The sequence below is a fragment of the Paenibacillus caseinilyticus genome (genome assembly GCF_027533645.1).
In the GTDB taxonomy this organism is placed as follows: domain Bacteria; phylum Bacillota; class Bacilli; order Paenibacillales; family NBRC-103111; genus Paenibacillus_G; species Paenibacillus_G caseinilyticus.
Map to the genome: position 1 here is coordinate 1 of NZ_JAQAGY010000021.1, position 115,343 is coordinate 115,343.

The 115,343-nt window shown below is 58.7% G+C and carries 88 protein-coding genes, 4 pseudogenes and 1 other annotated feature (1 of these 93 running past the window's edge); of the genes and pseudogenes, 19 read left to right on the forward strand and 73 right to left on the reverse strand.

Annotation, left to right across the window (positions count from 1 at the left end; genetic code table 11):
• Positions 1–314 precede the first annotated feature (314 nt).
• From O9H32_RS24745 to O9H32_RS24795, 12 genes are all read right to left on the reverse strand, one after another.
• Positions 315–803 carry a (2Fe-2S)-binding protein gene (locus O9H32_RS24745; RefSeq protein WP_269868802.1) on the reverse strand — a complete coding sequence of 163 codons (489 nt, stop codon included), beginning with the start codon at positions 801–803 and terminating at the stop codon, positions 315–317.
• The gene (locus O9H32_RS32795) at positions 794–1,417 is read right to left on the reverse strand and encodes a molybdopterin cofactor-binding domain-containing protein (RefSeq protein ID WP_319946952.1); all 624 of its coding nucleotides are present in this window, start codon (positions 1,415–1,417) and stop codon (positions 794–796) included. Before O9H32_RS32795 ends, O9H32_RS24745 begins: the two co-directional genes overlap by 10 nt.
• Positions 1,411–3,222, reverse strand: coding sequence for a molybdopterin cofactor-binding domain-containing protein (locus O9H32_RS24750; protein ID WP_319946953.1), 1,812 nt, complete (start codon positions 3,220–3,222; stop codon positions 1,411–1,413). Before O9H32_RS24750 ends, O9H32_RS32795 begins: the two co-directional genes overlap by 7 nt.
• Positions 3,209–4,168, reverse strand: a complete 960-nt coding sequence (locus O9H32_RS24755) for an FAD binding domain-containing protein (protein WP_269868803.1) — start codon at positions 4,166–4,168, stop codon at positions 3,209–3,211. Before O9H32_RS24755 ends, O9H32_RS24750 begins: the two co-directional genes overlap by 14 nt.
• Positions 4,169–4,629: 461 nt before the next feature.
• A complete protein-coding gene (locus O9H32_RS24760) occupies positions 4,630–5,220 on the reverse strand; it encodes a nucleotidyltransferase family protein (protein WP_269868804.1) in 591 nt (196 codons plus the stop codon).
• Positions 5,156–6,244, reverse strand: a complete 1,089-nt coding sequence (locus tag O9H32_RS24765; protein ID WP_269868805.1) for an XdhC family protein — start codon at positions 6,242–6,244, stop codon at positions 5,156–5,158. The genes O9H32_RS24760 and O9H32_RS24765 overlap by 65 nt, the downstream gene beginning before the upstream one ends.
• Before the next feature lie 27 nt (positions 6,245–6,271).
• Complete coding sequence (locus O9H32_RS24770) at positions 6,272–7,897, reverse strand: PucR family transcriptional regulator (RefSeq protein ID WP_269868806.1); 1,626 nt, start codon at positions 7,895–7,897, stop codon at positions 6,272–6,274.
• A 391-nt stretch (positions 7,898–8,288) separates the two neighbouring features.
• The gene (locus tag O9H32_RS24775; protein WP_269868807.1) at positions 8,289–9,518 is read right to left on the reverse strand and encodes a DEAD/DEAH box helicase; all 1,230 of its coding nucleotides are present in this window, start codon (positions 9,516–9,518) and stop codon (positions 8,289–8,291) included.
• A 100-nt stretch (positions 9,519–9,618) separates the two neighbouring features.
• On the reverse strand, positions 9,619–9,975 hold the full coding sequence (locus O9H32_RS24780) for a nucleotide excision repair endonuclease (protein ID WP_269868808.1): 357 nt from the start codon (positions 9,973–9,975) through the stop codon (positions 9,619–9,621).
• Between the two features lie 307 nt (positions 9,976–10,282).
• Positions 10,283–12,193 (reverse strand): beta-N-acetylhexosaminidase, encoded by a 1,911-nt coding sequence (locus O9H32_RS24785; protein WP_269868809.1) that lies wholly within the window; start codon positions 12,191–12,193, stop codon positions 10,283–10,285.
• A gap of 294 nt (positions 12,194–12,487) precedes the next feature.
• Positions 12,488–15,025 (reverse strand): fibronectin type III domain-containing protein, encoded by a 2,538-nt coding sequence (locus tag O9H32_RS24790; RefSeq protein WP_269868810.1) that lies wholly within the window; start codon positions 15,023–15,025, stop codon positions 12,488–12,490.
• Positions 15,026–15,285: 260 nt separating this feature from the next.
• Entirely contained in the window at positions 15,286–16,851 is a 1,566-nt protein-coding gene (locus O9H32_RS24795) for an SAM-dependent methyltransferase (RefSeq protein WP_269868811.1), read from the reverse strand.
• A 273-nt stretch (positions 16,852–17,124) separates the two neighbouring features.
• On the opposite strand from O9H32_RS24795, the gene O9H32_RS24800 reads away from it, so the two are divergent.
• Together O9H32_RS24800 and O9H32_RS24805 are read left to right on the forward strand one after the other, a co-directional pair.
• Positions 17,125–17,976: an alpha/beta fold hydrolase gene (locus O9H32_RS24800; RefSeq protein ID WP_269868812.1), complete on the forward strand. Its 852-nt coding sequence runs from the start codon at positions 17,125–17,127 to the stop codon at positions 17,974–17,976.
• Positions 17,960–18,463: a PAS domain-containing protein gene (locus tag O9H32_RS24805; RefSeq protein ID WP_269868813.1), complete on the forward strand. Its 504-nt coding sequence runs from the start codon at positions 17,960–17,962 to the stop codon at positions 18,461–18,463. The genes O9H32_RS24800 and O9H32_RS24805 overlap by 17 nt, the downstream gene beginning before the upstream one ends.
• A gap of 210 nt (positions 18,464–18,673) precedes the next feature.
• Here O9H32_RS24805 and O9H32_RS24810 read toward each other — a convergent pair whose 3' ends face one another.
• Positions 18,674–19,450, reverse strand: coding sequence for a hypothetical protein (locus O9H32_RS24810; protein ID WP_269868814.1), 777 nt, complete (start codon positions 19,448–19,450; stop codon positions 18,674–18,676).
• A gap of 176 nt (positions 19,451–19,626) precedes the next feature.
• On the opposite strand from O9H32_RS24810, the gene O9H32_RS24815 reads away from it, so the two are divergent.
• Entirely contained in the window at positions 19,627–20,544 is a 918-nt protein-coding gene (locus O9H32_RS24815) for an AraC family transcriptional regulator (protein ID WP_269868815.1), read from the forward strand.
• Between the two features lie 108 nt (positions 20,545–20,652).
• A complete protein-coding gene (melA, locus tag O9H32_RS24820; RefSeq protein WP_269868816.1) occupies positions 20,653–22,161 on the forward strand; it encodes an alpha-glucosidase/alpha-galactosidase in 1,509 nt (502 codons plus the stop codon).
• Between the two features lie 719 nt (positions 22,162–22,880).
• On the opposite strand, the gene O9H32_RS24825 is transcribed toward melA, so the two are convergent.
• Positions 22,881–23,162, reverse strand: coding sequence for a hypothetical protein (locus O9H32_RS24825; protein WP_319946954.1), 282 nt, complete (start codon positions 23,160–23,162; stop codon positions 22,881–22,883).
• Positions 23,163–23,513: 351 nt separating this feature from the next.
• Between O9H32_RS24825 and sstT the strand changes: the two genes are divergently transcribed.
• The gene (gene sstT, locus O9H32_RS24830) at positions 23,514–24,722 is read left to right on the forward strand and encodes a serine/threonine transporter SstT (protein WP_269868817.1); all 1,209 of its coding nucleotides are present in this window, start codon (positions 23,514–23,516) and stop codon (positions 24,720–24,722) included.
• Between the two features lie 129 nt (positions 24,723–24,851).
• Here sstT and O9H32_RS24835 read toward each other — a convergent pair whose 3' ends face one another.
• On the reverse strand, positions 24,852–25,730 hold the full coding sequence (locus O9H32_RS24835; protein ID WP_269868818.1) for a polysaccharide deacetylase family protein: 879 nt from the start codon (positions 25,728–25,730) through the stop codon (positions 24,852–24,854).
• 229 nt (positions 25,731–25,959) lie between these two features.
• On the opposite strand from O9H32_RS24835, the gene O9H32_RS24840 reads away from it, so the two are divergent.
• Entirely contained in the window at positions 25,960–26,472 is a 513-nt protein-coding gene (locus O9H32_RS24840; RefSeq protein WP_269868819.1) for a DoxX family membrane protein, read from the forward strand.
• A 231-nt stretch (positions 26,473–26,703) separates the two neighbouring features.
• Here the strand turns inward: O9H32_RS24840 and sbnB are convergent, their stop codons facing one another.
• The 16 genes and pseudogenes from sbnB to O9H32_RS24910 form a co-directional block, all read right to left on the reverse strand.
• The gene (gene sbnB, locus O9H32_RS24845; protein WP_269868820.1) at positions 26,704–27,756 is read right to left on the reverse strand and encodes a 2,3-diaminopropionate biosynthesis protein SbnB; all 1,053 of its coding nucleotides are present in this window, start codon (positions 27,754–27,756) and stop codon (positions 26,704–26,706) included.
• Positions 27,749–28,744, reverse strand: coding sequence for a 2,3-diaminopropionate biosynthesis protein SbnA (sbnA, locus tag O9H32_RS24850; RefSeq protein WP_269868821.1), 996 nt, complete (start codon positions 28,742–28,744; stop codon positions 27,749–27,751). The genes sbnB and sbnA overlap by 8 nt, the downstream gene beginning before the upstream one ends.
• A 37-nt stretch (positions 28,745–28,781) precedes the next feature.
• On the reverse strand, positions 28,782–34,373 hold the full coding sequence (locus O9H32_RS24855) for a non-ribosomal peptide synthetase (protein ID WP_269868822.1): 5,592 nt from the start codon (positions 34,371–34,373) through the stop codon (positions 28,782–28,784).
• A gap of 43 nt (positions 34,374–34,416) precedes the next feature.
• Complete coding sequence (locus O9H32_RS24860) at positions 34,417–36,678, reverse strand: type I polyketide synthase (RefSeq protein ID WP_269868883.1); 2,262 nt, start codon at positions 36,676–36,678, stop codon at positions 34,417–34,419.
• Between the two features lie 206 nt (positions 36,679–36,884).
• Positions 36,885–37,634: a polyketide synthase gene (locus O9H32_RS24865; protein ID WP_269868823.1), complete on the reverse strand. Its 750-nt coding sequence runs from the start codon at positions 37,632–37,634 to the stop codon at positions 36,885–36,887.
• A 15-nt stretch (positions 37,635–37,649) separates the two neighbouring features.
• A complete protein-coding gene (locus O9H32_RS24870; RefSeq protein ID WP_269868824.1) occupies positions 37,650–38,417 on the reverse strand; it encodes an enoyl-CoA hydratase/isomerase in 768 nt (255 codons plus the stop codon).
• Complete coding sequence (locus tag O9H32_RS24875; RefSeq protein WP_269868825.1) at positions 38,414–39,679, reverse strand: hydroxymethylglutaryl-CoA synthase family protein; 1,266 nt, start codon at positions 39,677–39,679, stop codon at positions 38,414–38,416. Before O9H32_RS24875 ends, O9H32_RS24870 begins: the two co-directional genes overlap by 4 nt.
• Positions 39,680–39,699: 20 nt before the next feature.
• Entirely contained in the window at positions 39,700–40,926 is a 1,227-nt protein-coding gene (locus O9H32_RS24880; RefSeq protein WP_269868826.1) for a beta-ketoacyl synthase N-terminal-like domain-containing protein, read from the reverse strand.
• Complete coding sequence (locus O9H32_RS24885) at positions 40,904–41,152, reverse strand: acyl carrier protein (protein ID WP_269868827.1); 249 nt, start codon at positions 41,150–41,152, stop codon at positions 40,904–40,906. Before O9H32_RS24885 ends, O9H32_RS24880 begins: the two co-directional genes overlap by 23 nt.
• Positions 41,153–42,334, reverse strand: coding sequence for a phosphopantetheine-binding protein (locus O9H32_RS32955; RefSeq protein ID WP_406627376.1), 1,182 nt, complete (start codon positions 42,332–42,334; stop codon positions 41,153–41,155).
• A 33-nt stretch (positions 42,335–42,367) separates the two neighbouring features.
• Positions 42,368–44,131 (reverse strand): annotated as a pseudogene (locus O9H32_RS32960) (type I polyketide synthase); the annotation flags it as partial.
• A 210-nt stretch (positions 44,132–44,341) separates the two neighbouring features.
• Positions 44,342–51,754: pseudogene (locus tag O9H32_RS24890) on the reverse strand (SDR family NAD(P)-dependent oxidoreductase); the annotation flags it as partial.
• Between the two features lie 30 nt (positions 51,755–51,784).
• Positions 51,785–57,889, reverse strand: coding sequence for a beta-ketoacyl synthase N-terminal-like domain-containing protein (locus O9H32_RS24895; RefSeq protein ID WP_269868884.1), 6,105 nt, complete (start codon positions 57,887–57,889; stop codon positions 51,785–51,787).
• Positions 57,890–58,001: 112 nt separating this feature from the next.
• On the reverse strand, positions 58,002–59,066 hold the full coding sequence (gene hisC / locus O9H32_RS24900) for a histidinol-phosphate transaminase (RefSeq protein WP_269868829.1): 1,065 nt from the start codon (positions 59,064–59,066) through the stop codon (positions 58,002–58,004).
• An 87-nt stretch (positions 59,067–59,153) separates the two neighbouring features.
• On the reverse strand, positions 59,154–62,414 hold the full coding sequence (gene fabD, locus O9H32_RS24905; protein WP_269868830.1) for an ACP S-malonyltransferase: 3,261 nt from the start codon (positions 62,412–62,414) through the stop codon (positions 59,154–59,156).
• Positions 62,411–63,154, reverse strand: coding sequence for a 4'-phosphopantetheinyl transferase family protein (locus O9H32_RS24910; RefSeq protein ID WP_269868831.1), 744 nt, complete (start codon positions 63,152–63,154; stop codon positions 62,411–62,413). The genes fabD and O9H32_RS24910 overlap by 4 nt, the downstream gene beginning before the upstream one ends.
• Positions 63,155–63,572: 418 nt before the next feature.
• Between O9H32_RS24910 and loaP the strand changes: the two genes are divergently transcribed.
• Complete coding sequence (gene loaP / locus O9H32_RS24915; RefSeq protein ID WP_269868885.1) at positions 63,573–64,139, forward strand: antiterminator LoaP; 567 nt, start codon at positions 63,573–63,575, stop codon at positions 64,137–64,139.
• A gap of 169 nt (positions 64,140–64,308) precedes the next feature.
• On the opposite strand, the gene O9H32_RS24920 is transcribed toward loaP, so the two are convergent.
• Positions 64,309–65,595 (reverse strand): valine--pyruvate transaminase, encoded by a 1,287-nt coding sequence (locus O9H32_RS24920; protein ID WP_269868832.1) that lies wholly within the window; start codon positions 65,593–65,595, stop codon positions 64,309–64,311.
• Positions 65,596–65,815: 220 nt separating this feature from the next.
• Positions 65,816–66,029: a binding site (T-box leader), on the forward strand.
• A gap of 87 nt (positions 66,030–66,116) precedes the next feature.
• On the opposite strand from O9H32_RS24920, the gene O9H32_RS24925 reads away from it, so the two are divergent.
• Positions 66,117–67,292, forward strand: coding sequence for an aminotransferase class I/II-fold pyridoxal phosphate-dependent enzyme (locus O9H32_RS24925; RefSeq protein ID WP_269868833.1), 1,176 nt, complete (start codon positions 66,117–66,119; stop codon positions 67,290–67,292).
• A gap of 104 nt (positions 67,293–67,396) precedes the next feature.
• On the opposite strand, the gene O9H32_RS24930 is transcribed toward O9H32_RS24925, so the two are convergent.
• The 3 genes and pseudogenes from O9H32_RS24930 to O9H32_RS24940 all read right to left on the reverse strand — a co-directional run bounded on the left by O9H32_RS24930 (position 67,397) and on the right by O9H32_RS24940 (position 70,413).
• The gene (locus O9H32_RS24930; RefSeq protein ID WP_269868834.1) at positions 67,397–68,404 is read right to left on the reverse strand and encodes a tripartite tricarboxylate transporter substrate binding protein; all 1,008 of its coding nucleotides are present in this window, start codon (positions 68,402–68,404) and stop codon (positions 67,397–67,399) included.
• Between the two features lie 11 nt (positions 68,405–68,415).
• Positions 68,416–69,932 (reverse strand): annotated as a pseudogene (locus O9H32_RS24935) (tripartite tricarboxylate transporter permease).
• Positions 69,933–69,948: 16 nt separating this feature from the next.
• A complete protein-coding gene (locus O9H32_RS24940) occupies positions 69,949–70,413 on the reverse strand; it encodes a tripartite tricarboxylate transporter TctB family protein (protein ID WP_269868835.1) in 465 nt (154 codons plus the stop codon).
• Between the two features lie 287 nt (positions 70,414–70,700).
• Between O9H32_RS24940 and O9H32_RS24945 the strand changes: the two genes are divergently transcribed.
• The gene (locus O9H32_RS24945; protein WP_269868886.1) at positions 70,701–71,672 is read left to right on the forward strand and encodes an N-acetylglucosamine kinase; all 972 of its coding nucleotides are present in this window, start codon (positions 70,701–70,703) and stop codon (positions 71,670–71,672) included.
• A 211-nt stretch (positions 71,673–71,883) separates the two neighbouring features.
• Here O9H32_RS24945 and O9H32_RS24950 read toward each other — a convergent pair whose 3' ends face one another.
• The 10 genes from O9H32_RS24950 to O9H32_RS24995 all read right to left on the reverse strand — a co-directional run bounded on the left by O9H32_RS24950 (position 71,884) and on the right by O9H32_RS24995 (position 80,349).
• Positions 71,884–72,303, reverse strand: coding sequence for a GNAT family N-acetyltransferase (locus O9H32_RS24950; RefSeq protein ID WP_269868836.1), 420 nt, complete (start codon positions 72,301–72,303; stop codon positions 71,884–71,886).
• A gap of 69 nt (positions 72,304–72,372) precedes the next feature.
• Positions 72,373–72,801: an HIT family protein gene (locus tag O9H32_RS24955; RefSeq protein WP_269868837.1), complete on the reverse strand. Its 429-nt coding sequence runs from the start codon at positions 72,799–72,801 to the stop codon at positions 72,373–72,375.
• A 230-nt stretch (positions 72,802–73,031) separates the two neighbouring features.
• On the reverse strand, positions 73,032–73,352 hold the full coding sequence (locus O9H32_RS24960) for a hypothetical protein (RefSeq protein WP_269868838.1): 321 nt from the start codon (positions 73,350–73,352) through the stop codon (positions 73,032–73,034).
• Positions 73,353–73,376: 24 nt separating this feature from the next.
• Entirely contained in the window at positions 73,377–73,637 is a 261-nt protein-coding gene (locus tag O9H32_RS24965) for a TetR/AcrR family transcriptional regulator (protein ID WP_269868839.1), read from the reverse strand.
• 155 nt (positions 73,638–73,792) lie between these two features.
• Complete coding sequence (locus O9H32_RS24970; protein ID WP_269868840.1) at positions 73,793–74,104, reverse strand: hypothetical protein; 312 nt, start codon at positions 74,102–74,104, stop codon at positions 73,793–73,795.
• Positions 74,105–74,177: 73 nt separating this feature from the next.
• Positions 74,178–75,389: an MFS transporter gene (locus tag O9H32_RS24975; RefSeq protein WP_269868841.1), complete on the reverse strand. Its 1,212-nt coding sequence runs from the start codon at positions 75,387–75,389 to the stop codon at positions 74,178–74,180.
• 250 nt (positions 75,390–75,639) lie between these two features.
• On the reverse strand, positions 75,640–76,809 hold the full coding sequence (locus O9H32_RS24980; RefSeq protein WP_269868842.1) for an iron-containing alcohol dehydrogenase: 1,170 nt from the start codon (positions 76,807–76,809) through the stop codon (positions 75,640–75,642).
• Between the two features lie 44 nt (positions 76,810–76,853).
• Entirely contained in the window at positions 76,854–78,611 is a 1,758-nt protein-coding gene (locus O9H32_RS24985; protein ID WP_269868843.1) for a glycoside hydrolase family 13 protein, read from the reverse strand.
• Positions 78,612–78,872: 261 nt separating this feature from the next.
• Complete coding sequence (locus O9H32_RS24990) at positions 78,873–79,268, reverse strand: hypothetical protein (RefSeq protein WP_269868844.1); 396 nt, start codon at positions 79,266–79,268, stop codon at positions 78,873–78,875.
• Positions 79,269–79,533: 265 nt separating this feature from the next.
• Positions 79,534–80,349, reverse strand: coding sequence for an SDR family oxidoreductase (locus O9H32_RS24995; RefSeq protein ID WP_269868845.1), 816 nt, complete (start codon positions 80,347–80,349; stop codon positions 79,534–79,536).
• A gap of 212 nt (positions 80,350–80,561) precedes the next feature.
• Here O9H32_RS24995 and udk point away from each other — a divergent pair, with 212 nt between their 5' ends.
• Entirely contained in the window at positions 80,562–81,176 is a 615-nt protein-coding gene (gene udk, locus O9H32_RS25000) for a uridine kinase (protein WP_269868846.1), read from the forward strand.
• 147 nt (positions 81,177–81,323) lie between these two features.
• Here udk and O9H32_RS25005 read toward each other — a convergent pair whose 3' ends face one another.
• The 4 genes from O9H32_RS25005 to O9H32_RS25020 form a co-directional block, all read right to left on the reverse strand.
• Positions 81,324–82,730 (reverse strand): MATE family efflux transporter, encoded by a 1,407-nt coding sequence (locus tag O9H32_RS25005; RefSeq protein ID WP_269868847.1) that lies wholly within the window; start codon positions 82,728–82,730, stop codon positions 81,324–81,326.
• A 268-nt stretch (positions 82,731–82,998) separates the two neighbouring features.
• On the reverse strand, positions 82,999–84,564 hold the full coding sequence (locus O9H32_RS25010) for a flotillin family protein (protein ID WP_269868848.1): 1,566 nt from the start codon (positions 84,562–84,564) through the stop codon (positions 82,999–83,001).
• An 18-nt stretch (positions 84,565–84,582) separates the two neighbouring features.
• The gene (locus tag O9H32_RS25015) at positions 84,583–85,131 is read right to left on the reverse strand and encodes a protease (RefSeq protein ID WP_269868849.1); all 549 of its coding nucleotides are present in this window, start codon (positions 85,129–85,131) and stop codon (positions 84,583–84,585) included.
• Between the two features lie 314 nt (positions 85,132–85,445).
• Positions 85,446–86,255 (reverse strand): phosphodiester glycosidase family protein, encoded by an 810-nt coding sequence (locus tag O9H32_RS25020; RefSeq protein WP_269868850.1) that lies wholly within the window; start codon positions 86,253–86,255, stop codon positions 85,446–85,448.
• A gap of 243 nt (positions 86,256–86,498) precedes the next feature.
• Here O9H32_RS25020 and O9H32_RS25025 point away from each other — a divergent pair, with 243 nt between their 5' ends.
• Positions 86,499–87,485, forward strand: coding sequence for a YpdA family putative bacillithiol disulfide reductase (locus O9H32_RS25025; RefSeq protein ID WP_269868851.1), 987 nt, complete (start codon positions 86,499–86,501; stop codon positions 87,483–87,485).
• A gap of 133 nt (positions 87,486–87,618) precedes the next feature.
• On the opposite strand, the gene O9H32_RS25030 is transcribed toward O9H32_RS25025, so the two are convergent.
• Entirely contained in the window at positions 87,619–88,347 is a 729-nt protein-coding gene (locus O9H32_RS25030; RefSeq protein ID WP_269868852.1) for a phosphonate ABC transporter ATP-binding protein, read from the reverse strand.
• A 181-nt stretch (positions 88,348–88,528) separates the two neighbouring features.
• On the opposite strand from O9H32_RS25030, the gene O9H32_RS25035 reads away from it, so the two are divergent.
• A complete protein-coding gene (locus O9H32_RS25035) occupies positions 88,529–88,702 on the forward strand; it encodes a hypothetical protein (RefSeq protein ID WP_269868853.1) in 174 nt (57 codons plus the stop codon).
• A 206-nt stretch (positions 88,703–88,908) separates the two neighbouring features.
• On the opposite strand, the gene O9H32_RS25040 is transcribed toward O9H32_RS25035, so the two are convergent.
• Positions 88,909–89,055, reverse strand: a complete 147-nt coding sequence (locus tag O9H32_RS25040) for a hypothetical protein (protein ID WP_269868854.1) — start codon at positions 89,053–89,055, stop codon at positions 88,909–88,911.
• A gap of 157 nt (positions 89,056–89,212) precedes the next feature.
• Here O9H32_RS25040 and O9H32_RS25045 point away from each other — a divergent pair, with 157 nt between their 5' ends.
• The 3 genes from O9H32_RS25045 (at position 89,213) to O9H32_RS25055 (ending at position 91,150) form a co-directional block, all read left to right on the forward strand.
• Positions 89,213–89,404, forward strand: coding sequence for a Spo0E family sporulation regulatory protein-aspartic acid phosphatase (locus O9H32_RS25045; RefSeq protein WP_269868855.1), 192 nt, complete (start codon positions 89,213–89,215; stop codon positions 89,402–89,404).
• 188 nt (positions 89,405–89,592) lie between these two features.
• A complete protein-coding gene (locus O9H32_RS25050; RefSeq protein WP_269868856.1) occupies positions 89,593–89,775 on the forward strand; it encodes a hypothetical protein in 183 nt (60 codons plus the stop codon).
• A 193-nt stretch (positions 89,776–89,968) separates the two neighbouring features.
• Entirely contained in the window at positions 89,969–91,150 is a 1,182-nt protein-coding gene (locus O9H32_RS25055; RefSeq protein WP_269868857.1) for a M20 family metallopeptidase, read from the forward strand.
• 165 nt (positions 91,151–91,315) lie between these two features.
• On the opposite strand, the gene O9H32_RS25060 is transcribed toward O9H32_RS25055, so the two are convergent.
• The 3 genes from O9H32_RS25060 to O9H32_RS25070 all read right to left on the reverse strand — a co-directional run bounded on the left by O9H32_RS25060 (position 91,316) and on the right by O9H32_RS25070 (position 93,716).
• Positions 91,316–92,038, reverse strand: a complete 723-nt coding sequence (locus O9H32_RS25060; protein WP_269868858.1) for an amino acid ABC transporter ATP-binding protein — start codon at positions 92,036–92,038, stop codon at positions 91,316–91,318.
• Entirely contained in the window at positions 92,035–92,721 is a 687-nt protein-coding gene (locus O9H32_RS25065) for an amino acid ABC transporter permease (RefSeq protein WP_269868859.1), read from the reverse strand. The genes O9H32_RS25060 and O9H32_RS25065 overlap by 4 nt, the downstream gene beginning before the upstream one ends.
• 140 nt (positions 92,722–92,861) lie before the next feature.
• Complete coding sequence (locus O9H32_RS25070) at positions 92,862–93,716, reverse strand: transporter substrate-binding domain-containing protein (protein ID WP_269868860.1); 855 nt, start codon at positions 93,714–93,716, stop codon at positions 92,862–92,864.
• A gap of 259 nt (positions 93,717–93,975) precedes the next feature.
• Between O9H32_RS25070 and O9H32_RS25075 the strand changes: the two genes are divergently transcribed.
• A complete protein-coding gene (locus O9H32_RS25075) occupies positions 93,976–95,253 on the forward strand; it encodes an MFS transporter (RefSeq protein ID WP_269868861.1) in 1,278 nt (425 codons plus the stop codon).
• 109 nt (positions 95,254–95,362) lie between these two features.
• Here the strand turns inward: O9H32_RS25075 and O9H32_RS25080 are convergent, their stop codons facing one another.
• From O9H32_RS25080 to O9H32_RS25145, 14 genes are all read right to left on the reverse strand, one after another.
• Positions 95,363–95,713, reverse strand: coding sequence for an RNA-binding protein (locus tag O9H32_RS25080; protein ID WP_269868862.1), 351 nt, complete (start codon positions 95,711–95,713; stop codon positions 95,363–95,365).
• An 89-nt stretch (positions 95,714–95,802) separates the two neighbouring features.
• Entirely contained in the window at positions 95,803–96,576 is a 774-nt protein-coding gene (locus tag O9H32_RS25085) for an ATP-binding cassette domain-containing protein (RefSeq protein ID WP_269868863.1), read from the reverse strand.
• A 25-nt stretch (positions 96,577–96,601) separates the two neighbouring features.
• Positions 96,602–97,384: an aliphatic sulfonate ABC transporter permease SsuC gene (gene ssuC, locus O9H32_RS25090; RefSeq protein WP_269868864.1), complete on the reverse strand. Its 783-nt coding sequence runs from the start codon at positions 97,382–97,384 to the stop codon at positions 96,602–96,604.
• Entirely contained in the window at positions 97,381–98,559 is a 1,179-nt protein-coding gene (gene ssuD, locus O9H32_RS25095) for an FMNH2-dependent alkanesulfonate monooxygenase (protein ID WP_269868887.1), read from the reverse strand. The genes ssuC and ssuD overlap by 4 nt, the downstream gene beginning before the upstream one ends.
• Before the next feature lie 90 nt (positions 98,560–98,649).
• A complete protein-coding gene (locus tag O9H32_RS25100; RefSeq protein ID WP_269868865.1) occupies positions 98,650–99,672 on the reverse strand; it encodes a sulfonate ABC transporter substrate-binding protein in 1,023 nt (340 codons plus the stop codon).
• Positions 99,669–100,244: an NADPH-dependent FMN reductase gene (gene ssuE, locus O9H32_RS25105; RefSeq protein ID WP_269868866.1), complete on the reverse strand. Its 576-nt coding sequence runs from the start codon at positions 100,242–100,244 to the stop codon at positions 99,669–99,671. The genes O9H32_RS25100 and ssuE overlap by 4 nt, the downstream gene beginning before the upstream one ends.
• A gap of 227 nt (positions 100,245–100,471) precedes the next feature.
• Complete coding sequence (locus tag O9H32_RS25110) at positions 100,472–100,672, reverse strand: YezD family protein (RefSeq protein WP_269868867.1); 201 nt, start codon at positions 100,670–100,672, stop codon at positions 100,472–100,474.
• 114 nt (positions 100,673–100,786) lie between these two features.
• The gene (locus O9H32_RS25115; protein WP_269868868.1) at positions 100,787–101,617 is read right to left on the reverse strand and encodes an alpha/beta hydrolase; all 831 of its coding nucleotides are present in this window, start codon (positions 101,615–101,617) and stop codon (positions 100,787–100,789) included.
• Positions 101,618–101,841: 224 nt separating this feature from the next.
• The gene (locus O9H32_RS25120) at positions 101,842–102,903 is read right to left on the reverse strand and encodes a sulfate/molybdate ABC transporter ATP-binding protein (protein ID WP_269868869.1); all 1,062 of its coding nucleotides are present in this window, start codon (positions 102,901–102,903) and stop codon (positions 101,842–101,844) included.
• Between the two features lie 4 nt (positions 102,904–102,907).
• A complete protein-coding gene (gene cysW, locus O9H32_RS25125) occupies positions 102,908–103,792 on the reverse strand; it encodes a sulfate ABC transporter permease subunit CysW (RefSeq protein WP_269868870.1) in 885 nt (294 codons plus the stop codon).
• An 18-nt stretch (positions 103,793–103,810) separates the two neighbouring features.
• Positions 103,811–104,647, reverse strand: a complete 837-nt coding sequence (gene cysT / locus O9H32_RS25130) for a sulfate ABC transporter permease subunit CysT (protein WP_269868871.1) — start codon at positions 104,645–104,647, stop codon at positions 103,811–103,813.
• Between the two features lie 56 nt (positions 104,648–104,703).
• Positions 104,704–105,795 (reverse strand): sulfate ABC transporter substrate-binding protein, encoded by a 1,092-nt coding sequence (locus O9H32_RS25135; RefSeq protein WP_269868872.1) that lies wholly within the window; start codon positions 105,793–105,795, stop codon positions 104,704–104,706.
• A 348-nt stretch (positions 105,796–106,143) separates the two neighbouring features.
• Positions 106,144–106,623, reverse strand: coding sequence for a Fur family transcriptional regulator (locus tag O9H32_RS25140; protein WP_269868873.1), 480 nt, complete (start codon positions 106,621–106,623; stop codon positions 106,144–106,146).
• A gap of 62 nt (positions 106,624–106,685) precedes the next feature.
• Positions 106,686–107,768 carry a CobW family GTP-binding protein gene (locus O9H32_RS25145; RefSeq protein WP_269868874.1) on the reverse strand — a complete coding sequence of 361 codons (1,083 nt, stop codon included), beginning with the start codon at positions 107,766–107,768 and terminating at the stop codon, positions 106,686–106,688.
• 297 nt (positions 107,769–108,065) lie between these two features.
• Between O9H32_RS25145 and O9H32_RS25150 the strand changes: the two genes are divergently transcribed.
• From O9H32_RS25150 to O9H32_RS25160, 3 genes are all read left to right on the forward strand, one after another.
• Positions 108,066–109,406, forward strand: a complete 1,341-nt coding sequence (locus tag O9H32_RS25150) for an N-acyl-D-glucosamine 2-epimerase (RefSeq protein WP_269868875.1) — start codon at positions 108,066–108,068, stop codon at positions 109,404–109,406.
• Between the two features lie 175 nt (positions 109,407–109,581).
• Positions 109,582–110,208: a PAQR family membrane homeostasis protein TrhA gene (gene trhA, locus O9H32_RS25155; protein WP_269868876.1), complete on the forward strand. Its 627-nt coding sequence runs from the start codon at positions 109,582–109,584 to the stop codon at positions 110,206–110,208.
• A 110-nt stretch (positions 110,209–110,318) separates the two neighbouring features.
• The gene (locus tag O9H32_RS25160; protein ID WP_269868877.1) at positions 110,319–111,104 is read left to right on the forward strand and encodes a GT-D fold domain-containing protein; all 786 of its coding nucleotides are present in this window, start codon (positions 110,319–110,321) and stop codon (positions 111,102–111,104) included.
• A gap of 181 nt (positions 111,105–111,285) precedes the next feature.
• Here O9H32_RS25160 and O9H32_RS25165 read toward each other — a convergent pair whose 3' ends face one another.
• The 5 genes and pseudogenes from O9H32_RS25165 to O9H32_RS25180 all read right to left on the reverse strand — a co-directional run.
• Positions 111,286–111,693 carry a DUF4395 domain-containing protein gene (locus tag O9H32_RS25165; RefSeq protein ID WP_269868878.1) on the reverse strand — a complete coding sequence of 136 codons (408 nt, stop codon included), beginning with the start codon at positions 111,691–111,693 and terminating at the stop codon, positions 111,286–111,288.
• Between the two features lie 51 nt (positions 111,694–111,744).
• Positions 111,745–114,573 (reverse strand): DNA topoisomerase 3, encoded by a 2,829-nt coding sequence (locus tag O9H32_RS25170; protein WP_269868879.1) that lies wholly within the window; start codon positions 114,571–114,573, stop codon positions 111,745–111,747.
• A 239-nt stretch (positions 114,574–114,812) separates the two neighbouring features.
• Positions 114,813–115,063: pseudogene (locus O9H32_RS33025) on the reverse strand (IS1380 family transposase); the annotation flags it as partial.
• Between the two features lie 103 nt (positions 115,064–115,166).
• Positions 115,167–115,271: a helix-turn-helix domain-containing protein gene (locus O9H32_RS25175; protein ID WP_406627374.1), complete on the reverse strand. Its 105-nt coding sequence runs from the start codon at positions 115,269–115,271 to the stop codon at positions 115,167–115,169.
• 15 nt (positions 115,272–115,286) lie between these two features.
• Positions 115,287–115,343: the 3' end of a helix-turn-helix transcriptional regulator gene (locus O9H32_RS25180; protein WP_269868880.1), read on the reverse strand. The gene runs 807 nt beyond the window's last position; only the last 57 of its 864 coding nucleotides appear in the window; its start codon lies beyond the right edge, outside the window; its stop codon occupies positions 115,287–115,289.

Consider the following 115,343-nt stretch of genomic DNA (forward strand, 5'->3'; position numbering starts at 1 on the left):
ATGCAAGGTGCAATGGCCATATTCGCTGTAAATCTTAAACGGATATTGAAACTGGTAGAATGAAAAAACGAGTCGGGCAAACCCATTTTGAGCCATTAAAAAAGACATCTGCTCCCTAAAAAAATGGAGGCAGATGTCTTTTTTGTAACTTCTATGAGACTCCCGATGAAAAAGCGTTAGTTCTTCAGTGGCCTCGAAGCAGCTCCCCGGCCTTTTTTTTGCGCTGCTCTCCTTCCACGACCCGCAAGCCCCCTCCATCGGCAGTGATCCGATTGACCTGGTTGCAAGATGAACCTTGGCAGACCTATTGGACCCTACTGCCCGGACTCCCGCCGGCAGCGGATCACGGATTCCACAGCCCGCACGATGGGACCGTAGCCCGTACAGCGGCACAGGTTGCCGGACAGGGCCTCCTCCATCTCCTCCCGCGAAGGCTCCGGATTCGAATCCAGAAGCCCTTTGACCGTCATGATCATCCCGGACGTGCAGTACCCGCACTGGAAAGCCCCCTCCTGCAGGAAGGCCGACTGGATCTCTTCGTCCGCGGGGCCGCTCAGCCCTTCGATGGTCGTGAGCTCCTTGCCGGCGCACTGGTAGGCCATGAGCAGACAGGCATTCACCGCCGCTCCGCCCAAGAGCACCATGCAGGCGCCGCAGCGCCCCATGTCGCAGGAGCGTTTGGTCCCCGTCAGACCCAAGTCCTCGCGGACAATATCGAGCACCCGCCGGGCCGGGGCGATGCCTTCGAGTTCCACAGAGGTGCCGTTAATGCGGCACTGCCAGCTTTGTACATTTACCGCCATGCGGCTTCGCCTCCTTCTGCGCTGTGCCCCTGCCCTTGACCCGGCAGGCTGCCGTCTTCCGGGCCGGCTGCGGGATCCCATGCGCGGATCAGCCGTTCCTTGGACACCGGCAGCCGTTCCACCCAGACGCCTGCTGCCTGGCGGATCGCCGACACGATCGCCGGCGCGAGCGCTACCGTGCCCACCTCGCCGATGCCCCTCGGACCGTACGGATCGTCTTCCGGCAGGTCTTCGATCGCGTCGAGCGAGAACCCGCGGGGCATATCCATCACCGTCGGCACGAGATAGCTGTCGAGGTTGCCCGTAACGTAGCGGCCTCCCTCCATGACGGCGTCCTCGGACAACGTGAAGCCAACTGCCATGGAGCTGCCGCCCTCAATCTGGCCGAAGAACCCCATCGGATTAACCACGGGACCGGCAGCCACCGCATGATGCTGGTTCAGCAGGCGCACGGTGCCCGTCAGCGTATTCACTTCGACTTCGACAGCCACCCCTGTATACGTATAGAGGAAGTGCCCCCCCATCACCGCATCCGGCGTCACCGGAAAATGAAACTGGCTCTCGGTCCGGATCGGCCGCGCGGCATGCCCGGCCAAGTCCTTATAGCTCAGCACGGTCCATGCGCGGAGAGGGGATCCTCTCCTTCCAAGGCGGCGGCCGCCTCTGCCGCCGTCCTGCTCTGGCCGCTGTCCGGCACGCTGTCCTGCCGGGCGGCGCTCAGCCAGATGCCGCCGGGACCGGTCGTCAGCAGGCTGGCTGCGACCCCCGTCACTTCCGAGGCCGCAGCCAGCAGCTTCGCCTGGAATGCGGGCTTCATCCGCCGCAGCGCCTGCCACATCATCGTCGTGGCCCGCGAGGCGGTGGACGAACCGCTGTGCGGCACGCGCGCCGTATCGCCGATCACCAGCGACAGATCGGCCGGCGAACAGCCGAAGTGACCCAGCAGCATCGTCTCCAGCGTGGCGTGCAGGCCTTGGCCGAACTCCTCATAGCCGAACGCAGCCTCGATCCGGCCCTCCTCCGTCAAGGTCAGCCGGCCGCCGCCGAAGTCCGGCAGCCCGAAGCCAAGTCCTGAGCCGTGCATCGCGATCGAAGCGCCGATGCCCCGGCGGATCCATGGCGGGTTGGCTTCAGCGCTCCCGCCCGCTCCCTCTCGGCGCTGCATAAGCGCACAGCCTGCGATGGCCGACCATACCTGCTCTGCCCCGCAGGTCGCCGCAATGCGCTGGCCGAGCGGGCCGAGATCGTCCGCTTCCCGGAGATTGAGCCGGCGCAGCACCCACGGGTTCATCCCGAGCTTCTCCGCCAGCCGGTCGATCTGGCCTTCGAGAGCGAAGGTCACCTGGTTGCCGCCGAAGCCGCGGAACTCCCCTGAGATGCCGTTGTTCGTGTACACGGAATAGCCCTCTACCTTCACATTCGGGATCCGGTACGGGCCCATCGTATGCTCGGTGGCAAAGTTCAACACCGCGGGGCCAAGCGTGGCATAAGCCCCCGTATCGGCCACAATCCGCACTTGGTGCGCGAGCAGCCGGCCCTCCCCGTCCGTGCCGGTGCGCATCGTAATCTTCATCGGATGCCGCTTCAGTCCGGCCCTTACGGAGTCCCAGCGGCTCTGGTGCAGCCGGACCGGCCGGCCGCTCTTCAGCGCAAGCAGCGCCCCGAACGGCTGGATGCTCAGCTCATCCTTGCCGCCGAACGAACCGCCGATCGGCGACGACACGACGCGGATCTCGTGCTCGGGGATCTCCAGGATGCGGGAGAGCTGCATCCGGTCCTTGAACCCGTGCTGGGTCGGGGCAAAGACCGTCAAGCCGCCGCCCGGCTCCGGCACGAACAGCCCGCCTTCAGTCTCCATATACGCATGCATCTGGCGCGGCGTATAGTAGGTCTCTTCCACCACATGGGCACAGGAAGAGAACAACGCTTCGGAAGCGTCCCCGCGGCTGTAGGCTGTGCTGTGAAGCAGATTGCCCGCCGGATGCAGCTGCGGCGAACCGGGCAGCAGCGCCGCTTCCGGGTCATCCACGACCGGCAGCGGCTCATATTCCACTTCGATCCGCTCCAGTGCCTCTCTCGCCAGCTCCGGCGTTGCCGCTGCCACCGCGGCGAGCGCGTCGCCGATGTATCGCACCCGGTCCTCGGCCAGCACCGGCTGATCCGGCATCGCAATCCCGAAGCGGTTCATCCCCGGTACGTCGCGGTGGGTAATCACGGCGCCGACGCCCGGGATAGCCTCCGCACGCTCCGTGCGGATCGAAACAATCCTCGCATGGGGATAGCTGCTGCGCAGGATCGCCCCGTGCAGCTCCCCCGGCAGGCGCAGATCGGTTAAGTAAGCCAGCTTGCCCGTTACCTTGTCAGGCCCGTCGGGACGGACCCGCCAGCGGTCGCCGGCCGATGGTTTATCCAGCCTCATGTTCCGTCCTCCTCTCTGGTCCTGGGTCCGTGCAACCTTCCCGCTCCGCCGCACCAAGTTCCCTCTGCAGGTCCCACAACCCGGCAGAGAGCAGATTGGCTGCCGCAAGCTTGCGGTAAGCTGCCGAAGCGAACGCATCGGTGAACGCAGGCCACTCTGCCTGCACCGCGGCATGAAACTTCCGCAGCGTCTCCCCATCCGCACGCCCGCCTTCGAGCAGCGCTTCGGCTCCTCGGAGCCGCATAGCGATCGAGGAGCCCCCGCCGGCCGCGACTCTCACGCGGCTCAGCGTACCATCCGCAGCCAGCAAGGCGGAGAAGGCGGCCGTCGCCAGCGACGGCACGAAGGCTTCCCGGCGGCCCACTTTGCGGTAGAACTCCACGGTACGCCCGCCGGTACCGGATTCGTCCGCCCTGCCGTTGCCCGGCATCAGCCCGACGGCGGTCAGAAGCCGGGGCTCCGTTCTGCCCAGAGCACGGGCCTCCAGCCAGGCCGCCAGCTCCCCGCATTCGCTGCCCCCGGCTCCGTAGGAATAGAGGAGCGCATCCTTCACGAGCAGCGCCGGCAGCGCATCGCCAATCCCTGAAGCGATATTCCCGCCGAGGGTCGCCAATTGCCGGATCGACGGCGCCGCGATCGTCCGGCACGCCTCGGCGAGCAGATTGCACGCCCCTTGGCGGCGGCAGTCCGAGAGCTTCGCCTGCGATCCGATCCGCAAGCTGCCCTCCCGCCTGGTCAGGCCCTGCATGGAGGAGATCCCCTCCAGCGAGATCAGGTGTGCCGGCATGGGGACCGTGCCCGATTCCCACTGGGTCCGGAGCAGCGTCGCACCGGCGGCGAACACAGCCCCGCTCCCCAGGTTCGTGAACATATCCCATGCTTCGGCTTCCGTCTCCGGCTGCCATAGATAGGGCGGTACCCCGCCGGCCGCATTCGTCACGTTCATCAGCGATTCCTCCTGTTCTTTGCGCCCGCAGCGGGTCAAGCCTCCGGGTAGCACGAATCCCTTCGCGGAGGAAGGGATTCGGCGTTCCGGTGTTCGGCTGATGCGTGCGTGCGGCTCCGGCCCTTATACCCTGAAGCTGGAGCGTCCGTTCGCCGGCTGCGCCGGTGTCCTGGAAGCCTCATCAGGGAGAAGCGGACCCGCTGTTTCTCCCGCCCTGCCTACCAGCCTCGGTTTCGCCTGCCAGGCTGCAGCGGGGTCCATGGATAACGCCCCTTAGAGTACAATGAACGGGTACATAGAACTATAGGGGATGCCTACGCATCGAGTCCATTCTTATGACTTGGGTTTAGGCATGGTTTACAAAGGACCCCTGTTTTTTGTGCACAGCGCACAACAGGTACAGGTACAGGTATAGATACACCACCCTCTCGCCGATCTCCCGGGAATGCTCCGCAAGCGCCTCATATTCCGTGGACATTACCTATAAAAAAACGGATGCGCTCCACATCTTCCGGCGTATCCGCATCGAAGAAACGGCGGCTCTCCGGCTCCTCTAGAATCATCCCGAACACATGGGGCTCCGAGAGCAGCGCCCTCGCCCCTTGGTCCCCGGCTAGCTTCTCGACCGAGCCGAACATGCTGCGCGAGAGGAGCACCGGCGGCTTCGGCACGCCTTCGTGGCCGGCCGCACAATAGTCCAGCTTCGGCTGCTCCCGGAACGAGGCGAGTAGCCGGTCGATCATCGCGGCGGTCACCAGCGGCTGATCGGCCAGCAGCACGACCACCGCGTCCGGCAGCGTCCCGGTACAGGCGGCCGCCAGGCCCGCGCGCAGCGAATGCGACATGCCGAGGTGCGCCTCCCTGCTCGTCACCTGCACGGCACGGCCTTCGCGTTCGGCCTTATAATAGGAAGCCGGCAGCCAATCGACCGGAGGGCCGGGCCGGGTTACGACACAGATCCTCTCCAGCGACGAGCGCAGCGCCGCTTCAAGGGCGCTGCCGCCGAGCCTTCCAGAACCTCCCAGAAGGATGGACAGCTTGGAACCGCCCATTCGGGTGCCGGCGCCGGCGCCCAGATAGATGCCCGTAACTTTCACTTCGGTTCCACTCCTCTCTTGCAGGTTCCGCCGCCGCTCTCCTGCGCACATCGATCAGCTGTGCGGCAATGCTGACGGCAATCTCCTCGGGACCGGCCGCCCCGATATCCATGCCTACCGGGTAGTGCAGCCAATCCGGGGCCGGACAGCCTGCAAGAAGCCGTTCGGTCCGGGTCACGGAGCCCATCACGCCCACATACCGGTACCGGCCCTGCAGCAGCAGCGCCAGCAGCTTCGCGTCATGCGGATAATGATGGCTCATGATCAGCACATAATCGCGCTCCGTCAGCTGCATCCGCTGGGCAATCCGCTCGGGCTGGCCGATCATGCGCGAAGCCCGCGGGAACCGCAGCGGGGTGCACAGCCCTTCGCGCCAATCGCCTACCGTCACGCGGAACCCGTTCTTCTGCGCGAGCTCGGCCACCGGCACAGCATCGTCGGATGCGCCGAAGATCAGCAGGCGGGGCCGCGGCACGTAGGCGCTCTCCAGCCGCAGGACGCCCGCGTCTGCGGACAGGACGGCCGTATCCCGGACGGCGGCTGGGTCGCCTTCATTCAGCTTGTATTCGGCCTCAGTGTAGGAATTTACGAACGAGCGCGTCAGGCCCGCTTCCCTGCCCCGGTCGAGCCTTCGCTTCACTTCCAGCAGCACGTGAAGCAGCAGCCCGTGCACCGGCTCCAGCAGCACGCGGATCATCCCTCCGCAGCCGATCGCCTCGCCCCAAGAGAAGTCGTCTTCAGGCCGCATGTCGTACTCGACCATCTCCGCAGAGCCGCTCTTCAGCAGCCCTTCCACGCGTTCCGAGAGGTCGGACTCCAGACAGCCGGGAGAGATGCTGCCGTACCTCGACCCATTCTCCAGCAGCAGCATGGAAGCTCCCGCTTTACGGTATGCGTGCCCTTCCACTTCCATGACCGTCGCCAGCACCGCGCGGTGCGGTGTCCGGAACAACACCTCGACCAATCCGTGCATTTCCATTGCCTACGCCTCCCATGGGTTCATCGATTAGGGCATCCGCAGCGTCTGCGGGCTCTCGGACTGCGTCCCGGTCTTCAGCATCTGCCTGAAGAGGAAGACGAGCTTGAGCCGGAGGAGATCGCTGATGTTCTTCAAATCCACACCGAGCAATTCGCCGATCTTCTCAAGCCGGTAAGCAGCTGTATTGCGGTGGATATACAGCAACTTGGCGGTTTCGCTGAGCTGCCCGTCGTTCTCGACGAACGTCTCGAGGGTCCGCAGCATCTCCTGCGAATACTCGGGATCCTTGGCGAGCAGCGGCCCCAAGACTTCCTGGCAGTAGTGCCCCATCTTCGCGCCCGGCACATGCAGGAACAGATATGCCAGCTCCACCGTCTCGTACTGCACGATGTCATCGACTACACCGAGCCGGCGGGCCAGCCTCAGCGTATCCTGGCATTGCCGGTAGGCGTCCGCCAGCGCTTCGGGCTTCCGTTTCTTGTTGCTCACCGCAATCTGGGGCCGGCACTCTACGGGCATGGAGCTCAAGACGCCGCGCAGCCCGCCGGCCAGCACGGCCTGCAGACGGCCGTTGCCGGGGAACGTATCGGCCGGGAAGAGCGAGAGAATACCCTCTCGGATATAGAAGTGCACCACGTTCCATTCCTTCATCTCGGGATGGTACTGCATCTCTTCCCGCACATCGCGCAGCGCTTTCTCGCGCAGGTTCGCCGGCGCTTCCTCGGGCACGGTCGTCAGCACGCACTGGTAGCTCTCCGGGAACAGCCGGATCCCGAGACGCTCCGCCCCGTCCGTCAGCGCGCCGATCGACCCGGCACCCTTCAAGTACCGGACGAGGAGCGACCCCAGATCCGTTTGGACCGAATGATCCATATACTCTTTATAGATGAAGCCCATATGGTGGGAGATGATCTCGGCCGCCTGCAGGAACAGCCCCTCTTCCACCTTCATCAATGGGGTATCGGGAGGACAGAAGATCGCGTAGCCGGCGCAGTCGTCCTTCTCGGTCAAGGGAATCCGGTAATACCTCCCCTCCTCCGTGTGCACCCACTGGCAGTGATCCTTCCACGGCCAGCCGCGCAGCAGCTGCATCTCCGAGAACGGCGTGGCGTTGAAGACCAGGTGCCCTCTCGACCCGACGACGGCCAGCGGATAGCCGACGATGCCGAGAATGGTATGAAACAAATTGCTGATATGATCCGGCCGCAAAGCAAACTGCATGAGTCTTTTCTGTTTGTCGAGCACATGATGGAGCACCTTCGTGCTCTTCTGCATCTCGGCATGGAACAAGCCGTTCATTTGGTCGGAGAAGGTAAACTGGAAGGGAAGCTCAATGAGTGGAAAAGCGAGGCGTTCGGCCTCCTCGAGGATCGGCTGGGGCACATCGGACCAGAACCTGCCGAGCTTGATGCCAAGCCCCGCAGCCCCCCGCTGGTCCAGTTTGCGGAGCAGCCCGATCGCGTCATCCGGGCTGTCTTTCATCAGATAAGCGGTTGTGAACAGCATCTCGCCGGCCTTGATCCAGTCGGTAATATCCGGCGCATCCATCACATTCACCGATTTCACGATGCGCGACATCCCGTTTCTTCCGGCTATAAGTTTCCCTTTGGACAGCGGGTAGACGGACAGCGCTTGTTCGACAGTAAGATGCACAGCATTCCCTCCTCAAGATAAACGGCTGCGCCGTCCTTCAAGGACGGGCCGCGTTTATTATAAAATATTAGATGACAGTAACAAGTTCCGGCGTGTTATACATTCTAATATTTCAAAGAAGATGTTGGCAGCTCTGCTCCCTAGTCATATTCACATTATGTAAGTATATATAACATTATATGAGCCGGATTCCGATTTTGCAATGACATTGTGTCACTATATATAACATGTGATTTATTTTCTTTTCTGCAATCCTCCTGATGGATTACAGGATCGAGCCCTCGCGAGAAATAAATTCTTATGGAATAAACAAAAAGAAGCATCCCTGACGGAATGCTTCTGCTCCTGAACTCACCGGGAAGGGTCGAAGCCCTCCCGCGGATTCATCGTCTTATCTTCTAGATCTGGCTCTCTGCGGGCGCTGCTGGGCGGACCGCTGCGGAGCGGAGGACTGTGCCTTGACAGGCGGCGGCGCCGTAACGCCCATCATCGGATAAGGATGTTCGGCCACAACCGGCACCTTCTTCTGGATGAGCTTCTCAATATCCTTCAGGTACGGAATCTCTTCGCTCTCGCAGAACGAGATCGCCGTCCCGCTGTGCCCCGCCCGGCCGGTACGGCCGATCCGGTGAACATACGTCTCAGGGATATTCGGAAGATTGAAGTTGATCACATGGGACAGCTCGTCAATATCGATGCCTCTGGCGGCGATATCCGTAGCCACGAGTACACGGGTCGCGCCGCTGCGGAAATTCCCGAGCGCGCTGACTCGCGCGTTCTGCGACTTGTTCCCGTGAATGGCCTGCGCCGATATGCCGAGCTTGGTCAGTCCGCGCACGACGCGGTCGGCCCCGTGCTTCGTGCGGGTGAACACCAGCGCCGACGCGATGGAACGGTCCTGCAGCAGATCCTTCAGGAGGCTGAGCTTGTTATCCTTGTCTACGAAATAGACCGACTGCTCGATCCGGTCCACAGTGGAAGACACCGGAGTGATCTCCACCTTCACCGGATTCACCAGGAGCGTCTTGATCAGTTTGGAGATTTCCGGCGGCATCGTCGCCGAGAAGAACAGCGTTTGTTTTTTGGGCGGCATGAGCGAGATAATCTTCTTCACGTCATGGATGAAGCCCATATCGAGCATCCGGTCCGCTTCATCGAGCACCAGGATCTGGACATGCTGCAGACTGATGACCTTCTGATTGACAAGATCGAGCAGACGGCCCGGCGTCGCGATCAGAATATCCGTCCCCTGCTCCAGCGCCCGCTCCTGCATGACCTGCGAGCTGCCGCCCACGATCGACACGCACCGCAAGTCGGTGAACTGCGCATAAATCTTGATGTTGTCCGCAATCTGGAGCGCCAGTTCCCGGGTCGGGGTGACGATCAATGAACGGATGCGGCGCTTCGTATTCGGATTTCTTTGCTGGCCGCTGAGCAGCTGGATGATCGGAAGAGAGAAGGCGGCTGTTTTGCCGGTACCGGTCTGGGCGCACCCGAGCAGATCCCTGCCTTCGAGCACAGGGGGAATCGCCTGCTCCTGAATCGGTGTAGGCGTCGTGTAATTCGCTTTGCTTAAAGCTTTCAGAATCGCGGGTGTCAGGTTTAATTCGGTGAATGTCATTAGGGTCTCCTAGCTTCTTGCATAGATTTTCTTAAAAAAAGCAATAAGACAGACCCGCCGGGGACTGCGCTTATTGCTGGAGGCTCATGGGGATTCCTGCTTACTTGTACAGCACCTTGTCCACATTATATTTAGCCTTGAACGCATTGACGATGTAGGTTTCGTAAATTTCTCTCTCCACCGGATCTTCAACGACGCAGACTTCGATTTTCGTCACTTCGCCGCGGTGGTCCTTAACAGGCGACACAGTATCCTCGAAGTGCTTTTTGATCCGGGGGCGCAGTTTCCTGGCTTTGCCGACAAAGAGCAGCTCGTCCTTATCGTTATAGAACATAAAGATGCCGCCCTTCTCCCGCGTAATCAGGTGAAAATCCGTGAACCCGTAAATGTTGCTGAGCTCAGGGGCATCTTGTTTGGTAATAGTCACATCCGGCGCAGGGATAGTTATGTTGATCAAAGTCGTTCACGTCCTCTTAGCGTATAGGACTATATCGTACCACAAATTGCACCGTAAAACCATATTTCGTCACGTTCCGCCAAAAAGAACGGTCTCCATCCGCGTGAATCTTACGTGAGCGTCCTTGCGTTACGCTCTCATCTGCCGTCCAAGGCGCGGCGGATGAACTACAACTGACCTTAGGCTGATTCAGAAAAAAGGCCTTCATGGAATGCATTCCCCCATGAAGGCCTACACTTCTGCGCCAGTGCCAGAGTGCCTTGGTGCCTGAGCGGCTGCCCGCTGCCCGGACCACGGCCGCAGCTCCTTAGAACGGGTTCAGCACGTGGAAGAACACGTTCGGCGACGCCATACGGTAGTAATAGCTGCACCATCCGGCGCCCTTTCCGTTGAACCGGTTGACCGCGCTGTAGACGAGGCGCTCCTGCTCCAGCTCCTCGATCCGGTCCACGCGGCCTTCGATGAATTCCTTGATCCGGAAGGCCGCCGTATCGAGCCGGCTCACCACGCCGCCGTAGCGGATGTCGATGACTTCCCAGCCGAACGGCTTGTACATTCGCAGCCACTGGGCCCGGTGAGCCGCCCGCAGCTCCTGCACCGCCTGCGAGATCTCCGGCAGCACCTCGCCTGCAATCCGCTGCAGCACCGCCGTATCCAACGCGTCATAGGCGCGCTTCAGCTGGATGCCGATCTCGCTCTTGCGCCGCAGCACCGCGCAGAGCTTCTCCGGCACATCGAAAATATAATCGAGCGCAGCATCGGTCTTGCGGCGCCGCCGGATGTCCTCTTCGAGCTTCCGGTAATGCTCCGCCATCTCGAGCCCTTCGATCTGCTTGTCGAACAGGCCGAGCAGCACATCCTGATAGAGCAGGAATTTCGACGGATTGCTCTGCTTCGCGTTGTCCGGTTCCGCGCCCGGCGTCTCGTCCAAATATTTGAGCTGCTCGAATGCCGCCGCGTCGATCCCCGTACAGAACTTCACGCGGGCGGCCAACCGCTGCGGATCGGTCGGCCCGTCCGAATAAGCATGCTCCGCATAGAACTGCAGCCCAAGCAGTGCGATGTAGGGGTTGCTCTCCATGCCGTCGTCGCCCCACATCGTCGCATATACTTCCCGGATGCCTTCCCGCTTGCATACCTGCAGGGCGCTGTCCGTAGCGTTCAGCGACAAGCCGTAGTTGACGCCGAACGTATTGAACACCCATACGGCGCCGGCGAAGGCGAGGCGGCAGCCGAGCGGGCGGTGCTTGGCGATCAGCTGCTCGTAATCCTCCTGGTGCTGGTGCGCGTAATCCCAGTACACCATATCGACATCCTTCGGAATGCGGCGCGCCATCTCTTCGGGAATCTGCGTCTGTTTGTCATAGTGCTCCGCGCCGTCGGCGGAAGCGAACTTCAGGAACATATCGCTCCACATCATCGGCTTCAGACCGCGGCGGCGCGTCATCCCGAGCACCTTGTCCAGGTGCCCGGTCATGATGTCGAAACGGCTGCGGTAGCCGTTATGATCGAGATATTTGCCCCGGCCGAGCTCTTCCGCCTCATCCATCCCGATATGGATCTTGCGGCTGCGAAATGGCGCGCTGACGCTGTCGATCATCCGCTCGATGAGCTTCTCGGTTGGGTCCGATCCCACCAGCAGCGCACCCTTCGTGTCCCGGTGTTCCTTGGCGGCGTCCCACTTAAGGTATTCCTCCAGATGGGCGAGCGTCTGGATGCTCGGGAACGCCTCGATGCCGAATGTATCCGCGTAATCGTCGATTTCCTTGAGCTCCGACGGCGAATAACGCCCGCGCATGTAGCCAAAATAGGCTTCGCCCGGAATCTCATAGGTATCTTCCATATAGAGCATCACCGTGTTCAGCCCCATCAGGGCCATCTTGCGGAGCAGGAACTTGAAGCTGTCCAAGCTCAGCACCCCGTTGCGGGACAGATCGAACATCGGGCCGACGAGATCGAACTGCTGCTTCTCCCGCACTTCGAACGGCCCGCCGCTGCTCCCCAGCTCCACCAGAAGTCCGAGCCCCCGGTAGAATTGGTGTTTGTGACCGTACCGGATATACGCTTCTCCCTGCTGGAGGCCTACTTCCAATTCACCGGGTGTTGCCTCGACCCGCACCGGGATGCCGCCTTCACCCTCCGAGAAGGGTATCTCCTTCGCGAGCTCCCGAATGCCGGGCATCAGTTCTGCCGTTTCCCCAATCCACTGCAGCTTCACATTTGCTTCCTCCCCGTCATAGACCACAGACCTCCGCAGCCCTCAGGCGCCGGCAGGTCATTGCCTTTTCTAGGGAAGCGTATCATAGATACAGGGCCATTTATAGATCACTTTGGCATGATTTTTGATAGATTCATACGCAAAACGGCTGCGGGCAGCGTGCCGTGATCCGCCGCGGCATGGAGGATCGGGTATGGGAAGGATAGCGGCGCACCGCTTTATCTCTCACTATTGCACAAGATAAAAAAAGACGGCTTCCCGAAAAAAACGGAAAGCCCTCTTCTGCCGAATGGTTCAGGCGGACACCACTTTACCCGCTACGAGCTGGACGTCCTTCGCATCGACCCGGCCGTCATTCGTAAGATCATACTTGGGTTCATAACCCGGTTGACCTTCGGACAGGCCGCTATGCCTTGAGATCAGGACCAGATCACTGAGCCCGGTCACACCATCCTGATCGAAGTCGGTGTCATCGAGCCGCACCGTCAGGCTTACCGGCGCCTGCAGCTTGGAGATCCGGCCCTCGCTGTCGGCCTGGGACGTTTCGGTCCCCAGGGTGAATACGGTGCTGCCCTTCTGCAGCACAGTGAATTTCAAGATGAGCAGCCCCGGATCCCCTGTACGGCCGGATTGCTCTCCGAGCAGCGAGCCGGCGGCAGTCACGGTGCCCGGCGTCTTCACGTTCTTGGAGAGCACGGCATCCGTGCCTTCCGTTCCGAACGAGGGGCTAAGGAGAACCTGCTGCAGCTTCACCTTCGCCGGATCGTAGGAGAGCTTCGCCAGGAAAGCATAGAGATCCGCCGCCTGTTCGGCACGAACCTGCAGCTCCAACACAGAGCCTGCGGACAGCGGTCCCGGTTTGGCCTGCAGGGACAGGAGCGCCGCACTCGGCTCGGGAATGTAAGGCTGGGTCGTCACCGTTACTATGTTGCTCTTCCCACTCCGTTTGCCGGTCCCGTCCACGGCTACCACATAGAACGAGTTCAACGACTCCGGATACAAATCGATCGCGGTGTACGTCCGCTCGGAAGCATCCAGGGTCTTGGCCAGCGTGCCGTTCACATACACTAAGTAGTGGGCCACTCCCGTATCATCGTCGGCAGGCTGCCAAGTGAGTTGCGCACTATTATACGTCACGGCCGTCACGCTGAGCGCGTCGCTTGCCGGCCACTGGGGAGCCGACGTATCGGAAGGAGCCCCGGCGGTAATGTTGAAGATCGTATCGCCCAGCAGATAGCGGAGCTCCCCATCCAGCGGCTTCGTTCTGCCGACAACTCCGCCGATGACGATGAGCTCCTTCTGCCCCGGCTGGTATTGATACAGGCTGGACTTATATTGGACAATCAGCGTGCCGTTCCCGCCCAGGTAATGGATATCGGCATCCTCATTGAAATAAGTCGCACGGGTTACGCTCCCTTCGGGGGATTTCAGGTAGATCGGCCGGACACCGTTCTCCTCCGCCCCTTCGTAAGCGATCCATCCTTGATTGAACTCATAGCCGCTGTGAGGCTGCAGACGCTGCTCCCCGTGGAGTCCGTAGACCTCGGTCGTTACGCTGCCCTCCTCGTAACGATGGAGAGCGCCGTCCGCTGTCGAGTAAAGTACAGTGCTTCCGTCCGAAACGGGACCCCGCGGCTGATCGGGATCTTCGATGAAGGCTTCAAGCTGACCGGTCGCGGCACGATAGCGCTGAATCGCTCCACCGGCTTCGCCGGCGTCGATGAGAACATCACCCGTGTTCTCCAGCTCATAATGGGCTCCGCCGATCACCGGAAGCCGGAGCGCTTCCAGCGTGGCGGTATTCACCAAGTGCACATCCGGTCCGTTCACGAAGAGCAGGTACGAGCCGCGGATCTGCCAATAGTAGGGCTCTCCGTAGTGGATATCAAAAGGAAGAATACTCTCACCGTTCCAGATGTTCAGACGGTAACCGTAGTCGGTATAGCGCGTCATGAACACGGCACCGCTTGGCGTAAGCTGAATTCCGCTCGGGTAGTCCAATGCATAGATCAGGGCCTCAGACCCGTCGGCCCGGTTCTTGATATACACCTTCTCCTGCTTATGAATAAGCAGCCGCTCTGCATCTGCGTCGATAATCTCCACGCCCGGAATGCGCTCCGCTTCCGCGATAGCCTGGCTGTTCTCGATATGGACGGTTCGGTTGATGTAAAGGCTGTTCGTCGGCTCCCCGTACTGGTCCGCCCCATCGTTGATCTGATGTGTGATCCTCAAGGTTTCGCTGTTGTTGGCGGAGACGTCGTATGTTTTGTCCAATAGAGGCGCACCCTGCGCACTATCATAGATAAAAGGCTCCCTGTCGCCTATCCGGCTGAGTCCTACAAAGTATTCCGGTATGGCGGTGAGATCGTCCTTCACTTCCGCTAAAACATGAAGGCTGCTGTCGCGGATGACGGCATGGTCTGAGGGTTCAAGGCGCGTAATGACGGGAGGGGAGTCATGCTTGAATTCGACGGAAGCGGAGCCGGTGTTATGGCGAATATCTTCAGCAGTGACGGTAAGCGTGCCGGCGCCTTTGGGGAGCGAAGAGATCTCGAGCTCTCCGGTCCAGCTGCAGGTCGGGCAGGACTGGGTGAGAGCGACTTCCACACCACCAGCCGATGCCTTAGCTTCTTGGAGCCGGTACACGGAGGATATTCTGGCTTCGATGATCAGCTTGGAGTCCGCCTTCGCTTTCACCCGGGGCTTCGTGATGTCAACACTGATATTCTCCGATGCATGGGTATAACCGGGTACGGCCAGCAGCAGAATCCCGAACAGCAGGGCCGCCAGCCATGAGTTCCGTTCGCTTACCATTTTTGTCCAACTATTCATTTCTTCTTCAACCACCCATCGTATATTTTGATACGGGGTGTCATATGGGCAGAGTGGTCTATCCGTATCCCTGATTCCATTCGATGATATCATTCGATTTCCTTCTACTTTAGGAATAATTTAGTATGGATCAACATTGCCAGCCGTGAATCGCGGCGCGGCAGGCCGAAGATTCGGCGGAACAGCCATCGGACCGCCCCGGGGTACTGGCGGCCCAGTTCCATGGGGGGGTCCTTCCAGCGCATTCCCGCCGATCGACCTCAGGATTCGGCCAGCAGCTGCAGAAGCGAGAGCGTCCCTTCGTGCTCCGGATCGGCGGCCGCCGCCCGGCGGGCCCACTCCTTCGCCTTCTCATCCTGTCCGGTCTCATAGTAAGAGACCGCCATATCATAGAGAATGCCGATGTCTGGAGCCTCCGATGCCCCTTCGGCCCCCAGCAGCGCTTCTTCGTAATAATCCAGCGCCTCTTCGAACCGGTCCATCCGGAACAGCAGCATGGCGCAGTCTGCCGCGAGCCGGGACCTTCCCCGCAGCAGGTAGCTCCCCTCCCACATCCGGGCGATGCCCAGCCGCAGATCCTCTGCGGCATCGTCGCCGCACCCCGTCAGCAGCCCGGCGAGATGCCCCGCACTGCCGACGAACCACTCCGTATCGTAGCCGCCGAGCTTCCAGAAGGAGAGAAACTCATCCAGCCCCATCGCCTCCCGGCGCGCATCCATCCCTTCCTTCAGCGTGAAATAATCATCGGGACCGTAGCGGTCCACGAACCGCCGGTAAGCCAGCCGGGTCTGCACGTGTGCGGCGGGGTCCGGGAGATGAAGGATGCAGCCTATATTGAGGTTGTTGTAGTGGCTGTCCGTGAACAGGACCTGTGCGCCTCTTCCCTCATACACCTGCCCGATGGCATGATAGTTCGCCGTAAGGGAGAAGCTGCCATGCACCACGGGCTGGGGAGCTTCGGCGAATTCCCAATTCGCAAGCCGGTGGTCGCCTTTGTCCGCGGTAAGCAGTACGAACCCTTCCTGCGACAACCGTCCGAGGCGCTCCAGACACCTCAGTCCCAAGGCCGGGAACAAGATATGGGTGTCTGCGAGACTCTCCTTATAGTGCTCGATCACATGACGGTATGGATAGGACTCCCGCTCATACTCTTCCGTCCCGTGATAGCTGTATTCAGGAGCGAGCTGCCGCAGCTGCTCCGAAGCGCTCCCGCCGGCCGCTTCCTCCGGGAGGCCCAAGCTGACCCGGCACTCATAGACCTTCCCGTCATCCACATAGAGCAGGTCCTGCGGGATGCTGTCAAAGAAATAATTGGCAATGAGCAGCAGCGGCTGCTTCAGGTTCCCAGGCCGGACCCGGTCCCCCGAGACGGCCAGATGCAGTACCTCATCGTGCACCGCGTCGAATACGGCGAAGTCAAGCAATCCCTGTTCCGTATACGTCCGCAGGGCTGGATGCTCCTTCCAATAGGCGAGATTCTTGGCCGCCAGGTCGCTGAGGACATAGCGGAACGGCGGCAGCGGCATGCCCGCATAGTCGATCAGGGCGCACAGTTCCCTCAGGATATGACACGCCAGCCGCCCCGGGCCGGCACCCAGTTCCAGGAAGGTGACAGGCTCGGCCGACCTGCCAGCCGCCGCGCGGTCCTGCAGGAACCCGAACAGCACTTCCGCATACGCGGTGGCGATCATGGGATTATTCGTAATGTAATAGGGCACTTCTTCCTTCTGCCATGCCTCTATGCCCTGCTCCTCGTAATAGGCCCGCTGCAGCTCCCACAGGGGAGACTCGCTGAACCGGTAAGCTTTTTTTTCGTTGTGTATCACTTCGCACAGCCCTACTTTTCGTCATATTGGGTACCGCTCTCAGGGTATTGTACCCCGGTCAAGGCAGAGCTGTCCAAAACCGGCGTGGAGCTCTCCGCGATCCGGAACGGACATTCCCTTTTTTCTGACAGTCCGGTATACTTTTGCTGTGAATTGGGTATCTGTTCAATTTCGAATATGGTATAGTAACAAAGGAGTTAGGCCATGAAGTACTTTTTTTCACAACGGATTCCATATTCTTACCTTCCACCGCTATAGAAGGGAGTTTCTCATATGAAGCAAAGCATATCGGCCCGCAATCACGTGAATGTGTCAGGCAAAGGCACACAGCCTATCCTCTTCGCCCATGGCTTTGGCTGCGACCAGAACATGTGGCGGCTTGTCGCGCCGGCCTTCGAAGAAGAGTACCGCGTCATCCTGTTCGACTATGTCGGATCGGGGCTGTCGGATTATACGGCCTACTGCTCGAACCGCTACAATACACTGGACGGTTATGCCCAGGATGTGCTGGAGATTTGCGAGGAGCTGGATTTGAAAGACGCCGTCTTCGTCGGGCATTCCGTAAGCAGCATGATCGGCATGCTGGCTTCGATCCGGCAGCCCGACTACTTCAGCCGCCTGGTCCTGATCGGCCCTTCCCCCTGCTACATCAACGATCCCCCCGATTATACGGGAGGCTTCGAACGGCAGGATCTCGAAGGATTGATGGACCTCATGGAGAACAACCACAGGGCGTGGGCGGGCTACCTTGCTCCGGCCATCATGCAGAATCCTGACCGTCCGGAGCTGGCCCGGGAACTCGAAACGAGCTTCTGCGCCACCGATCCGGCCGTCGCCCGGCAGTTCGCGAGAGCGACGTTCTTCTCCGACAACCGGGAGGATCTGGCGAAGGTGAGCGTCCCCTCGTTGATCCTGCAGTGCGCCGGCGACATTATCGCACCGCCGCAAGTCGGCGAGTACGTACACCGCTGCCTTCCGGCCAGTATGCTGCAGTACATGTCGGCAACCGGCCACTGCCCGCACATGAGCCATCCCGAAGAGACCGTGGAGCGGATCCGCGGGTATCTGGCTGCCGCTCCTGAACGATACAAGCCGCAGGAAGCGGTGTATGAACGTCATGGATGAGAGATTGAACCAGGCGCCATGCGGCTTTTTGTCGTTAACGGACGACAACATGATACTGGATATTAACGATACGCTCAGCCGGTGGCTTGGTTACGATCCCCGCAGCCTGCGGGGACGCCCCTTTCATTCGATTCTGGCCGTCTCCAGCCGGATCTTCTATCACATCTACTTCTTCCCGCTGATCCGGTTGAACGGGAATGTCGAGGAGATGTATCTTTCCCTGCTCACCAAATCCGATGTGGAGTTCCCCGTGCTGCTCAACGCGGTACGCCGGGAGCAGCACGGGATGTTCGTTAATGAGTGCGTCTTCGTCCCGATGCGCCGCCGGATGGAGTATGAACAAAAGATTTTCTCGGCCGAAGGCGCCGCCTTCAAAGCCCAGGCCGAGCTGAACCGGCTGCAGAAAGCGCTGGAAGCGAAGCAGCGGGAACTCCAGGAGCTGGACGCAAAGATCGCCAGGCTTACGGCAGGAGACGAGCTGGCCTAACCGCTGCCGGGCTTCGCAGCCCTGCACTCTGCACGTGAACGACCCCGCCCATACAAAAGAGCATGCTCTTTTGTATGGGCGGGGTCGTTTGTTTTTCATTCGGTATTATTGTATGGCGTGCAGCATCCGCGCCCTCTCAAGCCGGATTCCATGCGGCTTCCCACACGTGGCCATCCGGGCCCAGGAAGTGCCCGAGCAGCCGCCCCAGACTCAGTCTATTTTCTCCAGCTCCGCGTCTAATGTCTGAATCCAACGCTCCCCTTGCGGCAGCTGCACCCGGTACCACCGATCGATGTGGTTCGGGAAATTCGCTTCTTGCCATATCCCTTTCACTTGAGCCTCTCCGGCTCCAACAGGTTCCCCCTCTCCTTCGCCATTGTAAGGTACAAGATAGGCCCGCTCGCTTCCCATGAGCTTCACCTTGTAGTCTGCCGGCTCTTCGCGGACATCCTCCATCAGAGCGGGATTGAGTATCCATTTGGGTCCGAGCCAGGTGGTGTCGACCCGGTACCAGACTCCGCTCTTGCCGGCGGCGCTCATCGCGTTCACGACATACTTGGGTCCGTAGGTCGCAGATGCCGACGAATTCAGCTTCTGCGGAGAGAGGGCCTGCCCCGTATCCGTCCGCACGTCCGGCAGATCGTACAGCTTGGCTGTACCGAGCAGCGTCAGCGGCCGGCTTTCCTCCGTGTAGGTGCCGTACAGCACATCATCCCCGTCGCGGATCCAGCGGTCCCCCTCCCATGTTCGGATCTTCAGCCATTCGTTCTCCGTCCGTTCATCGTAATAATCGATCGCCTCTCCTTCAGCGAGCCTCACGCTCTGCACCGGGGCCAGAGCCGACCTGCCGGGAGCCGCACCTTTGCTTAGATACAGCGGTGTTGTTCCAATGATGACCACGGTCTGTTCCGGACCGGCTGCAGCGCCACCGCTCAGCCCCATCACCATAGAAGCTGTGATGCCAAGGACTAAGATCCATCTTCTCATCACCCATTCCTCCTATTGTATTGTCTAGTCCTTTCAACGAGGGAGGCGGGAAGAATGTTGCTGCTGGAGATTCATTTCCCGGACCGCTTCCGGTATACTCTTGCTAACAAGCCATGCCCATAGACAGCCCTTGGGATGGGGAATCGGAAAGGGAAACCGAACGGAGGAGAATCAAGATGAAGCACGGAAGTCTGTATGCATCGGCATTGACCGAAGGCGAATATCGTCCGCAAGCCGTCGCCTATTACTATAAGCAGTGGAACGGATTCCGGATGCCGTATCACCGGCACGATGCCACCGAGATCATGTTCATCATCTCCGGCAGCTGCACGGTCGAAGCAGAACGGTCTCCCGGGCAGTACACGTGCGAGACGTTGAAGAAAGGCGACTTCATCCTGCTCGACGCGAACGTGGCGCACCGGCTGTTCGTCGAGGAAGAAGCGCCGTGCCGGATGCTGAATGTGGAGTTTTATTTTCATCCGGAACCGGGGGTTGCCCCGTCGGTCGGACAGCTGGCCGCCAAGGAGGCCAGCATGAAGGCGCTGCTCCTCTCCCCTGCTCCCTATCTCGTGCTGAACGACCCGGATGAGGTGTACCACACGCTGAAGAGCCTGGTGCTCGAGCTCGATGCCGGCGTACCGGACGATGAAGGGGTGATGGCCCAGCTGCTGTTCTCCCAGCTCCTCCTCCGCATAGCACGCCTCCGGCAGTCGGCGGAGCAAAGCGCGGGGCAGCCGGCGGAGTTCTATGTGCTGCGCTGCATCGGTTATATGCGGCAGCATTATGACCAAGACCTGCGCGTGAAGCAGATCGCCGCGATCGTGAATCTCCATCCGGGCTACTTGCAGCGGATATTCAAGGGGCAGACCGGGCGGACTCTCACCGAATTCTTGACGGAGATCCGGATGGAGAAGGCCAAAATGCTGCTCCTGCAGACGGATATTCCGGTCATCGACATCTCCGGTTATGTCGGCGTCGGCAGCAGGCAGTATTTTCATCTTCTGTTCAAGAAGTACACGGGATTAACGCCGGTGGCGTTCCGCCAATCGGGAGTCAGGCAAAAGGGGTCCACAGTACCAAGTGAGGATTTTTGACAGTGCTCCCTTCAGAAGGTCACAATATTGATAACGCTTCCGCTCTCCCGCTGATACAATAGGCTGCAGGACACACCACCCTATACCACCTTACGGAGGCTGAAGATTATGTCATTTAAGGTAGCTTTTATCGGCGCAGGAAGTATCGGCTTCACCCGCGGACTGCTCCGCGATCTGCTGTCCGTACCGGAGTTCCGGGAGATTGAAGTGGCTTTTACGGATATCAGCCACCCTAACCTCGACATGGTGACGGAGCTGTGCCAGAGGGATATCCGGGAGAACGGGCTGGCGATCGCCATTCAGTCAACGACCGACCGCCGGGAAGCGCTGCAGGGGGCCAAGTACGTCTTCTGCACGATCCGTGTGGGTGGACTGGCAGCCTTCGCGACGGATGTGGACATCCCGCTCCGGTACGGAGTCGACCAATGCGTCGGCGACACCCTGTGTGCCGGCGGCATCATGTACGGCCAACGCGGCATCGCCGAAATGATGAAGATCTGCCAGGATATCCGCGAAGTCGCCGCAAGCGATGTGCTGCTCCTGAATTATGCAAATCCGATGGCAATGCTGACCTGGGCCTGCAATCAGTATGGCGGCGTGAGGACGATCGGCCTGTGCCACGGCGTACAGGGCGGGCACTGGCAGATCGCGGAAGCGTTCGGCCTGCCGAAGAAGGAAGTCGATATCATCTGTGCGGGAATCAACCACCAGACCTGGTATATCCAGATCCGTCACCAAGGCGAGGACTTGACAGGCAGGCTGCTGGAAGCGTTCGAGAAGCATCCGGATTTCAGCCGGACGGAGAAGGTACGGATCGACATGCTGCGCCGCTTCGGTTATTACAGCACCGAATCGAACGGCCATCTCAGCGAGTATGTGCCCTGGTACCGCAAGCGCCCCGAAGAGATCATGGAGTGGATTGACCTCGGATCGTGGATTAACGGGGAAACGGGCGGGTATCTGCGCGTGTGCACCGAGGGCCGCACCTGGTTCGAGACGGACTTCCCGAACTGGATGAAAGAGGCTCCGTACGAGTACAAGCAGGAGCTGCGCGGTGAGGAGCATGGCTCCTATATCATCGAAGGCCTGGAGACCGGCCGGGTATACCGGGGCCACTTCAATGTCGTCAACAACGGGGTCATCGCGAACCTGCCCCCCGATGCCGTGATCGAAGCCCCCGGCTATGCGGACCGCAACGGCATCTCGATGCCGCGGATCGGCGAGCTGCCCCTCGGGCCGGCCGCCGTATGCAATGCCAGCATCTCCGTCCAGCGGCTGGCTGTAGAAGCGGCCATCCGGGGCGATGATCTCCTGCTGCGCCAAGCCTTCCTGATGGACCCGCTCGTCGGAGCCGTCTGCAATCCGAAGGAAGTATGGCAGATGGTCGACGAAATGCTCGCTGCCCAGGAAGCGTGGCTGCCGCAGTACGGGGATGCTATCGCGCAGGCCAAAGCGCGGCTCGCAGCGGGCGGCCTGATCCCCACACGCGACAATTATGAGGGAGCCGCTCGACTCAAGGTCAAGACCGTCGAGGAAATGCAGGCCAACCGCGAGGAAGCCAGCAAGAATGCAGCGGAAGCCGATAAAGGCAAGGACCGTGCAGCTGCGGGGCAGTAAGGCGGGATGGCCTCGCCCATACAACCCATAGGAATAGCTTGGCCGCATGCGGCCCCCCTCCAACCGTACCGTTCGGAGGGGGGCCGCTTCTTTTTTTGGGGAAGTCTCCAGCTGCCGGACCTGCCCTCACTTGGAACGTATCATCCGAACGAATCTATTCCTAGTCAAGCGGGGTGCGGTACAGTGCCCGTATAGAAGCTTAAAATCGAAGCTTAGAATCGAAGCGGAAAATGAAGACGGAAAATCGAAACTTCCAAAGGAAACATCGAGTATCATACAAGCGGCGACGGCAGCCCCCGATCTCCCTCATCAACGGGGGATCCGGAACCATCGAAGGATGGATGAAACTGCTGCCCGGCTTGGCAGGATTTCCACGGTATCTGCCTACAATCGTCTTGGCGTAACGGGCAGCGATAAGCCGAAGGAGCTCCAGGACGGGCTCGCCATCGTCGAAACTTTGCGGGAAGTATTGCATCCATATTGCTTACGATCATTATACTTCTTGTCGGCGCTTGGTTTTTGTTCTGGGAAGGTGTCTATCAGCTTGAAAAGTAATTCAGGTAAACAAATAGAAAGAGGACTACCCCCGTAGTCCCCTTTCTATTAAAGCCCGTTATGGATGCTTATCCTCTGGCATTTCTCGATGTTCTTTACCTCATCGCCCGAGGCAGCCTTTACTTCAAGAGTCCCGCTCCCATAACAAATTGGTACCACCTGCTTCATTGGCCTGCTGCCAAGGCAAAAATAACCCCAATTATAATGATATACAATCCAATAAACACGGCAGCAATCAGAAGGCTTGCTTTCGCGAAATTGGCCTTATTCTCATTGGCGCCGCCACCGAATGCCCAAACAAAAAGCATGATGATGTTCACTAGCGGGATGGCCAGAATGAGGGAGGTAATGACCCAGTCCTTAACGGACATCACCTTCTTCTTCGGATCTCCCGGGTTCGCATAAAACGTGGGTTGGGACGGCTGTGGCTGTTGCTGCATTTCCATGATCTCAAGTCTCCTCTGATGTATTGGGCACAAAAATGCACCTATCCCCCGGTCCGGGAGAACAGGTGCTTCCTGTTCTTACTGATAACTTATCGTATACGTGCCCTTACACATTGTAAACTAAGTATTACACAATGACAATACATCTATGCCGCTTCGAGCAGCCAAAATCGGCCATCGGGTTAGCGTTTCACTCGGCTGCGCCCCGGCGCAGCCCATCGGCGGGGAGGAGCAGTACTGAGCTATAAGTCTACCCAACACACATTTAACATGATAAACTATCGTTATAACTTGACCTTTTACCATGTACTGGGCCTCGTTATATTTTCACATTGTAACCGGAGGGACTACATGCAAACATTCATACTCAAGTGGAACCAAATGAGCCTGGTCAAACGAATACTGGCGGGGATTATTGTAGGGACGGTCCTGGCTTTGGCTCTTCCAGGTGCCAAAGGAATCGCCATCTTCGGTTCCTTATTCGTCAATGCTTTGAAGGCGGTTGCACCTTTATTGGTCCTGCTTCTGGTCATGGCCGCCATCTCCAAACATCAAAAGGGCCGGCAGACGAATATGAAGTCGATCCTTGCCCTCTATGGGCTAAGCACATTTCTGGCGGGGCTGATCGCCGTTATAGCCAGCTTTATATTTCCGGTCAGCCTGTCCCTTGTCAAGGGTACTGGTGACCTGTCCCCGCCTCAAGGCATCGTCGAAGTGCTGAAGACCTTACTGTTCCAAGTAGTCGACAACCCTGTGAATGCGCTGATGCATGCCAATTATATCGGTATCCTGACTTGGGCGATCCTGCTTGGCTTCGTCTTGCGAAATGCCAATGACAGCACCAAAGACTTGCTTACCGATGCTGCGGATGGCGTATCCCAAATCGTCAAATGGGTCATCAATCTCGCGCCGCTTGGCATCATGGGACTGGTGTTCAACTCCATTACCGAGAGCGGTCTCTCTTCCTTGCTCGATTACGGAAAATTACTTCTCGTTCTTATCGGATGCATGCTGTTTATGGCGCTTGTTGTTAATCCATTGATCGTCTACGTGAACATTCGCCGAAATCCTTATCCCCTGGTGCTCACCTGCCTGAGGGAGAGCGGGATTACCGCTTTCTTCACCCGCAGTTCCGCTGCGAACATTCCAGTGAACATGAGATTGTGCGAAAAATTAGGGCTGGATTCAAATACATACTCGGTATCCATTCCCTTAGGGGCTACGATTAATATGGCAGGCGCCGCCGTGACGATTTCCGTCTTGACGCTTGCTACGGTACATACGCTTGGTATTGAAGTGGATTTTGCCACGGCCTTTCTGCTCAGCGTCCTATCCGCTGTGGCTGCCGCAGGCGCTTCCGGTGTGGCCGGCGGGTCGCTCCTGCTCATCCCCCTGGCGTGCAGCATCTTCGGCATTCCGAATGATATTGCGGTCCAGGTCGTGGGTGTAGGCTTCATCATCGGGGTTCTGCAGGATTCCTTTGAAACCTCGCTGAATTCCTCCTCTGACGTTCTGTTTACAGCTACAGCCGAGTATGCGAAGAAGCGTAAAGCAGCATAGATCAAGATGTAGCGCTCTGAAGTACCATGATCGGTATTGTCCACCGACGGATTATACCGCAGGGGACAGCACACCAAAAGACGAGGCCGCACCGGCCTCGTCTTTTGGTGTGCGCCAAGCGCCGCTGCCTCACTCCCGGTGCAGATCCACCTTCAGCATCCGCTCTACGGCGCGCCGTGTGATCGTCTTGTCCAGCTGCTCGGGGTCGATGCTCGGGTTGCCCGCGTTGATCCGGGGGATCTGCATCGGGTCATCGCTGCGATCCGACATGCGGCTGCTCACCGTGAATCCATAGCGGATGCCCGCAGAGCCGATGAGCTCCGACGCCTCGGCCGTGTACATGCCGAATGGATAGGCATAGGCATCCACGGGCTGCGGGACCAGCTGCTGCAGCTCCTGAATGCAGGATTCCGTATCGCTCCGGATACGAGAGCGGTAAGCTTCCTGCGACTCCTCCGCTCCTTCCTCCTGCTGTCGGGTCGTCAGCAACGGCTTGCCATCCTTCTTCTTATGGAGCCGGTGGGAGTGGCATTGAAATTCAATCAGGTCCGTCTCCGATGCGATCTGCCGGATCTGCTGTGCCGATATAGCGGGGATCATGGGCGGGGGGCCTTCTCCCAAATCCTCCGTGACGACGAAATTCACCGCCGGAATCCCAAGTTCGCGCAGTACGGGATAGGCGTACTCATAGAAGCTCTCGTAGCCATCGTCGAAGGTGACAAGCACGGCCCGCTTCGGCACAGAGCCGCCCGTCCGGTATTCGCGGAACTGCTGCATGGTAATGAAGGCATACCCTTGGCCGAGCAGGTAGGTGAGCTGGCGGCGAAACAGCTCCGGTGTAATCGTCACGCTGCTCTTCTGGGTCTCGCTGATATGGTGGTACGTCAGGATGGCGACCTGATCGCGGTGGGTCAGCGCACCCACGGGGTACGCCGATACGGCCAGCAGCAGGACTGCCGCGACGAGCAGCAGCCCCTTGACCCACAGCGGTTTGCGCTTCCTGGGCATTTCTTAAGCTCATCTCCTCATGCTGTACTGCCAGGCTTCCCTGCAGTTCGAATTAACTGTACGAGTATAACGTATGGCTCCCGAGCTGTTAAGCGGTTTTGGGGATTCTAAATAAAAATTTATGATCGATCAAAATAGTAAAGCTTATGTAAAGTTGGTTGACATCTGGCAGGAAATTCACAATAATGAGAATGATTTTCATTTATTCATTGGATAGGGAGTGGCTTTGATGTTGATCCGGTTCTTGCAGAACAACTTGCTTGTCAGCTTTGTTTTGACTGCAGTGCGTATTTACTTAGGTTGGTCGTGGCTGAAAGCAGGCTGGGGAAAAATCGCCGGCGGTTCGTTCAGCGCTGAAGGCTTTCTGCTCGGAGCCGTCAAGAAAGCGGGCGGAGAGAATCCGTCCGTGCAGCCCTGGTGGGCCGACTTTTTGCAAAGTGTTGCCATCCCTAATGTTGGGATCTTTAACATCCTGGTCCCCTGGGGAGAATTGCTTGTTGGCCTCGGCCTCATTCTGGGTTCGTTCACCGCCTTCGCGGCATTGATGGGCATGCTCATGAATTTTGCTTACATGTTCTCGGGAACAACCAGCACGAATCCCCAGATGGTTGTGATGGAGCTGCTGATCGTGGCTGCGGCTGCAAATGCCTCCAAAATCGGCGTAGACCGGTGGTTCCTGCCTTACCTTCAGCATGTATTGAATCCACGGAAGAGTAAGGATCCCTCTTTGAAGAGTGCCTAATCATTCGCCAGCGCGAAGACAAACTCCCTTTACCGTTAGAGCGAAGGAGTTGAGTCGATGAATGAAAATCCTTCACCCCATTCCAATGCCCCTTAGCAAGGGGCATTTTTTTTGAAATATTATTGCAGCCTGCATCTGTAAAGTAAAATGGGCATAAAAAAACCACAACACGAGGCTTGCTCGCATTGTGGTTTCAGTGAACCCCTAATTCCAGACAGACGGTCACGCCACCTAGCTGTTGCTGATCTCTCTCTCCAGCCAGCTGGCAGGGAAGAAGGAACCGATTCTTGTCCCTGCCTGGTGCTCCAGCGCACGCTGATACACATATTCGCCTAAAGCGATATCCAGTATGCCGAGACCGAAGGCGCTGTACACAACTGGCTTCCCCCGCTCTTTCGCCCGGGCCTTACCGAGTAGAATATCTCCTATCGTGGCGCGTATAAAGGTTCTGTCGCCCGACTGCTGCTCTGCCAAATGGACGGAGGTTTGAGCCCTGCAGCAATGGTCTATGTCATCCACGACATTATCGGCTGCAAGAATCGCATCGGCGCTTATGTCGCGTAGCGAGGTATGCAGGATGACTGTGTCCGGCGAACACATGGACAGGTCTTGAATGTGCGGCTTCACAGCCGTTGTGGCCAGCGCCACCACATCGGCCTGCGCCAGTATGGATTCCATTTCAGGCATCAGGAGTATCTTGACATGAGGCGCCAACTCCTGGCATTTGCGTTTATACTGCTCCGCCCTTCCCTGATCCACATCATAGACAAGCAAGGTCTGAAGCTCCGGTCTGAGGCTCATCAGAAACTGGAAGGTCTCAAAGTTGATCAGCCCGCAGCCGATGATCCCGGCCTTAAGAAGCGGCTTATCCTCCAGCAGCTTGTCCGCCGCCAGCGCAGCACCTGCAGCGGTCCGCTTCGCACTGATCACAGAGCTCTCCAGGATCGCTTTTGGACGGCCGTTTCTCATGTCATTGAGAATCAGGGTGGCGGAAGCCCGCTCGATCCCTTGGTGTATGTTATCAGGGAATGAGGCGATCCACTTTAAGCCTGCCACCTGGAAATCTCCTCCCAGATAGGCGGTCAGCGCAATAATACGTTCCCTCTCCCGGTTAGGGAACCGGAGAAAGGTGGAGTGAGGAAGCTCGCTGTCCCCCAGACTGTGTATCTGATACGCGGCCTGCACGATTTGTACGGTCTCTACCTCCCGCCCTGACAAGATGTCTACGATTTCATCCCCGGTGAGCAGTACCATCTGATCTTGCTGTGTGGCTAGATTAGTCATGAAGATGCACCCCTTGCAAATGAGATTGGACCCATTCCTCCGAATAGACGGTATCCATGTAACGCTCGCCGCTGTCTGCAAAAATCGCCACGCAGGTGGCATTGTCGGGAATCTCCGGCTCCAGCTTCCTGATAGCCGTAACAATCGCACCGGAAGAACCGCCGGCGAGAATCGATTCCTTCTCCAGAAGCAGCCGGCAGCCGTCCACGCAATCCATATCTGTCACATGCACCTGCATATACTCCATACCGGGCTGGAACAGTTCCGGTACCCTGGCCGCTCCGTGACCGGGTATTAACCGCTTGGCACGCCCTTTATCGCCGAAGATTACACTCCCCTGCGCATCGACTGCCACAATCCGAGTGCTAAGCCCGTGATGATGAATATATTCGAAGCATCCCCGGAAGGTGCCGCAGGTGCTGACGGACAGGAACAGATAGTCAGGCTCACTTTGCAAGGCCCCAATGACCTCGCTCATGAGATTACGGTGTGCAAGAGGGTTATCGGGATTGGCATACTGGTTGCACCAAAAGCTGTTGGGCGTGTTCTCCTTCAACCATTGGACGCGGTTGATTCTCGCCTGCAGGTATTCCCCTGTCAGCGGATCCGGGTCACTCACCATGTCGATGACAGCCCCGTAAGCGCGTAGAATTTTGATCGTCTGCCGATTCGTCTTCGGATCCAGGACGCAAATAAAGCGGAGACCCAAATAATTCGCCAGCTGGGCCAGACCTACCGCCAAATTGCCGGAGCTCGATTCAATAATGGTGGTGCCCTCGTTGATATCCCCCCGCTTCCACGCTTCCCTGATCATGCTCAGCGCGGTCCGGTCTTTGATGCTGGAGCCCGGATTGCACATCTCAAGCTTTCCGTACAGGTGGAAGCGGTTTTGCGGAAGGAGGCGTTCCAGCTTCAAAAGAGGGGTATTGCCGATTAAAGAGAGAATTCCTGCGTCCGGGAATGCGCGCGTTTGCGTTGTGTTGGTCATTTTCTTTATCACTCTCCACCTGATTTGGGTTCTTGTACTATGGATTCGTAACCAAGTCTACTTCCGGGTTTGGCGTCTGCACCCAGTAACGTTCTCTTTGAAACGGATACGTCGGCAACGGTATCCGGTAAGGCAGGTCCGTATCGTACAGCTGATTCCAATCTACCCTTTCACCGGCAGTCCACCCCCGTAAGAGCTCATCAGCAGAGGCTGACCGCAGGTTCTCCGGACCGGATTTCTCTGCGATGCCGCCGAGGGGGCCGCCAGTCTCTTCCACCATCTCAGCGGAACCTCTATAGTACTGATCGGGCTCCAGCGTCCCCTGGACAAAACGTGATAGTTTCTCATACAGTTCGTTCAGCCCGTCCGCAGTGAAGCCCAGACGCTCTGCGAATTCCTCCCGGCCGGTTTGTAAGGTGTAGGCAAGATCCTGCAGCGCAGGGAGATGCGGCGGCCGCTGACCTCCGTTCGGACTGGAAGGCACCAGATGTCCGACAAATTCAGCCAGCTTGACAGCATATTCATGAAGCGAGCGTTCGCACCTGGCCGACAAGGGGATGGCATACCTTGTTTTTGTCGCCAGTCCTTCCGTCACAGGCGGCCTTGCTGCAAGGCGCGGGTTGATATATTCCTCCACTACGGCGTGAGCGATGACACCCCCGCCGCCAAAAGAACTAATGCCGGCTCTTCTCGGCCTGCGTACGCCGGACGGATCGATGTCGGGTTTCCAGGACGTATTCGATTTCACGATATATAGCGGACTGTCTTCCAGCTCCAAGTAAGGATTCAATTCGCTGATATTGACATTGCCGGGTATTACTCCATGCTGCATGGATAATATCACCTTCAGCAGGCCGGCAAGCCCCCCTGCCGCTTCCATATGACCCAGGTTGGATTTCACCGAGCCGATGCCACAGGAATACGCTTGCCGCTCTAGTGGCATACGGGCCAAGGTCTCTTTCATCGTACTGTTCAGCGCATTCACTTCCACGGCGTCCACCAGGCTGATTCCCGGACCGTGTACCTCCACGTAATCCAGCGAACACAACTCAACGCCGCTAAGTCGGCAGGTTTCCTTCAACAGTTCCGACTGGGCGCTTGCCTTGGGAGCGGTAAAGGAGCTGGAACGGCCGACATGTCGGGTAACGCAGCCCCTGATGACGGCATGGATATGATCGTGATCGGCAATTGCCGCCTTGAGCGGTTTCAATACGACCGAGATGACACCCTCCGCCCTCACATACCCGTCCGCCGTCTTGTCGAAGGTCTTGCACCGCCCGTCACTGCTCAGCTTGCCCAGTTCGTCGAATACCATGAACAGCCTCGGACTCAGAATCAGATTGCTTGCGCCCACGATCGCCGTATCGCATGCCCCGCTGCGAAGCGCCTCCACTCCCCGGCTTAGTGCCGTAAGCGAGCTGGAGCAGGCCGTATCGACCGCCTCACTCGGGCCTGTGAGATCAAAATAGTGGGAGATCATATTCGGGATCAGGGTACGCTCCATGCCCGCCGCCGCATGCAGATCAAAGTTAAACCCGCTCTGGCGAAGCACATCCATATAGTCCGTATAAGCTACGGCTGTAAAGACGCCTGCGCGACCGGCCGCCAGTTGCGACATTTTATACCCCGCATCCTCCACCGCTCCCCAGGCCGTCTCCAGCATGAGGCGCTGCTGGGGATCCATCTGGATAGCCCGCTTAGCAGGGATGCCAAAGAAGCCGGCGTCAAAGCGGTCTACATCGGCAATAAACCCGCCCCACCGGGCCTTCGTATGTTCCCCGGAGACTTTGCGCCAGTTCCATCGGTCTTCGGGAATCTCGGTGATGACGTCGATGCCGTGAATGAGGTTGTTCCACAGCTCCGATACGCTGCCTGCGCCTGGAGTGCGCGCATCCATTCCGATCACCGCAACAGCTGAGTCCATCCAGTCCTCATATTCCCTCTCGGCCGTGGCCGTTGCGGCTGGGCCTACGTTCTCCCCCGATGCAGCGTGCTTCCCGTAGCTCTTGTTCTGCTGATCGGCGACGTCTGGAGCAGCGGCTGCTGCCCTCTGACGCAGTGCATCCGCATAGGAAGTTGTCAGCTCCTCCAGGTGACTGCCCATCAAATAACGGATAATGCCGTTCGCTGTGGCAAAATCGAAAAATTGGGGCGGTGCAATGCGCACATTGTACATTTCTTCGAGCTTGGCGCTGAGCGATATGAATTTGATCGAATTAAAGCCGTTCTCAATCAAATTCGCCCGGTTGTTCAACTCAGCGGGACTCTTGTTCATTAGCCCGGCAATAACGGCTCCGATATCCCGATCCAACCAGCCTTGCAGCAGCAGAAGGAGTTCCCTCTCATCCAGCCGTTGCGGCACAGGCTCAGCCGCAGGGAAGCTAGGCACTGTCCCGGCCTCATGGCCGTCCGGCCCCAACTTCCTGGATGGGCCAGCCCCCGGATCCGCCATCCCGGTCCTATCTTGCTCCTCTAGCTTTATCCCCTGTGCGAGATGCGCTGACTGTTCTGATACACCATAACTCTTGGTGATTTCACTTAACGGTTGGGCGGTCAGCCAGTTCCGGTCGATCTTGCCGTTCGGAGATAAGGGGAATTGGCGCAGCTGCACCCATACCGTAGGCACCATGTACTCCGGCAGGGACTGGACCAGCATGCTAATATACTCTCTCTGCCGGCCGGTTGCCGTGGAGTCAGGCCGGTCTTCAACGGCAAGCCAAAAGGCGACAAGCATCTTGTCATCCAGATTCTCTCCCCTGGCGACGGCGACGGCATCTTTTAGTCCCGGAAGCTTCTGCATCGCAGCTTCAATCTCGCCAAGCTCAATCCGGAAACCGCGTACCTTCACCTGATGATCGATCCGGCCATGGTATTCGATGTCCCCGCCGGGCAGATACCTTGCCCTGTCTCCCGTCCGGTAGAGCCTGCCGCCTGGCACGGTTGACAAATGATCTCTGAGAAACGCACTCTGCGTTCGTTCGGGATCATTCAGATACCCGCGGCCGACTCCTTCGCCGGCAACATAAAGCTCGCCAATCACACCAGCTGGAACGGGCTCAAGATAACGGTCCAGAATAAACAGGCGCGTGTTCTGAATCGCACGGCCGATCGGCATAATGGCCGTGTGCGGCGGCGGCGGCGCGTGAAGCACATAATGGGTCACATCATCAGAGCATTCCGTCGGGCCGTAAGCGTTAATCAAAGGAATGGAGGGATATCGGTTGAACCATCTCGCGCATAGATTGGGCGGAAGTGCTTCACCGGTCACCATCATCCATCTCAGACTATGAAGTTTCTCCGCCAAGTCGGCTCTTGCGCCGATAACATCCAGCACCGCATGAAGCAGGGAAGGAACCATCTCGAGGACCGTTGCCCCAGAAGAGGCAACCGCTTCTAGGAAGGGAACCGGATCCATGACCAGCCCATCCTCCATGATCCGCGTCGTCCCCCCCATTACGATGGCCGACAGGAATTGCCACACGGAAATATCAAAGCACTGGGAAGCATTTTGAACGACAACATCCCCCGGGCCGAGCGACATCTCGTTGATTTTGGCATAGAGATGATTCAGCATTCCCCGGTGTTCCACCATCGCGCCCTTCGGTTTCCCTGTGGAACCCGAAGTGTAGATGACATAAGCCAAATGGTCGCCAGTGACGCGAATCCCCGGATTGCCGCAATCTTCCTGGCGCCCATACAGCATATGAATCGGCAACACCGGGCAATCCCCCGGATGTTCGCCGGTGTTGGAGAGTGAGCGACCCGGACCGGTCAGCAGCACTTTGGCTTTGCTATCCCGTATAATGCCAAGGTGCCGGCTCGCCGGATGCTTCGGATCGAGGGGGATGTAGGCCGCACCCGATTTGAACACGCCCAGTATGGCAATCAGGAAATCGCAGCTGCGGTCCGCCAGAATGCAGATTCGCTCATCCGGCGACGCTCCCCGGTCCAGCAGCGCTTGCGCCACTTCGTTCGCATAGGAATTCAGCTGGGCATAGGTAAGAGATCTTGTGCTGTCTTGTGCGGCCAAAGCATGCGGCGTTCGGGCTGCCTGCAGTTCAAACAGCTCGTGCAGCCGGTATTCACGCGGATAGGGTACCGTCGTATCGTTCCACTGCTCGAGCAGAAGGAGCCTTTGCGGCGGACTAAGCAGGGCAAGCCTGCTGATCGGCAGCTGCGGTTGTTCCGCGATGCTCTGCAGCAGGGTAACAAAGCAGCCTGCCATTCGAAGGATGGTGTCTTTTTCAAACAGATCGGCATCATAGCGGAATGCACCCGCGAACCGCTCACCCAGCTTGGTCATCACGAGCATGAGATCGTTCTGCCCTTCTTCACTAGGCAGGTCGAACGGCATCCAAAGCTCTGTTGCCGTACTGCCAGCCTGCTGCGCTTTCCGGATATCATCGATGAAGACGAACATCACCTGGAGCAGCTGCTGCCGGCTTGCATCCGGCTTCAAACCCAGCTTGTCCAGCAGCAAGGCGAACGGATATTCCTGATGCTCCAGTGCTTCCAGTACGGTCTGCTTCACCTGCCGGGCAAAGTCGGAAAAGCTAGGTTCGCCTCCGCAATCCGCCCGGATCACAACGGCATTGATGAAATAGCCGACCACGCCGGTCCAAGACGGATTCGTTCTTCCTGTCGCAGGGGTTCCGACCAGCAGCTCGTCTTGGCCCGTGAATCGGTGCAGCAGCACCAAGTACGCAGCGAGGAGCGTGACATAAAGACTGCAGCCGGTGCCGGCCATGCTCTGTGATAATCTCGTCAATAGTCCGGAATCCACTTCAAAAGAAACGGAATCCCCGTTGCCCTTCTGTACGGTCTTCCGCGGGTAATCGGCAGGCAGCCGGACTTCCGGCAGCTCTCCGGATAAACGCCTGCACCAATAGGCGGCGAGCGACTCGCCTTGGGGGGACATCAGCATCCGCTGCTGATCTTTGACGTAATCTTCATAAGGGTACGAAAGAGGTGCAAGGACCGCCTCCCTGCCTTGGATCCATGAGCGGTAGCAGGTTTCCAGCTCGCCTACGATCAAATGGTAGGACCAAGCGTCCATGATAATATGATGAGCCGTCAGCACCAGGCAGCTGCTGTCTGCAAGCCGGAACAGCTCGGCCCGGAACAAGGGCCCTTGATCGAGCCGGAAAGGCATCTTGCCGCATCGGGTCATCTCGGCTCGGGCTCTTTCTTCCGAATACGTGCGGCAGTCGTATACCTGCCAATGCACGCGCTTCCTGTCATAGATGACCTGAAGCACATCGGGCCCGGCGCTGCGGAAGACGGACCGCAGGGAGCTGTGCCTGTCGGTTACCTGCTGGCAGGCCTGCTCAAGCGCATATTCGTCCACCTGGGCGGACAAACGGAGGCCCAGTACGGTGTTATAGGCCGTACCGGCGGGATCGAATTGATGGATCATCCACATGGCCTTCTGGGCGGGAGATACCGGAGCCAGCCTGAAGCTGTCTCCGAGGCTTGTAATCTTGCCGAACTCGGAGCGATGGGACAGCAGCTCCATTCGCAGCTCCTCTGTCATCGCCCCGTGGTCATCGCTGTAACGCAGTTTGCCTTCCTCTACTTTGAAAGCGATATCCTTTAGCATCAGTTGGTTAAGCAGGGAAAATAAACCCATAGGAGCCTCCTTCTTGTCGTCCGTTCCATTCTTGCGCCGTGGTTTACAATTCTAACCACTGCCGCTCCTTATTGCCCGCAGCAACCGATGGGACGGCCGCTAGAGGTTCCGGTGCGCTGCCCCCCCGCTGCAGCAATCGGATCAGCTCCTGTGTATGTAAACCGTCCATCAATTGTCCCATCGTGATCTCGATACCGTAATCTTTTATAATCGTATTGCGAACATGGATGGCAACCAGCGAGTCGATTCCCATCTGGCTGAACGGCATCTCCTCATCGAATGAGCCTTCGGATTCATCCGGCCCTGGCCCCAGGTTATGAAGAGCTAACAGACCATATACATACGATCTCGGATCAGCTGAGCGGCCCGAATGCGAAGCCGCCTGTGGAGCAGGCGACGGGACGATGGCTGGCTTACGAACCCAATAGCGCTCTTTGTTGAGCGGAAAGGCTGGAAGCCTTACACGTTCGGGACGGTTGCTGTATCCCTCCTGCCAATGAACCGTATCGCCGCCGGCCCACCGGCAAGCAAGACGCCGCAGCTCTCCGGCAGCCGCTTCCGGTAAACCGCCTAGCCGCAGAGGCCCGCTCTGCCAGCCGCTGGGCTCGGTTGTCTCCGCGCCTGTCACCAAGCAGGGGGACAACTGCCCCTCGAGATAATGTCTGAGCCCTTGAAGCAGCCCGGCTGCATCGGCCGCAAGAACGGCGACCCGTTCCCTCATCGGCTCCCGGGAGTTCTGAAGCGAATAAGCGAGCGACTGCAGCTTTCCGGTGTCATGGAACACTTCGCTGCCTTCTAGCCAATCTCGAAGCTTCCTTGCGTACCGCTTGAGACCGTCCGCATCAGGGGCGGACAGCGGGAAGATGAACCCATATGCCTCCGCTGTTATGCCCGCCCCTTCCGGGAACGACAAGTTCCCCGAAGGAACGTACTGCTCCAGGACAAGGTGGGCGTTCGTTCCGCTGAAGCCAAAGGAGCTTACTGCAGCACGTCTTCGTCCATCCGATGGCGCTGCCCAAGTCCGCAGCGTGCTGTTAATGTAGAACGGGCTGTTCTCCAGCGAGATATGGTCGTTTAACTTCTGGAAATGAATCGTAGGCGGCAGCATGTTGTGCTGCATGGACAAAAGCACTTTAATCACGCCTGCCGCCCCGGCGGCCGTGAGCAGGTGGCCTATGTTGCTTTTGACCGAGCCCAGAGCGCAGTAACCCGCCTTCTCCGTGTAATGCCGGAAAGAATCCGTAAGGGCTTCGACCTCAATCGGATCGCCGAGCCGCGTCCCCGTCCCATGGGCTTCCACCATCGTAATCGTCTCCGGGTGGATGCCGAAGCGTTCATATATATCGCGTTCCAGTTCAAGTTGGGATTGGCCGCTGGGAGCCGTAATGCCATTGGTCCGGCCGTCCTGGTTCATTCCCCAGCCGCAGATCACACCGTGGATCAGGTCCCCGTCACGCTCCGCATCCGATAACCGCTTCAGCAGGACGACGCCTACCCCTTCGCCGGGCACGAAGCCGTTCGCCCTATTGTCGAATGTAAAACAGCGCCCGTCAGGAGATAGCATCCCGGCCTTGCTGGTCATAATATGCATGTCCGGATTGGTCAGCACACATACCCCGCCTGCCAGCGCGAGGTCGCTGTCCCCGAGCGCCAAACTGTTGCAGGCTTCAGCCATGGCGACGAGTGAGGCGGAGCAGGAGGTGTCGATGGCCATGGATGGCCCCTTCAGGTTCAGAAGATATGAAATTCGTGCGGGGAGAATGGCTATAGACCTTCCCACCAACCCATAGGCACTGAGGCCTTCTTCTCCCATAAGCTGCTCATAACCGTTCGCAGAGCAGCCGGCGAATACCCCGCAGCGGCTGCCCGCAACATCCGAAGTACGAATGCCCGCGTCCTCCAAAGCACGCCAGCAGTGCTCCAGGAAGAGCCGTTGCTGGGGATCCATCAGCTCCGCCTCGGCAGGAGAGATCTGGAAGAAATGCGGGTCGAACCGGTCGGCTTCCTCCAGGACGCCCATCCACTTCGAATAGCTTTTTAGGGGAGTATTCGGGTCCGCGTCATAGAATGACATATCCCACCGGCTTGGGGGCACCTCGCTTATGCAATCTCGGCCTTCCTTCAGATTGATCCAAAACTGCTCCAGCGTATCGGCCTTAGGGAACTGGCCGGACATGCCAATGATAGCGATCGCCTCAGCTGCCGCCGTCTTCCGATCCCTCGGCCCTCTTCCATTCTTATTTCCTGGTGCGGGTTCCATTCCCGGCGCTGCCGCCGTACGTTCCAGCCTGCCGGTTTCCTCCATCGGCAAGTAGGGGGACGATGCCCAACTTGAAGGCTCCGATACCCCTGATTTCTTCGGCTCCTGAGTGGAATCTGCCCTTTGCTTCAGCTGCGAAACCTCACTTAGTCTGCGCCTAGCTTCCTCCATGCTGATGGTTCCCTCTTGTAGAGACCGTAAGATCGCTTGTGCGTTCATGTATCTCCCTCTTAACCTGTCTATAATGAAAATCAATTTCCAAACAGCGCCGTGATCCGTTCTTTCACTTCATCCTGATGAATGGTTTCCCGGTGCATTTCCATCTCTTCTTCAATGATCCCCGGCAGCTGCTGGCGGAGGTGCTTGGTCAAATGGCGCTTCAGCGTGATCAGGGAGTGACGGGGCTTCTGTGCCAAGTCTCTGGCTGTCTCCAGAGCGGCCGTCATCACCTCGCTCCGGGATACGACGGGAAAAGGAACTCCGCGCCGTTCCAAATCAATGCCCCGGTAATTATTTCCGCTCATCAGCATTTCGCTGCTCAGCGGGAACCCGAATTTAAGCGGCATAATCAGGGTCGCTCCCATACCCGGTGTAAAGCCGTACTTCATATAATTGGCGGTATAGATGCTTTCGCGGCTCAATACGATAAAGTCAGCGAACAGGCCCATAGAAAAACCGCCGCCTATCGCATGTCCCTGCATCGCAGCGATAACGGGAACAGGACATTCCAGCGACAATTGAAAAACGGAAGCGTCGGTAAATACCGCCTTTCCCGCGTGAATAGAAAGTAGGCCTTCCTTGGTCCCCCCGGAGGAGAAGTAGCTGTCATACCCTGTCCAGATCACAGCCCGGCATTGCGGCATCTCCCCAATCCGCCGGAACGCATTCTGAAGCGATGAAGTCATCTCCGGTGTAAGCATATTTTTATTCACGCGGTCCTGCATTTGGAGCAGCAGAATTCCGGGCTCCAGCTCACTGATTGTTACAATCTGTTCCATCATAGCCGCTTCGCTCCCCTATGCTTCCCATGGAAATTGTCCTGTTTCAACAAACCTGCTGATCCGTGCGAGATTCCCCGGGTCAGCGAACATCCGGCGGTTCGCTTGAACCGCCTCCTGCCTGGCGGCAGGGATGTCATTGCGAAGCTTGGACATATAGGACTTGTAGTGAATTACTGCTTCTTTGGATATCCTCGTCAAACGCGGAATATGCCTGCGGAGCAGTAACCCGCTGTCCGCTCCGCATACGTCGACAAGTCCCCATTCGCTTGCTTGCCGGCCTGTTATCCCTTGTGTGGACAGCGTCAAATAATGGGCACGTTGATAGCCGATGCGCCGGACCAGAAATGGCAGGACGCAGGCCGGGAACAGGCCGAACAGCATTTCCGATAAGCTGAACACCGCCGTTTCCTCGGCAATGACGATATCACATGCTGCAGCGAAGCCGACACCACCCGCATTGGCTTTGCCCCTGACATGCGCGATAGAGACGAAGGGGCCTTGGGCCAGCTGCTCCCACAAGGTGTACAAGGGCTCCGCTACGTCCAGGGTATCGGTATCCGCCGAGGTATGCCGCACACTCTGAAAGTCGGCTCCCGAGCAGAATACATCCGCAAGCCCCTCCAAGATCACGACTGCCGCATGCTGCGCATGACTGACGAGCGCCTGCGAGCACTCGTCAATCATGCGCACGTTGATCGAATTCCCAGCCTCCGGGCGGTGCAGCGTAATGAACAGCACGGGCCCCTGCTGACGCACGAGAATCGTCTTGTAGGAAGGGCTCATAAGCTGCCCTTCCATTGATAACGGCGGTGATAACCGCTGATCTCTTCCAGTACAAGCCGGGGCTGGTCCAGCCTGCGGGCTGCCCCCGGGATAAACCCGTGGTCCAGCTTGGCGTTGCGTGTGCCGAACTTGATCAGATCCCCTGCTTCCAAGACCGCTTCATATTCATCCATAGACAGGGAATAACGGTTCGCCAGCTGACTGCCAATGGACCACCTGCGCTGGCGCTCCTGCCCTTCCGGCGAAACGACGCCGCTGAAAAATTCGGAGCAGCAGCCCGATCCGTAAGAGAAGCAGCCGATCCGCTTGGGCACAGGGAAGCTGCCGAGATCGATGGTGCTCGTCAGCGCAAGGAACAGCGTGGCCCCCATGATATTTCCCACCCGCTGGCAATAGTACATGCCCGGGAGCACACGCGACTCGAAGTCCGCTTCGATGTCCGCCGGTTTGGCCTTGACCATCTTGCGCATCATCGTTCGGTGGGCTCCCTTGACCATGCCACCGAACGGCGTATGATACGCCATATAGCCGAAGGTATCGCGGTAATGAACCCCGCTCACCCGCCGTTCGTACTCGAGATAGGTCTGTTCGCAGCAGTCAAGATACGAGAGCAGCGAGAGATCGGCATCGCCAGCCTCGCTGTCGGGTACCGGCCGGCAGGTGTCCATCACTTCATACCCGTAATATCCGTTGGCCCCCGGATCCACCTCGAAGACGATTGGATTCTCCGAGACCAGCATCGCTACGGCACCCGCCCCGCCGCTCGGTTCGACGAAGGACCAGTCCGGAGCAAGCGTATCTCCCTCCTCGGCTTTCAAGAAACGGGAAATGTCCGTTGCGACAACGAGCACCTTGGCCCCCGGCGAAACCTGGGAGATGATGAAGTTTACGGCCATTTGAAAACCGGCGGTCCCTGCGTAGCATGCCTGCTTGATCTCGAATAACCGGCAGTTGCGGTGCAGGCCCAAATAATGATGCACATAGGTGCTGATGGATTTACCGAAGTCGATGCCGGATTCCGTGCATGTGATCAGCATCTCAATGCGGTTCTTTTCTTCCTCGGACATCGCATCGACGATCGGTTTGGCTGCGTTAACGGCAAAAGTGACCGGATCCTCATACGGAAGGGCAACCGTTTTCTCCACCATTAACAAGTTCTCGAATCGGGCCGTGTCGAGCCTCCGGTATTTGGCAAGCTCGTTCACATTCAAGCTGGCCGTACCGCCAAAAGCGTTCATTGCTTCTATTCCGGCTGAAATCATCTGTACTCCCTGCTTTCAGTTCATAATCGCTGTAATATGACGGCGGTGTTCATTCCGCCAAATCCCATGCTAAGCTTCAGCGCGCTGCGGATCTCTCGCCCTACCGCTTCCGGCCCTACCCATCGCAGGGTTTCATCAATAGGCTGCTCCAGGTTGCGGGTCGGATGAAGTCTGGACTTCTTCATCTGAAGCAGGGTGGCTACAAGCTCCACCGTACCGGCTGCGCTTAGCGCATGCCCCGTAATCGCCTTCGTCGCATTAAGGTAGGCGTGCTGGAGCCCGCAGCTTCGGATCACTTCAAGCTCGGTCTCATCTCCGACGGTTGACCCGGTACCATGCGTGTTCACATAATCGATCTCGCCAGGCTCGATTGCAGCGGAAGCCAGTGCATTGCGGACGGCCCGGCGTTCCCCATCCACAGAAGGATTCGGATTCCGGTTCGCATCACACGCAAGGCCCCAACCCGCAGCTTTCACGAAGGCATGCTGCCCGCGCTTCGCCGCATGCTCGGCGCGCTCAAGGACCACCGCTCCGCACGCTTCGCCATAAATAAAACCGTCCCTCGCACGGTCAAAGGGCCTGCAGGCACCCGCCGGGTCATCAGCGAAGCGGTCCGAGCCCATGGCACCAAGCGAGCGGAAGGCTTGACACTCTAAATAGGACAAGTCCATCAGCGCGCCTAAGGCAATCACGACGTCTGCTTGCCCGGAGCGGACAGCTTCAGCCGCTGCGATAACCGCCGCCTGGCCGCTCGCCGATGCCCCTCCCAATGTGTACGCAAATCCCTGAATGTGAAACTGTTCGGTGCAGACCCCGCACAGATCGCTGTCCATGAATGTCATGCCGTAGGTGGGCCGCGTATACAGCGGACGGTCCCCATACTGTTCGTAGGTCAGCAGCTGCTCCCGCTGCTGTACGTTCGATCCGCCGATGATGAGACCGATCCGGGCCGGATCGACCTGGTCCAGCGCGGCCTCTTCCCAGGCCTCCTGCAGCGTCAGCAGTGCGGCTTGCCCCGAAAGCGACAGGCCTCGCCATAATCTTTTGCTGATGCTCTCGGTAGGAAGGAGCGGAGGAAGCTCCGCCCCAATAAACCGGGTATTCTTCTGACGCCCGGGACGCTGCATGAAATCAAAGGCATGGCCGCCTCGGAGCAGTGCCTCCGCAAAGGCCTCCTGTCCCTGGCCTGCGGCGGACAAAATACCGGCTCCGGTTATCAGGACATCAGACGAGCTGAAGTTTCGCATGAATGATGTCCACCAGTTCACCGATATTGGAAGCTCCGAACAACTCGACCCGGGGGATCGACAGCGACAAGGTCTCCATCGTCATCATCACGATCTCCGCACGGTCTACCGAATTCGCCCCCAGATCCGACAACCGGTCTGAGTATTGAAAAACATGGTCTTCCAGCTCGGGCAGCAGTTCTCGGGTATGCTCTATTACAATACGGAAGATTTGTTCTTTATCCATTTAAATTCCTCCCAGGGCTATAAGCAGCTTCTCTGCTTGCTGAATGTCAAGCTCTCCGTTACTCACTTGATGAAGCACATCGTCCACCGAGGTGTGTGTCTTCTGCCCCTCGGCAGTGTATACCGCCTGCACCGAATTCAATTGTGACGCAATATACTTGGCAAATTCACTGAGCGTGGGGAAGTCATACAGCTTGGTTGCTGTAATGGCTGTGCCATAACGCCGGTTAATGGTCCTCATCCATTCGACACCCACGATCGAATCCAATCCCAGGTCTACGAACTTCGTGTCCGTATCGATGTCATTGATATTCAGAATAAGGGCATCTGCCAGACTCGCGGCAAGTTCATCCCTTATTGCTGCTGTACTAGGCACGTTCAGGGAAGCCTCCGGCTGCTGCCAAGAGACCGGACGCCCAGTGGCTGTAGAGATTACAGCGGGAGCCGCCATCGCGGTTTGATCCATGCACCGGCCGCTCTGTTCCGCCAAGTAAGCAGCCAGCTCCCCGATGCTTGGATAATCGTATACCTTTGTAGCCGGTATAGCCGTTCCGTATTTCCGGTTGATGGTCCGCATCCACTCTACCCCGACAATGGAATCCAGCCCCATGTCGACGAACTTTTTGTCCATATCCATGTCCGTAATGCTCAATAAGAGGGCGTCCGCCAGGCTTTCTGCGAGCTCCTGTGCCAGCTGCTGTACCGATGCGGCATCTTCCTTCACGATCTGTTCCTGTTCCATCCGTGATGCCACTGTCAGGTGTCTTTGCGGCAGCGGCTCGTTGACAGGAACGGCCTGCGGGGCCGGCGGCCTGTCATCCAGCGGACGCAGCGCCACCGCCGTCCTAAGAGTAGAATCAGACCGTAGGCCTGGATCCGGTGCCGCGCCTGTAGGGCGCAGCACGATGCCCCTCGGCTTATCGGCCGCCGGCTGCGCTGTCCGGTCCGGTATGGCCGGCGAGGACGCTATTGCCCCTGATCCGCTTACAACGCCTGGAAACGACGCCTGAGTCATTGCCGTGCCGCCCATGCTGCCGCCGGCCCGCTGTTTGACTTCCCCGGCCTCCTGCCGCACTGGATGCATTGCCAGGGGCGCGCTATCCGGCTGGTGCAGCGGCCGCTGAGCTGTACGCATACCGAACCAATAACGTTCACGGGCGAAGGTATAGGTCGGCAGGCTCATTCTCCGCGGGCTTTGGTTCTGATACAGCGGAGACCAGTCGATGTTCAGCCCCCGCGCCCAGATTTCCGTAATTTTATTCAACTTTCCTTTTGCGAACCATACCTCAATAGCGGCTGCAAGGTCCTCATCGGCAAATAGCGAGACAATGTCTTTGCCGCGCTTGGAGTGCCCCCGGTACAGACCGGCAACCGATTCCGCCCCCCCGAGATACTGCTCCAGCTTATTCTTCAGCTCCTGCACGCTTTCTACGACAAGACCAAGGCGTTCTTCCCATGCCTGGCGGCCTGTCTGCAGCGTATACGTCGCGTCGGGAATGCCGGCGTCTTCCAATCGGCCTTCCGACAAATAAGCCAGCCAAGCACCGGCCAGATCACGCAAACGCTCCTCGTTCCTGGCTGACAGCACGAACACAGCAGGTTTGGTTTGCTCCCCGCGAGCAGGAAGGCGTTCTTGCGCAGCCTGTGGTATATACTCTTCGATCACAGCGTGCGCATTGACCCCGCCGAATCCGAAGGAGCTGACCCCCGCCCGCCGTAGCACGGTGAAGCCTTGTTCATCGTGCAGAGGTGTCCACTCGCGATTCTCGCGGACGATGTAGAACGGGCTGCCCTGAAGCTGGATGTACGGGTTCACCCGGTCGCAGTGCAAGGTACGGACCAGTGTTTTGTGCTTCATTTGCAGCAGCACTTTCATGATTCCCGCTACGCCCGCCGCCAGCTCCAAGTGTCCGATATTCGTCTTGATGGAGCCTAGCCCGCAGTAGGGCTCGGAAGCAGGCCGGAGCCCATTGTGCTCATATAAGGCCTCGAACGCCGATTTCAGTCCGTTGACTTCAATCGGGTCGCCCAGCTCCGTTCCCGTTCCGTGTGCCTCGATGTAGGATACGGTACGCGGGTCGATGCCGGCTTTAAGGTATGCGGCCTGCAGCAACGCGGCCTGAGCCTTCGGATTCGGAGCGGTTAACGATTGGGCCCTGCCTCCATGATTCACAGCCGTGGCCCGGACGACACCCAGGATAGAATCCCCGTCCGCCTCCGCGTCCTCCAGCCGTTTCAGCACCAGCATGCCCACGCCTTCTCCGCGGACATAGCCGTTCGCAGCGTCAGAGAATGTTTTACAGCGGCCGTCTTCGCTGAGCATGCCCGCTTTGTTGAAGCTGATGTGCGGCACTGGCGAGATGATCGTATTGACGCCTCCTGCAACAGCCATCCGGCAGACACCGTTCTGAATGGCGGATACGGCGCGGTCCAGCGCAACCAGAGAACTGGAGCATGCCGTCTCCACCGGTTCGCTAGGCCCATGCAGATCGAGCAGATAGCTCATCCGGTTCGGTCCGACCGATGAGACACTGCCGGTTGACGAATAACCTTCGACCGGCAGGCCGGCCCTCAGCGCCAGTTCACTGTATCCGCTGCTCGCCGTGCCTACGAAAATCCCGGTATCCGAGCCCTCCAAGGCGCCCGCTGCGTACCCGGCATCCTCGATCGCCTTCCATACATAAGTCATCAGAAGCCGCTGCTGGGGGTCCATCAACTCGGCTTCCCGCGGAGATATGCCGAAGAATTGCGGATCGAATTCTTCAATCCCGCTGAGGAAGCCTCCCCATTTCACGTTGCTCTTGTTCGCCTCTTGAGGATCTCCATAGTACGCCCGCCAGTCCCAGCGGCCCTCTGGAATTTCGGTAATGCAGTCCCGGCCTTCCAGCAAATTGGCCCACAATTCCTCTACACCTTCCGCCATCGGGAATTTACCGCTCATGCCGATAATTGCCACGAGATCACGCCCGGATTCGGCTTTTGCGGAGGTTCCGGCGGACCACCTGTCGTCCGCAGCAGCATGTACGGAGACGGATGGGCTGTACGGTGCGGCGGAACGGACAAGCCGCAAAGGAGCCGCAGCGGGATTGAGATCTGCTGCCGTGCCCGGAAGTTCGCGTCCGCGGGCCGACGCAGGCAGCAGCTGTTCCGCCAGCTGTCCGCCGTAAGCTTCAGCCATATATTGGGCGAAGCTGTGCAGGGCAGCGTACTCAAAGAAAATGGCGGGTGTCAGGTCCGTGTGATACCGTTCGTTCAGACGGTTCGTCAGTTCGGTAAGTGTCACCGAATCGAAGCCGTAATCGCTGAATTTCAACTGGGGATCGATATCCGTCGGCTTTACTTTCAGCAGCTGCGACACCAGGGAGCCAAGCTCGCCTTGCATAGCTTGGGCAAGGGCCGCCGTATGCGCTTGGTTCTCGCTGCCGGCTGTCTTAATTCCGGCCCCAGCGCCACCCCCGTTTTCAGCTGCGGCGGCTCCTGCCGTACCTTTCTCATTCGCCGCAAGGATGGCCCGCATGCGCCCAAGCTCCCCTTCCATCACCAATAATCGCGATGTCCCGATCGCAAGCCCCGCATAAAGCGATTGTAATCCCGCAGCCGAGCGCAAAGGAATCATGCCCAGCTGTTTGCGAAGCCGTTTGCTGTTTTCCTCATCGACAGCCATGCCTCCCTCTTCCCAGAGCGGCCAGTCTACGGTTAAGGTTCTTCCCGAACACAGCCCCGCCGTGACTGCTTCCTGCCTCAGCTCAGCATATTCGCCGGCGAAGGCATTGGCTGCGGCGTAATCGGCTTGTCCCGCATTGCCGACCGAGCCTGCAATCGAGCCGAAGATCACGAACAGATCAAGCGGGTACCGGCGGCTCGCCTGATCCAGATTGGCAAGACCCAAGGTCTTGACGGCCAGAACCTCTGTCAGCTCCTTATCTGTCTTCTTCAACAAATAGCTGTCACGGTTCACGCCTGCGCTGTGGATGATCCCGTGTATCATCCCATAACGGTCATGTATCCCGTCAAGAAGACTTGTGACCTGGTGTAAGTCTGCTACGTCCGTCTGCACGTATTCGATCGTAGCCAGTGGCGCGGACGCTCTCACTTCATCCAGCTTCTTCTCGAGCGCCGGGTTCAGCGCCGACCGCCCGGCCAGCACCACGATCGCCCGGCCGGCATGGGCCAGGATGTCTTGGGCAACAATCAGGCCGAGCCCTCCCGCGCCTCCGCTGATGAGGTATACCCCGCCGGTCTGCCAAGGTGCATCCAAGACATGGCGGGGCATCTCGTGCTCCTGCCAGGTGCGGATGTACCTTGTGTGATCCCGGTAGCGAATATGTTGATCAACCGAATGTTGCGCATTGGTTAGAAGCAGCTCCGCGAGCTCCTTCTCTTGCAAGGCACCTTCAGCTTCGATAAGCTGCCATTGCAGGCGGGGATGCTCCAGATGTGCGGTACGAAGCATACCGCTCAGTCCGGAGAGAAGCCTGCCGTTCCGATCTTCCGTGACAACAGCCTGCAGGAGCACTTGACCTGTGCCGCCGGCTGTAACCAGCTCTTGAATCAGTTGGAGCAGCTGAACAGCGCAATCTTGGAATTGCAGCGCTGGATGATCCTCACTCGAGCTTAGAATCAGGCAATCTGCCCCGTTCAGATGCGCTTGCAGCTGGCGGACATCCACCTCATCCAGTCCAATAAGAAGAACCTTATGACGGACAGGCGTAGCGGCCAGCGCTTCAGGCAGAATGCGCTCGGTCCATACCGGCTCGCAGAGCAGCAGGCCGTGCTTTCCTTCTTCCGCCTCCTGCTTCAGGCTCCTTGCGGACAAGCCTTGCATCCGCCATTGTACGGCCCCCGATTCGCTGCACACATCAATATCGAAGATGGCTGCGTCTCCGCCCGGCGTATTCTCACTGCGGCGTGCGACCGCCCACATCACCGGAGCCGTTTCTCCGTATACGGACAGCTCCTTAAGGGCAAATGGCACGATCAGGGGAACATGGGGCATCCCTTCGCCCCCGGCAGCCTCCTGAAGGAGAACCAGCGTCGTCTGCAGACTGGCATCCAGCATGCCCGGATGGAGGTAATAGGAGGCGGCCGAAGCCGGAACTTCTCCGCTTCCGGGAAGACGAAGCTTCGCGAGAATCGTATCCGCCCCGATATATACTTCCTCGATGCATTGATGTTCCGGTCCATAATCCAGTCCGGCATCCAGGAACGCCTTATAATATTGCACGGCGGTCCAAGGACTCGGCTTGCACCGGGCAAGCAGATTTTGCAACGGCACGCTTGGCGGCTGCGACACGCTTCCAGGTAAGACTTTTCCCTGGGAGAAGATCAGTTCTTTGTCACGACCGTAGATTTCGAAGGTAATTCCCCCACCGTCTTCCGGCTGCAGCCGGATATTCAGCACGGTCTCCGAGCTCTCCGCTGTGATGGGCCTTGTCCAAACCACATTCCGGAAGGTCATCTGCCGCTGCCCGGCCATCCATGGCGCTGCAGCCTCGTAAACGGCTGCACGAGCCATTTCAAGACATGCGGAAGCCGGCATGACGCTGCGGCCATTGAGCACATGACCGGCCAAAAACCCTTCTGCCCCGGTAAAGCGGGAGGTATACCGCTGCTCCGTCAGATCGGACGTATTGCTGTGCAGCAGCGGATGCAGCACGGAAGTCACTGGGCCTGGCTGCAGAGCGCCACGTGTGTCCGCCTCCTGTCCAATAACAGGCACCCAATAGCGGTCGGCCGCAAACGGATACGTTGGCAGGTGAATCCGCGCAGGCGGCGAGCTGTACAACGCTTTCCAGTTCACGCGGGCTCCCTTCGTCCACTGCTCGGCCACTGTACCAAGCTCATCTGACGTCATTCGGGTATGCAGCTCCAAGGCTCCTGCAGCCGGTTTGACTGCACCAGCGCTTCGGTAGCAGTCCATGGGCGTCTTCCCGTTCAGCAACTCGACGAGCTTGCTCACGGCGTCCCCAGCCGAAGAGGCAACAAACGCCAGCCGGAAGGCCATAGCCTCTCTTCCTGTTTGAAGCGTATAGGCCAGATCCTCTAAGTTAACGGTTACGTGCTCTGCAGTCTCCAAAGCGGCTTCTTCAGGACAGTATATGGCAAGAACCGCCGGCCGGCAGCGATCCATGATCCGGCTGGCCAGCTCCCGAACCGAGCTCACTCCCGGCGCCAGCTCCTCCCACTCCGTCATCCCCCACTGCTCTGCAATCCGCTCGCACAGCCGGAAACGGGTCAGCGTATCCACATTCTGATCTACGAAAGGATAGGCAGCATCAAGCTCATCTGCAGGAACCTGCAGCAGCTGGCCCAGCAGCCCCAGTATGTCCTGTTCCACCAGGCTGGCCAATTGTGCTGAGGCCGCCGGTCTCGAAGAGGAGACGATGCCTCTCAAATAATCATGCAGCTGCCTTACGCGGGCCAGAAGCCTGTCTTCTGAACGGGCGGACAAGGGAATGACAACGGCAGATTCGGCCGGAGCTATACCTTGGGACGCCGCAGAGCGGACGCGTGGAATATATTCCTCCACAATCAGGTGGGCATTGCTGCCGAAAGCGCCGAATGAACTAAGTCCTGCCCTCCGGGAGTAAACCTTTCGGCGGCCCTCCGCTTCAAGTTCCGGCCTGAGCCAAGCGCCTCCCTCACGTTCCAGATAGAAGGGAGTTTCAGCGAAGGGAATATAGGGGTTGCCCTTCTCCGCATGCAGCGAAGGGAACAGCTCGCCATGCTTGAACTGCAGCAGCAGCTTGGTTAAACCCGCAATCCCGGCCGCCGCTTCCAGGTGTCCGATGTTCGACTTCGAGGAGCCGATCGCACAGTACTGCTTGTCCTGCGTCCAATCGGAGAAGGCGCGGTGCAGACCCTGGATCTCGATCGGATCCCCGAGCGAGGTCCCGGTGCCGTGGGCTTCGATGTAGCTGATGGTGCGCGGGTGGATCCCGGCGTGTCCCAGCGCCTCCCGGATTACCTCGGATTGGGCAACGGGATCGGGCACGGTAGCTCCGGATGTCTTGCCGACATGATTAAGCGCCGACCCCTTGATCACCCCGTAGATCGGATAACCTTCCTGTTCTGCGCGGGCAACGGTCGTGAGCATGACAACCCCAACGCCTTCTCCCGGCACATATCCGTCGCCCCCTTCTCCGAAGCTGCGGCAGCGCCCGTCTGTTGCCAGAAACTGCGCCTGCTTCAAGAACATATACTTATGGGGATGCGTAACCAGATTCACCCCACCCGCAAGGGCAAAGTGGCACTCGCCTGTGCGGATGCTTTGGCTCGCCAAATGAATGGCCGTCAGGGAGGAAGAACACATGGTATCCACCGCCATCGACGGGCCATGCAGATTCAGGCTGTAGGAGACCAGGTTGGCAATCGCTGCAGGACTGCTGCCGAAGGACATCGGTACGCCCTTGTGGGCTAAATCTGCGCCAAGCAGCTCATAATGGCTCCAGAATACACCCGCAAACACGCCGACCGTCTGCTCCGAACCGGAGACATAATGGTGTTCCGCCCGGTCTTGGGCATAACCGGCATCCTCGCATGCTTCCCAGGCCGCCTGCAGGAACAGCCTCGCTTGCGGATCCGTGGTCTCCGCCTGCTTCGGCGACATCTGGAAGAACAGCGGATCAAACTTGTCAATATCGTCCACAAAGCCGCCGAACTTATAGAATTGATCGACTTCATAACCGAAATCGTGTCCATGCCACCGCTCCCGCGGGAACCCCGTTACACAATCCCGCTGACTGCGGAGATTCGCTTCGAATTCCCGTATGCTGCCGGCCAGCGGATAGCGTCCCGACAAACCGATGACAGCAATATCATCCGGCCCGTAGCTGATTTCGATGTGATCCTGCTCATCGCTTCCTGCCGACAGCTCTTCAGCGCCGGTGACCGTGCTCCGGATCAGATGCTCGTCCCCGTACAGAACAGCCGTCTGCGCCGCTCCCTCGGCCACCGCCCAATCCAGCGCCATCAGCCCTTCTTTGTCAGGCAGCGGCCTCATTCCGGATGAGGCGAACAGCATTCGCTCCATCTCCGGATCGATCTGCATGCCCCCTCCGGACCACAACGGCCAATTGACGGAGAGAGTCACTCCGCTTCGTTCCCCCTGCCCGGCCAGCCTCCGGCGTTTGGCTGCGAATACATCCATGACCGCGTTGGCGCTTGCGTAATCGGCCTGTCCTATGTTGCCCAGGACGGCCGAGATGGAGGAGAACAGCACGAAGAAATCTAGCGCGTCCTGGCGGCTCACCTGATCCAGCAGATACAGCCCCTTCACTTTCGGGTTGAACACTTCAATCAGCTCGTCCGTATTTTTGCGCACGATATACTCGTCTTTAATGACCCCGGCGCTGTGGATGATGCCGCTGACGGCTCCAAACTGCTGCTTGATCTGTTCATAAACACGAGTCACGTCCTCTTCGCTGCCCATATCCGCCTGCAGCACCAGCACTTCCGAACCGAGCCCCCGCAGCCGCTCTACCCGCTCCTCCTGAGCGGCGCGCAGCGGCGAGCGACCGATCAGCGCGAGTTTCACCGAGCACTGCGCAGCAATATGCTCCGCAACCAGCAGGCCGAGTCCGCCTAGGCCGCCTGTGATGACGTAGACGCCACCGGGTTTATATACCGTCTCAAGCCCCTCAGTGCTTCTGCGAAGCGGACTCCATCGGCGGGCATAGCGCTCCACCTGCTCTCCGCTGTACAACAGAGTCTCCTCCCAAGCCCGATCAGCGGCTGCTTCCTGCGAAACAATCCCCACCAGATCAGACAAAGAGCGGTGTGCCAGGCCTTCGATAATGAGCACCTTGCCTCCCAGCCGAGGCTGCTCGAGCTTGGCCGTCTTCAGCATCGCCTCCAAGGCAGCCGCATAATCACCGAGCTCGTCATCCCCATCCGCCACAATAAGGCAGCGGATCTCCTGGGCCGAACGCTGCTGGAGCTCATATTGAAGATGCTCAAGAAAGCGTTTGAACATCTCGCCGAGCCGTTCCGCCGGTTCCGCTTGGGAGGAATCTACGGCAAGAACTCCCGCCGCCGGGAATCGTACAGCCAGGGCAGGCTTTAGGCTCTCTTCCAGCCGGGATGCCGATCCGAACAGCCAGATTACATGCTTCGCCGCAGCATCCTGCCGGATATCGCCTTCTGCAGTTGGGGCCGGCACTTTCGTTTCCAGGGGTGCACGCCGCCAGTGGCGCTCATACAGCAAGAGCCGGCTTTCCGTTATCGCATCGTCCCGGCTGGTGGCGTCGGCTGCGGTACCGGAATGATCCAGCGGGCTTGGCGCGTCCTGAGCAGGCTCCATAGCACGGGAGGCCAGCCCGTCTACCGGTGAACCGGCAGCAGCCACCCGGAACCGTTCGAATGCGGTACCATATTGCCCCGCCAGGTAATCCGCGAGCCGTTCAATGGTGGCGTATTCGAATAACAGCGTCGGATAGAGCTGCGCATCCAGCCGCCGTTCCAGCTGCTTCACCAGACCGAGCAGCTGCGTGGAATCCAAGCCCAGATCGTAGAATCCTGTCTGGGGATCAAGCGTTGCCGGCTCTACTTGGAGAACTTGACCGATCTGTTCCTTTAAGTATGCTTCTGCAAGACGGGCAGGCTCCAGGAGCTCGTAAGACAGGGATTGCTCCCCGTCTTGCTTCTGCTTGGAGACGGCCTCCTGGGCCGCTTCCTGAACGGCTTCTGCGATCGTCTCCTCCCCATCGAGCCGCACCAGCCGATGAATCGACTGCAGATCACGGATCCGCTTGAGGGTCAAGCGCTCGAATTCAACCAGCAGCTCGCCGGCTGCGTCACGGATCTCTAGGTCGGTAGAGAACACATCGAGGCCCTCCCGCAGGCCCGCTTCTTCCATCGGACTTCTACGCGTATAGGTGTAGATTGTGTCAGGCAGCTGCTTATATATGCGGAACCGGCCGATCATGAACGGAATATAAGCCTTGGTGGAATCAAATGTCAGGTCTCGTTCGCCGGTTAGCCTGAAGGAATAGCCCGCAAAGGTAGAGCCGTCCAGGAAAGCCGGATGAGCGTGAAATTTGGAGCGGTATTGCTCCGCAAGCTCTCCAAGCTTCAGCTCCATGACTTCCTCCTGTTCCCGCCGGTAAACAGTGCCAAGCGTCTTCATGAAAGTGTAGTGCTGGATATCGGCTTTCCTGGCCACAGCGTATATTTCATCCATGTCCCATTTCCGGTCGGCACCTGCAATGAGACCCCGGATGTCCCTGACGCTCCGCGTCCTCTCTTGCTCCATCCCAGGATATAACAAGCACTCCATGTTAGCCCGCCATTCAGGATCCGCGACCTCGGAGCCCCGTACCTTCCTGCTCGTAACCCTTACTTGGAAATGATCCGTCTGCGGAATGAACGTAACGTTGACCTCCTGGTCAAAAGCCTCCGAAGTGACGACCGGCTGGATGAACAGAATGTTTTTTAGCTCGACCGCCTGCGTTCCCAGATAAGGCAGGACCAGACGGTACACCATATCCAGCAGCGTAACACCAGGCAGTGTGCGTATCTGGTGGACGAGATGGTCTCTGACGATATAGTTGGCATGCGAAATCCGCTGAACGTAGCTTTCCTGCGTTTGCATTTGACTGATCATTTGTCTATGCTCCTTACTTGGGTTTGCTCTTTATCTTGTCAGCCGGACAGGCTCAAAAAATCCCGCAAAGGCATCTTCGGTCTCGGCCTCTAGGGATGTCTGCAAGGGTTGCTCGGAAACCGGCGGCTTGGGCCAGTACCGCTGACGGTTGAATACTACCTTACCGCCTTTTGGCGTCATGTTCGCCCGGAGCTCATGCGGTATCCCTTCATTGCTTACGATCAGGTGGGCATTATTCCCGCCAAGACCAAACGAGGAAATACCCGCCCTCAGCACATTCCTCTCACCCTGCCACGGCAGGGTCTCTCTTACAATAAAGAAAGGAGATTCCCCGAAGTGGAACCTCGGATTCGGCTCGCTGCAGTTCAGCGTCGGCGGCAGTTCACCGTTCGTCATAGACAGCAGCACCTTGATGATGCTTGCCGCCCCGGCTGCACTTAACAGATGCCCCAGATTCGTTTTCACACTGCCAACCCCGCAGAATTGCTTCTTGCTTGTGAATCGGCCGAAAACCTGGGTGAGCGCCTTGAGTTCAATCGGGTCCCCGATGAGTGTTCCTGTTCCATGAGCCTCCACATAGGTGATGGTTTCGGGATGAACCCCGCCGTCCTCGATAGCCGCTTCGATCAGTTCCCGCTGTGCTTCGGGATTCGGCGTAGTGACACCCATGGTGTTTCCGTCATTGTTGACGGCGGTTCCATCGATGACCCCGTAGATCTTGTCACCGTCTGCGATAGCCGCATCCAGGGATTTCAGCACGAGCACACCGCAGCCCTCCCCCAGCCCGATGCCGTTGGCCGAGGAATCGAAGGTGCGGCAGCGTCCTTCAGGCGACAAGATTTTGGCTGCGCTGAGATCAAGATACATGGTCTCATCGAGCAGGATTTCCACGCCGCCGGCAAGCGCAACTTCCGCCTCCCCGCTCTGTATGGCGCGTACCCCCAGATGAATGGCGGTAAGCGAGCTTGCGCAGGCTGCATCAACGACCATGTTAGGTCCTTTAAAGTTGTAAATATGAGACAGGTGGGCGGTGATAAAGTTTTGACCGGTCGCTACGAGCACATCCTTGGTAGTTCCGCAGTACTTGCTGCCGAAGTTGCTGGTGCGAGTACCCGCAAAAACACCGACGCGTTTTCCCCACAAGTCTTGTTTCCCAAACCCGGCATCGGCGAGCGCCTCGGCGCTTACTTCCAGCCACTGCCGCTGCAGCGGATCGATCTGCTCTGCCAGCGTAGGCGCAATATGGAAATAAGCCGGATCGAAATATTCAATCTGCTCCAGGAATGCCCCCCACTTGCTGATGCTTCTGCCTTCCTTATGCTGTCCCGGTTCGTAATACCGCCGCCAATCCCAACGTGACAGCGGCACTTCTCCCATGCAGTCCGTCCCGGAGCGGAGATTGTTCCAGTAAGACTCGAGCGTCTGCGCCCCCGGAAAATGGCAGGCCATGCCGATTACAGCAACTTTCTTGCGGCTTTCGGCGCCCTTGTTTGCAGGCTGCCTCCTTATGGAATTCACCGGCCTGCCGGCGGGGGATGTGGTGCCGTCCGATCCGCTGCCATGAGGGGCAGCGTCCTCTGCGGATGTCAGATCCCGCTTTTCCACCGATTGGAGAGAAGGGTCCCCTTCCTCTTCAGCGGCCTGTTGCGGATAGAGAAGCCGGGACAGAGCCTCCGGATGACTTTCTGCCAAATACCCGGCCAGTCCCGCGATAGTCCCATGCTCGATAAATGCGGCGGGATCAACCGACACGGTCTTGAGCGTCCGGTCCATCTTCCTTACGACCTGCGCCAGCATAATCGAGTCCATGCCGAAGTCTCCGAACCGCATATCCCTTCCCAGCTTGGCAGGCTCGGTCTTTAGCTCCTCAGCCAACAGCCCCGTAAGCCATACTTCCGTCCGCTCCGTTATTTCATCGTTGATATTCGGGCTTGGCAGCGCCTTGTCCGGAGCAGATGGGATCGAAACCTCATCTTTCCGGGGGGCAGCTGCACTACGTTCCAGCAGCCTTGCGGGCTCCCAGTTCTCTGGACGCACGACAGCCGGCATCACGACAGGTCCAATGCCGCTGGTAATGATCCTGTCCAGCCATTGCAGTCCCTCCTGATTGGTTATGCTTAGCAGCCCTGTATCGTCGTAAGCCTTATTTTTGACCTCGCCGAGCCCGGTCTCTTTCCAGCTGGGCCACTGCACGCTGACGACCGGCAAGCTCCCCTGGTTTGCCGCTGCCGCATAGTCCATATAGGCGTTCGCCATAGCATAATCGCTTCGTCCGGCTGAAAGTGTCGGAATGATGGCCGAAACCGATGAGAACAGCACGAAGAACCGCAGCTGCTCTTCCTTGAAGCAGTCCAGCAGCACATCCACTCCAGCCGTTTTGGGTTCCAGCACCTGCTTGATCGTATCAAGCGGCTTGCTGATAAACGCCGGATTATCCAAATCCCAGCTGCCCGCACAATGAATTACGCCGGCTGCCGGGCCCCACTCACTCCGGATACGGCGTACCTGCTCCGTCATCGCCTCGCGGTCGGACAGCGGTGTGGACAGCACCTTAACCTCAGCGCCCAGCTCCTCCAGCTGCACTATGCGGTCAATCTTATCCCTGCTGGACGAGCCGGCCGCTTCATCCCACAGCTCACGCGGAGGCAGTTCTTCTCTTCCGCACAGCACGAGCCGCTTGACGCCGTGGCGCTCTACATAATGCTTCGCGCAGAGGAAACCAATCCCCCGCGTCCCACCTGTAATCCACAACGCGTCCTGGTCAGTGAAGTCGAGAGAAGACGCACGGCTGCCGGCCGGCTGAGGCAGACCGATCTCCTGCAGCTCCGCCTCGTACCGGCACCCTTTCCGGTAACAAACCTCGTATTCCTGGGCATCCGACTCCAGTTCATCTGCAATGATCGCGGCAATCTCCCCGGCAGAGGCGGAAGCCTCCACATCGATGTGCCTGGAGACCAGCTGCCTGTATTCGCTCTGCAGCATCCGGTACAGCCCCGCCCGATCCGCTCCTGTCCGGAGAACCGATTCGTTCTCCAGCAGCTCGAGTCCTTTCGTCACGCCAAGCACAACAAGCCCTTTGTCACGGCCATGGGCCACAGCCTCCTGGAGGGCCTTAATCCACTCCCAGGAGTGTTCCGTCTCCGACCCGCATCCCGTGATATCGATCCAGGCACCATATTGGGCTCCCCTGAGTAATGATGGTTCTGTCAGCACCTCCACTCGATGGGCCTCAAGCGTTCGCTTCAGCTCGGAGCCGATGTCTTCCGTGCCGGGACCGGCCAGCACGGCGATGGTTCCACTGAAGGGCTTCTTGCTGGTCAGAGGATGCGGCTTCCAACCTTTTTGGAGGCAGCGCAGCGCTCGGCTCTCCTCAAGACCATCAGCTTCCTGCTTACTTACGGCAGGAAGAAGACGCAGCTCGAGACCCTTGATCGCTGCGCGGACATTCCCATTCATATCACAGAACAGCAGATCCGAACTTAGTGTGCCTTCCCCGCTCTTGCGCCTCTGCGCTTGAACAAGCAGCCACACCTCCCCGCCGCTCGGGGTGAACAGCTTCAGCTCCGTCAGCGACACAGGGTGCGCATGCCGAGCCGTCCGTCTGCCTGCAGCGTCATCGCACCAGAGCGCGGATTCAACCGCTGCCTCCAACATTGCCGGATCAAGCGTCCAAGATGCAGGCTCCTCTGTAGAAGACGCCGCCAGCTGAAGACGAAGCGCATATCGTGTTCCGTCGGTGTGTACCTCCTTAACATACGGCAGATGCTCCGGCAGAGCAGCCGCTGTCCACCCGCTGTCCGGCAGCTGGACAGCGGCTGCGCCAGCCTCCGCCGCTTCCCAATGTCCCTTGCCCTGGCAGTAGATGATGCCGGAAGGAGCAGGTCCCGCTTCCCGGTAGATCTCAAAGCCGACTGTGCCGCCGGGCAGCGGCACCAGCGCCGTATGCACCTCTTGCCCGCCTTCGCATTCAGTGATCGGTTCCGGCCAGATGATATCCTGCAGCTTTAAGCAGGCGGGACGATTCGTGTCCGTATCGGATAACGCCAGCGCTGTCCGAGCCATCTCGAGCAGCTGCATCGGCCACGCCTTGACACCGGGATAAGATGATCCCTCCACAAGAAATCCCTTCTCCTGTCCGCACCAGACCGATGTATACCGATGCTCCTGCAGCGTGGAGGTATTGCGGTGCAGGAGGGGGTGAAGAACATCCGCCTGACCGGGGGCACCGTCAATCCCTTTCCGGTCCGCAGGCATGGGCTGCTCCGGCTGCGTCAGCCAATATCTTTCTCTAGCGAAAGGATAACCCGGCAAAGCAAGACGCTGGTAAGCCGTCCCCTTGAAGATCTCGGGCATATCCCAACATTCTCCGCCGGCATACCGTTCGGCCAGACCTGCCAATCTGCTCTTGTGAGCCCGGTTGCTCCCGGCCCTCCTGAAGAGAACGGCTCGGACTTTATCGGCCGGGCTGACGGATACAGTCTGATCAGTATTCGTAACTCCAAAATAGCTGTCCTCCGGCTCCTTGCCTTCCAATACACCCGACAGCTTATTGCTCAAATCCTGCAGAGAGGAGACGACAAACGCCGATCTTACGTTGAACTGTTCTCTGGCTGCCAGCAGGGTTGCGCAAAGATCGTGCAGGTTATGCTGCTCGCCGTAGATGCCGATCCACGCCCTCAGGGCTTTCATTCTCTCTCTCAGCGCCTCCTCGGTCTTAGCCGACAGGCAGATGAGATGGTAAGGGCTCTTCCGCTCCGCCAATTCTAGCGCTGCCGGCGCTTCCTCCAGCAGCAGGTGCGCATTCGTGCCCCCGAATCCGAACGAGCTGACTCCGGCTCTTCTAGGCAGCGGGCGCCCCTGCGCATCGTGCGATTTCTCCCATGCTACCGTATCGTTGAGTATGTAAAAAGGCGTATCCTCCAGCTTGATCCGGTGATTGAGCCGCTGAAAATGGTGGATCTTCGGCAGCTGCCTGTGCTTGAAAGCAAGCAGCGTTTTCACCACACCCGCAATACCGGCTGCCGCTTCCAAATGACCGATATTGGACTTCACGGAGCCTAATGCGCAGTAACCGCTCCCAAGTTCAGCGCCTTCCTCCGCCGCAAGCTGCCCGAAAGCAAGGCACAGCCCCTGGAATTCCAACGGGTCTCCCTTGGGCGTCCCGGTGCCGTGGGCTTCGATGTAGCTGACGGAAGCGGGGGAGACCCCGGCCCGGCGGTATGCTTCGCAGATGACCTCGGCCTGGGCCTCTGGATTGGGATAAGTCAACGTGTGCGTCTTGCCGCTGTGATTGATGGCACTTCCTTTGACAATGCCATAAATCCGGTCCCCATCTTCCAGTGCCAGGGACAACGGCTTGAGCACCAGGATGCCGGCTCCTTCGCTGCGGACATAGCCGTCGGCGCTGTCATCGAACGTCTTGCAGGAACCTGTCGGTGACAGCATTCCTGTCTTCGCGAATGAAATATGCCGCGTCGGGGTCAAGAGGAGATTCACCCCGCCAGCAAGGGCTACCCGGCATTCGCCCGTCTGAAGCGACTGCACCGCCGCATGAATCGCGTTCATAGAGCCCGAACAAGCGGTATCGATCGTGACGCTTGGACCCTTGAAGTTCAGGAAATGAGAAATGCGGTTCGCGATGACCGTGGAAGCGGTACCCGTGGAATGATACGTTTGAATAATCCGGGAAGGCTGCTCCTGCAGCTCCTTATAATCATAATTAAACGCGCTGGTGAATACGCCGACGCTAGTGCCGGACAGCCGGGAAGGAACGATCCCCGCGTCTTCAAGCGCATTCCACGCAAGTTCCAGCATGATGCGCTGCTGGGGATCCATTGTTTCCGCTTCACGGGCCGACAAACCGAAGAAACCGGGGTCGAAGGCATCGACGTCCTTCAGAAACCCGCCCCATTTGCTATAGCTGGTATTGCCCTCCCCATGCTTATCCCCCCAGTAGGCCGACCAGTCCCATCGCTCCGGGGGGATCTCGTCCACACTGGAGCGGCCGGAAACCAGAAGCTTCCAATACTCTTCATAATCTTCCGCCCCAGGGAATCGGCACGCCATGCCCACAATGGCCACTTCCTGCCTGGCCGCTGCCCCCTGTGTCTCGTTCTCGCTGCCTTTCAGCTCCATCACGTTATTTCGCCTCCTGAGATAGAAAAGAGACTGAACCTTGACGGTTCAGTCTGTCTGTCTGAATCTGTTGATCTGGCCCTGCCCGGTCATGCTTGACCCGGCGATGCGCTTACGACCGGGCTGCATCGGCGTAATGCCGTATAAGCTGCAGCAGGACATCCATCTCCTCTTCCGTGCCGATCGTAATCCGCAGCTTATCGGACAGTCTGGGACTGTCAAAATAACGGACATACACCTGCCCGGCTTTCAAAAATTCATAGAGATCTTTCGCTGTATAGGGAACGGGTTTGCACAGCAAGAAATTAGCCTGGGAGGGCGTCACCTCGAAACCGAGATTCACCAGCTCCTGAGAGACCCGATCCCGGGTAGCGATAACCCTGCGGGTTGTCGACTGCAAATAGGGCTGGTCTTCGAAGGCCGCCGCCGCAAGCAGCTGGCTGAGATGACTCACATTGTAGGAGTCTCTGCACTTGTCCAACGCTCCGACAAGTTTAGGATCAGCCAGACAGAACCCGACGCGGATCCCGCATAAGGAATAGGACTTGGAGAAGGTGCGCAGCACCACCAGATTCGGGTACCGGCCGATCAGGCTGGCGGCGGATGAGCCGGCAGGAGCGAAGTCGATATATGCTTCGTCGATGACGACCAGCCCGTCGTAGCTTTGCAGCAGCTCTTCAATCTCAGCCAGGGGCAGCATCAGCCCGGTCTGCGCATTCGGATTTGCAATAAAAATCCCCTTGGCTCCCGTTCTTGCCAGCGCCTTTACATCGATGGTGAAATCGTCAGCCGTTTCAACAAACGCGGTCCGTACGCGGTGAATATCGGCGATGGTTTTGTACAACGTATAGGTAGGATAAGGAGTAGCGATCCTATCATGCTCCTCGAAGCAGACGCGGAACAAATAGGAAATAACCTCATCGGAACCGTTACCGGCGAACACGTGCCCGTAGGGCAAGTCGAAATGCGCTGCGATTAGCTCCCTTAAAGGCTGGCTTGCTGCGTCGGGATAATACCGGAGCTCTGAAGCATCAAAGCTGCTTAGCAGCTCTTTTACACAGGGCGACGGCGGATACGGGTTTTCGTTCGCGTTGATTTTGATGACCCTTCCGTTCATGGGAGGCTGAATCCCCGGCACGTAAGGCTCAAGCTGTTCTATAGACGGTTTGATATACATAGTTGACCTCCTGCCATCGCGAAAGGTTGATCGTTAAGAAAAGCAAGGGCACTGCAGCTGGCGCTGCAGGCGGTATTTATCTTGCTTCTATGTGGCGAGCTGCAGGAAACGGCGCTGCAGCAGACCGGCGGTCTCGTCGCACAGCTGCCGGGCGATATCGTCCACATGACGCTGCCGCCAGTCTTCCATAGCCGACCCTTTGACCCACTGATTGAATGCGCCGAGGGCTGGTCCGCAATGGATCTGATAATTGACGCGCTGCTTCGGATCCCCTTTTATCGCTGCGAGATTGGTCATCGCAAGGTACCATTTGAAGATCAGCGCCATTTTAAACTTCGGATCCCGTTCGGCCCTCTCCAGCTCTCCGGGCGGCTTGTATGCTTGAACCTCGCCGTATACCTCTTCGAAGGATTTCCCGAAAAACTTCTCCTCGATCATCCGGCGGGTTCCGATATCGATCTGTTCGACCGAATCATAGTTACGATAAATTTCGTACAGGCGGTTCGCACGGGCCGAGAAGAAGCCGCCTTTCTTCAGCACCTGTACCTTGGAGCCCAGCTCAAACATATCCCCTGCCGGAGCATAATCCATATCCTGGATATCCGCCTGCTGCAGCAGGTCCTTGACCGCATCACTGGTACCGGCCTCCACGGTGCATTGATTGATGGAGCCCGTGACGATGTAATCGGCGCCCATGGCATAAGCGGCGAGCGCCGCCTCCGGGGTTCCGATTCCCCCTGCAGCGCCCACGCGGATCCTCTTGTCATAGCGGAAGCGGTTCATGATCGTGTCCCGCAGGCGGATGATAGTAGGCAAGAGCGTGTAAGGGGAACGGTGATCCGTATGTCCTCCCGAATCCGCCTCGACGGAGATGTCATCCGCGACCGGAACCCTTTGCAGCCACTCGGCCACTTCCGGAGAAATGATGCCTTCCTGGAGCAGCTTCATGACGATACGATGGGGGGCGGGATTCAGGAACGCTTCCGCCACCTCGGGCCGCGAGATCTTGGCAATCACGCGGTTGTCTGCGGTCACGCTTCCGTCCGGCAGGCGACGCAGACCGTCCGCACGGTATCGGACCAGTGCAGCATTGACGCCCATGTAAGCGGAGGCTTCCACGACCCGCACCCCGTACTTCAGATATAAATCAACCAGCTGCTCCTCCCTGTCCGGGCGGTCGGGATCATGCAGCAGATTGAAACCGTAGGGCTCTCCGTTCGGCAGCTGCTCCTTTATGCTGCAGAGCGCCTCTTCGATCCGATCGGGGCTCAGCCCGCCTGCCCCGTACACCCCTAGAATACCGGCCTTCCCGGCACGTACGACCATGGCTTCAGACGCGATTCCTTTATACATCGCTCCCGCAATGTAGGCGTACTTGAGGCCGTAGTCCCTTTTAAACTCGGCATCACCCAGCGTCATTCCGATGCTGTCCTCCGCTGCAGCCTCCTCTGGAAGGCCAGGCGGTTCTTCTGCATGATCAACAGCCTCCTGCTGAATCTGCAGAGGCAGCGCCTCTTTTCGGATCGAGGCAATCAGCTTGGTGAGCACATTCCCGGGGCCGATTTCTTTATAGTCTTCGACACCGAGTCCCATCATATAACGGATTGTATCTGTCCACTGCACCGAATGCGTGATCTGGCTGGCGAGCAGCGGCTTCAGCTGCTGCGGCCTGTAGGGCCTGGCCGTCACATTGGCAATGACGGGATAGCTCGTCGGCCCGAAGTGAAAGCCATCCAGGAAGACCGCGAAGCGCTCCGCCGCATCATTCATCATCCGGGAATGGAAGGCACCGCTCACCTTCAGTGGAATTACCATGCGGGCCCCCGCTTGCTCCAAGGCCTCTTGCGCCAGGGGAATATCCGATTGGGGTCCGGAAATCACGATCTGCGACAACGAATTATAGTTGGCGATGTCAATCAGATCCAACCCCCGGTCCGACAGCACCTCCGTAAGCCGCTTCTCAGCCAGTCCGATCACGGCGGCCATACCGCCTCCGCTCGCACCGCTCATCAGTTCCCCCCGCTGCTTCACGAGCTTTAGACCTGTTTCAAAATCAAATGCGCCGGAAGCAAATAACGCACTGTATTCCCCGAGGCTGTGGCCTGCGGCTACATCAGGGGGACCCGACTTTTCGACCTCCTCCAGATAATGCAGCGCATTGACAACATAGAGCGCAGGCTGAGTGTACTGGGTTTGCCCCAGCAGACTTTCCGGATCCTCGAGACATAATTCCTTGATGGAGTATCCCAGGATCCGGTCGGCCTGAGCCGTCAAATCCGGATATTTGTCGAACAGCCCCTCTCCCATTCCCCGGTGCTGCGATCCCTGGCCGGGAAACACAAATGCCTTCATGGGCCCTACCTCCTTTTTAATAGCCATAGACTTTGTTGCTTGTATGCTGATGCTGAGATCTTGGATCCGGCGGTCCCAGCCAGCGGTTTCCTGTCCGAAGCGCGTAAGAATGGACATGGCCTCCAAAACCGAGTTGGAGTGAGGACGGCGCTTCACCATACCTGCCATCCCCCCGGACGGTCCAAGATCGATCAAGAAGGCGGGGCCGAGAGACTCCACCGTTGCCAGACTGTCCCGAAGGGCAATTGGCTGACGGATCACGTTCCAGAAGTACGCTCCGGGGAGCTCTTGGAGAAGCGAACCGTCCAGCCCCGACACAATCGGTACTCTGCCTGTTTGGAAGCTTTTGCCTGACAAGTATCGCTGATAAGCCTGTGCGGCATCATCGATATACCGCGAATGAAACGCATGGGAGACCGGCAGCCTGTCGTGCACCACATGACTGCGGCGCAGATAGCCCGCCATAGAGCGGACATCCTCCTCTAAGCCCGAGAGCACATAATGCCCTTCGGATAACCGGGCGGCAAGCTCGAGCTGCCCGAGCGAGGAGGGAATCTCGGCAGAGGACCCGGTCTCATGCAGTACTGCGAGCATCCCCCCTCCAGCACAGCCGGACTCCAGCAGCTTAGCCTGTTCAATGACCATCTCCATGCCATCCTCCCAGCCTATGAATCCGGCAGCAGCGGCGGCGGCAAACTCGCCAAGGCTCTCGCCCAGCACATAATCCGGAACTATGCCCCTGGATTCAACGAGCTTCGTCAAAGCAATCTCAATCATATAAATCGCCGGATGCGTATATAGCGTTCGGGTGAAGGAGCCAGAGTGGTTCCGGTCATACACCACATCAAGTACGGAAGAACCCAGCATGGCGGAAGCGGCCTGATCCAGCCGGTGCAGCCACTCCCCGAACACCGGCTCCTTCTCAAAGAGCGGCCTTCCCATGCCGTAATACTGGGAGCCTTGGCCAGAATACATGAATACAACGGGTTTGCTCATAGCGGATCTCCCGGAATTGAGAATGTGTTCGAGATGCCTGAAATAAAGGAGGCTGTGCCACCTTCGGAAGCTTCCAGCACTGCATCGCGGGGATAAGCGATAGCAACGGCAGAGGGGCCTGCTACGAACGCAGTGAACCGGTACTGCGGAAAACAGACATATTGTCCTTGCATCATCATCTCCTCTGCCTGAAGGTGCAGGGTCTCATAACAAGAAACGGGCATCGTCAACCCGGTCCTTAGCACCTTGGAGAGAGCCTCCTTCGCCGTCCACAGCAGCGCCAGTGCTGTACTCCGGGCATAGGGGAGCTGTCGGAGGGCGTCTCGCTCTGCTGCGGTCAGCAGGCTGTCCATCGCATCGGTTCGATCCTCCCGGATGAGTTCCAGATCGATTCCCAGCGGAATGTCCTCATGGAATGCAAGCGCACAGGCCGCTCGATCCACATGTGTGATACTGGTTTGGACGTTCGAATGCCCGGGGACGGTGACGACCGGGTGCTCCAGCAGTCCGTGCAGAACAGCAATGTCCCTCAGGGGGATGCCTCCCTTGAGCCAGGCGGCTGCCGCATGTTTTGCAGCATAACGCCCGGCCAAATAACTGCGCCTGCGCCTCTCAAAAGTCTGCTTGTCCAAGTACGCCAGTTCGCCTGCATGAAGCCACCCCGCCTGTTCATCCGGCACATCAGCGGTTGCGCAGGCTGCCAGTACCGCCTTATACCGTCTCTGCGGCGTAAACAGCAAGAAATGACAAATGCTGCATCCCTGATGAAGAAGCGCGTCTAATTGCCTGTTCTGCTCCTGTGCCAGACCGGCAGCACCTCCCTCTTGTGCGCTGGACATCACAAAAAACATGCCCTGCGGATGCACCTTCCCCCGCTCATCTGCAAGCATGCACACTACCCATATATTTATGTGAACCAATGACACCCTAACGCGCCGCAACGTCGATTAAAGATAACCTGGTCTATGTCTGAATGCTTACGAATCTGCTATAAAGCAGGAATTCTGGCTATGTAAATTTGAATGTTCTTGGATATCTTATCCGACAGGACGAAAAGTGTCAATTTATATTATTGATTCCATTTTGCGACAAATTTCTCATTAAATCCTTGGTATAATATGTGAACCCTTATCCAAATTTTTATAGAATTGAGGAATGATGTTAGTGCATTGGTACGCGTTATTTGTAGAATCGGGACAGGAAGATACCGTCCAGCATTGCTTGAGAAAGGAGTTCGCGGAATCTGTTCTAACATCCTTGGTTCCCAAACGCAGAGTTCCTGAAAGAAAGCTGGGACTAATCCGGCATACCGTACGCAACATGTTTCCCGGATACGTGCTGATCAGAACAAGCTTACATCCAGAGCTGTATTACACACTGCGCAGAATTCCCCATGTGCTGCAGTTGTTAACGCACAAAAAAAACAGCAGTAATGAACCACTGGAATATTTCACGCTCTCCTCCATACCGGAGTGGGAAATCGCCCCTCTGCTAGAGCTCCTCGACGAAGCAGATGTCATGGATTACTCCACCATCCGACTGCACGTTCATTCACAAATTCAGGTTGTCTCCGGCCCTCTTCGCGGAAGGGAAAGATTCATCAAAAAAGTGGACCGGCACAAACAACGCGCTACGCTCCAGCTTCCTTTCCTTGGTGAATGCCGGTCCATTGAGGTGGGCATTCAGATCGTATACCCTTCCATAGAGCAAAGTGCGCCCTTATAGCCCCCGTAACTCTGCCTGCCGGCACGTCTTCTTAGTACGAATTGTCACTTAAAACACATCACCGGACACAACAAAGAAGGCGGCCGCTTTATTAGCTCAGCAGACCGCCTGTTTCTCATAAAATCCAGAATTACCCAGTTTTTTTCGTTCCCTAACGAAGATCGCAGCGTTAGACGGCCGAGATTCCCGCCTGCTGGTATACCCGCCCGATAACCTTGGCTAGGATGGCTACCCCGCGCTCCAGCTCTTCTTCGCTTGCCGTCAGGCTGATCCGGATGCATTCATTCGCGTGACTCCAGTTTTCTGGCAATCCTTGGAAGAAGGTGGAGCCAGGCACGACGATCAGCCCCTCCTGCTTCAACTCCACATACAACTGCGCGTCAGCGATAGGCAGATCCTTGAACCACATCCAGGCAAAGATGGACCCCTCGCCAACATGCAGATGCCATGGCACATCGTCCGGCATGAGCTTGTCCAATGCGGATTCCCACACCCGGAAGCGCTTGTGATAAAATTCCTTAATGACCCTGGAAGAAATATCGGCCAGTTCTCCCGACATGATCGCCCGGGCCGCAAGCGCCTGACCGAACCGGGAAGAATGAATATTCATGTTTGCCTGGAAAGCCTCCAGCAGCTGGATATATTTCTCATGGGCAATAGCGACGCCGACCCGCTCTCCTGGCAGTCCAACTTTCGACAAACTGACACAATGAATGACATTCTCATGCCATACGGGCTTCATATCCGTGAATACCATATCCGGGAAAGGCGGCGCGTAGGCCGAATCAATCAGAACCGGCACATCCTGCTCCGCACACAGCTGTACGATGCGGTTAACTTCCTGTTCGGTCATCAGGTTGCCGCTTGGATTGCAGGGCCGGGAGAACAAGACGGCACCCACCGACTCGTCGATGGACAGGTTATCGATATCCGGACGGTACTTGAAGCGGTGCCTTGCTTGGATATCCAGCGTAGGCTTAAGCGATTTCAACACATGCTTGGACAGCACAACACCGCCGTAGCCTGTGTAGTCAGGACACAGCGGCAGGATCAGCGACCGGTCATTGCCCTTTCCGTCCGGACCGGAGAAAGCATTGGCCGCCATAAAATACAGCGTCTGGCTGCCCGGCGTCACAAGCACATTCTTCTTCGTCAATCCCCACCCATATTCCTTATTGAACCAGTGGACAATTGCATCGATAAACGGCTCATAGCCTTGGCTGGAGCCATAGCGTCCAATAATTCCGCCGAATTCCTGCCCTTCTAGGAGTTCGCCTGCATACTTGCGCCACAGCGCCTCTACTTCAGGCAGAATCAGAGGGTTGCCTGCACTGACATCGATATACTCTCTCGGTGTTTGTGACTCGCTAATTTCTTTGATGTCCTTCATGATCGAGCGGACACCTGTCAATTCGGACATCTTGACTCCAGTCTTGCTAAGATGGACTTCCGGCATCATAAGCCTCCTTATAACCCGTGAATTGATCAATGAAAACGCTCGATCCCTCCGCCGGCAACACTCCAGGATCGGGTCTGCGTAACCTAGAAAGATCAAGTCCACGGATATCAAATTATACATTATCAAAAATTCGTATCCGTAGAAAAAGTACCACATATTATCATTTAAGTAAATATTGACAATCCTTTTGTGCCCATGATATAGTTCCCTCAATCCGATAAACACGAAGACGGGAAAAGTAGGAAAGGTCTATGATTACAAAGCGACCGGGGATGGTGAGAGCCCGGAATCAGCCTTACCCGAAAGCCATCCCTGAGTTGCGCTCCGAATCATAGTAGGAGATTGCCGGTTATCCTCCGTTACGGGATCGAGTGGGCTGAATCGTTCAGTCAACTAGGGTGGTACCGCGTGAGCATGCTCTCGTCCCTTTTAGGGATGAGGGCTTTTTTGCGTTCTGTTATCCTGTCTTAGTCCAAGTGCCTATCGTATATCTAAGAAAGCTGGTGGTCCGCTTGTCCATGAACTGGAACAAACTCCTCTCCCCCGTTATCCTACATTTACCGCCTTCGGGCATACGCCGGTTCTTCGACTTGGCCGCCGAGATGAAAGATATCATCTCGCTTGGCGTTGGAGAGCCTGACTTTGTAACCCCCCGCCTCATCCGGGATGCCGCCTGCCAATCCTTGGCTAAGGGAGAAACGATGTATACCTCCAATGCAGGGCTCTTGGAGCTCCGTGAGGAGATCGCCGCCCACCTGCATCAGTCCTACGGGGTGATGTATGAGCCGAGGGATGAACTGTTGATTACGGTCGGCACAAGTGAAGCGCTGGATCTTGCTCTCCGTGCCATTGTATGCCCCGGCGACGAAATTCTGATTCCGGAACCATGCTATGTGTCCTACGCCTCCTGTACCCTTATGGCCGGAGGTGTCCCTGTACCGATCCGCTTGACTGCAGAGCAAGAGTTCAAACTGTCCGCCGAACAGGTTGAAGCAGCGATAACCCCCCGGACGAAGGCGATCATCATCAACTATCCGAGCAATCCCACCGGAGCGATCATGACCCGTGAGGAGCTTGAGCGGATTGCGTCCGTTGTCCGCCGTCATGGTCTCATTGTACTGTCCGATGAGGTGTACGATAAACTGGTCTACGAAGGCACGCACACCTGCTTCTCCTCCCTTCCCGGTATGAAGGAGCATACCATTCTGCTGAACGGATTCTCCAAGGGCTATGCCATGACCGGATGGCGGCTTGGCTATGTATGCGGGAATCGGGAAGCCGTCGCCGCCATGACCAAGATTCACCAGTACACCATGCTTTGCGCACCGATTACGGCCCAGAAGGCTGCCATCGACGCGCTGCGGCGGGGACAGGAAGACATCGCGGTGATGGTCGAATCCTACAACCAGCGCAGAAGGTTAGTACTTAAGGAACTGGCTGATATCGGGCTGCCCTGCTTTGAACCCAAGGGTGCATTCTATCTCTTTCCTTCCATCAAGCATACGGGATTCACCTCGGAGGAATTCGCTGAACGGCTGCTGAAGGAAGCCCATGTTGCTGTGGTTCCAGGCAATGCCCTGGGCGCAAGCGGTGAGGGACATATCCGTATTTCCTACGCTTCCTCTGTGGAGAATCTTCTGACGGCGCTTGAGCGGATTGGGAAATTTATGACGGCTTCCTCCAAGTCCTTCTAGCGCGTTGCGCTCCGGAGAGCCCCCAGCCTTCACCCCATTGCAGGAACACGCAAACAAGAAGCCCGCTGCACTTGGCAGCGGGCCCCCGCGTTACCTGTCGAGCGTCACTTCCGGATGCCGTATCTGGCGGCAAGATCGGTCAGATAGTTGGACTCGTTCGAGGCACGCTCGGTGAAAGCAGCGGAATCCTGGTAGGCCGCTTCCATCTGCATGCCCTTCAGCTTCTGCTGAAAGACGGGATCCCCGGCCATCTCTCCGATCAAGGCCTCCCACTTGGCACGGATCTCATCCGGCGTGCCGGCAGGCAGCGACAGTCCGGTCCACCACCGGACCGACAGTCCCCTCACTCCTTGTTCCTCCGCCGTAGGCACTTCCGGCACGAAGGGGCTGCGCCGGTCGGACACGACGGCGAGCAGCTTGATTTTGCCCGCCTTGGCCAGCGGGTACAACTCCGCTACCGTATGCACGGCCAGTACAGCATGGCCTCCCGCAATCATCGGAGCGGACTCCGATGCCCCCTTGGTCGCCACCATCTTGGACTTCGCAAAATCCGCTCCGATCACCTTCATCCACTCCGCCACAGCGAAGGAGGAGAAGCCGGACGGCCCCACACTGGTCCATGTCAGCTGGTCCGGATGGGCTGTTACCCAGTCGGAGAACGACCGGAAGTCGTTCCACGGGGCATCCGCGCTGACAGCAAAGACGGCGGCATCTTCCACGATGCGGGCCACGAACAGGTGGTCCGCCATTCCGACTGGCGGGGAACTGAGCCCGGCCGTCAGCATCGACGTACTCGAGTTGTTGTCCGCAAGCACGGTATACCCGTCCTTCGGCGCCTGCTTCAGGGCCGCCTGGGCGCCGATCGCCCCGCCGCCGCCGGGTTTGTTCACGACGACGACCGGCTGCCCCCACGCCTTGCCCGCATATTCCGCTACCGCTCTCGCTACGAGGTCCACTCCGCCTCCCGGCGAGAACGGTACGATATATTCAATCTGCTTGGCCGGATACGTCTTGGCTGCCCGGCTGCCGCCAGTAGTACAAGCGGACAGCAGTACCCCCAATACGGCCGCCCCCACTGCCGCTGTCTTCCATCCCATTCTCACTTTGATCACCCACTCCTTACTTAAGCGATGTCTTGGTACTCTCCAGCCTCCTGATCGATCCGCTCCTGGGCTTTTCGCTTCAGCCGGACCGACACGGCAAGCAGAAGTATAGCCGCCGCCAGAAGCCCCGCCGTCAGCGGCCGCTCCAGGAAAATATCAGGCTTCCGCCCGACAGCGATACCGACTGCAGGAAGGACTGCTCGAACAAGGGACCGAGAATGAAGCCAAGGATAAAGGGAAGCACCGGCCAATGGAACTTGTGGAACGCATAGCCGAGTCCGCCGAAGAGCAGCGCTATGGCCACATCAAATAGCGAGCTGCGAAGCGTATAAGCCCCGATTGTGCTCAGCAGCAGAATGAACGGTCCCATCATCCCGTAGGGGATACGGGTCAGTCTCGCCCACAGCCCGACCAGCGGCAGGTTAAGTACGAGCAGCATCACGTTGCCGATGAACATGCTGGCGATGACCGTCCAGACGACCGCTGCGTTCTGCTCGAACAGCATCGGCCCCGGCGTCAGGCCATAGATCATCAGTCCGGCCAATAATACGGCAAGCGGCGGCGAGGAGGGAATGCCCAGCGAGAAGAGCGGGATGAACCCCGCGGAGCTCGTGGCATTGTTCGCGGCCTCCGGCGCCGCTACCCCTTCCATCGCCCCTTTGCCGAACGCTTCCGGCGAAGCGGATACTTTCTTCTCTACATCATAGGCGAGGAACGCGGAGACGGCCGCCGAGCAGCCGGGAAGCAGCCCCAGCACGAAGCCGATCACGCCCCCGCGCACAAAAGCAGGCGTGCAGCGCACCAGCTCCGACCGGGTTGGGTACAGCCGGCCGAGCCGGGTGCTTGTAATCTGCGCCCGCTGCTCTTCCATTCCCTTGAACACCTCGGTCACGGCGAACAGCCCGATGATGACGCTGACCATCTCGATTCCGCCGGTGAGCGCCGTGAGGCCGTAGTCGAACCGGGGCATGCCGGTCATCGGACCGAGGCCTACGGCCGCCAGCAGGAAGCCCGCAGCCCCCATCGTCAGCGCCTTGGCCAGCGACCGGCCGGAGAGCTGGATGATGAGCGTGAGCGCAAGGAACATCAGCGCGGTATACTCGGGCGGCCCGAACGCCAGAGCCCGGTCCGCCAGCCAAGGCGCGAAGCCGACCAGACCGATCAGCGCCGCCGTCCCCGCTGCGAAGGAAGCGATGGCTGCGATGCCCAAGGCAGGCCCGCCCCGGCCTTTGCGGGCCAGCGGATAACCGTCCAGGCAGGTCGGAATCGAAGACACTTCCCCCGGGATATTCATCAGGATCGCGGTAGTCGATCCTCCGTACATCGCGCCGTAATAGATGCCTGCCAGCATAATCATCCCCTGGGTGGGACCGAGCACCGTCGTCAGCGGCAGCAGAATGGCAATGGCCGAGGTCGGACCGAGGCCGGGCAGCACGCCGACGAAGGTGCCTACCAGCGCCCCGATGGCCGCCATGAGCAGATTCTCCAGCGTGAGAGCCTGGGCTAAGCCCCCGAACAGCATACTCCAGGATTCCATGCGGCTTCCTCCTTTCTCACCAAGAGAGCAGACCGGCCGGGAAGCTCATCTGCAGCCAGCCTACGAAGACGATCCACAGCGAAGCGGTCACGGCGGCCGACACGGCTGTGCAGAACCCCCACCGGTATAGCCCCATCCACCGCATGAGCAGCAGGCCTGCCAGCCAGGTGCCGATCAGGTACCCCGCATAGGGGAGCAGCAGTGTATAGAGCACCATCGTCACATACACGTAGACCATTCTTCTGCGCAGCGTGCCGGTGGGAAAATGCACCGGCGCCTGCACCTTGACCGACCCTGCCAGCAAGATGAAGCCGAGCACGACCAGGAACAGGCCGAGCAGGCCCGGCAGCAGGTGGTCCCCCGCCCAAGGCTGCGTCCGGTAGGCCCACAGCCGTACAGCTTCCACGGCGGCTGCCAGGCCCAGGGCGATAGCGATCCATCCTCCCGTACGCTGATTCCCCCAGCGCAAGAGCCGCTTCATAAGCATCCCTCCACATCCGCCCCTTGCCGGAAGCAGGGGGATTGTGGAATCAGTATATGGGCGTATGCCCCGAGGGGTTCCAGAGAACGCGAGGAACACGTTAGGGGAAAGCCAAGGGCAAAGAAAAAAAGACACTGTGCCCGAAAGCACCGTGCCTCTATGGGTAACCACAATAACCCCTTCATTTGTCCCATATATTGGGAAGCTGCCCCCGTGTATAATGGGGGAAAAGACATGCCGAATGGAGGAAAAACATGCCGCAGCGCTCTCAGCAAGTTGTGATAGGAATGGATGGAGGAGGCACCCGCACCCGGGTCATCGTCGCGGATTTGGACGGTCACGTCCTCTCTTATGTGGAGAAAGGCGCCGCTTCGATCTACAAAGATATGCGGGCCGCCCAGCATGTGCAGGAAGCAGTGCGCGAAGCGTTGGCAGCGGCCGATGCCGATCCGGCGCAGGTGCTCTCACTCGCAGCCGGAATCGCCGGCTACGATGCGGAAGAAGATCTGGAGTGGGTCTGCCGGCTTACCGATGCAGACGGGCTTCACTGTCCCAAGAAGCATGTCAATGACGCCATCGTCGCCCATATCGGCGCCTTCGGTTCCAAGCCCGGCATCATGGTGATTGCCGGTACGGGATCCATCCTCTTGGCCGTTACGGAGCAAGGCGAGACGATCCGCAATTACGATCTCCATCATTATGCCCGGAGCGCGGCACGCCTCTTGTCCTACGATGCCGTCTATGACGTGCTGGCCGGCTTCCTGGACGAGAGCCACCCGGAGGATCGGGCGCTGGCCTCTCTGATGCTCTCCCATTGGGACGTGTCGTCCCTGAGGGAGCTGCAGGAGAAGGCCCGGCACGGCTTTCATCCGGATGCCCGGACACGCAACCGGCATTTCGGCGATTTTGCTCCCGCCGTCACCGGTGCGGCCCTGGCCGGAAGCCCCTTGGCCCGGCAGGTCTGCTCCAGGGCGATCCGGGAGATCCGCACCGGCATCCACCTGCTCTCTGCTTACTTCGAGCAGTCGGAGGTAAGCGTCGCCTGCATAGGCAGCGTGGCTCGCAGCGCGTACTTCAGCGATCAGCTGAGCCAAGGGCTGTCCTCCGGAACGTACCGCCGATTGACGCTGGTCGAGCCCGAGTGCAGCCCCGCCGCCGGAGCCGTACTGCTGGCGCTTCAAGAAGCCGGCATCCCCGTGACGCCGGCCGTGAAGGCCAATCTCGCCGCATCCTGCTTTACTCCTACAGCAGCCCTATAGAGCTTGGCCCGCAGACCATCGCGTAGAGGCGGCGCCCGGCTGGCATTCGGGGGAGCCCCATGGATCGGGAAGCCCAGCGGGATGATCGCTAACCCCGCTTCCCGGCTCCGCTCCCTCCCCTACAGCCCTCGGCGGCTTAGCCTCTGTAGGAGACGAAGCCGGCCAGCCGGCTTGCCTTCAGCTCGTATGGGACGAAGGGGCCTATCCTCCGTTATTCCGCGTCATACGTACAGGCAAACCGCTCCACGCCGGGGTATGTTTCGCCAAGCGAGACGACGGAGAATCCGTTGTTCCGGTAAAAATCCACCGTTTCCTCGTCCGTTTCGGCGCGGAGGCCGGAGGGCTTGCGCTCTTGAAGCAGTTCGAGAATAATTCCCCGCCCGTAGCCGATCCGGCGGAATTCCGGGTGAACGCTCAGATGCCGGATGTGAACCATCCGGTTCTCTTCCTCCGTGAAGCCGATGACGGCCACCACCGTCCCTTCCTCCTCAAGTCCGTACAGCTCCCATGCCGGGTCCTCGCGGTACTTCTCGAGCTGGGCATCGATCGCCTCCGGATCCGGGAACATCGAGTAGGATAACAATTCCTGCAGGTCTTCTTCGTGTAAGCGCGCTTTGAGATCAATGAACATGGTTCGTTCTCCTTTGCTGATGTTATCAAATAGGGGATGCATACGGAGCAGATAAAGAAGTGCCGCGTCTCATAAGACCGAGATCGCTTCGGCGAGTCTCTCCCGGATCTTAGGGGCAGAGAGCTCCGTTCCCCGGGGCCGCGAAGGCTCCCTCCAACCGAACTCATCGCCTTCGTAGCGGGGGAACACATGCAGATGAACGTGCCCCAAGTCGTTGAAGATGCCTCCGTTACTCATCGTGGTTATGCCGTCCGGCGCGTATGCCGCCTTGAGCGCCTTGGCGATCCGGACGGACGCTCCGGCGACCGCCAGCAGGGCGGCTTGCTCCAATTCATCGAGATCCAGCGCGTGCGCCTTGGGCAGAATCAGCACATGTCCGCCATGCAGCGGGGCAATGTCGAGCAGGCAGGTGACCTGCTCGTCCTCATAGACGACTTCGGCCGGCTCCCCTCCATTGGCTAGCCGGCAGCCCAGGCATGCGGGCAGGTATGCTTCCACTCCTCCATCCCCCTTCAATACAAGAATACCGTCCATTGTAACATATTACATCCAAGTCCGGAGGGGGAAGGCTTTATTGATCAAGTCGACCTCAGCAGCTGCTCCGTTAGGATTCAACTCTCCACCAACATTCCAAGCGTTCATTCAACGCATTAACCGAACGTTCGTTTATGAATGACCAATAAGAAATGGGATACGCTAGGCTCTAATAGCATCCCAAATCGTTTGGATCAAATCACGGATATTTTTTCGTTCAGTTCAAACTCGCCATTAAAATGCAGCTTAGCAAGCCCTGTAATGGGTGCACTAATTAGGACTAAAAGCAGCATCGGATCGCAATGTTTTATCAGTTGTTGTTCTTTGCCCCTATTGAGCAGCTCAAACAAAGGTTGGAACCTCCAGCTATGATCCTCAAGACACAAATTTTGAATAAGCGGTGAATTACTAAATTGTTCAAGAAACAGAAATTCATCTTTATGGTTAAAAATGAAATCAATTTGGTTTCGAATCACCAGCTCGAATGCGGTCTTCACCGGCATGGAATCCTCCATTCCAGCCAGCACCCGAGTACTTAGTTATTGTTTACCATTCGAATACAGTTTGCTTAACATATCTTCCTTATTTTCAAAATATACGTAAATCGTTGATGGCGATACATGAGCTCGTTTAGCGATTTTTGACATTGAAATATCAGAAAAGCCAATCTCATTCAAGAGTTGAATCGTCGCTTTAAAAATGGCTTCATTTTTATTTTCGTCTTTATGTCTCATAATCCTATAATAAACAATCATTCGATTAACGCCAAAGTCTAGTTCATCCTCCTCATCAACGGCCACCCTTTCCACGGCAAAAACCCGCGCTGCCGCGGGTTCGCACTGACTCTATACGGGGATGGAACAATAGGGTGCCTAAGAAGGCGGTGACGCAGCATGCCATGGACCAATCGCATGCCCCTCACTGCTGCCGGGTATGAAATCCCGGTGCCGGCCGGCTAGCCGCTCCACCGACCGCTGTGCCGGAGGAGACCGATCCAGCCCCGATAGAAGCCATACAGCCCTAGATACGCTCCGGCCGCGAGGAACAGCGGGTTGTAGAAGATCCGGTGCACCTCCGTCATCATCACCGTTCCCCTGAGCAGGATCCCCGCAACAGCATCGGCTGCCACCAGCCCGAACACATACATGCTGACCAAGGCTGCCGCACCGTACCAGAATCGGGTCTTCGGAACAAAACAATGAAGGGCCAGCATCAACGCCGGGACGGCCAGCGAAATGACAAGCAGGATCACGTACAGAAGAATCACCTCATTTTGTTAGATTCTCCCTACTTTACCCGTTTCCGCAGTCCATGAGTCACCCGGATGCCCGGCAGAAGCATTATAGGTTCTCCGTCCGGCCCTTCGGCAAGATACCCGTCTCTTCCATCCGCTGTCTTTTGAACCACAGCACTGTGAGCCCTGCCGCTGCCGCTCCCAGGATACCCGCCAGATAGAAGCCGCTCTTCAGCCCGCTCCATTCGTTCAGCGCACCGGCGACGAAGGGCCCGGCGAACATCCCTACCGCATAGACAGCTTGATAGAAGCCCATGGCGGTCGCCCGTTTGCGCTCATCGATATGCTCGATGGACAACCCGAGCAGCAGCGGGAAGTGCAGTCCCTGGAAGAAGCCGTTGAGCGCCTGGCTCAGCAGGAGCAGCCCCAAGGTGGGCACGACCGACGTGGCCGCCGAGCACAGCGCGGAGATGAGGAAGCCGGCGAGCACGACGTTCCATGAGCCCAGCTTCGGCGCGAATACCCGCCCCGTCATATAGGAACTGACGGCATGCGGCACCATGAAGGCGGCCACAAGCAGCGTGAGCCCCGTCTCATCGGCTCCGAGCTGCAGCGCATACGACGGCGTGAACCCGAACATCGTAATGAACAGGACGCCGTGAGCCAGGATTGACAGAGTCGCCACACGCCACAGCAGCCCGTCTTTCATCACGGGCAGCAGATCGCCGTACCGCATCGGCTTCCGGTCGGTACCGCCCTGCGGCTCCTTCAGCAGCAGCGCTAGCAGGAACCCCGCGAGGCCGATGACTGCCCCGGTCCAGAAGGCAGCCTGCCAGCCGCCCGCCTGAAGCAGATACCCGCTCAGGATCATGCCGGAGAGCTGCCCGCCGGCGGTGAGCAGCGAGATCGTGCCCATCGCCCGCGTCGCCTCACCGGAGCGGTAGAGCCCCGCGTACATGACGGTGAACGCCACCCAGGTCGAGGCCGCTATCCCGGAGAGAACGCGGCCGGCGAGCGCCCAGGCAAGCTGTTCCCCGAGGGCGAAGCACAGACAGCTGAGCGCCGTTGCGAGCATCCCGAGCAGGATGTAGGGCTTGCGCAGCTTCATCCGGTCCGACGCGATTCCAAGGGGCAGCCGCAGCACGATCTGCGTCAGCCCGTAGCTGCCGAGCACGATGCCCGCCATCGTGTAAGAAGCGCCGAGATGCTCCAGGTAAGGGGACAGGATCGGGACGTACACATAGAGCGAACACCAGTAGAGCAGCGTCACGCCTACAAAAATCAGATGATTGAGTCTCTCCGGCGCGCCCCTCTTCATAACTGCGCCTCCCTCCTTTGTTCCTCATGCTGCACTGCTGTAGTCCAACGTTCGGCCATCCCGTGATAAACAGCTTCGCCTTCCTTTAAGGACGATCCGCGTTGATAAGAAATACAAGAAGACAGGATCGAGCTCACATGGAGATATACATTCTATATGTTCAAACAAAACGAAATAGCGATGGAGGCCATCGCTATTTCGTCCGTACCGGAGGCCTGCCTATCGTACCGGCTGCCTGCGGCTATTCCCCTTACAAGCTCAGGCGCAGAATCGCCTTCACGTCTTCCTGGCCGAGCGGCTTGAAACCGCCGACCGGGCCGAAGCGGACCGTCTCCTCCGCCATGCGGTCGACGTCCTTCTCGCCGATCCCGAGATCGGCGAGACGTGCCGGCGCCCCGATGCGGCTGAAGTATTCCCGCGTCGCCTCGATGCCGGCGAGGGCCACTTCCTCGTCCGACTTGCCGGCCGGGTCCACGTTCCATACCCGGACCGCATACTGGACGAAGCGGTCGATGCGCTCGCTGTACACGTACTTCATCCAGTTCGGGAACAGGATGGCGAGGCCGGCCGCATGCGCAATATCGTAGATCGCGCTGACTTCATGCTCGATCATGTGCGTGGCCCAGTCGTTCTGCATCCCGACGGAGATCAGTCCGCCGTTCAGCGCGAACGTGCTGCTCAGCATGAGGTTGGCGCGGGCGGTGTAGTCTTCCGGGTTCGCCAGCGCCTTCTCGCCGTTCTCGATGACCGTCTGCAGCACGCCTTCGCAGAAGCGCTCCTGCAGCGGCGTGTCCTGCGTCGGAGAGAAGTACTGCTCGAACACGTGGGACATCGTGTCGACGATGCCGTTCACCGTCTGGTCGCGCGGCACCGAGTAAGTCAGGGTCGGGTCGAGAATTGAGAACTTCGGATACGCATGGATGCTGCCGAACGATTTCTTGAGATTCTCTTCCCAGTTCGTGATCACCGAGTTGCCGTTCATCTCGGAGCCGGTGGCCGAGAGCGTCAGCACGGTACCGAGCGGCAGGGCGCTCTTGATCTCCGCCTTGCGCATCATGAAGTCCCACACGTCCCCTTCGTACGGCACGCCTACGGCAACCGCCTTCGCGGCGTCGAGCACGCTGCCGCCGCCGACAGCGAGGATCAGGTCCACGCCTTCGGCCCGGGCGAGCTCGATCCCCTTGCGCACGGTAGTTACGCGGGGATTCGGCTCCACGCCGGGCAGCTCGACGGCACGGGCGCCGGCCTGCCCCAGCTGGGTGAGGACACGGTCGTAGAGACCGCTCCTTTTGATGCTGCCGCCGCCATATACAAGGAGCACGGTACGTGCGCCCAGCGCCGCCACCTGCTCGCCGAGTTTATCGAAGCTGCCTTCGCCGAAGAGAATCCGGGTCGGGTTCACGAATGTAAAAGAGTTCATTGCGGAGTTCCTCCTTGGGTTAGGTCAAATGGATACAGGACCCATTATACCTTGCCCGGGGAAGATTGAGAATGACTGAAAATAGGGTGAGCAGCTTTCGTCAAGGTAAGTAAGTATACCCGGGACTCGTATGGCTGCAGCGGCAGCGCCGCCGGAAGCACCCCGTTGTCCGCGAGCTCGGCCGCCGGATTGCCGCTGCCCATGAGCAGCTCCGCCTTGCAGCCCACAAGCTCTTCGGGCATGGGGCTTGCGGTAATCAGCCCGGAGAAGCTGCAGACCACGAGCAGCGCCTCATCGCCCTGGCGCCGCAGGTATGCATAGATCCGCTCGTCTTCCGGCAGGAGCAGCTCGTAGGTGCCATGCACGGCCACCGGGTACGATTTGCGCAGCGAGATCAGGCGCCGGTAGTGATTCAGGATCGAATCCGGATCGCCGATCTGCTTCTCGACGTTGATCTCCGTATAATTCGGATTGACGCCCATCCACGGCTCGCCGCTTGTGAACCCGGCATTGCTGGATGCATCCCACTGCATCGGCGTCCGGGCGTTGTCCCGTCCCTGCGCTTCGACCGCAGCCAGGATCCGCTCTTCGCTCCAGCCTTCGGCGGAAGCGTCCCGGTGCAGGTTCATGATCTCCACGTCGCGGTAGTCACTAATCGACGCGAAGCTGACGTTCGTCATGCCGATCTCCTGGCCCTGGTAGATGTATGGCGTACCCTGCATCAGCATGTAGCATGTCGCCAGCATCTTCGCCGAAGCTGCATGGTGCTCCTTGTCATCCGCAAAACGCGACACGGACCGCGGCACGTCATGATTCTCAAGGAACAGCGCATTCCAGCCGCGGCCCTCGAGTCCCTTCTGCCATTTGCTCAGGATCGCTTTCAGGTCGCTAAGCTTCCAGTCCGGGTTGTAATCCCACTTGCCGCCTGCCCCGTGGTCCACCGACATGTGCTCAAACTGGAAGATCATGTTGAACACGCCGTTCTTCTCGCCCACGAAGTCCTCCGCCTGCTCGAGTTCTACTCCGTTCGCTTCGCCAACGGTCATGATATCATACTTCGCGAAGGTCTCGTCCCGCAGCTCGCGGAGATAATCGAGAATCCCTTCACGGTTGCGGTGGCCGTCCCACGAAGCGACGTACTTCTTGCCTAGCGGATTCGGCAGATCAGGCAGCGCCTGGATCTTCTTGATGTGCGTGATCGCGTCGACCCGGAAGCCGTCGATCCCTTTGTCGAGCCACCAGTTGATCATGTCGTAGAGACCGCGGCGCACATCCCCATTCTCCCAGTTCAGGTCCGGCTGCCGGGTCGAGAACAGGTGCATGTAGTACTCGCCCGTCGATTCGTCGAGCTGCCAGGCAGAGCCGCCGAAGATCGATTCCCAGTTGTTCGGCTCTTCGCCGGTCTTGCCCGGCGGTCTCCAGATGTAATAATCGCGCTTTGGATTCTCCTTGGAGCTGCGGGATTCGACGAACCAAGGATGCTCGTCAGACGTATGGTTGATGACCAAATCCATGATGATCTTGATGCCGCGCTTGTGCGCCGCGGCAAGCAGTTCGTCGAACTCGGCCATCGTGCCGAACTCTTCCATAATATCGCAGTAGTCGCTGATATCGTAGCCGTTGTCGTCGTTCGGCGATTTGTAGATCGGGCAGATCCACAGCACGTCCGCACCGAGACCCTTCAGATAATCGAGCTTCGAGAGGATGCCGCGGAGATCGCCGATCCCGTCTCCGTTCCCGTCCATGAAGCTGCGCGGGTAAATTTGATATACGATGCTTTCTTTCCACCAGGGGGTTGTCATCTATAAGGACTCCTTCGGATTCATATGGAATGTTGATGTATGTATCATGGTAATCCCCCGGCGCCTGGCCGAACACCGACAAGATTGACCAAAAGGGTGTCGGAAATTGTTATCTATTCCCTGGTCGCCGTGCCGCAAGGACTCCAGCCTGACGTTATGGAAGTTTGATTGTTCTTAATAATGAACAATCTCTCTATAAAAACACCCCGCGGCGTACGGCTGCACGCTGCAGGGTCGCTCCCTTGCTCCGGGACCGGCGGATCACTCGAAGGCCTCCATCCCGCCGTACCTGGAGATCGCGCGGAGCAAGTCTACGTGGATCGGCAGGATAAACTGTGTCGCTCCGAGCGTAAAGATCCCGCTGCGGTTGTGCACGGCGGCTTCTTTGACGTAGAGGCGGTAGTGCGGCAGTCCGTCCTGCATATGGATCGTCTCGCTTGCCGTCGAGGAGCTTGCGCTCAGACGCATCGGCCTGGAGCCGACCGGCAGCTCGAACGGGGTGATCGAGATAATATCCTGAAGCTTGATATAAAAATTGGCATGGGGCTTCTGGTAAACAAGCTCCTGGGTCGAAACCGTCAATCCAAAGTTTCTTTTCTTATGGGAAAGTTTCAGCTCACCCTGCAGCGATTTGATCCCGATAAAATCGTCATTCATTGTGTGATCCCTCCCCCTTGGCAAGTCCCGGGCGAAAGGCTGGTTCGCGAGTCACGCATGGACAGCCCGGCCGGACCTTGAAAAGAGCATACCACGGATTGCCGGAACTTCGCCACTGCCGCTGAGCTGCCTGCAAAGCTTCCTGCAAAGCTGCCACAAGCAGGAGCTGTTTTGCAGGCTGCAGGCGTCCGGCAGCCTGGCTTAGCAACTCCCGCGAAGCTCTACCGGTCCGACTCCCCCATAACAAGCTGACTTTCGGAGCCGGTCAGAGCAGCGATTCCGCCCCGTCGATGAACAGCTCGGTGCCCGTGATATGCGACGATGCCCCCGATGCGAGGAAGGCGACCAGCTCGCCGACCTGCTCCGGCTTGCCCGGACCGTGTTCGAGCGGCATGCTTCCTTCGGGATACTGCACCGGAATCTTGATCTTGCTCAACTCGGGCGTCGAATGCGTATTCTCCCCGATATGGGTCGTGATGGCCCCGGGACAGATCACATTGACGCGGATCTTGTAGCGGGCCAGCTCCAGCGCCGCCATCTTGGCGAAGGCCACCTGTCCGGCCTTCGAAGTGCTGTAAGCGGACATGCCGAAGTTCGAGAACACCCGGGAGCCGTTGATGGACGAAGTGATGATGATGCTCCCCCCCTTCTCCTTCATGTGGGGAATCGCATATTTGACGCTGTGGAACGTGCCCTTCAGATTGACGAATAGCGTGTGGTCCCAGTCCTCCGGGCGCATGTCTTCGATTGGCGCCAGCACGCCATTGATGCCCGCGTTGGCGAACACGATGTCGAGCCGGCCCCAGGCCTTCGCCGCTTCATCCATCGCCCACTGCATCCGGATTGGATCCGAGGTATCGGCATCGAGCGTCACCGCCTCCGCTTTCATCGCGAGAAGCTCCGCCTTGACCTGCTCCCTGCGGCTGTCCTGAAGGTCCACCAGCACGATCTTGGCGCCCTGGCGCCCCAGCTCCAGTGCAGCCGCCCGGCCGATCCCGGAGCCCGCGCCGGTGACAACCGCCACTTTATCTTTCAAGTCCGGCAGCAATAGCCCCGGCACTTCGATGGTCTGCGTACTCATGCGATATCGCTCCCTTTTTTCATTGAATGTTCTATGAATGCTCCCTTGTACCGGATTATTTTGCCGAAAGCTTCGAAGAATATGTGACAATAGGATCCTGCGCAAGCAAGAGAGCAAGGAAGCGTTCGGCGGGACTTCAGTTCGTCTTGGGATTATGCTACAATACGAAGGTCAAAATTTGCATATCATCACCGGGAGGCTTCATCATAACCATGCTGATCATTGGAATCGCCGGGGGTACGGGTTCCGGCAAAACAACGGTAGCCCGCTCGGTCATCGACCGCTTGGGCTCCAAGAAGGTAACCTTTATTTCCCAGGACAATTACTATAAAGATCATTCCCATCTGCCTCTCGAAGAGCGGGAGACGATCAACTACGACCATCCTCTGGCGTTCGACAACGCCCTCATGCTCGCGAACCTCAAGTCCCTGAAGCAGGGGGACACCGTCTATGCGCCGGTCTACGACTTCGCGAATCATGCCCGGTTCACCGACAAGACGGTAGAGCTGAAGCCCAACAAGATCGTCATTATCGAGGGCCTGCATGTGCTGTCGGACGAGCATCTGCGCGAGATTCTTGACATCAAGGTGTTCGTCGATACCGATCCCGATGTCCGCATCCTCCGCCGGGTGCTCCGGGACATCAACGAGCGCGGGCGCTCCATCCAGTCGGTCTACGACCAATACCTCGGTACCGTCAAGCCGATGCACGAAGCGTTCATCGAGCCTTCGAAGAAATACGCCGACCTCATCATCCCCGAGGGCGGCCACAACGAAGTCGGCATCCAGCTGCTCTCCATCCTTACGGAGAAATACTTGATGGCCTGACGCGATCTTACTTCGCTGCGGTGCTTCTACACGAATACCCCGTACGGCCCTAGAGCCGTGCGGGGTATTCGTGTTATGGCGCGGCCAGAGGCTATGCCGGAGGGAGAGGTGCGCAGGTGAGAACCCTGCCCCTCCTGCTATAACGGGTCAATCTGCCGGATACCCTGCCTGCGGGGCAGCGGGCTCCATCATCCGGGCCTTGCGCCAATAGCCCCAGACATAATACGCGGACGAGAGGACGACCCCGATGCCGAAGCCCACGGGGAAGCTCCACCACAGCGCGTCCAGTCCATAGGTATACCCGAGATAATAAGCCAAGGGGACCCGGAAGCACCACAAGGCGAGGAATGTAGTCAGAAGCGGCACCAGGACCGCTCCCGTGGCCCGCACCACCCCCGAGAGGACGAAGGTGATCCCAAAGAGCACGAACGCCCAGAGGGTGATATGGTTGATCGTCATGCCGATCGAGATCGCCGCCTCGTCCTGGAGGAAGAGCTCCAGCGCCTGCCGGTTGAAGAGGTAGATCAGTCCAACCAGGGTACCGGTCATCACGAAGTTGAACAAGATGCCGAGCAGCGTCGTCTTCTGGACCCGGTCCCACTTGCCCGCGCCCACATTCTGGGCGGCCAGGGACGAGACCGCCCCGCCGATCGCCATGGCCGGCATCTGGACGTAGCTCGAGATCTGCATCGCCGCCCCGAAGGCGGCCGTCGCGACCGAGCCGAACGAGTTGACGAGTTGCACGACCGCGATGGCGCTCGTCGAGATGATGAGCATCTGCAGCCCCATCGGGATCCCTTTGCGCACCAGCGCGGCGAGGATCTGGGGATCGAAGCGGATCAGATGCCGGTCCGCCGCCGTGAGGCGCAGGAAGTGCTTGCGCCGGTAGAGATGCCACAGCAGGCCTGCGAGTGCGGCGAGCTGGGCGGTCACGGTCGCGAGTGCGGCGCCCGCCGTCTCCAGACGGGGCAGCGGTCCGAGCCCGAAGATGAAGACGGGATTGAGCACGATATCGAGCACTGACGAGAGCACCAGGAAGTAGAACGGCGTCTTGGCGTCGCCCGCTCCGCGGAGTATCATCATGAGGAAGTTAAAGAAGAACATAAACGGCACGCCGATGAAGATGACTCTGAGATAGGAAGCGGCGTAAGGCATGGCATCCGCCGGCGTGCTCATCGCCCGGAGAATGCCCTCGGAGAAGACCATGCCGATCACGGTAATGAGGACCGACAGCGTCGTGAAGAACAACGCGCTCGTCCCGACGACCCTCTTGGCCCGTGCCTCGTCCTGCGCCCCGATGCTTTGTCCGATGAGGATGGTCGACGCCATCCCGACCCCGAAGACGAGGCTGAGCAGGAAGAACATAATATTGTTCGCATTGGACGTTGCGGCGAACGCGCTTTCACCCAAATAATTGCCAACCCAAATCGAGTTGATCGTCCCGTTCAGCGACTGCAGCACATTGCCCATAAGCAGCGGCATCGCGAACAGCAGCAGACTTTTGCCTATCGGCCCTTCGGTTAGATTGGCCTTGGCGGGTATTCCTTTTGACATGAGGGTCCCTCCCGTAACAGCGCACATTGCAGGTTGTTGGCACACACTAGCCTCCCTCCCGGTCAGAAGGCAGGTTCTACGGGCCGGGCGGAGTTTTCTCCTGCCTTATGCCTATAGTAAACCTCCGCAAGGGCTGCCGAATCTCCGCTGCTTCCAACTGTTTTAGTGCTAAACAAAGTATAAGCCGGAGAAGCGGCCGAAGACAAATCATGCCAAAAGAAGCCCCCTCCCATAAGGAGAAAGCTTCCGGTCTCTTGCCTTGCCGTACTTACTCCGCTGCCGGACCGCCGTTAGGCCTCTGCCCTCCCGGGGCAGCGCTGCCGGACGCACTGCCTCCGGAGGTGCCTTCGGCCGCTGCTCCCTGCAGCGATGTCCCCGCGCCGCCGACCCGCCGGGTCAGCCCCTTCACGAGCTGCTCGACGTCGATCCCGCTGACGCTCTTCAGCATCTCGGGGGCCGTCGCCATCAGCTGGGTCACGTAATTGCTGACCCGCGCCGCCCCTTCGCCGTTCCCGGTATCGACCACCGTCAGCTTGTCGATCGAAGCGATCGGCGAGGCGATGCGTCCGGCCAGTTCCGGCAGCATCTTCACGATGATATCGAGCACCGCCGCTTCGCCGAACTTCTCGAACGCCTCGGCGAGCTTCTGCTTCGCCTCCGCCTCGGCGAGACCTCGCAGCCGGATGACTTCGGCTTCGGCGGTACCCTTGGCCCGCTCCGCATCCGCCACCGCCAGGCCCTCGAGCCGCTTCTGCTCGGCATTCGCCTTCGCTTCGGCCTCGATGCGGTACTGCCTCGCATCCGCTTCGGCCATCTGCTTCGCCTTGTCGGCTTCCGCCGCCTGCACGACCGAGTAGCGGTCGGCATCCGCCTTCTTCTTCACCTCGGCATCATACTGCTTCTCGCGCCGCAGGATTTCCTTCGTCTCGAGGTCGATCTCCCGCTCCTTGCGCACGAGCTCGACGCGCATCTGCTCCTCGACCACGCTCTGCTTTGCCCGCGCTTCCTGGATATGGTAGGCCTGGTCCGCTTCCGCGCGGGCCATATCCTGGTCCTTTTTGAACGAAGCGACCTTGAGCTCCTTCTCCTTGGAGGCTTCCGCGATGTTCGTATCGCGCAGCAGCTCGGCCTTCTGCCCGTCTTCCTCGGCCTGCGCCTTCTGTATACGGGCATCCCGCACCGCCTGCGCCTCGGCAATCTCCGCATCCCGCTTCACCGCGGCGATCCGCGGCTTCCCCAGCGCTTCGAGATAGCCCTGCTTGTCGCGCACATCCTTGATCGTGAAGGAGACGATCTGCAGCCCCATCTTCTTGAGGTCCTTGGCCGCGACGCCCTGCACCTCCTGCGCGAAGCGGTCCCGGTTGCGGTATACCTCCTCGACCGTCATCGTACCTAGAATCGCCCGCAGGTGCCCTTCAAGCACTTCCTGGGCCTCGGCCCGCAGCGCCTCGGTCGGCTTGCCCATGAACTGCTCGGCCGCCGTAGCCACATCTTCCACGGACCCGCCGATCTTGATGATCGCCACGCCGTCCGCGAGCACCGGCACGCCCTGCTCCGTGTATACCTCGGGCGTCGAGATATCGAGCTTATGCGACAGCAGGGACAAGAACTCCGCCTGCTGGAACACCGGCAGGATGAACGAGCCTCCCCCCCGCACGATCTTGATCTTGCGGCCCGTATCATCGGTCAGCACATGCTTCGTGCCGAGGAACGAACCCGTGACGATCATCGCCTCATCCGGCGACACTGTCTTGTATCTCGCCCAGAACGCGAGCCCCAGCACTACAATCACGCCGACGACGATCGCCGGCACCACTACCGCATCCACAGCCATTGCACCACTCCTCTTCTTTTAATGGTCGAGTCCCGTATCTTTGGAATCCAGTTCGGTGACCATCAGCACGCCGCTGATCACCTCCACCGTCACCACCCGCCGGCCCCAGGGGATCTCGCTGCCGTCGAAGCTCTCCGCAATCTGGTTCGTCACTCCGCCGCCGATCCGTACGACGACTTCCCCGCTGCCCGCAGAGGGAATCGGCACCGTGACCTCGCCGATGCGCCCCACGAGATCCTGCATCGAAAAACCGAGCGAGCTCTCGAGGTTCCTCATGGGTTTGATATAGAACAGATAGATCAGTACGCAGGATCCGGCGGCCGCGATCAGCCCCAGCGCGAATACCGCCGCTGCCGCAAGCCCCGTGTACTTCGTGAGCAGAATTCCCGCTCCGCCGAGCACCGTAATGCCGCTGAACAGCACCATCGGCTGCAGAACATGGAGCAGATCCCCCGACATCCAGTCGAACATTCCGCCCAGCGCATGGCCGAGCAGATCCCCGAACAGCACGGTAACCAAAGCAAACAATACGCCGGTGATCAGCAGGCCCCAGTACAGTTCAAGCATAGCCACTCACCTCCTTCAGCCCTCAGGTTGCAGCGTTTTCCCGGGACGTCTTTGGGTAAGGCGTCCCAGGGCTGCTTTCTCTTGTTCGGACGGCCCACCGCCGCCCGATTAACCTTACATAGGTTAATACGTAAGAAAAAGGGAGAAAGTTGCAATTTTAGCTTCATAATCCATAACTTTGTCGGTTGTGTGTACGTGATACAAGATAAGATAAATAAGATTACCAAGCCCAGGCGAGAGAATAATTCTTATCTATCCAAAAAGGACGGCACCCCGTCATCCGGTGCCGTCCTTGCACTTGTCCGCCATGCCTATCATTTGTGCCGGAGCGCCATCATTTGGTAGACCTCGCGCGAGTCACCCTTGAGCGCCACCTGCCTGTTGCGCATCTGCGACGAACCGTCCCCGTCCAGGAAAATACCGTCTACGACCAGGCCTGGAGCGATCACCTCCAGCACCGCCGAGCGGAACTCCGCCACCGTGCAGGGCTTGTCCGATACAATGAGCCACAGGTTATTCTCCTTATCGTAGACCGCTCCAGAGCGCAGCCTCGCTTCCTTCATGGCCGGCATGTCTTCCTTCCGGGCCTGGGCCTGCCAGAGGGCCCCGGCGCCCAGCGACATGCTCACGCCTCCCTGCGCCCAATACCGGCTGCGGTCCGTAACTTGCAGCTGGTTCGCCCCCTCCACAACCTGCACGGAGAACGAGCGGGCCGCCTCATCCCACACGAGGGTCCCTTTGGGGTAATCGATATTCGTCCAGCCGGATCCATACTCGTGGGGGATGCCCCGGATCGGCTTGTCGTTGATGACGGCGATGCTGAGCAGATCCCCGTTCCAGAAGAAGCCTCCGTTGATCCCGAACTCCTCCGTCGACGTCACATTCGAGCGGATATGCTTCAGTTCGATATTATCCGGATCCGTCCGCATCGCATGCAGCTTGACCCCGCTTGCCGCCCGGTAGGTCGAATAAGTGTAATGCCTAGAAGGGTCATGGAACAGCGGGTTGTTCCACAGCGCCGCAATGCCCAGCGAGAGGAGCAGACCGAGCAGGAATCCGAGCAGCAGCCGCTGCGCCTGGCGTCTCTCCATTGCAGCCAGCCTGTTTTTGAATACGACGAACATGCCTGAGCATCCTCCTTCAACCCCAACAGGAGCGTGTTTCATTAGCCGCCTTCTGCACCGGCAAGCATACTCTATGTCTATGAACCTATCGGACGAATTATGTTAGAGATTGGGGGAGCGCCAGCCCTTGGCGAGAGAAGCTGGCATCCCCGCACCTCATAGAGTACTATAGGAATTGAAAGAATACCCGGCCGGGGACCCGCCCGGCCGCGTCAGATCCGCAAAAGGTGCGAGGTGCTATATATGGAAGATGTCGTTGTGATCGGCGCGGGGCCTTGCGGCTTGTCCGCCGCCATCGAACTTCAGCGGCGGGGGCTGAAGCCCCTCCTGATCGAAAAAGAGTGCGTGGTGCGCTCCATTTATTTATATCCCACTTACATGACGTTCTTCAGTACGCCCGAGCTGCTGGAGATCGGAGGATATCCCTTCTCGTCGCCGAATGAGAAGCCGAGCCGTCTCGAGGCTCTGACTTATTACCGCACGGTAGCCGAGCGGAGCGGAATCGAGATCCGGCCTTATCAGACGGTGACGCAGATCGCTCCGCTGCCGGGCGGCGGGTTCGAGCTCTCGGTACAGCCGCGTGCGGGAAGCGCGCACACGGTGCGCAGCCGCTATGTCGTGGCCGCCACCGGCTATTTCGACCACCCGAACCTGCTCGGCATCCCCGGGGAAGAACTCCCCAAGGTCACTCATTATTACCGGGAGGCCCATCCGTACAGCGGTACCCGCGTCATCGTGATCGGGGGCAGCAATTCGGCGGTCGACGCCGCCATGGACCTGATGAGGGCCGGTGCGGAGGTCACGGTAGTCTACCGGGGCGAAACCTACTCCCCCTACCTCAAGCCGTGGGTGCTGCCCATTTTTGAGAGCATGGTGAAGAAGGGCCGGATCCGCATGATCTTCGGCTCCCGCGTCACGGCCATTACCGAAGCGGCCGTGACGGTAACCGGCAGGGAAGGAACCTACGAGCTCCCGAACGACTTCGTGCTCGCCTTGACGGGCTTCCGGCCGGACCGGGCCCTGCTGACAGGAGCCGGCGCGGCGCTCCGGGACAGCGACGGATGTCCCGAGCACGATCCGCAGACGATGGAGACGACCGTTCCCGGCCTGTTCATGGCAGGGGTGGCGGCTTCGGGCGCCCATGCGAACGAAGTGTTCATCGAGACCGGCCGCCTGCACGGCAGGCTCATCGCGGACTATTTGGCTCCCGGCACTCCCGGATACGCCTAAGACAGGCAGCGGGGCTTGCTGGTTCAATCCATCCATCCAGGTGCGGCTTGGATCTGTACCCGATGCACAATAGCATGCAGAAAGGCCGGTTGAGGTACATCCTCGCCGGCCTTCTTCGTCTGCAGCATAGTATTTAGAATATGAGTTCTTTCTCCCTTTGCGTAAGCCGCCGTCCCGCGATATCGACCACCAGCCTGCCGCCTGCGAGTCCCCAGATGCGCGAGCCGTACTTCTCGGCCAGCTCGATCTGGTGGAGCGAGCAGAACACGAGCAGCTTATGCTTGCGGCAGATGCTCTGCAAGTCTTCCATGACGCGGCTGGCGGCTTCGGGGTCGAGGCCCGATACCGGCTCGTCCGCGAAGATGACGCGGGCGCCCTTGATCATGGCTCTGCAGACTGCCACCCTCTGCTTCTCGCCGCCGCTGAGCTTCTCGACCGGCTCGTGCGCCTTGTCGAGCAGGCCGACGCGGTCGAGATAATCCATTGCTTCCATATGGTCGTCTTCCGAGACCGTGTTGGTAAGAAAGCGCACCCATGACTTGCGGAAGAGCAGCGCGCTCAGCACATTCTTGAGGGCGGACTTCTTCGGATTCAGCTTCGGTTTCTCCTCGAGATAAGCCCACTGCTTACGCAGCTTGAACTTGTCCGTGATCCCGATCTTCGTTATGTCGTTGCCTTCGAAGATATACTGCCCCTCGTCCCATTTCTCCTGCAGCATCAGGCAGCGGAACAACGTCGTCTTCCCGCTGCCGCTCGCGCCGAGCAGCGTGACCAGTTCCCCTTCGTCCGCCTGGAAGCTGAGCCGCTGCAGCACCCTGGAGTCCGGTGGAAAGCTTTTGCTTAAGTTGCGTACGATGATCATGCGCTAGGCTCCTTCTATGTAAGCGGGCAGCCGCCGGTGTCCGCGGAGTTTTCACTTCCTTGGCGGAGCGCGGCCGGCTTGCGCCGCATTTCTTTTACTATACCAAACCCCCCACATAAAAACCACAGTTCCGCGCATCCTATGGGAGTCTTGGACATTCCCTTGGAAAGGTGGCATCGGCATGAAACATCAACTGGTCAAACTGGTCTGCGAGCAGGCAGGCATCACGGAAGGACAAGCGGACGAAGCGGTGGAAGCCGTCGTCGGCTATTTCCGCACCCGTCTCCCGGCTGAGCTTGCGGAAGAGCTCAATAACCTCGCACTCGGCCATAACAATGAGGGGAACGCCCGCTAAGCGCGGGAATGGATTTCGCTGTTGGCGGCAATTCCTGGGCCTTTTGCCCGGAGTTGCCGCTTCTTTCGGGTTAAGGCGCAGCGCCTTGCCGGGGCAGAAGCCATAAAGTGTCTCCCCATGCCATTAACCGCCGGGCAGAAGCCGGGCGGTCAGGATAACCGGCTGCTTGGAAATCGGAGATCCTAGGGATCGCCGAAGAGAGCCGTTTACTGGGGGTTCGTTTCTTTCGGAATTTCATTCAGGTTCGGAGGACGCTTGGCTGCTTTGTCCGCATCCATGATCGCTTCCTCTTCCGTGAATTTGTTTTCCTTGAAGTTCGGGTTGTTCCTTGTATTGGCCTTGGCGCTGTCCATCTTGCGTTCACCTCCCACCCCGCTAATATACCGCTGCACATTTCTTTCTATACCCCACGCCAGGCCTGTCCAAAAAATTTGGGCGCCGTCGACAAGGATTTACAAATTTTATCGAACATCTGGGCTATAATAGGATCGTTATACCTTCTACTACAGATTGAATCGGGGTAAAGACGAAATGGAAGAACAGGAACTGAAGCGCCACTTGGAGCAAATGCAGCATCAGCTCTACAGGCTGGTGGAGAAAACCGGCAGTTTTGTCGATCCCCAGGTCGTGGAGTTGAGTCAAGAAATCGATGACGTGGTCTTAGGCATTCAGCGGCTGCGGATGAAGGAACGAGTCGAATAAAACGGGGCCATTTTTATTTCAAAAAATGCGCCTCTTTTTTTATTTCCGGCTTGCTAAATGTTACATGATATGTTAAATTGAAATCAAGGAAAATCAAGGGTTTTCCTCCAAAAAAGCTGACATACCTACTCTCTTTTTTTCGATACAAAGCTACTTTTGCCACATCCACTTTAAAGGAGCGATGAGACATGAATAACGAAGTTCGCGAGTCCCAACCGAAGAAGATTTCCGTTGAGCTTACGTTGAACGAGGCTCTGGCATTAACCGGAACCCGCTTCCCCCAGAATCACCAGCTCGAGGTCGATGCCATGAGCAAGATCAAGAAGCAGCTCGAAGAGCAGATCATCGATGCCCGCCGCAACCTGCAGTAATTTCTTTCTTCAGAGGATTCACCGGACAGCTGAAGTTCATAAGTACCCCGGCCTGAGGGATTTATTCCTGAAGGCCTTTTTTGTGTCCGCTTACATAAAGTGCGGCAGCCCGCTTTGCAACACTTCCGGCCTTTGGCCTATAATGAATTCATGGGTAGAGACGATGCCACTTTGAAGGAATGGGGTTACGCTGATGAAAGAACGAATTCGCGCCGCGATTGACGCACATCGCGAGGAACTCACCGGGCTGTCCCGGTATATCGGGGAGAACCCGGAGCTGGGCAACGAGGAATGGAAGGCTTCGGCCCGTCTGATCGAAGCGCTGAAGAGCAGCCGCTTCCAGGTGGAATCCCCCGTGCTGGGGCTGCCGACCGCTTTTCTCGGGACGTACCGGAGCGCGAAGCCGGGTCCTACCATCGCTTTCTTGTGCGAATATGATGCGCTTCCGGAGATTGGCCATGCCTGCGGCCACCATCTGATCTGCGTCATGGGCCTCGGCGCGGCGATCGGGCTTCAGAGCGTCATCGACGAGATCGGCGGAACGATCCGCGTCTACGGGACGCCGGCCGAAGAAACCAAGGGGGCCAAGGTGACCATGGCGGCGGCCGGCCTGTTCGATGATGTGGATGTGGCGCTGATGGCCCATCCCTACTATGCGTACGAGAAGTCCGGGGAATCCCTCGCGATGGATGCCATCCGCTTCGAATACAGCGGCAAGGCTGCCCATGCCGCGGCGAGCCCTTACGAAGGCGTGAATGCCCTCGATGCCGTACTCCTGCTGTTCCAATCCATCGGATTGCTCCGGCAGCAGCTTCGAAGCCACGCCCGCATTCACGGGATCATCACGCACGGCGGCAAAGCGCCCAACATTATTCCCGATTACGCGGCGGCCGAATTCTACATCCGGGCAGCCAACCGGCCGTACACCGATGAGGTGGTACAGAAGGTGCTCCGCTGTGCCGAGGGGGCAGCGCTGCAGACTGGAGCCGAGCTCAAGTGGTCCAACTACGAATACTCCTACGACGAGCTTAATACCAACACGGCCCTCTCCAACGCATTCACGGCCAATCTCGTGTCGATGGGGGTGCCGGAGGAGGAGATCGGGACCGGCCAGGATCACGGCTCCCTCGACCTCGGGAATGTCTCGCGTCACTGCCCCGCGATTCACCCGTACATCAAGGTCGTCGACGAGCGTCACCTGCTGCATACGACCGAATTCCGGGATCTGGCGATGCAGCCGCGCGCCTTCGACGGCATGCTGCTCGGAGCCAAGGTGCTCGCGCAGACGGCTTATGACGTCCTCGTGGATCCATCCCTGCTCCAGACAATACGCGAAGAATTCGCACGGAAAGTGCAGAAGGCAGGGAACGCCTGAGCTTAGAACGCTTTTGGCCGGATGTGGGCAGGAGATGACCGCCTGACCGCCGTATCCGATGAGTCGGGACTCCGTTGCAAGCTAGCGGGCCCCTTCCTCCGCGACCACACAAAAAGCCGCACGGCGCTGGGTTACAATACCAGCAGCCGTGCGGCTTTTGTATGACTAGAGCACCTTGCGTAAAAATTCCTGGGTCCGCGGGTGCTGCGGATTCGCGAAGACGTCCGCCGGCTTGCCCTGCTCGACGATCTTGCCCCCGTCCATGAAGATCAGACGGGTGCCGACCTCGCGGGCAAAGCCCATCTCGTGCGTCACAACGACCATCGTCATGCCCTCGGCCGCCAGCTCCTTCATGACGTCGAGCACCTCGCCGACCATCTCGGGATCCAGCGCCGACGTCGGCTCGTCGAAGAGCATCACGTCCGGCGACATGGCCAAGGCCCGTGCGATGGCAATCCGCTGCTTCTGGCCGCCGGAGAGCTGGCCGGGGAAGCTGCCTGCCTTATCGGCGAGACCGATGCGGCGCAGCAGGTCCTGGGCAACCTTGTCCGCCTGCTGTGCGTTCAGCTTCTTGAGCTTCAGCGGCGCCAGCGTAATATTCTTCAGTACCGTCATGTGCGGGAACAGATTGAACTGCTGGAATACCATCCCCATCCGCTGGCGGAGCCGGTTGATATCCTGCTTGCCTCGGAGCAGCGAGACGCCGTCGAATTCGATGTCTCCGCCGGTCGGCTCCTCGAGCAGATTCAGGCAGCGGAGGAACGTACTCTTCCCGGAGCCGCTGGGCCCGATGACGACGACGACTTCGCCTTTGTTGATCTCGATGTCGATGCCGTCGAGCACTTGATTCGATCCGTATGCTTTCTCTAGCGCCTTTACGTTAATCAATGGGTCTTCATCCTCCTCTCCGCCACGCCGAGCAGCTTCGACAGCGTGAAGGTGATGATAAAGTAGATGACCGCTACGACAATCAGCGGCGGGAACGCTTGATAGGTGTTGCCTTTGATCGTATCGGCTTTGTACATGAGTTCGCCGATCCCGATGACAGACACAATGGACGATTCTTTGATGACCACGATGAATTCATTGCCGAGCGCAGGCAGGATATTGCGCAGGGCCTGCGGCAGAATAATGTTCCACATGACCATGGCATGCGGAAGGCCCAGCGAGCGGCCGGCCTCCATCTGCCCTTTGTCGATGGCTTGAATGCCCGCCCGGAACGTTTCGGCCACATAAGCGGAGGAATTGATGGACAGGGCCAAAATAGCCGCCATCATGTCCGGGAAGTTCGAACCGAGGAAGGGCACTTCCGGGAATTCGATTCCTACCGCCGGCAGACCGTAATAGAACAGGTACACCTGGACGAGGACCGGGGTTCCCCGGATAAACTCTACGTAAGAGGCAGCGAAGAACTTCAGCGGCCAAAGGTTCGAGAGCCTCATCAGGGCAATCAGCACGCCGAGAATGACGCCGAAGATCACCGTAAAAAAGGAAAGGATGAGCGTGACCTTCGCCCCTTCAATGAAAAAACCGTAATACTGGGGCAAAAATGAAAAATCTGAAAAACTCATGAATTCCCCTCCTTTCGGGATTAGGTTGTATGAAGCCCTATTGACAGACAAAGACCCGGATGGAGGCGATCCGCACAGTGGACTTGCCAGGTTGTGCAGCGTATCCCGCCGGGTCCTGCTAAGATAAGGATGGGTGTGTCTTATTTCTCGTGAAGCTCGTTGGCTTCCGTCACCAGACGCTCAATAGATTTGTCGCTGATGAGGCGGTCGAGTGTCTTATTCATCGCTTCCGCGAGCTCCGTATTCCCCTTCTTGAGGGCAATCGCAGAACCGCTGTCCTCTGTAGACAGCTTGATGTCCGCATAGACGAGTTCCGGGTTCTTGCTCAGGAAGGCATCGGCCACCGGCTGTTCGACGACGAGAGCTTCTATTTTCTTGGTCTTCATTTCCATAATCAGATCCGTGATTTTGCCGATGGCTTTGACTTCGGAGCCCGGCATTTGTTCCTTCACGATCGTCTCCTGGGTTGCCCCTTTTTGGGCGCCGACCTTCAGACCCTTAAGCGAATCGATTGTTGTATACTTCGCTTTGTCTTCCGCACGGACCACGACACGCTGAACGGCCGTATAATATATCTTGGTGAAATCTACGGCTTTCATCCGCTCGGGCGTAGGCGTCATCCCGGAGATGATGAAGTCGATGTTGCCCGCTTCCAATGCAGGAAGCAGACCTTCGAACTTCATGTCTTTAAGTTCAAGGGTAACACCGAGGTCCTTCGCGACCGCTTTGGCGATCTCAATATCGAAACCGACGATTTCGTCTTTCTTATTGACTTCTTTATGGAACTCGTACGGAGGATAATCCGCGCTGGTCCCCACAATAATTTTCCCAGCTTTTTTGATTGCATCCAGCTTCGACTCTTTTGACGCCGTCGTCGCAGCCGCTTCGCCAGAGCCAGCGTTCGTGGATGCCTGTTCGGCCGGCTTGGTGCCGCAAGCGCTGACGAGGAGCGCCAGACTCATAATGACAGATAATACCATCTTGTTTTTATACACAGGTTAATTCCCCTTTCTCTCAATGAACTTCCACATTATATAATAGAGCGCAATAGTTTGACAATAACCCCTTCCTTTCGACAAGGCCAAATCACGCATAATTCGGTCCTGCCTGTCACAAAATAACACTCGTGCGTTGACCGGGCATACCGGAGACCTCCCGTTTTGCAGCACTGCGGATCTCCATACTAAGGGGGTAACCCGACTGGAAGCCAAAAAAACATGGGACCTCGTCGCGGTCTCGTCCATACCGCTCATCATGACGCTTGGTAATTCCATGCTGATTCCAACGCTTCCGTCCATGAAGCGGGAACTTGCGGTAACCTCCTTTCAGATTTCCTTGATCATCACCTTGTATTCCGTTGTGGCCATCGTACTAATCCCTCTGGCGGGTTATATGTCCGATAGGTTCGGCCGCAAGAAAATCATTCTGCCGAGCCTGTTCATAGCGGGAGTGGGCGGACTTTTGTGCGGCACGGCTCACTGGTTCGCCGGGAGTTATACGTTCGCGGTCATCCTCATCGGCCGCTGCATCCAGGGAATCGGAGCGGCCGGAGGACTGCCCATCGTTCTCCCGCTGGTCGGTGACATGTTCAAGAAAGAAAAAGATGTGAGCAGCGCCCTGGGGCTGGTGGAGACCTCCAATACGTTCGGTAAGGTACTCAGCCCGGTAGCAGGCTCCCTGCTGGCCCTTCTTTCCTGGTACGCGGTATTTCTGTCCATCCCCGTGCTCTGCTTGATCTCCATCCTCCTCGTCGCTTTTCTGGTAAAAGTACCGTCTGCCGCCGAGGAGAAAGAAAAACCAAAATTCAAAGCGTTCCTGCATTCATTGGTAGATATTGCCAAAAAGGAAGGGCGCTGGCTATCGGCTATCTTCATTATCGGCATTATCGGTATGCTTGTGCTCTTCGCCGTGCTGTTCTATCTCTCCTCGCTGCTCGAGGATCTGTTCGGGATCGACGGCGTGCCCAAAGGCGGTTTGCTTGCCCTGCCCCTCTCCGCCTTGTGTCTGGCTTCTTACCTGACAGGCAAATGGATCGGCGAAGACAAGCCGCGGATGAAATGGGTCACGGTCATCGGTCTGGTAGTATTGACCGGCTCCATGCTGGCGATGGCCTGGCTGGGCATTACCACCTTGTGGATGCTGCTTGTTATCGTAGGCATGGGAGGAATCGGCATCGGCATCGCCCTCCCCTGTCTCGATGCCCTGATCACCGAGGGTATTAAGAAGGAACAGCGCGGTACGGTCTCCTCCGTCTACAGCTCCATGCGCTTCATCGGGGTGGCCGCAGGGCCGCCGCTGATGTCCATTGGCATGAAATGGCCGACTTCGGCCCTATTCTATTCGCTCGGCGGGGTCGCCATTCTGGGGGTGCTGACCGCGCTGCTCGCGATCAAGCCGACGCAGGATGCACCGAAGAACTCCGGCAGCGGGGGCTCAGGCCCCGATGCGCAGCCCCAAGACATTACCGTGTTCAAGCCCGCGGCTGTCCGGCGCAGCCCGGGCAAAATCAAAGAGACTGCACCCGAGTCGTAACCCTTGGGGCAGTCTCTATTTGTTTGCCGAAGCTTTGATCTACGTGCCTCACCTGCGTCTGTAGCTTCCGTGCTTCCAGCCGGAGATCCGCTTAGTCCCGGCCTCCGTTTCATTTGGCCACAAATTCGTGGAGCAGCTTCGTAAGCCCGCCTTTCCCGAATTTGAGATATGTGCCGGGTGAACGCCCCTGTCTCTGCTGTTCGGTCAAGAAGGCTATGATCGTCTGCCTGCGCTGGGTAATCTCGCGTACGCCAAAGCGGTACAGCCACTCATCAATCGTGTTATAGATACCGCGGTTCAGCCCGAACGTCTCAAAGCAGTACGTCACAAACTGAAAATCGGGAAGCTGCAGTACGTCCGCCCCGCTCGGCACAGGATGTTGCTGCTGCAAGTCACGGGATGCGGCAGGGACGGTGTATAATGAAGAGTCTTCACGATGAAGTGCAGTGATGGTCGTCATGAATACTGTCTCCTTCCGTTAAGCTATTATTATATCGAATAAGCAATTTTTATATCGAATAAGCAATTTTTATATCGAATAAGCAATTTTTATATCGAATAAGCAATTTCACGCTGGCGCGCGGGCTCTCTCTCCCCGGTTTCCCGCTGCATGACGCGGTCCAGGATCCGTTTCTCGTAATAGACGAACCCGCTGTCCCGCTCCCGCGGACGGTCGAGCTCGATCGCGAGGTCCATGGCGATCCGCCCTTCCTCGATCAGCACGACCCGGTCCGCGAGCGCCACCGCTTCGCTGACATCGTGAGTGACGAGAATCGCCGAGAAGCCCTGCTCCAGCCAGAGGCGCTCGATCAGCCCCTGCATCTCGATGCGGGTCAATGCATCCAGTGCACCGAGCGGCTCATCGAGGAGAAGCAGTCTCGGCCTGCCGGCCAGTGCACGGGCCAGGGATACGCGCTGCTTCTGTCCGCCGGAGAGGACGCCCGGCCACGCGCCGGCTCTGTCCTCCAGTCCGACCAGCCGCAGCGCTTCTGCGGCGGATGCTTTGTCGCCGGGCGGGGTACCGATCTCCACGTTGGCGAGCACCCGCTGCCAAGGCAGCAGCCTCGCGTCCTGGAACATGACACGGGTATTGGTATGAATGCCTTTGGCCGCGGCTCCGTTGATGTGGAGGCTCCCCTCGCTGGCCGTCTCCAGGCCGGCAACCAGCCGCAGCAGCGTGCTCTTGCCGCACCCGCTTCGCCCTACGATGGCGACGAATTCGCCCGGCTTCAGTTCCAGATCAATTCCGGTTAATACGCTTTTCTCCCCGAAAGTTTTGGATACTCCGGCTAGCCGGAGCTCCGTTCCCTGCTTGCGGCTCATACTGAGCTCTCCTTCCGTCGCCCGGTCAGGCTTTCTTGAAGTTCGGATGCCACTGAAGCCACTGCTTCTCGAGCAGCTTCGCCGCCACGTCGGACAGCTTGCCGAGCAGGGCATAGATCAGGATACTGAGTACGACGACATCCATCTGCATGAATTCCCTGGCATTCATCGCCATATAGCCGATGCCCGAGTCTGCGGAGATCGTCTCGGCCACGATGAGGGTGATCCACATAATACCGAGCGCATAGCGTACGCCGACCAGGATGCTCGGCAGCGCGCCGGGCAGGATGACCTTCCAGAAGAGTGCCCCGCCCTTCAGACCGTACACCCGCCCCATCTCGATCAATCCGGGATCCACGGAACGGATGCCGTGGAACGTATTGAGATAGACCGGGAAGGAGACGCCCAGCGCCACCAGGAACAGCTTCGCCTCCTCGCCGATGCCGAACCACAGGATGACCAGAGGAATCAGCGCCAGATGCGGGATGTTGCGGATCATCTGCATGGAAGAGTCCGTCAGCTTCTCGAGCAGCGGAGACACGCCATTGATCAGACCGAGCAGGAAGCCGATCCCACCGCCGATCGCGAAGCCGAGGAAGGCCCGTTTCGTGCTTACGGCAACATACGTGAAGATCGTCCCCTTCTGGACCAAGAGCACGAGTGCTTCCATCACCTGAAGCGGAGTAGGCAGCGTGCGCGTCTGGATGATGCCCGTCTGGCCGAGAATCTGCCAGACGACGATCAGCAGCAAAGGCACGAGCCAAGGCAAGAGATCGGCCCTTCGGTTCGTTCGCAAGGCCGCCTTCACGTCGCGTGCACCTCTTCCTTCGTGCCGGAGGACGACTCCTGCTTCGGCAGCTCGTTATTCGCCACGATTTCGCCGAATGGCGATATGTTCTTGGCGCCCTCAGACCGCCGCACCCCCTCCTGCTGCTTCAGCGGCAGCAGCGGGAATACGAGCTCCGCGAACCGGTATGCTTCCTCGAGGTGCGGATAGCCAGACAGAATGAACGTCTCGATGCCGAGATCCGCATATTCCTTCATGCGGGCCGCCACCGTCTCCGGGTCCCCGACTAGCGCCGTACCTGCGCCGCCCCGCACGAGACCGATGCCGGACCACAGGTTCGGCGAAATCTCCAGCCGGCTGCGGTCGCCGCCGTGCAGCTCGCTCATCCGGCGCTGGCCTTCGGAGTCGAAGCGGGCGAATACCTTCTGGGCACTGGCGATCGTCTCTTCGTCGAGGTGGGAGATGAGCTCGTCCGCCGCGTTCCACGCCTCCTGCCCGGTCTCGCGGACGATGACGTGCAGCCGGATGCCGAAGCGAAGCGTACGGCCCTTCTCGGCCGCAAGAGCACGCATCGTACGGATCTTCTCTTCCACCTGCGCCGGCGGTTCGCCCCACGTCAGGTAGACATCGATGTGGTTTGCGGCCACCTGCTGCGCGGCGGCAGACGAGCCGCCGAAGTACAGCGGCGGATACGGCCCCTGCAGCGGCGGATAGAGCACCTTGCCGCCCTCGACACGCAGATGCTCGCCCTCGAAGGTAACTTCCTCGCCGTCCAGCTCTCTTCTCCAGATCTCAAGGAACTCGTCCGTCAGATCGTACCGCTGTGTATGATCGAGGAATAGTCCGTCACCGGCCAGCTCCACCGGGTCGCCGCCCGTCACCACGTTGATGAGCAGCCGTCCCCCGGATATACGGTCCAGGGTCGCCGCCATTCTGGCTGACAGCGTAGGGGACATGAGGCCCGGTCTCACGGCCACAAGAAACTTGAGCCGCTCGGTTGCCGGTACGAGCGAGGAAGCCACCACCCACGCATCTTCGCACGATTTGCCTGTCGGCAGCAGCACCCCGCCGTAGCCGAGCGTGTCCGCCGCCTGTGCAATCTGGCGCATGTAATGATAATCCACCGCTCTGGCACCCTTGTTTGTCCCCAAATAACGTCCGTCCCCGTGTGTCGGGATAAACCAGAAAATTTCCATCTCTTTCTCTTCCTCTCTGCATCTCATGTTTGAGTCTGTTTTGGTGTTGAGGCGGCTGTGCCGCTTCTTTATTGTGGAAGTACGAATTCTTTATTTGGAAAGCACGGCTTCCTTGATCTGGATGGGCTTCGGAATGAGCCCTACGTCCAGGAACGTGTCGGCAATCTTCTGCTGCTCCGCAATCACCTTGTCGTCGATCGGCAGCACGCCGTATTCCCGGCGCTTCGAAGCCTGCTCCAGCGACGGAATATCGATGCCGAGCTGAGGCGAGAGCAGCTTCGCGAGCTCCCCTTGATTCGTCTTCGCCCACTCGTCCACCTTGTTCAGCTCCTCCAGCAGAATCGACGTGACTTCGCTCTGGTTCTCCGCGAAGCTGCGAGAGGCGATATAGAACTCGTGGTTCGAGACGGTATCCGTCCCGTCGGCCAGCACCTTGGCTTTGGTCGCCGTCTGCGCCGCTGCGAGGAACGGATCCCAGATGACCCAGGCGTCTACGCTGCCCCGCTCGAAGGCGACCCGGGCATCGGCCGGCGGCAGGAACACGGGTTGGATGTCCCCGTACTTCAGACCTGCTTTCTCAAGCTGCTTCACGAGCAGGTAATGCACATTGGAGCCTTTGTTCAGCGCGACCTTCTTGCCCTTCAGCTCCGCTACGCTCTTCAGCGGGGAATTCTGCGGCACGAGGATGGCCTCGCTCTTCGGACTCGCCGGTTCATGGGCCAGATAGACGAGCGGTGCACCCGCTGCTTGGGCGAAGATCGGCGGCGATTCGCCGGTATGCCCAAGGTCCAGCGAACCGACATTGAGCGCCTCGAGCAGCTGCGGGCCGCCGGGGAACTCCGTCCAGGTCACGGTATAGCCTGCGTCCTTCAGCTTCTTGTCCAGCTTGCCCTCCGCCTTAAGGAAGTTCATCGTGCCGTACTTCTGGAATCCGATGCGGACATCCTTCGCTTTCGCGGAAGTTTCTTTCCCTTTGGCATCCTGCGCAGCAGGGGCTGCCCCCTGCGCCTTCTCCCCTCCTTGGGGTGAGGCGGTGCCGCATGCACCGAGCGCTGTAACGAGTGTCAGCAATACGCTAGCTTGAAGCGTTCTTCTCAGCATAGAAGCAATCATGCAGTGGCAGCTCCTTCTTGGTTCGATTGGGATGCTCCGCCCAGGAGCCGGACTTCGCTCGCCAAGTCGGCGGCGGCCTGCTGCAGCCGGCCGGCCAGCTCTTCGGATACCTCGAAGCCGCCTTCGTCCAGACGCTTCACCTGGGTATCCAGCGCATAGACGCCCTGCAGCTGGTTGCGTGCGCCAAGCGCCGATAAGACGGGCTTGAGGGCATAGTCAATCGCAAGCAGATGTGCCAGCGTGCCGCCGATGGCCAGCGGAAGGATGACTTTCCCTTCCAAGCCTCTTTGGGGAATGAGATCAAGGAATGCTTTCAGGACGCCGGTGTAGGAGGCCTTATAGATCGGCGTGGCTACGACGACGGCTGCCGCACGTTCGACGATGCGGTTCGCTTCAATAATCGCAGGAGAGTCAAACTTCGTATAGACCAAGTCCTCGGGTGGAAGCTGGTGTACATGCACCCACTCCAGCTCGATTCCCGCTTCCTTCAGCTTCACTTCGACACTTTGCAGCACTCCGTTCAGACGGGAGCTTGGGGAGGGACTTCCGGAAATAATCGCAATGGTTGGCATAAGGTTACGCTCCTTCTGTTCTTTGGGGATGGATGGTAAAAGAAAGAGACCTCCAGAAATTCACCGTTACCCTAAGGGGCACTGCGCTTTTTCGGGAGGTCTCCGGCGGTCCGGTAGACCCTGCTGATTCAGCTGGTTGTTCGTTCTTCTTTATTTCTCTATCATCCGGCCACAGCCTGATCTTCAGACTGCTTTTCGCTTTCGGCGGAGGCTTGAGTTCGGAAGGGCTAGGGCGTTCGCTTATGCTGCTTCGGTTCGGCCACGCGCTGAGCGGGGGCGTCCGATTCAAAGCGCTTGCGCTCCGTCCGCTCAATTTGAACGATGCGTCCGTCATGCACTACAATCTGCACCGTCCCGTATTCCAATCCGTTCACACTGCCGATAATCCGTTTCGTCCACAATTCATCTACATCCAGCGGCTTCGCCATTTTGCATCCCTCCGGTTTTTATTATATTCCTATGTGTTTAGTTGGTTTTATATGTGAAGGATAAACGCCTACTTCACTGCATTCGCTCCGTAAGCGTTCTTCTTGGTGTATCTCTCAAATGGTCCAGTCGTTCCACTCCTGCTTGCGCTTGTCAATATAGAGGAGCCAATCCCGGGTCTTACTCAGCAGCTGCTTCTTCGCGGATGCTCCTGTGAAGGTATGATCCGCCTGGAATATCACTTCCTTGTCGCATTGGCCCTGGCTCCGCAGCCAGAACAGCTTCTGGAACAGGAAGCAGTAATCCACCGGGATCACCTCATCGGCCGTTCCGTGAACGAGCAGAACGTCGCCCAAGAACTTGCGCAGCTGCTCGAACGGCTGGTGCTTCTGCAGCGATTCGAAGAATACCGGGAGCAGCGAATAGCCGAGATAATCGACCGAGCCCCGCTGCACTGCTTCTTCGTAAGCGGCTTTGCCGGTAATGCCCACGATATCATTGAACGGGTAGCCTACGGCGGACCAAAGAACCAAGGTCTTGACCCGCTTATCCCGGGCGGCGGTGAGGATCGATACGGCTCCGCCGAGGCTGTGCCCCAGCAGAATCACCCTCTGCGGATCGACGCAGTCGATATCGAGCACATAATCGATAACGCTGCGCGTCTGGTCGATCATCGAATCGAGGCCGCCGGCACCGTACTCTCCGGTGCTCTCCCCGCAGCCGCCGTAATCAAAGCGGAGAACCATATACCCGGTGCGTGCGAATTCCCGTGCCGCCAGGACGAACAGCCGGTCTACGCCGATGCGGCTGCCGACGAAACCGTGGGCAATGACAATGACCGGGTACTTGCCGCACGTCCTCCCGGCGGCTCCTTCCCCCTCGGGGTAGTGCAGCGTTGCAGCGAGCTCGAGCCCTTCCGTGCTGCGTATCGTGATATGGTGTTCCATTTGCCGTTGCCCCTTTCGATGAGCGGATGAGCCTGGAGAGAGCACGTGCTGTCCCGGCCGTTAAGCGTATTCCTGGATGTAGGATTCCACAAAAATGGCTTGATATTGCAGATTGGATGTGCAGCTTGGACGGGAGCCGAGGCTTGCCGGGCCGAACGACCGTATCCCAAGCAGAGGCTCCGTCCGCCCGATCCTTCAGTTCGTGCCCGCGCCGCCCCAGCCGGCTAGATGTGTACGGGCATCGGATCGCCCTTCAGTCCGTTCTCCTGGGTCAGCTGCTCCTGCTCGTTGAACAGATAGACACGATGGATCAGCACCTGCACCCTCTCGCCCGGCGACAGCTCCGGAAGCTCCGGCGAGCGGTAAGCGAACAGCCTGTCGCCTTCCACCTCCACTTCCACCTGCCAGTTGATCCCCCGGAAGTACACCTGCTTCACCGTGCCGTGTTCGGCAGCCGACGGGTAAGATACCTCACCTTGACGGCCGATCTCGATAAATTCCGGACGGATGATGGCCCGGGCATTCGGCAGGAGATCCGGCTCGAACCCCTTCAGATTCGAAATGTCGGCGAGCTGGTTCGATTCGCCGATAAATCCGGCGACGAACGGGGTTCGCGGCTTCTTGTAAATCTCGATCGGCGTTCCCTGCTGCTCGAGCCTTCCCTGGTTGATGATCATGATCTGGTCTGCCACCTCGACCGCTTCCTCCTGGTCGTGGGTGACGAAGATCGTCGTGATCCCGACCCGGTCGATCATCTCCTTGAGCCACGTCCGCAGCTCCTTGCGGACCTTGGCGTCGATGGCGGCGAAGGGCTCGTCGAGCAGCAGCAGCTGCGGCTCCGGGGCTATGGCCCGGGCGAATGCCACCCGCTGGCGCTGTCCGCCGGAGAGCTGGTGCGGCAGCCGGGAGCCGAGGCCCTTCAGGCCGGTGAGCTCGATGAGCTCCTCGACACGGGCCTTGATCTGCGCCTTGCTCTTCTTCTGCACCGTCAGGCCGAAGGCGATGTTGTCGAACACAGTCATATGGCGGAACAGCGCATAGTTCTGGAAGACGAACCCGATGCCCCGGGCCTGCGGCGCCAGGTCGTTGACCCGCTGCCCGTGGAAGTGAATATCGCCGCTGTCCGGCTCTTCCAGCCCGGCAAGCATCCGCAGGATCGTGGTTTTGCCGCCGCCGCTTGGACCGAGCAGGCCGATAAGCTTTCCTTTCTCGATCTCGAAGCTGACTTGGTCCGTCGCCCGGAAACTGCCAAAGCTCTTCGTTAAGTGTTTGGCCGCAATATGCATCTTCTTACTCCCCTTCCGGGCGCTGCTGCCCATGTTTCCATTCGATGATGCTCTTGACTACCAGCGTGACGACAGCAAGCAGGACGAGCAGTGAAGCCATCGCGAACGAGCCCGCAAAGTTATATTCGTTGTACAGGATCTGGATGTGCAGCGGCATCGTGTTCGTGGAACCCCGGATGTGGCCGGAGACGACCGAGACGGCACCGAATTCGCCCATGGCCCTGGCGTTGCAGAGGATGACCCCGTAGAGCAGCCCCCACTTGATATTGGGCAGCGTCACCTTCCAGAAGATGCGCCATCCCTTGGCCCCGAGCGTGACCGCAGCTTCCTCTTCGAGCGTTCCCTGTGCCTGCATCACCGGCAGCAGCTCCCGGGCGACGAAGGGGAAGGTGACGAAGACGGTAGCCAGGACGATCCCCGGCAGCGCAAAAATGATCTTGATATCGTTCTCCTGCAGCCAAGGGCCGAACCATCCTTTCGCTCCGAACAAGAGGACGAAGATGAGACCCGAGATGACCGGCGATACCGCGAACGGCAGATCGATCAGCGTAACTAGCAGATTCTTGCCCTTAAAACGGAATTTCGTAATCGCCCAGGCCGCCGCCACCCCGAAGACCAGGTTGACGGGAACCGCGATCGCCGCTACCGTGAGCGTCAGGCGGATCGCTGCGGCCGCATCCGCTTCGACGAGCGCCGCTTGGTATACCTCCCATCCCTTGCGGAACGCTTCGACGAAGATGCTCGCGAGCGGCAGGATGAGCAGGAAGCCCAGGAACAGCAGAGCAATCGCAATCAGGATCCACCGGACCGCAGCGGACTCCGTGATATGACGGGGACGCTGCGCGGCGGCCGTCCCCGAACGGACGGCGGTGGCTACATAACCAGCCATGTTCTCTCCTCCTCCATGCTATGCCGAAGTGACATGGCGGTTCGCCCGCCACTGCAGCAGATTGATGACCAGCAGGGTAACGAAGGAGATCACCAGCATGACCAGCGCGATGGCCGTAGCCCCCGCATAATCGTACTGCTCCAGCTTCGTCATGATAAGCAGCGGCGCGATCTCCGTCTTCATCGGCATGTTGCCGGAGATGAAGACGACCGAACCGTACTCGCCGACCGCCCGGGCGAACGCCAGCGTGAATCCGGTCAGGAGTGAGGGGAACAACGACGGGAATATAATCTTCGTAAAGGTTCTGAAGCGTCCCGCTCCCAGGGAAACCGCGGCTTCCTCGGTTTCCTTGTCGAGCTCTTCCATGACCGGCTGCAGCGTCCTCACCACGAACGGTATGCCGATGAACGTCAGCGCCAGCATAATACCGAGCGGCGTGAAGGCGATCCTGATCCCATGCGGCTCCAGCAGGGAGCCGATCCATCCGTTTTGCGAATAGATGGTCGTGAGGGCAATCCCAGCTACCGCAGTCGGCAGGGCAAAAGGCAAATCCACGAGCGCATCGACCAGCTTTTTGCCCGGGAAGGAGTAGCGTACGAGCACCCAAGCGACGATAAAGCCGAATACCGAGTTGATGAGCGCCGCGCCGAACGCGGTGCCGAAGCTGATTTTGTACGCCGCGATGACCCGCGGATCCATAATCGTGGCCCAGAACTTATCCCATCCCATGCCCGATGTCTTGATGAAGATCGCCGACAGCGGGAAGAGGACGATCAGGCTGAGGTACATCACAGTAAAACCCATCGAAAGCCCGAACCCGGGTAGAATACTGCGCTCTTTCCAAGCTTTTGCCATGGATATCGTTCTCCCGTTCCTTCATATATTCAGTAGACCTTGGTGGCTCCGCCCATTTACGGTTTATAAATTTGGTCGAATACGCCGCCGTCATTGAAGTGCGTGGTCTGCGTCTTCGTCCAGCCGCCGAACGGCTCGTCGTTAATCGTGAAGAGATTCACCTTGCTGAACTGGTTCTCGTATTTCTTCGCCACCGACTCCAGCCGCGGACGGTAGTAGTTCTTCGCCGCGATCTCCTGACCCTCTTCGGTGTAGAGGTACTCGAGGTACGCTTTGGCCACTTCGCGGGTGCCCTTCTTGTCGACGACTTTATCGACGATCGCCACCGGCGGCTCCGCGAGCACCGAGACGGACGGGGTTACGATCTCGTATTTGTCCTTGCCGAATTCGTTGATCGAGAGGTAGGCTTCATTCTCCCAGGCGATGAGCACATCGCCGATGCCGCGCTGGACGAATGTCGTGGTCGAATCGCGGGCACCGGAATCGAGCACCGGCACGTTCTTATAGAGCGCCTGGACGAATTCCTTGGCTTTGGCCTCATCCTTGTTGTTCTTCTGGTACGCATAACCCCAGGCCGCCACGTAGTTCCACCGAGCACCGCCCGACGTCTTCGGGTTCGGGGTGATCACCTGCACGCCCGGCTTCGTGAGATCGTCCCAGTCCTTGATGCCCTTCGGATTGCCCTTCTTCACCAGGAACACGATGGTCGACGTGTAAGGCGACGCGTTATCCTTCAGTTCCTTCTCCCAGCCGGCTTCGATCAGCCCGGCCTTCTGGACCGCGTCGATGTCATAAGCGAGCGCGAGGGTGACGACGTCCGCTTCCAGACCATCGATGACCGAACGCCCCTGCTTGCCGGAGCCGCCGTGGGACTGCTTGAACGTGACGTCCTGCCCCGTTTTGGTTTTCCAATACGTTTGGAACGCTTTGTTGAAGGAGACATAGAGCTCGCGGGTCGGATCGTAGGAGACGTTGAGCAGTTCGACGGGCTTCGCAGCCGCTGCCGGTTTGGCCGTCTCCCCGGCTGCCGGCGCCGTGCCGGTTTCTTTGCTGCCGCAGGCGGTGATCGCCGTGAGGGATAAAGCTAAGACGGTCAGCACCGATAATTTTCCGAATCGTGCCAGCAGGTTTGTTTGTGTACGTTTCATTAGAGTGACGCTCCCCATTTATCATAATTTCTTATATATTGTTTATCAGATGGGAATAGGCGGTTATATGCCTATGCCAAAAGATATGCGCTCCGGTTGACCGGTTACTCATATTCATAATTCCGATAAAGTTACTTTGTTATTGCGTATCTTAGCATCGGGGCTCCTATCCTGTCAATCGGTTTTTTAGAAAAATATACCTTCCCTTGGGTAAGCGCAAAAAAAGCCTTCGTCCCAGCGCTTTCCCTGTGGAAAGGCTGGAATGAAGGCTCCGGAAGCTGCTTATTTATCTTCAGCGGGCCAAGAAGCGCCCCTGCCGCGTCCTGGGACCGCGTTGTCAAACCACACCTACTCGGCGGCTTCTTCCCTCTGCGTCGTCTCGCCGGACTGCGTACACTCCCCGCAGTAGCCGAGCACCTCGAAGCGGTGGTTGACGACCTGAAAATCGTCCGGAAGACCAGGCACCTGCTTCATCGGACAGAACTCGAATGGGATCGTCTTCTCGCACCGCAGACAGATGAGGTGGTGGTGGTGATGGGTCTGGCACCGGGCACGGAACTTCAGCCCGTCGTTCAAGTAGATCTGCTCGAGCACCCCCATCTCGCTCAGGAGCCGCAGATTCCGGTAGACGGTATCGAAGCTGACGCCGGGGTACTTCTGCCTCATATGTTCATAAACGTCCTTGGGAGACTGGTAGCCTTCGGATCCCGCGAACAAGGCCGCCAGGCTCTTGCGCTGGTCGGTTATCCGCCATCCTTTGCTCGACATCGCCCCGACGATTTCGTCGATCGTGCTTTGAACCTCGTGCGCATGCTCGTGTTTGGACATAATGACCTCTTCCCTATGAAGACTTTTCCTCTTCTAATAATGCCCCAGGAGCCGTGCGCCCGTCAAGATTGCCCCGCTTCCAGAGCGTTCAGCTCAGCCTCCAGCACCCGCTTGTCGAAGTGCTCCCCGATGAAGACCGCCACGCTCGGCAGCTCTTCCTTCGGCGCGATCTTCATGAGATCCATCTCCCGGTAGGCGTACTGGAAGAGGAACGGGGAGACCGTGTCCGAGAACCGGAGAATCCCCTTCGCCCGAAAAATCTCCTGTGGCAGCCTCCCGATCAACGCCTCGAACGCCTCGCTGTCCACCGGTGAACGGAAGTAGTGGGTATGCACCATCACATGATCGTGGCTGTGGTGCGCATGCCCCCCTCCCCCGTCCGGTCCGTGAGCGTGCCCGCAGTGCTCATCGTGCCGGTGGCTAGGATCGTGCGAATGGCTGCAGCCCTGCTCCGCGCCTGAGTCGCCGCCTCTATCCGCCGATGCCGCCCCGTGACGCTCCTTCACACTGCCCTGATCGGCTCTGAAGAGGGACAGGTCGGTCTCGCACTTCACGGCCGCCGTGATCGGAGCCACGCCGCTCAGCTCACGCAGAAGACTCTCGGCGTCGAGCAGCTCTTGAGGCGTTACGAGATCGGCTTTGTTGAGGATGATCCGGGTCGCGCAGCGGATCTGATCCTGCATGAGCTTGTACGTCCTCGACTTGGGCGTGCGGGAGCGCTCCAGCAGCTGTCCCGCATCCACGACTGTCACGAGTGACTTCAGCTCCACGCGGGTGAGCATGGAGGCATCCGTGATTCCGTCGAGCATCTCGACCGGATTCGCCGCCCCCGTGCATTCGACGAAGACAACGTCAGGCTCATGCTCATCGATGAGCTGCTTCAGCTCCATGCCGAGATCGCCCCGAATCGTACAGCAGATGCAGCCGCCGAGCATCTCGGTCATCGGCACCTCCTCATCCACGAGGAGGCCGTCGAGATTCACATCGCCCAGCTCATTCATCAGGACGGCCGGTTTGAGGCCGGACAGCTGATAATACTCGATAGCCCGGGTCAGCAGGGTCGTCTTCCCGCTCCCGAGGAAGCCGCTTAATATATGTACAGGTACCGCTCTGCTTGTCATCTTCTCCGCTCCGTTCTCTACCATGCTTACCCGCAGGAAGCTTGCTCCCGCAGAACATGTTCTACACTCTTATTTGTTCTGCATTCCTCTTTGTTCTAAAACCCTATTTTACCTTCCGTTCGCAGGAGGAGTCAATTCGGAGCGTCCATTCGGAGCGTCCATTCGGAGCGTCAATCAGGAGAGTCCGTCCGGCGGAGCGGACAGGCGTACGTGCGCTCCGCCGGTTCTATGCTTCCTCCGGCTCCGGTACAATAGAGCAAGAGACGGAAGCGGGCAGTGCCCCCTCTTCCGGCCATGCATCCCGGAAAGGAGCCCCTTCGCATGCAGTTCTATTCTATTGAACGCTCGATTCAGATCGACCCTGCTTTCGCTTACTATACGGACCGTTCGCCCGAGAGCGTCGCCTCCGAGCTTCTCCTCGCCGGTTACCGGAATATCCGTTACTTTGTGACCGACGAGACCCGGGTCAACGGCGAACTCGTCCGCGCACTCCGCCGGCAGGGCCTGTCGGTATGGGCTATGGTGCTGGGCAACGGAGCTTATAACACGGGGCACCTTCCTCCCGAATGGCCCCGGTGGCAGATGACGCTGCTGAAGAGGACCGATGACGGCTATACCCGCCTCTCCCCCCACAGTATGTCTTATACGCTCTGGAAAAAACACAGCATTGCCCGTCTCCTCCGGGAGCATCCCTTCTCGGGGCTCGAAGTGGCCGAGCCCTACTTGCCCGAGTGGAACGGCCTCACCTCCGGCGTCTACGGCGATGTCGGCCCCCTGGCCGCCGCAGCCTTCAAGCAGTTCTGCGGGAGCGAGATGCCCGATTTTGTCCATCGCACATCCCCCCGCTATTATCAGAAAGACAGAGCCCGCCACCTCATGTGGATCGAATTCCGGGTTCAGGCGGTGAACCGCTTCCTGAACGAGATCATCAACGGAGCCGGCGGAGCCCGCAGCGTCCGTCCGGACATCCGGATCGCTACCTGGTCGCTGGCTGTGGATGCCGGCCGCGACCCGGTCGGTACACTGCGTGAAGTGCAGGGCACCGATGCAGCCGAGATGATCCGTCTGATCCAGCCCGATCTGCACATCCTGCAGACCCACTGGCCGGACTGGATGCGGGGGCGGCTGCCGGCGGATTATGTGCGCCGCTACCGGCCCTTCGTCCGGCAGATCCGCGCCTCCCATCCGGGTGTGCCGCTTGGCGTGCAGACGGATATCGGCTCGCTACGGCCGATGCGGCGGAGCCGGGCCTGGCTCGAATCCTTCGCCTCTGCAGCCGCCCAGGAAGGGTACCGGATGTGGACGGCCTACGAATATTCGATAGGCCTGCCGATGTACACCGAACGTCCCGCGCCCCTGCGGGCCCGGCGGGCGGACCGCCGCACGGTCGTCGTGGACTTCAACAAGCGGATCGATGAAGCGAGCGCGGCATCCCCCTCTTGCTACGACTGTCTTGTGCAGGGGCAGCCTGTGGAGACGGCTGCCGTCACGGCCGAACCGGACGGCAGCCGGGTCCTGCTCCGGTCGGACGGCTGGCCCGCCGGCCCCTTCGAACTCGAAGTGAGCGGCATCCGAGATGCACCCGAGCGGTGGCTCCTCCCCGGCCATCCACCGCTTGAGGTGCAGGCCGGCAGCCGGGTCGGCGTCCCCGCCTTGCTCTGACCTGCGTTCACAGCTTGAACATTGGTCATTTTGCTGGATCCGGGTTACAATAGAAAGCGAACAATAGAAGCAGAACAATAGAAGCAGCGGAACCATCCGGCTGATGTCCCGTCCCGGAGCAGTCCCCTGCGGCGGGACTTTTCTCATCCTACTTTACCGATAGGAGTTGAATCTCATGGAGCAATCTCTTCTGCGTCAGGAGCGCGCGAACGCCATCTCGCACGGCATCGGCGTCCTGCTCAGTATCGCTGCGCTGGTCCTGCTGGTCCTGCAGTCCGTGCGCACCGGAAGTCTATGGCATATCGTCAGTTTCACGGTCTTCGGCTTGTCGCTGATTGTGCTCTACACGGCATCCACACTGCTGCATAGCGCAAGAAGGGAGCCGTGGGTCAGCATCTTCGAGATCTTCGACCATGCCGCCATCTATGTGCTCATCGCCGGCACTTACACGCCCTACCTGCTCGTCACCATCCGCGGCCCGCTCGGCTGGAGCCTGCTTGGCACTGTGTGGGGACTTGCCTTGCTTGGCATTATTTTCAAACTCTTCTTCGTCAAAAAGTTCAATCTGCTCTCCACCCTCTTCTATATCGGAATGGGCTGGCTGATCATTTTTGCCTTCGAACCGCTTCAGCAGCAGTTATCCGCCCCCGGCGTCATGTGGCTTGTCATCGGCGGCGTCCTGTATACCCTCGGCACGGTGTTCTATCTGTGGCGCCGGCTGCCCTACCATCATATGATCTGGCACCTCTTCGTGCTCGCCGGCTCCGCCTGCCACTTCATCTCGGTCTACCTCTACGTCTAGCCTGGGGCCTTCGTCCATTTTGGAATCCGGGCCGACCTCATCCTGCACCTCTTCGAATCTTGTTCATAGTATATCTATGGACAGTCATTCGAAGGGGTGTTTGTGATTGTATGCTGAACAGCACACAGCGGGTTAGAGTCATTGAGAAGCATTACCGGCGCAAAACGGCGGGCCCTGCGCAGGTGTACCGGGCCGTGAGGCGTTCCATCACAAGCGGCAAAGCGATCTCGGTCATCCGTCTTGGCGACGTCATGGCCAAGCTGCTCTCGGGACGCAACGTAAAGTCGCTGAATTACGTGTCCGATTTCCTCGGCATCCCTCTGCCTCCCTCCAAGAAGGTGCGGCAGGAGCTGATGAACGCCGTCCGGTCCTCGGACATCGTCGGGCTCTCCCATTACGAGAGCTCTATGCAGTATATCTCCCTGTTCATGAAACGCTCGGGATGGCGTCCGCGGGTCATGGCGGATTCCTTCATCAACGACCAGATGTACGAGCGGGGACTCCTTCACCGCCTGCTCCGCAGCTATAAGGTTGCCCTGGTCGGACGCGCCGCCCCGGCAGCAGCCAAAGAACTTCGGCGCCAGGGCATCAACGTGGCGCTGACCGTGCCGCTCGACAGCTACGCCGGACTCGGCGCCGCCTACCGTACGCTGGCCCGCCACCGAGGCAGCTACCAGCTTGTGCTGGTCGGCGCCAGCGTGCCCGGCCGCATCCTCTGCCCCCGCATCGCCCGCCGTCTCGGCCGCACCGCGATCGAAATCGGGCATATGATGGACGCCTTCTCGCAGCCCCGCAGCTGGGGCAAGCACAAGGACAGCCGGCGTGTCTTCAAGTTCCGCTGGATGCGCAAGATCCGTGCGCGCCGCAAGATCCACGCCCGCCGCAAGCGGGGCTGAACGGCAGCCGGACCCGGCAGCGGAGCTTAGGCATCGCAGACTGCAGCTCCGCGGTTCGCTGACGGCGGAGCGGCCAGCGGAGTTGGCAGCTGGATTTGTCTGCGCTGCCAGAGTGCAAGTGAAGGCCCAAAAGCCCCTTCCTCCCCACAGACGATCGTGGGCAGGAAGGGGCTCTTGGCATTCAGCGCCGAAGCCGCTTGAACTGGTAATAGAGAAAACATCCGACGCAAAAGCCGCAAATGGCCGCCAGCGCAGCCAACGCGACCATGCCGGCGAACAGATAACCAACCCAGCCTCCCGGGCTGAGCCAAAACGCAAGCAGGGAGAGGGTGAGCATACCTACCGCGATGGAGTTGTTAAACCGCTGCAGCTCGGCCGCTTCCGTCGGTGCGCCTGCCACCCGGCCGCGGAGCAGGGGAGCAGCCAGCTGCACGATGACATTCGCCCGGATGCCCTGCCAGAGCCCCAGCACTTGGATGGCCCAGAGGGCGGCGATCAGTACCGGGAGCTTCAGAACCAGGGCCGCGAGGACCAACAGCACGATGCCCGCTTGATTCGCACGTACATAAGGTATAGGAATTTCTTTCATAAGTGCTTCAACCGCCTCTATATGGATAATCGGTTCCACCGTCCGGAGCATCTAGGAAGTAGGCTCGATGCCCAGCCTTCCCGTCGAACGGTCCAGCAGTACCAGCCTGGCTTCCACAGGCTGCCCCTGCTCATTCACCACCCGCATCGCGGCCGTCCGTCCATGCTTCAAGAGGTACATGGCGGCCGTATCCGTCAGCGACGCCCCGTAACTGTCCTTCCAGATGACGAAGCCGCAGCCCGTCTTGTAATGGCTGCAGCCGTACCCCCGCTTACCGCGGATGATCCGGCCCCCGCAGCCCTCGCGCGGGCAGGCTCCCAGCGATGCTACCGGCGGAGCCGCAGCAGCTGACGCGGCTACCCGCGCCTGCGTCATGGTCTCCGCTGCTGCCGCCGCAGGCTCGCCCGCGCTGCCCGCTGCGCCCCGCGCTCCCGCGCTGCGCTTCGCGCCCGCTGCTGCTGCCGGCTCGCCCGCGCTGGCTGCTGCGCCCCGCGTTCCCGCGCTGCGCTTCGTGCCCGCTGCTGCCGCCGGCTCGCCCGCGCTGCCCGCTGCGCCCCGCGCTCCCGCGCTGCGCTTCGCGCCCGCTGCTGCTGCCGGCTCGCCCGCGCTGCCTGCTGCGCCACGCGCTCCCGCGCTGCGCTTCGTGCCCGCTGCCGTCGCCGGCTCGCCCGCGCTGGCTGCTGCGCCCCGCGTTCCCGCGCCGCGCTTCGCGCCTGCTACCGCTGCCTGCTCGCCCGCTGCGCCCCGCGTTCCCGCGCTGCGCTTCGCGCCCGCTGCTGCTGCCGGCTCGCCCGCGCTGCCCGCTGCGCCCCGCGCTCCCGCGCTGCGCTTCGTGCCCGCTGCCGTCGCCGGCTCGCCCGCGCTGGCTGCTGCGCCCCGCGTTCCCGCGCCGCGCTTCGCGCCCGCTGCTGCTGCCGGCTCGCCCGCGCTGGCTGCTGCGCCCCGCGCTCCCGCGCTGCGCTTCGTGCCCGCGGTGCGTCCGCGGCCGGTTCCGCCCGATCCGGCGGCTTCGCCTTCGAACGCCGTCCTCTCGGCCGGGCGCTGCACCCGCACCTTATCGACGATCATCGAAGCGAACTTCTTGACGTTCGCCATGAAGAGCTCGTCCGACGCGGAGCCGCGGGCAATTTCATTCAAGCGCCGCTCCCAGTGGCCGGTCATCTCCGGCGAAGTCAGGAGCTCCACGCCCGCTCCGCGGATGAGCTCCACGGCCATGCGTCCCTTGGGCGTGATCGCGATCCGTTTGCCCTGCATGACGACATAGCCGACGTTCTTCAGCCTCTCGATAACCGAAGCGCGCGTCGCCGGCGTACCGAGACCCGAGTCTTTCATCGCATCGCGCAGCTCTTCGTCCTCGATCTGCTTGCCCGCGCTCTCCATCGCTTTGAGGAGCGTGCCTTCCGTATAAGGCTTCGGCGGCTGGGTCTCCTTCTCTTTCGCCGCGCTTTTCTTGCAGTGCACGTCCTTGGTGGCATCGAGCGTGAACGGGGTCTGGATTTCCTCCTCAGCCGAAGCTTCCTCGTCTTCGTCCTTCCCGTCCGTCTTCCCGCGGGTTTTGCCTGCAGGCTTGTCCTTCTTCTGGTCGGCGTAGATCACCTTCCAGCCGAGGTCCAGCAGCTGCTTGATCGTGCTCTTGAAGCGCTCCTGCTCCGCCACCGTCAGAACGGTATGCACCTTGTAAGCAGCAGCAGGATAGAACTGGGACAGGAACCGCCGGACGATCAGGTCGTACAGCTTGGCCTCATCGGGCGGCAGCGCGCCCGGCGTCTTGTGGGTCGGCAGAATCGCATGGTGATCTTCGACCTTGGACGGGTTGCAGACGGCCCTGTTATTCTTATGCACGAACTTCTTGTCCGCACCTTCGACCAGTCCCCGGTAATCGGTCTTCGAGAGTTGATCAAGCGCCCGGTGCATCTCCGGGATGTTCTGCTCTGTGACATAGTTGGAGTTCGTCCTCGGATACGAGATCGCCTTATGCTTCTCATACAGCGTCTGGGCGAGGTCGAGCGTCTTCTTTGCGGAGAAGCCGAACTTGGCGTTCGCCTCCCGTTGCAAGAGCGTCAGATCGTAGAGCTTGAACGGATACTCCTTCGTATCCTTGACCTCGTAGCTCTCGATCCGGCCCCGCTTGCCCTTCACCTTCTCGGCGAGCGCCTTGGCTTTGTCGCCGTCCGTCAGCCGCTCTCCCTGCCACAATCCGCGGTACAGCGTCTCCCCCTGCTCGAACCAGGCTTCCACCTCGTAGAACTTGTTCGACTGGAACGCCTCGATTTCCTTTTGCCGGTCATACAGCAGCGCCAGCACGGGGGTCTGCACCCGTCCGACCGACAGCAGCTCCTTATGCTTGGTCGTGAACGCTCTCGAGCCGTTCATGCCGATGAGCCAATCCGCTTCGCTGCGCGCTTTGGCGGCCCTTGTCAGCGGCTCGAAGTCCGAGCCTTCCTTCAGCTCGGCGAAGCCCCGGCGGATCGTCTCGGCGGTCAGGTCCGAGATCCACAGCCGTTTCACCGGCTGCTTCAGCTTCAGATGGCGCTGGATCAGCGAGAAAATATGCTGCCCCTCCCGCCCCGCATCGCACGCATTGACAAGGTGGGAACACCGCTTGGCGAGCTCCGCAATGACCTTGAGCTGGTCCTTCGTTTTTGCATTCGGCACGAGCTTGAACTGCTCCGGAATGATCGGCAGATCGCCGAGATTCCACTTCTTGTATTTGTCATCGTACGCATCCGGCTCCGCCAGTCCGATCAAATGGCCGATCGCCCAAGTAATGATATAGTGCTCGCCTTCAATATAAGTCCGTTGGTTTTTGGCTTTGGGATCGATTGCGGCCGCGATATTCCTGCCCATGTCGGGCTTTTCCGCAATGATGAGTGTCTTCAACAAAGTATCGCTCCTTCGTCCATCGTAAGCATGCGGCACGCTGTTGCGTTAGACCGCCTGTCTATTTTACAGACTTCCGGCGCAAAAAGAAATGGATGGAACAGAAAAGAGCCCCGCCCCGCACATACGGAACGCAGCCGCAGCCCCGTCCTTCCCTGGAGCCTCGCCCCGCCTCTGTATCCGCATAGAAGAATAAACGGCTTCGCCGTCCTTTAAAAGACGATGCGCGTTTATAAGAAATACAAGATTACGGGATCGGGCTCTGGCGAGATATAAACCTGAATGAGCAGCGCGTCGTGTTGCAAGCGCCGACAATGAAAGATCCGTTCGCAACCGAGCGTCCAGCCAACAATGAAATAGAGCAGGATCCGATGAACGGGAAAAAGGGAGTTGCGTGCTTTGCCGCCAGGAGGCCGGGCAAGGCGTCGGCAAACTGGATTTTTTCGAGAAAAGCGAGGAAGATTTTAGCGCCTCCATAGCTGGTAGCGTTTTAATTTTACGGATGACTGTGGTAGACTTCACCTAAAAGGTGCTCCGTTCTTTGGGTGATGTTGTCGTCGTAAATACCATTCTACCAAAGATTTGAGCCCTTTTTATATTTTCAGACACAGGTACGATATGTTCCGCTCTCCCCGTTCAACAGTACCTATATAGGACGCATTAATTCCTGCCATTTCCGCGAGTTCTTCTTGAAACAAATCGAAATCGAGAGACTAGGAGTTTGGGACATTGTACTTTTCGAGAGTATGGACCAACCTCCTTCTGACAGC

Bases quoted from the DNA above. Each gene is read 5' to 3' on its own strand.
- O9H32_RS24745 (WP_269868802.1), bottom strand. From the start codon at position 803: ATGGCGGTAAATGTACAAAGCTGGCAGTGCCGCATTAACGGCACCTCT.
- O9H32_RS24750 (WP_319946953.1), bottom strand. From the start codon at position 3,222: ATGAGGCTGGATAAACCATCGGCCGGCGACCGCTGGCGGGTCCGTCCC.
- O9H32_RS24755 (WP_269868803.1), bottom strand. From the start codon at position 4,168: ATGAACGTGACGAATGCGGCCGGCGGGGTACCGCCCTATCTATGGCAG.
- O9H32_RS24760 (WP_269868804.1), bottom strand. From the start codon at position 5,220: ATGGGCGGTTCCAAGCTGTCCATCCTTCTGGGAGGTTCTGGAAGGCTC.
- O9H32_RS24765 (WP_269868805.1), bottom strand. From the start codon at position 6,244: ATGGAAATGCACGGATTGGTCGAGGTGTTGTTCCGGACACCGCACCGC.
- O9H32_RS24775 (WP_269868807.1), bottom strand. From the start codon at position 9,518: ATGACATTCACCGAATTAAACCTGACACCCGCGATTCTGAAAGCTTTA.
- O9H32_RS24790 (WP_269868810.1), bottom strand. From the start codon at position 15,025: ATGAATAGTTGGACAAAAATGGTAAGCGAACGGAACTCATGGCTGGCG.
- O9H32_RS24800 (WP_269868812.1), top strand. From the start codon at position 17,125: ATGAAGCAAAGCATATCGGCCCGCAATCACGTGAATGTGTCAGGCAAA.
- O9H32_RS24805 (WP_269868813.1), top strand. From the start codon at position 17,960: ATGAACGTCATGGATGAGAGATTGAACCAGGCGCCATGCGGCTTTTTG.
- O9H32_RS24810 (WP_269868814.1), bottom strand. From the start codon at position 19,450: ATGAGAAGATGGATCTTAGTCCTTGGCATCACAGCTTCTATGGTGATG.
- O9H32_RS24815 (WP_269868815.1), top strand. From the start codon at position 19,627: ATGAAGCACGGAAGTCTGTATGCATCGGCATTGACCGAAGGCGAATAT.
- melA (WP_269868816.1), top strand. From the start codon at position 20,653: ATGTCATTTAAGGTAGCTTTTATCGGCGCAGGAAGTATCGGCTTCACC.
- O9H32_RS24825 (WP_319946954.1), bottom strand. From the start codon at position 23,162: ATGGAAATGCAGCAACAGCCACAGCCGTCCCAACCCACGTTTTATGCG.
- sstT (WP_269868817.1), top strand. From the start codon at position 23,514: ATGCAAACATTCATACTCAAGTGGAACCAAATGAGCCTGGTCAAACGA.
- O9H32_RS24835 (WP_269868818.1), bottom strand. From the start codon at position 25,730: ATGCCCAGGAAGCGCAAACCGCTGTGGGTCAAGGGGCTGCTGCTCGTC.
- O9H32_RS24840 (WP_269868819.1), top strand. From the start codon at position 25,960: ATGTTGATCCGGTTCTTGCAGAACAACTTGCTTGTCAGCTTTGTTTTG.
- sbnB (WP_269868820.1), bottom strand. From the start codon at position 27,756: ATGACTAATCTAGCCACACAGCAAGATCAGATGGTACTGCTCACCGGG.
- sbnA (WP_269868821.1), bottom strand. From the start codon at position 28,744: ATGACCAACACAACGCAAACGCGCGCATTCCCGGACGCAGGAATTCTC.
- O9H32_RS24855 (WP_269868822.1), bottom strand. From the start codon at position 34,373: ATGGGTTTATTTTCCCTGCTTAACCAACTGATGCTAAAGGATATCGCT.
- O9H32_RS24860 (WP_269868883.1), bottom strand. From the start codon at position 36,678: ATGGAGGAAACCGGCAGGCTGGAACGTACGGCGGCAGCGCCGGGAATG.
- O9H32_RS24865 (WP_269868823.1), bottom strand. From the start codon at position 37,634: ATGATGGAACAGATTGTAACAATCAGTGAGCTGGAGCCCGGAATTCTG.
- O9H32_RS24870 (WP_269868824.1), bottom strand. From the start codon at position 38,417: ATGAGCCCTTCCTACAAGACGATTCTCGTGCGTCAGCAGGGGCCCGTG.
- O9H32_RS24875 (WP_269868825.1), bottom strand. From the start codon at position 39,679: ATGATTTCAGCCGGAATAGAAGCAATGAACGCTTTTGGCGGTACGGCC.
- O9H32_RS24880 (WP_269868826.1), bottom strand. From the start codon at position 40,926: ATGCGAAACTTCAGCTCGTCTGATGTCCTGATAACCGGAGCCGGTATT.
- O9H32_RS24885 (WP_269868827.1), bottom strand. From the start codon at position 41,152: ATGGATAAAGAACAAATCTTCCGTATTGTAATAGAGCATACCCGAGAA.
- O9H32_RS32955 (WP_406627376.1), bottom strand. From the start codon at position 42,334: ATGAGCCTGCCGACCTATACCTTCGCCCGTGAACGTTATTGGTTCGGT.
- O9H32_RS24895 (WP_269868884.1), bottom strand. From the start codon at position 57,889: ATGGAGCTGAAAGGCAGCGAGAACGAGACACAGGGGGCAGCGGCCAGG.
- hisC (WP_269868829.1), bottom strand. From the start codon at position 59,066: ATGTATATCAAACCGTCTATAGAACAGCTTGAGCCTTACGTGCCGGGG.
- fabD (WP_269868830.1), bottom strand. From the start codon at position 62,414: ATGAGCAAACCCGTTGTATTCATGTATTCTGGCCAAGGCTCCCAGTAT.
- loaP (WP_269868885.1), top strand. From the start codon at position 63,573: ATGTTAGTGCATTGGTACGCGTTATTTGTAGAATCGGGACAGGAAGAT.
- O9H32_RS24920 (WP_269868832.1), bottom strand. From the start codon at position 65,595: ATGCCGGAAGTCCATCTTAGCAAGACTGGAGTCAAGATGTCCGAATTG.
- O9H32_RS24925 (WP_269868833.1), top strand. From the start codon at position 66,117: ATGAACTGGAACAAACTCCTCTCCCCCGTTATCCTACATTTACCGCCT.
- O9H32_RS24940 (WP_269868835.1), bottom strand. From the start codon at position 70,413: ATGAAGCGGCTCTTGCGCTGGGGGAATCAGCGTACGGGAGGATGGATC.
- O9H32_RS24945 (WP_269868886.1), top strand. From the start codon at position 70,701: ATGGATGGAGGAGGCACCCGCACCCGGGTCATCGTCGCGGATTTGGAC.
- O9H32_RS24950 (WP_269868836.1), bottom strand. From the start codon at position 72,303: ATGTTCATTGATCTCAAAGCGCGCTTACACGAAGAAGACCTGCAGGAA.
- O9H32_RS24960 (WP_269868838.1), bottom strand. From the start codon at position 73,352: ATGGAGGATTCCATGCCGGTGAAGACCGCATTCGAGCTGGTGATTCGA.
- O9H32_RS24975 (WP_269868841.1), bottom strand. From the start codon at position 75,389: ATGAAGAGGGGCGCGCCGGAGAGACTCAATCATCTGATTTTTGTAGGC.
- O9H32_RS24980 (WP_269868842.1), bottom strand. From the start codon at position 76,809: ATGAACTCTTTTACATTCGTGAACCCGACCCGGATTCTCTTCGGCGAA.
- O9H32_RS24985 (WP_269868843.1), bottom strand. From the start codon at position 78,611: ATGACAACCCCCTGGTGGAAAGAAAGCATCGTATATCAAATTTACCCG.
- O9H32_RS24990 (WP_269868844.1), bottom strand. From the start codon at position 79,268: ATGAATGACGATTTTATCGGGATCAAATCGCTGCAGGGTGAGCTGAAA.
- O9H32_RS24995 (WP_269868845.1), bottom strand. From the start codon at position 80,349: ATGAGTACGCAGACCATCGAAGTGCCGGGGCTATTGCTGCCGGACTTG.
- udk (WP_269868846.1), top strand. From the start codon at position 80,562: ATGCTGATCATTGGAATCGCCGGGGGTACGGGTTCCGGCAAAACAACG.
- O9H32_RS25005 (WP_269868847.1), bottom strand. From the start codon at position 82,730: ATGTCAAAAGGAATACCCGCCAAGGCCAATCTAACCGAAGGGCCGATA.
- O9H32_RS25010 (WP_269868848.1), bottom strand. From the start codon at position 84,564: ATGGCTGTGGATGCGGTAGTGGTGCCGGCGATCGTCGTCGGCGTGATT.
- O9H32_RS25015 (WP_269868849.1), bottom strand. From the start codon at position 85,131: ATGCTTGAACTGTACTGGGGCCTGCTGATCACCGGCGTATTGTTTGCT.
- O9H32_RS25020 (WP_269868850.1), bottom strand. From the start codon at position 86,255: ATGTTCGTCGTATTCAAAAACAGGCTGGCTGCAATGGAGAGACGCCAG.
- O9H32_RS25025 (WP_269868851.1), top strand. From the start codon at position 86,499: ATGGAAGATGTCGTTGTGATCGGCGCGGGGCCTTGCGGCTTGTCCGCC.
- O9H32_RS25030 (WP_269868852.1), bottom strand. From the start codon at position 88,347: ATGATCATCGTACGCAACTTAAGCAAAAGCTTTCCACCGGACTCCAGG.
- O9H32_RS25035 (WP_269868853.1), top strand. From the start codon at position 88,529: ATGAAACATCAACTGGTCAAACTGGTCTGCGAGCAGGCAGGCATCACG.
- O9H32_RS25040 (WP_269868854.1), bottom strand. From the start codon at position 89,055: ATGGACAGCGCCAAGGCCAATACAAGGAACAACCCGAACTTCAAGGAA.
- O9H32_RS25050 (WP_269868856.1), top strand. From the start codon at position 89,593: ATGAATAACGAAGTTCGCGAGTCCCAACCGAAGAAGATTTCCGTTGAG.
- O9H32_RS25055 (WP_269868857.1), top strand. From the start codon at position 89,969: ATGAAAGAACGAATTCGCGCCGCGATTGACGCACATCGCGAGGAACTC.
- O9H32_RS25065 (WP_269868859.1), bottom strand. From the start codon at position 92,721: ATGAGTTTTTCAGATTTTTCATTTTTGCCCCAGTATTACGGTTTTTTC.
- O9H32_RS25075 (WP_269868861.1), top strand. From the start codon at position 93,976: ATGACGCTTGGTAATTCCATGCTGATTCCAACGCTTCCGTCCATGAAG.
- O9H32_RS25080 (WP_269868862.1), bottom strand. From the start codon at position 95,713: ATGACGACCATCACTGCACTTCATCGTGAAGACTCTTCATTATACACC.
- O9H32_RS25085 (WP_269868863.1), bottom strand. From the start codon at position 96,576: ATGAGCCGCAAGCAGGGAACGGAGCTCCGGCTAGCCGGAGTATCCAAA.
- ssuD (WP_269868887.1), bottom strand. From the start codon at position 98,559: ATGGAAATTTTCTGGTTTATCCCGACACACGGGGACGGACGTTATTTG.
- O9H32_RS25100 (WP_269868865.1), bottom strand. From the start codon at position 99,672: ATGATTGCTTCTATGCTGAGAAGAACGCTTCAAGCTAGCGTATTGCTG.
- ssuE (WP_269868866.1), bottom strand. From the start codon at position 100,244: ATGCCAACCATTGCGATTATTTCCGGAAGTCCCTCCCCAAGCTCCCGT.
- O9H32_RS25110 (WP_269868867.1), bottom strand. From the start codon at position 100,672: ATGGCGAAGCCGCTGGATGTAGATGAATTGTGGACGAAACGGATTATC.
- O9H32_RS25115 (WP_269868868.1), bottom strand. From the start codon at position 101,617: ATGGAACACCATATCACGATACGCAGCACGGAAGGGCTCGAGCTCGCT.
- O9H32_RS25120 (WP_269868869.1), bottom strand. From the start codon at position 102,903: ATGCATATTGCGGCCAAACACTTAACGAAGAGCTTTGGCAGTTTCCGG.
- cysW (WP_269868870.1), bottom strand. From the start codon at position 103,792: ATGGCTGGTTATGTAGCCACCGCCGTCCGTTCGGGGACGGCCGCCGCG.
- cysT (WP_269868871.1), bottom strand. From the start codon at position 104,647: ATGGCAAAAGCTTGGAAAGAGCGCAGTATTCTACCCGGGTTCGGGCTT.
- O9H32_RS25135 (WP_269868872.1), bottom strand. From the start codon at position 105,795: ATGAAACGTACACAAACAAACCTGCTGGCACGATTCGGAAAATTATCG.
- O9H32_RS25140 (WP_269868873.1), bottom strand. From the start codon at position 106,623: ATGTCCAAACACGAGCATGCGCACGAGGTTCAAAGCACGATCGACGAA.
- O9H32_RS25145 (WP_269868874.1), bottom strand. From the start codon at position 107,768: ATGGTAGAGAACGGAGCGGAGAAGATGACAAGCAGAGCGGTACCTGTA.
- O9H32_RS25150 (WP_269868875.1), top strand. From the start codon at position 108,066: ATGCAGTTCTATTCTATTGAACGCTCGATTCAGATCGACCCTGCTTTC.
- trhA (WP_269868876.1), top strand. From the start codon at position 109,582: ATGGAGCAATCTCTTCTGCGTCAGGAGCGCGCGAACGCCATCTCGCAC.
- O9H32_RS25160 (WP_269868877.1), top strand. From the start codon at position 110,319: ATGCTGAACAGCACACAGCGGGTTAGAGTCATTGAGAAGCATTACCGG.
- O9H32_RS25165 (WP_269868878.1), bottom strand. From the start codon at position 111,693: ATGAAAGAAATTCCTATACCTTATGTACGTGCGAATCAAGCGGGCATC.